Source organism: Flavihumibacter profundi (genome assembly GCF_020076305.1).
GTDB classification, from domain to species: domain Bacteria; phylum Bacteroidota; class Bacteroidia; order Chitinophagales; family Chitinophagaceae; genus Flavihumibacter; species Flavihumibacter profundi.
Map to the genome: position 1 here is coordinate 2,140,001 of NZ_JAIQXE010000001.1, position 115,343 is coordinate 2,255,343.

The window sequence follows — 115,343 nt, forward strand, 5'->3', positions numbered from 1 at the left end:
ATAAAAGGGATAAAAAATATCTCATGAACAACCTTCCGGATTACGAAACAAATCTACATAAAGCGATCCTTTACAACCTTTCATACTTTTTTTAGTGTAATGTTATCGAGTAACCGATAAATTTACCGCGTAAAATACAGATATGAAAAAAGGATTTATCAGTGCTTTGCTGGTGACGGCTATTTATACCGGCTATGGGCAGGTAGAAGAAACCCAGGAACCAGCTTCCCCAAGGAATTACAGAGAAACATCACCCCGCATTAATGACCTGGTGCATACCAAACTGGATGCACGGTTCGATTATAGCAAATCGTGGATGTATGGAAAAGCGTGGATCACCCTCAAACCGCATTTCTATCCAACCGATTCATTGTCGCTGGATGCCAAAGGGATGGACATCAAATCAGTGTCTTTGGTGAAAGGCAATACCAGCAAGCCACTGACCTACAAATATGATGGTTATACCATTCGTATTACCCTCGATAAAACCTATAAAGCCAGCGATAATTACACCGTATATATTGATTACGTTTCCAAACCTGATGAACTGAAAGTTAAGGGCAGCGCTGCCATTACTGATGCAAAAGGACTTTATTTCATCAACCCCAAAGGCGAAGAAAAAAACAAACCCACCCAGATCTGGACACAGGGTGAAACCGAAGCTACTTCTGTCTGGTGCCCTACGATTGACAGGCCAGCACAAAAACAAACCGATGAAATCCTGATGACCGTGCCTGCCAAATATGTTACGCTGAGTAACGGTAAGCTGGTTAGCCAGAAGAAAAATGCCGATGGCACAAGGACCGATTACTGGAAGATGGACCTCCCCCACTCTCCTTACCTGCTTTTCATGGGTGTGGGTGAATATGCTGTTATCAAAGACAGCTACAAGGGCAAGGAAGTCAGTTACTATGTCGAAAAAGAATATGCACCGGTTGCCCGCCGCATTTTTGGCAACACACCGGAGATGATTGCTTTCTATTCTAAGATTACCGGTGTAGACTACCCCTGGGTTAAATACGCCCAGATTGTTGGCCGCGACTATGTCAGTGGCGCGATGGAAAACACTACTGCTACCCTTCACCAGGAAAGCGCCCAGCAGGATGCCCGCGAACTGGTGGATGAGAACAGGTGGGAAGATGTTATCGCACACGAATTGTTCCACCACTGGTTCGGCGATTATGTGACCGCTGAAAGCTGGAGTAACCTTACCCTCAATGAATCTTTTGCTGACTACAGCGAAACACTTTGGAATGAATACAAAAATGGTAAAGACGCAGGTGCTGCCGTGAACTATGCAGGCATGCAGGGCTATTTGTCCAACCCCGGTAACGCAGAAAAACACCTGGTCCGCTTTTATTATAATGATAAAGAAGACATGTTCGATGGCGTTAGTTACCAGAAAGGCGGCCGCATCCTGAACATGCTCAGGAATTACCTCGGCGACAGCGCTTTCTTTAAAGGATTGAACAATTACCTCACCACGAACAAATTCAAATCTGCTGAAGCACACCAGCTGCGTCTCGCTTTTGAGGAAGTCAGTGGCCGTGACCTGAACTGGTTCTTCAACCAGTGGTATTTCGGTAGCGGACACCCGAAATTAAATATCGATTACGTGTACGACGATACCGCCCATACTGCAAAAGTGATTATCCAGCAAACCCAGGACAGCAGCCTGCTGTTCCAGATACCACTTGCTATTGACGTATATGAAAACGGTAAAAAAACACGCCATACAGTTATGATGATGGACAGGGCAGATACCTTCAGCTTCGCTTACGAAAAAAGGCCCGACCTGATTAATGTGGATGCCGACAAGGTTTTGCTTTGCGAGAAGAAAGACAATAAATCGCTGAACGAGTTTGTATACCAGTATAAAAATGCGGGCAACTACGTGGACCGCCGCGAAGCGATTGAATTTTGTGCTAAAAAACAAAATGACCCCGCCGCAAGGAACCTGCTGATAACTGCTTTAAATGATCCATACTACGGACTGAGGAACCTGACACTGGGAAAACTTGATATGAAGAATTCGACTGTTAAATCAGCTGTTGAAAAGAAAATCAGTGAACTGGCTGCTAAAGACCCTAAATCTGTTGTAAGGGCGAAAGCGATTGGTTTGCTGGGCAGTTATAACAATAAAGCCTACCTGCCGGTTATCCAGGTTGGCATCAGTGATTCTTCTTACAGCATAGCCGGCGCTTCCCTTGAGGCCCTAAATGAATTAGATAATGATGCAGCAGTAACCGCTACAAAACAATTGCTGAAAAAACCAGCCAAGGGCGATTTAATGAGTGCCATCACGATGGTTTCCGCTGAAAACGGTATCGAGGAAGCGCTGGACCCGATTAATAAAACCTTTGGCGACATGCCGCTTTCCCAAAGTAAATTTGAGATGCTGCAACCTTTCGCGGCATTGCTGGCCAAGGCAAAAGATCCCGTAAAAGTCAAGCTGGGCGTTGACCAGATTGTTGCGTTCAGGGAATCAATTCCTGCCAATTACCGCACCCAGACTGATCCATATATCAACAATATGGTACTGCAGGGTATCCAGAATGCCAAGCAAAAAGAAAACACCGCAGCCAGCCTCGAACTGGTAGAATATATTAAAGCGAAGAAAGTATCGGAAAAGAAGGCTTTTTGATCCCGGGTTAAATAACCGGTTAAAAAAAACGGGGAAATGAGCAGGTATACCAGCCTGCTTATTTCCCCGTTTTTGCGTACATTACTAACGGCCGGTATTCACTTCCCAAAAAAATGCTTCCCATGGCAGCACACAAACACCTGGTTCCCGGATCACCTGAGGAAATTGATTATTTCAAAAATTTACAGGCCAATTTCAGCAGCCAGTACGAATCTGTTTTCCCGGACCCGTTCGCACCGAAAACGGTTGTCATTGTGCCTTCCCTTACACTTGACCAGGATATATTAGCCAAAGTCAAAGGGCATGTTTTTTATGAAGAACGGATGCTTTGTATGCTGATGCTCCTGCGCATGCCAAATACCCATGTTGTATTTGTAAGCAGCGTCGAGATAGACCAGGTTATTATTGACTACTACCTTCACCTGTTGCCCGGTATCACCGGGTTTCATGCACGGAAGAGATTAACCCTGTTGAATTGTTATGACAGCAGTACAACTTCACTGACCCAGAAAATACTTGACCGTCCAAGACTTATCAACAGGATTAAGATGGCGATCCCATCGGGCCATATTGCCCATATGGCCTGCTTCAACGTAACTGCTTATGAAAGGACCCTTGCGGTTAAACTGGGGATCCCCATTTATGGCTGCGACCCCGACCTCTATTTCTGGGGCTCAAAAAGCAGCAGCCGTGAATTGTTCCGCCAGTCAGGCCTCCTTTTTCCGGAAGGTTTTGAAAATATCAAAACCAAAACTGAAATAATAGATGCCTTAACCGAACTCAGGAAAAAGAACCCTTCCTTAAAAAAGGCCGTCATTAAAACCGATGAAGGTTTTAGCGGTGAAGGGAATGCCATATTTACTTATGCCGGTGCACCAGGTATTGATGAGTTGAGGCAATGGATTGAAGGCCAGTTCACCAGGCAATTAAAGGTGGTGGCCTTTGGCATGACTGCTGAACAGTTCATTGCCAAGTTTGAACAAATGCATGGCATTGTAGAGGAATTTATAGAAGGGGAATTAAAAGAATCACCATCTGTACAATACAGGATAAACCCATTAGGCAAAGTGGAAGTGATTTCCACCCACGACCAATGCCTTGGCGGCGAATCCGGACAGGTTTTCCTGGGGGCTGATTTTCCTGCATCCAGCGAATACAGTATCGAGATTGCCCATTTAGGTAAGAAAGTAGCGGAGCTATTGCGGGATAAAGGTGTACTGGGCAGGTTTTCCGTTGATTTCCTTTCGGTAAAAGACAAGGGTGGCTGGAAGAATTATGCTATTGAAATTAACCTTCGTAAAGGCGGCACCACACACCCTTTCCTTATGCTGCAATTCCTGACTAATGGTTCTTACGATGCTGATAACGGGACTTACCTGACCCCAAGCGGACAAGCCCGTTATTACCATTCCACAGATAATTTAAGCGACGAAAGGTACCACGGATTAACATCGTTTGACCTGATAGATATCGCCATTTCCAATGACCTGCATTTTGATGCCACCCACCAGGAAGGGGTAATGTTTCACCTGATCGGCGCCCTGTCGCAATATGGAAAACTGGGGGTGGTCTGTATCGGGAAGACACCCCAGCGGACGAAAACAATTTTCGAAAAGACGGTTCACGCCCTGAACAAGGGTTAAAAATATAAAAGGGGGACTATTGCATCCACATCAATATTATGCTCCTCTAATACAGGCAATTTCCTGTTCTCCAGTATCGTCCCGAGTTTCCTGAATTCGAATTTATCCGTATACTTTGAATAGGAATTCCTGATCATCCTCAGGATTTCATTTCTGTCTACCTTGTCGGCCAGGTCTATAACATAGGAATCCTCTGCTACATATAACAGGATCGCATCACTCTCATTAACAAAGCGGCAGGTGAACCTGCAGGCAATTCCCTTTTTTGTTGGTGCAGTTTTCTTCATTACTTCTAAAGTAACCTGTGATGTTATATTTCCTCCTGAATCAGGAATGTTAACAGGTGGTATATAAATCCATTCGTTAACAACAAGGTCAGTTTGTTCTATCATCTTGACTATTATTCTTTAAAATTTAATCGTGCTATATTTTTGATAGTAATGCTTCTTTCAATAACGGAATTTACCTTATTCATTCCCGGCACAGTTGTTTCGCTGACCACTAATTCATGCATTATTGCTTTTTGAATCCACCCGGCAGTAAGGTCTTTGTAAATATCACCCCAATAATGGGAACTTCCTTTAGTGTTTACTTCCATATTTGCCATTGGTTTCGTCAACATATAAAAAGAACTTTCCCCGGAATCGTATTCCAGTATTGCGCAGCTTTTTCCATTAATCAAACCAAGTCCCTTAAACTCCAATGTAATTTTTCCATTCTTAAAATATGATCCTTCGGAAACCTGTTTACCAAGGTTTACTTTTGGTTGTGAAAAAGAAGCAGCATGAACAATTTTATCCCCAATGTTTTTCAGGTCCTGGACACCACTATCCTTTGTTGTTCTTTCCGCAAACACACTCATCGTGTGAAAATCTATAAAAGCGTTATAAATATGGTAAGTATTTTCGACAGGCAGGTTCTTTCCATTTTCATCCGCTAACTTTTCAAATTTGCCACGGTCAACACCAAACATTTGTTCATTGTCATCATTTGTAGCACGTAGAGAAAACTGATACTTCCAGTACTTAAGTGAAGGAATAGCTACTGCAGGAGAATTATTTATTTGAAGTGTAAATTTCAGGCAGGTGTACTCATCTTTTCCGGAAGGATCAGGGGAAGGAACGCAGCGGAGAAACAAACGATAAATATCAGTCCCCTGGATAGTTCCGTCTAAAGCATGTTTTTGCAGTTTTGATTCCATTTCATAATACTGGGTATCCCTTGAAGGCCGGGGAACCAGATTATAATCCTGTTTTAATGCTTTTTCAGTATTTGTCAATTTCTGGGCAGACAAATGAAACACCGACGAGACAAGAAATAATACTGTCATCATCAGTTTGTGCATTATTTGTTTCATAGCAATATGCTTTTATGCAAGTCATAGGTCCGCCACCTTTTCCGGTCAACTTAATAACAAGATAATAATCCTGCGCTACTTTAATACTGTAAATTACACTAACGGTTCCCTTGTTTTTAACCGGGCCGAATATTGGCTGGCTGAATGATATCCAAATCCCCTGATGGCTTTTTGAAGTTCATAGTTTTTGTCTATGAGAAAATCAATTAAATAGATAATTCTTTTGGCAAATTCATTGATACTTTTGCTTATACATTGCCTATAAACTAAAAACAATTAATATGGATAATGACAAAAACCTGGCTTCATCAGTTAATACTGAAAGCGCAGGCAAGTGCCCTTTTCATGGCGGAGCTTTAAAACAAGCCGCAGGCGGTGGCACGAAAAACCGTGACTGGTGGCCAAACCAGCTAAAGCTGAACATTCTCCGTCAAAACTCTTCGCTGTCAAACCCGATGGGTGAGACCTTCAACTATGCTGAGGAGTTCAAGAGTCTCGACCTGGATGCCGTGAAAAAAGACATCTACGAACTGATGACGAAATCCCAGGACTGGTGGCCGGCCGACTATGGACACTATGGGCCTTTCTTCATCCGCATGGCCTGGCACAGCGCCGGCACCTACCGCATCTCTGACGGACGTGGCGGCGGGGGCAAAGGCACACAGCGCTTTGCACCACTCAACAGCTGGCCTGATAACGTGAGCCTCGACAAAGCACGCCTGCTGCTCTGGCCGATCAAAAAGAAATATGGCAAGAAACTTTCCTGGGCAGACCTGATGATCCTGACAGGCAACTGCGCCCTTGAGTCGATGGGTCTCAAGACCTTCGGTTTCGGTGGCGGACGGGAAGATGTCTGGGAACCCGATGAAGACGTTTACTGGGGTTCTGAAAAAGAATGGCTGGGAGACAATCGCTATACCGGTGACCGTGAACTGGAGAATCCCCTTGCTGCTGTTCAGATGGGACTGATCTATGTTAACCCGGAAGGTCCTAACGGAAATCCTGATCCGGTTGCTGCTGCCCGCGACATCCGTGAGACTTTTGGCCGTATGGCGATGGATGACTATGAAACAGTTGCCCTGATAGCCGGTGGACATACCTTCGGTAAAGCCCACGGCGCAGCTGATCCGGGGAAATATGTTGGCCGGGAACCCGCAGCTGCGGGCATTGAGGAGCAAAGCCTCGGCTGGAAAAATTCCTATGGTACCGGTAATGGAGAATATACAATTACCAGTGGACTGGAAGGCGCCTGGAGCACTACGCCGACCAAGTGGAGTAACAACTATTTCTGGAACCTGTTTGGTTACGAATGGGAACTGACCAAGAGCCCGGCCGGTGCACACCAGTGGAAGCCGAAGCATGATATGGGTGCCAATACTGTACCGGATGCGCATAACCCTTCAAAGCGTCATGCCCCAATCATGTTTACCACTGACCTCGCCTTGCGGATGGATCCAATATACGAGCCAATTTCAAGGCATTTCTTTGAAAACCCTGATGAATTTGCAGACGCTTTTGCCAAAGCATGGTTTAAACTTACCCACCGTGATATGGGCCCACGTGCCCGCTACCTCGGCAAGGAAGTGCCTGCTGTAGAACTGATCTGGCAAGACCCGATACCCGCAGTTACACACAAACTGATTGATACTAATGATATCGCCGCATTGAAAGCTAAGGTCCTGGCAAGCGGACTGACTGTATCGCAACTGGTATCTACAGCCTGGGCTTCAGCGTCAACCTTCCGTGGCTCCGATAAACGCGGAGGCGCAAACGGTGCACGCATCCGGCTTGCCCCGCAAAAGGATTGGAAAGTCAACAACCCGGCTCAACTGGCCAGGGTGTTAGAAACACTGGAAAGCATCCGGAAGGAATTCAACAGTGCGCAGGCCGGCGGAAAGCAAGTATCCCTTGCAGACCTGATCGTACTGGCAGGATGTGCAGGAATTGAGCAGGCAGCAAAGAATGCCGGCCATGATGTGAAAGTACCTTTCACACCGGGACGGACCGATGCATCGCAGGAGCAAACTGATGTGGAATCATTCGCTGTCCTCGAACCAAAAGCAGATGGGTTCCGCAACTACATGAAAAGCAAATACCCTGTATCGGCTGAGGAAATGCTGGTAGACAAGGCGCAACTGTTAACGCTGACCGCACCTGAGATGACTGTCCTGGTTGGCGGCATGCGTGTCCTTAACACCAACTTCGATAATTCCCAACACGGTGTCTTCACCAAACGTCCGGAAGCGCTCACCAACGACTTCTTCGTCAACCTGCTCGATTTAGGTACGAAATGGAATGCGACTTCTGACTCGCAGGATGTTTTTGAGTGCCATGATCGTAAGACAGGTGAACTCAGGTGGACCGGCACCCGTGCCGATCTTATCTTCGGTTCTAACTCAGAACTGCGTGCCCTGGCTGAAGTCTATGCATGCGAGGATTCCAAGGAGAAATTTGTGCAGGACTTTGTGGCAGCCTGGAACAAAGTGATGAACCTTGACCGTTTCGACCTGGCCTGATTTCAGCGCCTTGTTATATCGTTTAAAAGGTGGCCCGGCAACGGACCACCTTTTTTCATTTCCATGGTAAATATTCCCGGTTAATAGATTCCATCAATACACATAAACAGGATTTGTATACACCCATGGAATATACTTCCCATCAATCTTAATATGCATCTCAAGCCGGTAAACGCCTTTCCGGACAGGTTCTGACCATGTAAATTGATACTGGTCATCTGCAGAAACATTGATCACCTTACCATCGCGTATAAGCCTGAACTGACCGGGTAGCGGGGAAACCACCTGGAAAGATTTCACATTGTCTATACGCACCGAATCACCGAGTATACCACTTACTTTACCTTCCGCGTTTTTCGAACAGAACATAAACCCCTTTGCATCACCCAGGCTTTTAAATGCAATGAACAGGTTTCCCTTCTTTAAGCTATTTGCGATGGATGGAACCGACAAGGTATCCGCTACAACATAATTGGTCACCATATTGAAGCTGGCCTGGTAGGTATCCGTCATGAATTTAAAAATCCATCCGTTTTCATCGGGTGCATGAAACATCCAACGGTTCCAGATACTCGCTTCAACAGTATCAATCGCATGGTTATCAGGCCCAACCCATTCAACGCGGCCATCTTCCAGGTAACGGGCACGGATGTTCTGGTTTTCATGCGCATCCACTGCTGCAAAGCCAACGATCTTTCGTTTACTGTTCAATGCATCCCAATGTGCGAGTATATCCACCTGTTCATCAAATATTTCGCGCATGGCCCACTCCTTATATTTGGTTCCGCTGGTAATGAAATTGCAGATGAGGGGACGTAAGGATTCATCTTTTATATCGGTATGGATATTATAAATTTCCATACCCTGGAAATAAGGATTGTCCCAATTATGTTCTTCTTCACTGTGGGCATAAAAGATGATCCCACCATTCGTAACAACGTTTTTCACAACCGTGTCCTTTTTCACAGTCCAGTCGATAACAGCAGAATCAAGTGGCCAGGTACAATAGCCTTCCCTTTCCGTGCCCGGCTCAATCAATACCCCATCATAGTAGCCATGGTAACCGCGGGGAATGGTATCCTTGTCTCCATGGGCATGATCCGTAAGGAAAATAAAATCGATGCCCGCTTTTTTTGCTGCCGGGATAATGTCTGACAACCTGCCTCTACTGTCGTGCGACCAGTAACTATGGGCATGCAGCGCGCCCCTGTAGGTATGTAAAGCAGTGAGCGCTTCCGGTTCCTTCCTGCGATCCTGGAAAGCTTTTACCTGTTTATCAAACCTGGGATAAGTTACCCATCTGTGCCACAGTCCCGCTGAAAATAAAAACACCAGCACAACTAACAGCAACCCTAAAACGAAGATGAAGAAATACTTAACAATCTTTTTTATCATAGCGGAACGGTTCTTTAAATGTTATCCTTACCCGAAATAATCCTTGCTACCTGGCGTATTAAATCCATGGTGTACTCTCCCATGTTCGGGCCAAACCAGCCCATGACTTTAGGTTCATACTTATCCAGGTAAAAATATCTTCCCGGAACAATATATCCCACATAACCACCATTGAAACTCGAAACATTGGCATCAAACCTGTAAGCGGCCAGGGAGTTTTTTAATTGAAGCGCAAACTCACCGCTGAAATCGCAGGGGGTTGTTATCCAGATCATGTTTCCCAACCTCACTGCCTGCAGGTAAGTATCATCCTGGAAGGGCAATAATTTCTGGCTGACCGGCGTAGCAAGATTAATTTCTTTGGTGAGCCTGATATGGTATTCAGGCAGCTGTATTTTGAGGGAGAGCGATGAAAATGTAATAGTGTCTTTGAAAACCCGGTTGGATAGTTGTCCTTTCAAACTATCTGCCAGTCCTTCACCAATAAACTTTGGCTTATCGAAACCTTCGCCCTCACCCGAAGGGCCCTGGCTTCCTACCGAACCGGCAAAAAACACGGCATAGTCAAATGCTGACGCTTCCATTTTCCGCTGCCAGTAACCGGGATAGTCGGCGCTGATTTCAAGGTTATCTGCACCTAATGTGGTTGCATGCGCAGAATAGGATCCAATGATTGCTTTCTTATGGCCTTTTTGCTCGAGGGCGATGAAACTAAAATCATTGTTCTTATCCCCTGTCTTGCCGATCAGGCGATTGTTGGTATACCTGTCAATGGCAAAATTCCCGGTGCTGATCCTTGCCGGCTTCAGGTCTGCTAATGCTGCGATAACTACTGCAGAGATTTGTTGGGTAAGCCAGCGTTCAATATTAATATTTTCTTTTCCGGCAAACTGTTCACCAACATAACCCGGCCCCCAGGCGCCCAGGCTTGAGTGGGTGTGGGAGGCCGAATAAAATACCTGCCCGCGCCGGATCCCTTTTTTGGAAAGCAATACCGTAACCGAGTCGATAACACCAGGTGGCATGATCAGCAAATCGGCCCCTACGAAAACGACCGTTTGCGACCCGACTTTCAATGCCGCTGCCTTCACGAAAATACTGTCATGAATGCCGGTGGCATACTTGCCTTTCCGTGCACCATACCCGGAAAGCGGAACCTGGATAAATTTCCCTTCCTGGTAATTATCTGCTGTGCTGTTAAGCGTTGGGGTGATATTCACCCGTGCAAATCCTGCCTGGACGGAATCCGTTTCTGTAACGGGTTTAAGGCTGTCGATCCTAGCCGCAGTTTCTTTATAATAGTCTTCATCGAAATACGATTCCCTTTCGACAAAAGATGTACTGAAGAATACAACCAAAAGCAGGAGAAGCAGGAAAGCGCCCAGGATAATCCCTAATCGTTTTAGCATATATTTAGCTGGTTATTTTTTACCCGTAAACCGCTTCATGATTTCTTTCCAGTTGGTAATAATAATTCCTTCCTCTTTAAAGAACTGGTGCACGACAGGATCGGAAAACAGTTGTGCTTCCCAAACCCGTTGCTGCCAGGAATTCGTGATAGATTTCAGGTTATCTGTTTCCACCGATGGATGAAAAATAATTTCGGTTAATCCCGGTTTCAATGATTTTACCATCGCCAGGAAATCAGCGCGTTTCTTTTCATAGGTAGGCCCGCTGCCCACACTGGTGAAATTATCCAGTTTAGGCAGGCGATAACTTTCAGCAAGGGCTATCATTTCTTCATTAATGGGGTAACCCTGCGCCTTGAATTTTTTCACCAGCTCCGGATCAGCCAGATTAAGTGCATTGGCGGGAATATTGTATTCCTGGGCAACCTTAAAAAAAGCTTTCGCATAGGCAGGTGAACCATATAAAGTTCCCATGTGCGTATCAATATGGGTAGGTTTGTAACCCAGGGAAATGCATTTTTCAATCTGTGCACGGATTTCCATTTCCACTTCAGCTGCTGAAGCATGTTTAACCACATCAGGTACTTCATGCCAGAGCTTTCCATCCGGATCAATTAACCCTGGAACCTTTGATGGATCTGTCACTGAAGGCCAGCGGTAATCCTGCCACTCACTCGTTAAGGTAAGGTGCAAGCCAATATCCGGAACAGGATGGCTCTTTGCCCACTCAATGAAAGCCACAGCATTTGGGCAGGGCATCATCACCGCAGCTGACTGGATATCCTTGTTATCAATATAGCGCTCTGCAGCCGTGTTGGCTTCAGGGCACATCCCGATATCATCCATATGAAGGAGTAATACCTTTTTCCCTTTGGGAAAACCTAATTTCTCTGCCCAGGTTTTGTTGTTATTTTTTGCACCGGCAGCAGTTGGGTCAGGTTGACTAAATGTGGGCGCTGAAAATATAAACAGGAAGGCCAGGCTCATCACCAGTGCGGAAGATCGTGTTCTTCCGGATAATTGAAGCTTCATGGGAAAGATGGTTTAGTTATTATTTTTTATTGCGGTTATTGATTCAATTCCTTCAGCAGGGATTTAATATGACCATGCAGTAAAGGTGCAGTTTCAGGCCCTAATGAATTCACTTCGCCATACGGTCTGTCTTCTTTCCCATAAGTATAGGGAGCGTCTGCATCCCATTGGCTTTTGGGAACAATGTAGCCGATCTCATCGTTGGCGAGGCCAAACACGAACTTATATTTACCGCGCATCATCTCCCTGATGGGTGGCGTCTCTAAAGGCTTAATATCGAAATCGTGGCCTTCGGGCGCTTCCACACCACCGTTAACAATTTCAGGATATATTTCACCAGGTATAGTTACAAAAGAAAGCGGTCCGATGTTAAAAGCAGCAACTTCAGAGCGCATATTCATCCAGCCGGAAGTCCCCCTGTCTAATGTACCCACTACCGTTCCTAACTGGAAAAGCTTATTGGCGACCGGCATATAAATTGTTTTGGCGATGAGGGAAATCCCTGCAGTGTCAATTTCTTCAATGGGTTTATCCATCGCATTCAAGGCAAGCAAGGCCAGTGCTTTGCCCTGGGCTTCGGCCTTTTCAAATGATGGCTTACTATATTCCTGGCTGGTAACAGGATCTTTCACCGTTAAACTCGGGTGCGTACACATCAATCCACCGATAGCGCCATTGATATACACAGCAACCCCACCAATACCGGGTTTCACCAGGCTATCATTTTTATAAATCCCTTTCTCAACACCTTCGCGAACGTAATGGGGGAAGTCGGATGAGACCAGGAGATTTTCACTCCACAATGTTTCAGGATGGTCAGCCCAGGAAACCAGGGAACCCAGGACCTTTCCATTTTCTTTATCCGTTGCTTTAATGATTCTCAACCCGGCATCAAGCACCTCGGGTTTTCGTGTATCCTTCACCAGGGGAATTGCACCTGTAAGGTCTTCTGATACAGAAAGTTTTGCAGGCCGCATTTTTTCAACAGCAGTTACAATTGATTTAACCACCTGGTTTTTCACATATTCCATATAAGCCTTGTTGACACCTGTCTTCAAAGGCGATTCACCCCAGATGCCCATCAGGTCCGGGGCTTCGTGATCGTGGTTAGATGCAATAATGGCATAGGTTATGCCTGCATCCTTAGGAATTCTTGACCGGATATCAATGACATCATCATTAAAGTAACCGATAGCATCAATTGCTACAATAGCAATCCTTGTTGATCCGTCATCAATCACCATGGTCCGGGCCCAGAGGTCATCATGTATGCCGTTAGCGGCCCGGCCATTGCCAAAGCCTGCGATCCAAACCGGGTCAAAAACCCCGTTACCATTACCATCAGTGAAGGTATCGCCATCCTTCGGCCGGTACTCCGCATCATTATTTTTATCTGTCCAGCGATCGGGAACTTCAGGAGTAATCGTGAGTGCTGCAAACCCCGCTTTCAATTGAGCGGCTTTGGGGTTGGCGATTTTTACATCTGCGCTATAACCAGGATTCCGGTCTTTCAGATTGGTATATCCCCAAACGAGGAATCCAATAACCATAACCAGCAATAGTAATCCGAGGGCTTTCAAAATTTTTTTCATCAGTAACCTTAGTTTTTATTTGATTTTCTTCAATTGAAACCAGCCTGTCTTATTTTGTTCCTGTTATGGGCAATGCAGTCTTTATCACCTCATCGGAAATAAGGTCGCCTAATCCGGCGCCATAAAAACTGACACTCGATTCATATCCTTCCCCATGTTCATACTGATTGCGACTAAGGATATAACTGATCCATTCATTGGCAAGGCCGCCAATAGCGACTTTATCAGCGCTCCCTTTTTCCAGGGAAGATTTTATTTTCATGCCCAGCACAGCAGTCATTTCGCCCGGAACACCAGCTATGATAAGGTCCCCGATCCTGACAGCCCCTATTCCTACTTCCGTAGGGCACATCATTTCTAAAATAACTTTTACAGTGCCCTCATTTAATCCGTATTCACTGCCCCCGGTTTTCATAAATGACGGATGCGCGACACGCGCAGGTAATTTGATGACCCGGTAACTGTAATCAAACGCCTTGTTGTTTTTTGTTTTTATCCCTTTGAATTCTTCGAAGGCTATTCCGGCTATTTTTTGTCCATAAACTTCAATGTTTTTGTAGGCGTCACCGGGTTCGTTCAGGATGGGCGACTGGTCTCCTTCAGATCCGTTGTAATACATCACGGTTACGCCATTGCCAATCCTGTTTTGTAGTTCAGTCTGGAGGTATCCGGGCCATTCGGCAGAGACCAGCATATCCTTACCGCCGATAAAAGTTGGATGGGCAGTCCAGTTAACCAGCACGGCCAGTGGTTTACCATTTTCCAGGTCTACCCTGGTAACGATCATTTCCTTATCCACTTCCGGGTCTTTCCGCCTGTTGCGGTTAAGGCCATCAATGGTTTTACTAGCCGTCCCGATTTTTACCGGCTGGTAATTCTGGTCAGCAGCGATGACCAGTGCTTCAAGTTTGTTAAGGAGAAAATCAAGCAGTTCTGGCTGGAATATCCCAATCTGGGGACTACCCAGGAGATTTTTGCTGTTCAGGGCGGACATCTCCAGGCTGCCATGTGAATGACTTGGCAAGAGCATCATGTTATCCGCATTCCACCCCAAACTAGAAATCCTTTTCAAGAGGTCTTGCTTAACATTGGCTGGAAGCCCCAACAGGTCAAGGGTTATAATGGCATATTTGCGATTATCTTTTTCCAGGACCAGTGCTTTAGCCCAGATCCTGTCGTGGATAGCTTCGGCAGGTTTATTCATCCGTTCACCGTAACCGCCCAGGGTATACTTCATTTCAATGGGTGGGGTAATATCGACAGATGCTACGCTGGCTTTGAGTTGGGAATTATGTGCATCAGCATGAAATACAAAAAAACAGAGGGCGCCAATAACCAGGAAACAATTTTTCATTTAAAATACTTAATTCAACTTTTGTTAAAAAATAGGCCATCAGGGAACAACCGTAATTGCATAATCCGGTACTCAGGGATGTTCATAAATGGTACTCAGGGTATCCGTGTTACCAGCCATATCCTTTGCGATAATTTCAATCCTGTATAAGGCTTCCTGCTGCGGATGCCGGATATAGAATTCCCAATCATCCGGGAAGTCCATTTGGGTTGCCGGACCGCTATTAATTACCTGTCCATTTTTGTCAAAAAGAGAAACAGCTACTTCCACCACTTTGGTATCATCCACTGCACACACATGGACAACTGTCAGCATTTCTTCTTTCTTCTGTTCTATATTAAAATCAAGTATCCTGGGTGGCTTGCTTGCATCCCTTACAGCAACATGGTAAACATATTGTCCCTTTTTCAGCTGGCTGTTGTAATAATCAAACAGTTGCGGATCGGTCTTCGCTTTCAGTCCATATTCATGCGCGGCCTTAAATTTTGCCCGGTTCATCGCCTGCCGGAGGGTAGGTTTCCAGCCATTTTTAGAAACCGGCGCACGGCAGGCGATCGTTTTCCCATTCCGCTGGCGGTAAACAATGTTACCAACCCTGCCGCTAAGATTTTTCGTTAATGCATTACGATCGGCATTGGCCATTTTGCTGAAATATTTAAAGGTTATAAATCAATATTTTATAGACCTAAACTAGGGTATAACCAGGGTCTAACCAGGGTCAGCCTTCGGTCTACTCCATGTAATGGCCGCTATTTTCCCCCTTGCCGCCCGCTGCATCCAGGGCAGGCAGTCAACGCCATAACTGCCACTGAGAACAGTATTGCGCTTTTTGTTATATGCATAGATTACTTATTCGTCTTTCAGGTTGTATTGTTGCAATACTTCTGCCGGAACCCCTTTCCACTTGTTGGGCGTGTTGCCGACATACCCCAGGTCCTTAATACCGACCTTACTGGTATAGAACCCGGTAGCGACCAGGTTGCGCACCCGGTTAAAGAATTCCTCGCCCTGGTGGAATTCAGGCTTTGTCTTACCCGGATAAGCAATCAATTCGAGCATCTCTACCTGCTGGTCTTTGCTACAGCCGGAAAAGGATTTCCCGTAAAGGGAGAAGCATTGCATATCGAGCCACTTCAATCCGCCGCGCAGGGGAACCTGGTGATCGGGAATATCCTTCACGATGAACTCTATAAAGTCGATCACTTTGGCATCAGAAGCGCTGCCTGAAACCGCATCGGCGGGAATGATCAGGTCGCCCAATATAACCAGGGTGTTTCGTTCATGTTCATTGAAGAAGTTCGGTTGGGCATATAGTTTCTCCAGCCTTTCCTTTTCAAAATCCTGTAACCCGGCGGCATATTCCAGGTTGGTATGGTCCACCTCGCTGGTGTTTTTGGAAGTATCCGTTTTGCAGGCGTCCAGCAGTAAACCTGCACTTAAGGCGGTAACACTCAGGGCTTTTATGGATTGTCTCCTGTTCATGGTCTTAAATATTTTGTTTCTTACGTTGATCGAGAATGTATTCGGCGGTGCGCATGGACAAGGCCAGGATGGTCCAGGTGGCATTTTTATCACCCTGCTGTACGAAAGGTGCGGCATCCACTACAAACAGGTTTTTGCAATCATGGGCCTGGCACCATTTGTTGAGGGCGGATGTTTTGGGATCGTTGCCCATCCGCACGGTACCCACTTCATGGATGATGCGACCTGGCGCTTCCAGTCCATAGTTGGTTTCGGGACCCTGTATGGTAGAGGTGATCACAGCGCCCATCTGGTGCATGATTTCCTGGAAGGTATCGATCATGTGTTTGGCCTGCTTAATTTCCTCGTTGCTCCAGGTATAATTAAAGCGCAATACCGGGATACCGAATTTGTCCACCACATTCGGATCGATCTCGCAAAAGTTTTCCTTCCTGGCGAGGGCCGTACCGCGGCCAGCCATGCCGACCTGGGTACCGTAGAACCGGCGGTAGTCGTCTTTCAGGGAAGCGCCAAATCCGCCGCCGGGCTTCGTTTGTCCGTCGCGGCCGGGCACAGCGCCATTCATTTTGGCGATACCACCGCCAAAACCGTAAGAAGGCATATGCATACCGCCGCCATATTCGATATGGTACCCGCGGGGAAAGTCCAGTTTTTTATTATCCAGCCACCAGGGCGAATAGATGTGTACACTGCCCACGCCGTCTTCGTTATAGCGCTTGCGGTCCATCAGCTGGGGCAGGAAGCCACCGAGGCTGGCGCCGGTGGAATCGTGCAGGTATTTACCGACAACCCCACTGGCATTGGCCAGTCCGCCCGTATGCTGGGCCGTTGCCGAGTTCAGCAGGATCCGTGCCGATTCGCAGGCGCTGGCGCCCAGCACCACCACTTTGGCTTTGAGCTGGTATTCCTGGCCGTCGGTTTTATCCACATAAGAAACGCCTGTAGCCTTGCCTTCCTTATCAGTCAGCACCTGCCTGACCATGGCATTGGTAATCACTTTCAGGTTGCCGGTTTTAATAGCGGGGATCACCAGGCAGGAGGAGGCGGAGAAATCGCCATAGACCTTACAGCTGCGACCGCATTGGCCGCAATAGAAACAGGCGCCGCGGTCTTTGTTACCCGGTAATTCCTCGGTCAATACAGATCCCCTGCCGGCGATCACTTTAACGCCTGCTTTTGCAGCGCCATTCTTTATAAAGATTTCATTGAGGCGGGGTTTGGGTGGGGCCAGGAAGATGCCGTCGGGATCATTTTCCAGTCCTTCGTTGGTGCCATAGACGCCGATCATGCGGTCGACTTTATCGTAGAAAGGCTTCAGCTCTTCGTAAGTAATAGGCCAGGGATCGGAGAGTCCGTCGGTTGGCTGGAAATCCAGCGGGCCCATCCGCAGGGAAATCCTGCCCCAGTGGTTGGTTTTACCGCCCAGCATGCGGGAGCGGAACCACTGGAATTCCGTTTTGTCTTTGGTGGTATACGGTTCGCCTTCAATCTGCCAGCCACCGTAGGCGGCATCAAAATCGCCGAAAGCCCGCGTGGTACCGGCCCCGCGGCGTGGCGATTCATAAGGCCATTTTAATTGCTGTGATTGTTTGACAGGATCAAAAAAGGGTCCTGCTTCGAGCATTAACACTTTGATACCGGCATTGGCCAGCACATAGCCGGCCATACCGCCGCCTGCGCCAGACCCAACAATGAGCACATCGTACTGCTCTGCGGATTCCTTGATTTGGACATCTCCCATATGGCAAGTTTAAGTTTTAGTATGATTGTAGAGAAGATCCTGACTTGTGGATACTAGGTTAAACTAAAGAAAAAAAATTCATTTCGGCCATTAATACCCCGCCTGTCTTTTCAACCAGCAATACAAAACCGGGTTTTTTCCATCCAGGCTTGTTTTATACAGCTTCCAGGTGTTGTTATCCATTCGCTCAAGATGGAACTGGTTTTCAGGCTTTGCCAGTTCTTTCCTGACCCAACGCGGGAAAGCATTGGCCGCACGGGCGTCTTCCCAGGTGCGGACAGCCTTGAATATCTCATATTTCTGCGGACAGCTTTCAACAGCATCCTGGCTGAGTTCCAGCAGGTAGGTGGCCCCTACCCCAACCGAAATGGCCTGCACATGCTCGAAATCGGCCACCGTTGAACCGGCGGTCAAGCCGAAGTTATTGCCAAAGGTTGCGGGAAAATAATTGGCATAGGCCACATCCCGGATGTCTTTGCCCTCACTGGTTGAACTACCCCAAACCCGCTTCCGGATATCATACATATTGTTGCCCCCGCCCACGTTCCACACGCTCTGGTAATGCCAGGACCCTTCAGAGAGCGTAGCGCCGGACACCCGCAGGTAAGGAATCTGGAGCGCTGCTGCCCGTTCAAACATCTTGCGGAAAAACCGCTTCACCGAATAATAACCATGCCCGCTGTTGAATAAAAATTCCTGGCCGTCGAGGTCCATAAACCGTAATCCGTTGATATGGCAAACATCGGCGTAGTATTCAGCAATCTTGTCCTGCAGGTAGATATCGGGAATGAGGCCGTCATACCCATAATTAATAGTCACCTGCATTTTGAAGACGGCATCGCCAGCAGCATGGGTGGCCGGAATGGTTCCCCAGTAGCCCCTTTGGATCCGCAGCAGCCGGTAAGGCGGGGTATTGCTCACGCCCATGTAATGAATCAGCTCCCGGCCAATCTTAATCATGTTGAGGCTTTCACTGTGCCCTTCCCAGCTGGCTATTTCGTTTAAATAAGCAGGATCATCAATTTCAATGAGGGTGTCGGCGGGACTAATGTCTTTAACCAGTACCCGCTTTAGCTGGTAGCACAAACTATCATTCGGCAAAGGGCTTGCATCCAGGGTGCCTTGCGCCAGGGAGGTGGTGATGGTATGGCGGCCTACCAATATGCCTTTAGGGTTAGACAGGTCGGTGAACGCTTTATGCGAGAGCTTGCCCGAACTGAACGGAATAATTTTTTGTTCAAAATGCTCCCCGTCAATATAGCCCCGGTTCCCCCGGTCCACTTTGAAGAAGGGCAGGTCTTCGGTTTCAATAGCTTTAAAACCGAGTTGTGACACATAGGAAATAGTGCTGTCATAACGCCCGCCGCGGGCACTTACATCGGGGATATAACGGGCGGGGTCCTTAATCCACTTGCCATTGATGGTGAGATAAGGCAGGTGCTCGGACAAAACGATGTTCCGGATCACATCCAGCAGGGCCGTACTATCGGGACTTCCCCAAAGGGCGATAGATGAACCCATAAAATCAATTCCCGGCAAAGCCTGTACGTTTTGGTGATTGGGTTTATTTGTAGCCAAGAAGGGAATCAGGGAAAAAGAAATTTGTTGCGGGATGCTGCGGTTGCGCGCGTGGTAGGTCAGGAATATCTCGCCATCCTTGTCTACAAAAGCCGCATTGCCATAGAGGATCCGGTAGTAAGGCTCGGGGTGCGCATAAAAGGCCACATCATTAATGCCATCACCACCAATAGGAAAGGCCTGGCCTTCCTGCAAATTTGCAGGAAGCGGGTATTGCTGTTTATCCGGACTATGGATGATGTACTGGAAAGGTGCGGCATCCCCTTCGAGGTCGGCCGTTCCACCAATGGTGATGTCGTTAAGGGCCAGCATGCCAATCGCATAATTAACGGCTTCACTGGTATCCCGGGCCACCCCGATCACTTCGCCGAAAAGATTGGCAATATTGGTATGGTAAGCACCCCATTGGATATTATCGACACCGTTCCGCGGACTGAGTGCCAGCAGGGTCAGTTTCAGGTATTTGCTGTGGGGATCCAGTTTCACGGAAGCCACAGAGCCGTTGGGAAAGTAGAGTGTAAAAGTATGTTTGGCTTTGTTGTAGGCAGCTTTGCCCGGCAGGTAATATTGTTTCTTTTTACTGTCGTACAAAGAAAGCAAGGGCGATGGTTTATTAGCCGGGCTAAATTCCCGATGGGGATTTACCGTGATGTTTTGCATACTGGTAATCCAGCCGCTGGCATTAATGCGGATACTGAAATAATCGGTCCGGAAATCAACCTGGGCCAATAACCCGTTTGAACAAAGGGAAAGGAAGATTCCCAGCATTACAGTCCTTGCAACTTTGATACGCATATAATTTGACACCCTGTTTTTTATTGTTTCAATTTCTGCGGGGTAATGTACATCGGTGATTTTTCCTGCAGTTCCAGGGTAAATTCATTCCTGTTTAACACCAGTTCCCGTACAAATTCCAGCCTGCCGGCACTCACCCGGTACAGGAAAATAGTTTTTGCCGATGCCCAGTCCGCGGGCCTTTGCAATAGTTTTGTCCCGCGCTGCTGCGAATACACTATGTATCCATGGTCATTGCGCCAAACGGCAGGGAAATACATAAAGGATTTGTTGCGCAACACAAAATCACCCCGCTTTACTGTGCTATCTGCAAGTGAAACATTGACATTACCAGAAAACAAGGCCACCCGGTTATTGCCGGTATTATTCACACCCAACCTTTGTAAGGTATTCAGGAAGAAATACTGCAGGGAGTTTTCGTAAAATTCGTCAGCAAAATAAGAGGTCCAGTTTTCTTCAGTGATTTTGATCTTATTGGTGGGGTTACGCGGGAAAACTGTTTCACCGTGCATGCTTGTGCCAAACAGGAATTTCAGGTTTTTGTCCCCGTTTAAATCGGGGTTAAAATTTGAGCCGGTAACGAAACTTGCAGGATAGGTTAAATAATCATCCTGGGAGTGGCCATTAAAATGATAAAAATGCGGGCAGAGGCCATACAAATACCTGGATAAATCATTGCGCTCAGTGGAAATATCAATTCCTTTTGACAAACAGTATTCCCCGATCTTCCACATATAACTGATTTCTTCTTCCGGGGAAATATGGTGTCCCTTACTACCCCTGGCTATCCATGCATCAATGTGTATAGTGCCTGCCTCCTGCAATGGCGGCAGGAGTTCTAACAGCTTGTCGAGCCGCTTTTGAAAAAAGCCAGTTTCCCATTCCCTTTTAGCCAGGATATGATAGGAAGGGTGGTTATTCCATACGCCCGTCTGCACCAGGGTGCCATCTTCATTTTTCGCCAGCAGGTCATTTTTCACATATTCATCCCACAAAGGGCTGTTGTCATACGCATCCGTTATGTTGATGTGCAGGCTTATGGTGGTATGGTATTTCTTTGCCTCACGCATCAACCAGAGCAGGCTTTCCCTGGCTGTTTTATCCTGCTTTCTTTTGAGCGCTTCATTCACTTCAAAAAATGCGGGATATTTATCATCATGGCCATTATACTGCCAGCCAACCAGGTAAATTATTTTGGGCACACCAAGGGTCAGGTTATCCATGGCCCTGATATAATTGAGGGTTTGTTCAAAAGTTATATACACACGAGGTTTACCGGCACTATCAACTGCGCAGTTGAACATTTTCATTACCAAAGCCTGTGCGTAATTATGGTGCCATTTACCGGAAAAGTTTTTTTGTATGGGGTCCTGGGCGTAGGTAGCAGGAAAAGCCAGCACCAGGAGCAGCACCAGGCCAAATGACAGGCATCTATTCATTGCACTAAGGATTAGAAAGATTCGATCGGCGTTTTTAATAAAGTATACAGCAAACGAATATATTGCCTGCAAGCGGGACAGATGCTGCCAAAATTCAAAATAACCAATTGTTTTTTAACCATGCGGGGGAAGGGTGCTGACTCGTCCTCAAATAACAATACATAAAAGTATAAGACCTGTATTCTTGAAGGCCGGTCCCGGGGTTGTGATATCCGAACAGATTTTAAATAGCATAACAACGTGTAAAATTTGGCAAAAACTAATAATATATGAATGAAGGCAACCCCCATTTTAGGGGTTCGTGCATCTGATTAACCCTTTCATACTATTTGTTAAGGTTATTTTTATAAATCACTCCATCTTTCATGATCAACAACAAATTTTTATCATAGTCCTCCATTATATTTAAATTCATAAGGGGATTACCATCTACCAGTAAAATATCTGCATAAGCACCTTCTTCTATAACACCCAGTTTATTGGGATAAGGATTACGTGGTCCGCTCATGGCAAGTAATTTCGCATTGGTTGAAGTGGCCATTTTTAATATTTCGAAAGTCGTGTACCATCGCAATAATTTTGTAAGATCACCAGCCCTGGCAGCTGAATGGTCTGGCTGAAATAAGCAGTCAGTTCCAAATGCAGTATTAATATTGTACTTTTTTGCAAACTGGTAAGCGCTATCAGTACCCCTCATCATAGTTTGCTGTTTGATACGGTTCGGTGAACCTTCAGCAAAAGAGCTTTTACCTTCATCTATAAAAGGCTGCAGGCTTAACCATGCTTTTTTATCTGCCAGCATTTTTGCAGTGGCATCATCAATCAGCTGGGCATGATCTATGCAACGCACACCTGCACGCAATGCAGTTTGAATAGCCCTTGGTGTGTATGCATGTACGGCGACATAGGTGCCCCAATTTTCAGCAGCATCAACCGCGGCCTTCATTTCTGCTTCTGTAAACTGAGATACATCCAGCGGATCGTAATTGGAAGAAACGCCACCACCTGCTGCAAGTTTTATCTGTGTTGCACCAAGACGAAGTTGTTCCCTTACCCGTTTCAATACCTCATCGGCACCATCAGCCACAATTCCAAAATTATTACGCTCAGAAAAATCAAGGTTTGCTGCTATGTCTCTTGGAACATCATTAGGAGAAAGAAAATCACCATGTCCAGCAGTTTGGGAAATCATGGCGCCAGAAGGGTAAATTCTTGGACCTATAATTACCCCCCTGTCTATGGCTTTTTGTAAACCAAATGCAGGGCCTGCAAGATCTCTGAAAGTAGTAAAGCCCTGCATGAGGTCTTTCTCTGCTGATTTAACTGCGCATACAGTTATATATTCAATGTCGCTATTCATCAGTTCCATGATGTTCAAAGATTCCATCATGATATGTGTATGGGCATCAATCAGGCCGGGCATAAGGAATTTCCCCTTGCCATCGATTATTTTTGTTGCCCCGCTTTTATTTGTTGGAATGGGGGAGGTTGAAATTTTGCTAATGAGATTATTTACGATAAGTACATTGCCATTAATGGTTTTTTCATCCTTACCATTAAAAATCTGAACGTTATTTATGAGAATTGTTTTTTGAGCCATTGCAAAAAATGCACTCAGCAAAATTGCAAATGTAAATAGTGGCCTTTTCATATATGCACTAATTTATTCAGGTAGTTAAAACAGCAATACCGTAATATAATTAATTGTTCGCAGTTTCGTTTTAGCAGGACCGCCAATCGAGCCGCACAGGGGAATTTCTCCCCTACATTCTCACAGAACCTTTCTTGAAAGTTTCCCTTCACAACACTATTCTTGTTTCAAAAATCATAAAATAATGCTTTCTATGGATGAACAAACCACATTCCGATTTTACCCTTGTAAATATGACCATCCCAGAATCAATAAGGATACCCAAAAATCAAACCGGGCATTGCTGAAGTTTGTATGAAAAGTTTAATCCAGGTCATAAAGGATAGTAATAAAATATCAGAGAGATATTTTCACCTGTTTAAATTCACTTTTCTCCCGAATGCACCACCGGGAGTGATTACAATTGGAGCAGTGATAGTTAAACTATGAGCCGTCAGATTTGAGATGTAACTCATTCCAGGTTGACCATTCAATATAATTCCAAAAGAAGCAATTAAAATTGTGTTGTCTGAAGCCAGGCTATAACTTAAAGTATCCAAAACTGCTCCTTCTTTAGTATAAAGAAAGCCATCCGATCTAAAATCAAAATAGTCGCCCGCTTGTCCAGAATAGCTTACCTGATGATTATTTATACCAACACCAATAAAAGTTGAGTCATTTACAATATTCCACTTTCCAGGGATAGCAGATTTAATGTCATTAGCAGGCAGTGAATTTTTCTGACAGCAAATCAGGAAAAAGACAATGAAAGTTGTTGCTCCAAATGATAATATTGATTTCATATTATTTTATCAAATATGGCTATTGACAACAAATAAGTCCACAACGTTGTACGGTGCAAAAACAGCGGGTCCTGGCTACCTGTGCTATGCGGTGCTGTACAGATAATATTACAACTTCCAACCCCACTTATAGCAAAACTTTAGGTGGCGGCTGCCTTACTTTTAGACGGTTGTCGTATCAATCATATTTTTGGGGTTCAACTGGTTCCAACATTTGCTCATCACCAGCCTGACGTTTAAGTTGAGGATATAAAATTATACCAATTATAAATCCGCTTAAAAGTCCACCAATGTGTGCCGCATTGTCAATCCCAGCACCAGCGAATCCCATAAGTAAATTATAACCGATGAAAATTAATGTGCTTACCAGGAATGCCTTGCTGAAATCTTTTGGAAATACATTTGTCAGCAGTAATGAAAGAAAAACACCGTAAAGACCGAAGATTGCACCCGAGGCGCCAATACTTACTGCCGGTTCGTGAAAATACAGACTTGATAGACTTGCAAGAATTCCTGTTGTAAGGTAAATTATTGCAAACCTGGTTTTTCCCAATCGCGGCTCAAGGAAAATACCAACAAATATAAGTCCGTACATATTTGCAAGCAAGTGCATAAGCCCGCCATGCAAGAATGTGTTCGTGAGCAGTCGCCACCATTCCCCATTTGTTGTTACTGGTCTGAAATTTGCACCCCAGGCTAAAAGATCAGCTGGTTTAAATGAAATAAGGCCAAGCCCCGAAAAAACCATGATGATAAAAATCAAAATGTTCAAATCCATGATAATGGGAGAAATGTAAAATCCTTCCCTTGGAAGAAAAAAAGACAATGCTTCCTTCATATCTGTTTCTTCCGAACTTATTCCGCTTTGGAATTTACCTAATGCTACTTCGTCAAACTTTGGAATGAGCACCATGATTAACCAAATCAATGCCCCAATGCCAAATGCTCCAAAAATCCAGGCAAACTTATTTTCATTTCTTGCGTCAAATGGCTCATTAACAGGTATTAAAACAGTCGTTGAATTATTTTTATATTTCTTATCCTTTTTAATTGCAGAAATAAACCCTTTATGGTCGTCAGTGTTTCCAATCCTGTCAAAGTAAACTAATTTATATACATCTTTTTTGTCAAAATCCGATTGACTTTCAATTGCAAATTTTTGAAATCGTTCTTCTTTTTCTTTGTTGTCAAGGCGGTTGCTAATTTGCTCGTGATACTTTACACCATACCATGCAAGGCAATTTATGGATGAGGTATCAGCAGATGAATTAAGAATGGGCATTGCAATGAACAGGTTCATGTTGAAGTACTGATTGTTTTTACCACTAACATCAAAACTACTTTCAACACCAATATTGTTTTTATCGATGTAAAAATCCTTTATTGTGTAATACTTTGTTGCGGCCTGCTTTTCGATTTGGCTAATATTATCAAGCTTTGAAAGTATCCCGGATGCTGTTTCAAGATAGAATTGTGCAATAATAGTTGGAATAGCAATTGCAATACCTGCAATTAAAATATAAAGAAAAGGCAGGTCGCCCTTTTTTCGTTTTAAGTTTAAAAGTTTAATTCGTGGTCGCAACCAGATTAAAATTGGTATCCATGGAAGTATAAATGGTATCCAAATGTTAACTATATCCTCGTTAGGAGAGATTACCTGAAGCTTTTTAAAAACAAGCCAGTTCAGTAAGGTGTAACCTGCGATTACACCAATTGCAATAATCAAAAATGGCTTATAAATTAATCTTAGTTTATTTGTCAGTCCGGTCATTGTATGTGGTTAAAAATAAAATGATGTCATCAAAGGGTTTTCGACTAAGGCCGAGCATTGCTAATGTTCAGCCCGGCTGAATTCTGTCCGCCGAACAGGAAGCTAGGGTATGCACTGCCGAAAATTGCACGTCCATCCAGTCTCAATTTAACAAAACCTGCTATCAGCCGCGGTTATTTTGGTTAATGTGAAAACTGAATTTGATATATTTAAGCCCATAATTTTCCTGTAACATAAATATTTTCTGTAATTCAGTCATGAATTTCCATTTGTCGTGATGTTTATATATGGACTGGTTGCTTAGTAATTAACCGAACCGTATTTTCTCTAGGCTCCAAATTGTCTCAGATGATGGTCACAATGTTTATAAATAAATTGCCCTAACTGCTCTTTGGTCATTTCTCCGAAAAACCAATGTGTAAATATTTCATTGTCGAAATTTTCGTATCCCTCAATTAATTGACTCCAGGCAGCCCTCTCTTTTTCAAAATCCAATTTGTCCTCATTCACCTCAAATTCAGGCGATGTTGGAGCGTTCTTTTTAAGAGCGCTTGTCTCATCTTTCAAAATAGCTTTAATAACTTTCTTTCCAATTAATCTTCCAAGAATAGAGCGTTTCACTTTTAGTTTGCCATAATAGTATTCTTCACATTTTGCACAATGTTTAACCATTTGTGTCACAGTCATTTTCCCCCAATTGGCTGTAGAATTATTACTTAATGAATTAATTCTATAAATCACTTCTTCTCTTGTATTTTTATCAAATATTGATTTCATAACCCGAGTTTTTATTTAATTTAGTAAAAACAACAAATGTTCTTTCTTCAATCTTCTGTCGTTTGATAATTACTGCTCACATCCTGCTATCCGACCGAACTTTTGATCCGCTTGTTGGTTGCAGTTAAGGTGATTTACCTTAGAAGTCAGCTTCGTACCCATGGCCACGTGTACCATAAAAAGTCAACCAATTACCGGCAGAATAAAGGATATGAATTTTACTTTCTAAACTATCTTCATCAGTATCTGGAGGAATACGCTGCTCTCTTAAGTACAATAAGTTATTATTAGAGGCGATTTTTTCAGCAATTGATAAAATTTGTTGGCCATAGATAAATGTCTCATCTGCCAATTTCGTCTCCCATGCCGATTCATATAAATCTTCACCAATTAACTCCCGACAATCATTCAAAAATTGGGCCCTGAATACATTTCTATCTTGTCCCATAGAAATGTACATAGGAACACCATCTTCCTCCTCTGCAAGTTCTATTACATAATAACCATCGAACGGCCTTACAAATTCTTCAAAAGAAATAGATTTATCGGATTTATCATACTCATTTTGCAACCAATCATTAGCAGCAAGGTCCCGTCCAACCATCGGAGCCTTTATGGTCTCATAACCAGGAATTTGAATTGAGAACCATTCTTTCAATAAATCATCCTTCGAAGGAGGCTTCTTACCTAATAATCTATCCCAAAAACCTAAATTAACTTTCTCCGTCCTTTGAATTAGATGAAACAATTCTACAAACTTCTGTTCGAAGCCGGGTTTCGCTTTCCCCATAGGTCTCCAGTCTAGTCCCATTTATCTTGATTTTAGAATTTTAGTGCGTCAAATAAATTGCCAGCAACGGCCAAGGCCTGGTTGAATTAAGGTCCCCTATTATTGAAAAAAAGTTTGTTGGTAAAAGGGGTTTTGCTGTTCGAAGTTGCGGAGTCATCAAGCCAGGATATTAGCAAAATCACTTTTGGTTACAACCCAAAAATATAATAATAGTGCAAACTCAAAAAAATCAGTTCAGCACCTAATCAATTCGCCGAAATAAAATATTCGGCTTGCCTTCAGATGAAAGCTTCAGGAAGTTCTCGTCTAATTGCAGAATAGTTGCAGTATCAATTCCCAATGCTAATTGTCCATTCTTTAAAATATTATATACTCCATCCGAATTATTAATTTCACTTCCTCCCTTTTGCTCAGATTTCATCATGCCTCCTTCTTTAAATGTAATTATTAAGCCTTTAGTGACTTGATTAAATACTTTTAAGTCTTCAGTCATTTGAGGAGTTAATGCCCCATCTGTATAATAACTATCAAATCTCCAACGACCAATAATCGCTTTCCTGTTATCCTGATTACTACAAGACGCAAATGAACAGGCTAAAAACAAGATAAAGCATAAATAAAAACAATTAATAACTTTCATAAATCAAGAATTTTAAGGAATTATGATTGAGGCCTAGTGCGGCGTATTGATGAAAGCCGGCCCCGCAGCATTGTCCAGTCTGCATAATATTTAAAGGTGTTTTCCATAAACAATCTGTCCTTAATTGGATATCATCTTTCGCTAGTCCAAGGAGCAACACAATGTTTTACAAGATTAATTGGTGCGTCTTCTGGGACGCCCCAATTTTGATTCTCTAATGTTTCATTGGATTTTTTCTACAAATATTTGCAAGTCTAGTCATAGCTTATACTTCGACTTGTTTTTTTGACCATCTTACACCATATCTCCAAAGTGCTATTGTTGCAAGGAAATGAATTATCCAATAAATAATATGTCCAACTACATCGCCAATTTGAAAACCGTCCAATTTGCCTGAAAATATTTTAAAGAACCCTAATAGAATTCCGAAAAGAGCCGGCAGCTGTCCAACAATTGCAAGAGTTAAAATACCTGCAAGAAGAATAAAAACAAATCCCAATATTCTTTTCGAAGTCATATGAGTCTTTTTTAAGGTTGCTGCTAATGTTTTTGCGGCTTGGTGATGTAGCGGCATTCACCGAACGTCAAGCCCCAAAGCAATGCTGAATAATTGCACAGATGTTCATTAATTGTTGTCGTCAACTAACTATGTAAGCTGAAAATAAATTATTCTACAAGAAATATTATATTTTCAATGCCATTCTTTTAGGCCGGGATTAAAGCTAAATCACGAACTATAGCTGAAGTTAGCAACAACCAGCCGCAATAAAGCCAAACCTCCTGTTGGTGGCAGTTATTTCCTGTCATACTTAGTGTTGTATCCAGGATTAATTTCTGGTCGCAAAGCATTTGGATAGTTGAAGTCAGTCTTTATGTCCACTGAAACCTGCTTTAATTTTTTGAATATTTCATACACATTTGGAATTGCTTCCCATCGGTCATAATGCTTAGACGTTACTCCGTCGTCAGTTTGTGTCCTGCCACTAAATATTTTAATTGTCCCAACATTAAATGCTCTTTCAACAACGTTAACTGTTACTTCTATGTCCGATATTTTGTCGTAGTCAATACTCTTAAAGTCAATACCTATAAAACCTGTTCGCATCATCACTCTTTTGTTCGTAAATGCATAACTTGTATTAGAGTAGGAAAATATCTTTTGCAGAAAACTCCAAAGGAAAAAGATGATTGGAATTGCTGCCATAATAAAAAAGGAACTTCCGATTGAGTTGTCCATACCAGTAGCACTTTTAATCATAGCAAAAGAAATACCACCGAATACTATTATCCCAAATCCAACAGCTAGTCCGGTTAAAGCATATGGAATAAATTTAGGTTTAGCAGTCCATAAAATCTCCTCTTCGTCATCTCTTACACTCTCAAAGTCTGGTAATAAGTTTCGGTTAAATTTTGAAGCCATACATTTTAGTGTGTTTTGATACTTAGAACCAACGGCCAGGTATTGCTGATGTGCGGCCCCTCGGTATTATCTAACCAATATATTAAAAATAAATTTGTTGTTCGTAGATTTTAGTCTTCACTTTTAAAAAACCATGGGTCCCACTTTTTACCAGTCCAAAATCCTTTTTGCTTTTTCCTGACTAAGCTTCCATTCCAAATTTTATACAACCGCTCATTTTTAAAGAATAATTTGTCAGGGCATATCTGATAATTCTGCCCACCAGATGATAAATATATTGTGTCTGAAAATGAAATTCTTTCTGGCTTTTCGTCTTCTGATAAGATAAGGGTGTCAACTAGGGAGTTGCTACGATTCAAGTAAAGTAAAGTATCATATATTGGTTTCATATGAAAGAATAATGTGTCATTGACCAATGTCCATGTACCTTTTGTCCAACTTGATGCCAGGTCAAATTGCCAGGAATATTTGAATGTACTGTCAGAACTTAGTTCCACTCGACTTCCAAAATAGTCCCTATACCGTCCAAGCATTCTATTTTGGCCAAATGAACTTGTTGAAAGAATAATTAGAAAAGCAATTTTAAATATTCTCATAGCTGTTTGCCCAGAACGTTAAGAGTATTGCTTAAGAGGAACTTCAGTTTCACTATTCACCTCTGCCAGTTTTATATCCTTAACATTAACATGCGTTGTCCCATTAGAACAAAAAAATAGAAGTTCTAAATAAAATAAGCTGAAATTTTTGAGGGTTGTCATAAAAATTGCTTGAAACGTTCCAAACTTAGCGATGTGGCTGAATTTTTAAAAACGTGAAACCGTAGCCTCCAAATATTTTATAAATATAAGTTCATTGTGTATTCAATTGCCTGGTGTTATCGTCGTCCCGCCATATTGCCACCCTGTTTTGCGTTAGTGCTTTACTCATTGTCTAAATGGTAGTTTCCGAACGCTTTACTAAGGATAGGCTTGTTAGCGGTAGTTGTTCTTTTTCTTACTACGTCCACGATACAGAATAAGTAGCTTGTTTAAACTTTTTTGGTCTGTGTCAAAGTCGTCAATTTGTAAATGTTCTGAACCTTCCGGGTGCTCATATGTTAAATAATAATGAGTATACTTCCCTGAACCTTCGATAATTACTTCTTCATTTTCGATAGCTGACCATTGATAAAATTCTGTCGAAATAGTTTTTATCCCTTTGTCGTTGATAATAATTTGTGGTTCCGTATTAGTTGCCTCCTTATATTCCTTATATCCAAAATATGCTCCTACGACTGATAAAATAGAACCCAAAATATAACTGTCACTTTTAATAATTAAATAAATACCAAAAGCAAAACAGCCAAGCATAATTACCATTTCAATATAATTTTTCCCTTTTGAATAGAAAATTATTGTCTCATTTGCTATTGTGATGTCATCAATAAATAAATCGTCTTTAGTGAATTTATTTTGTAATGAAGTCCATTTTTCTCTGTCTGCCGAACTACGTATTTCAGTTTTTTCAAATAAACTATTGTCCGCCCAAATTAATTTTTCCTGGACGGCTCTTTTTTTAAGTTCGTTAACATTACGAACATTCTCAAAAGCCCAAAGTCTCCATTTGGTATTCATTACACTCCAATAGAGCCAGGCAAGTACAAAGGCAAGTCCAAAACCTACTGGAAAAATCCAAGTCGGTAGAATTTTTTGAATTCCCAAATAAAAACATAGCCCAAGTATCCCGAACATAATTATCATTACAGGATAATTTACCATTCGATGTCCTTTTGCTATTGCTTCATCAACTGTTACAGTTTCATTCATAAATTATTTCAATTGTGGTGTTTTACAATTACCCTTAACGAATGGGCATTAGCGCTGTTCGGCCCCGCACGACCGTCCAGCCCTTTTAGTGTTGAAATTTTTTTGTTTTTTTGAAATTGCGGATCCGTTCAACCCGCATATAAGCAATACCATTTTTGTACACCGTGATTAGTCAAATCCATACTCAAATTTAGCTGTCATTGATATTGAATCAATTTTGGCAATAACAACTCTTCTCTTATCTTTTGTCATGGCGTAAAATGAAAAACCAACACTGCTCTGGTACCATAACCCATTTACAATTCCAGGCCTAAGTGATTTGGAATCTATTACTCCATTTTCACTAAATACAGTGGAGTCATAATACATAGATTTGAGAATGGAGCCTTTAATACTTCCTAATGAGACCTTGTCCAATTTAATTTCATAGATTTTTGAAAAGTCCTGCATCATATCCTGGTATTCTTGCTTCGTCACAATTGCTGAATTTGGAATTTCGATATCAGCCAAGTTTTCAAACTCCTTTCTATAGCTCGTCGAGCAGGATGTTAATAAAATAAAGCCGACTAAATATTTACTTTTCATGTTTCGATGTCTGTCCTAGAAATGGCGTACAACGTTTTCGGGCTTTGCGTACAGACAAGTTTCTATACACACAACGGTGATTAAACACTTAACTTGAATAGAGGCACAAAGTTCCAAGTTTGCATGTCAACCCGCCAGATCCAAAACCCATGTCCGCCCCGTTATTCTCCTTTCTGTTCTTTAAAAATGTCTTCTAATGTCTCTTTGTATTTCGTGTATTTATAAAGGTTTCGTTCTTTCAAAATTGAACCAAGTAGCAAGTCGTTCTTTTCTTTTTCTGAACTACCTTCCTTGTTTAGGCAAATTAAATGATATAAAAGTGTCTCGTAGTATTTGTCAAGGTAATAACCTTTGTAACTCTGAATTCCTTTGTCCTTAACAATATTCATTTCAAAGTCCGTGAAATAAAAGTCTGTGTATTGAAAATATGGTCTGCCGTTGATTTTAGGAAACTTCTTAATATAGTCATATGCATTTTTTGTGTTTGCTGGCTTTACTACATTCATATAACCCCAAATAGTTGTTCCACAAAAGCTAATTGCTTGTAGAACTAAAATCCCCATTTCTGTATCGTCTTTAAGATTATAATCCTTTAACTTCAAGTCGGTTTTATAAAGGTCAAAAGGTTGATTTTTATTTCCAACTGCTGTAAAAACCATTTCATAATAATTATCAACCAATTCATAGGTCGGTATTTCTTTGTTTGATAAGCTGTCTATTAATTTATTGTTGTCAACTTGGTTTTCTTCTCTCAGGTTTAGATTAATTGCTCTGATAATGTATATATGTTTTAAAACCTTGTCGTCAGGTCTTGATAAGAACGGTTGAGTTAAAAGTTTGTTTTTAGTCGTTATACTTTGAGCAATAAACTCTGTCGCTACTTTCAAGTTTTCTGGAACATCTGATTTTATTTCTTTCAAAATATCTTTTGTCGGCTCGTTACGGAACATAAAGTCCTTGTAAGTCTTACCGAGTTCAATCATTTTTTGGTTTTCAGCAACCTGTCCAAATGTCAAAAAGGTCAAGCAGGTTACTAAAAATGTTAATGCCGTTTTTTTCATAGTCAATTTATTATTATTGTGTCTATATATAATAGGTGGTAACGTTCGCAGCCTGGCGTATTGGCGGCTACGGTATTCCGTTCGCTTAAACCAGCTGCTGTTTTTTTTAATTGTTCATTCTAAATTATTGCTGATGCTAGCCACAATTCCCGCCTGGACTAATGATCAATTGCATTCCATCCGTTGATGAAGTCTTCGTCCGCCGATATTATGTCAAACTGCCTGATTGCGTCTGTACTAGCATTAATGGCTGGGTGCCTTTTGAATAATTTCAAGCATTTGGATCAACTCTCTTTTTCTAACTTCAACATAGTCTTTGTCCCATCGACTTAGTAAAACAGGAAGTAATTGCCGCTTTATAGCAATTTCTACCAAACTTTTAAAGTCTGCATCAATCTTCCCCTCCATAACAAACTGAGCAAAGCCAATTCCAATAATTGAATTATCAAGACCTATTAAATGGGCACTCCCGATTTGGTCAGATGTTTTTACAACAATTTCCCTAAACTGTTTATCATCCATACTTTTGAATGACGTATCTACAGAATTTTTCAATGACTCTTTCAATGCATTTATTTGTTGATCAACTTCGACATCATTTTTTAGAGAAGGGGTATTCAAATATTTCATAATTGCATTGGAATCCATTTCCTTAGAATCAAAAAAAGAATATCCCCAGCTACTTCTTAAATCATTCAAATAAATATTTGTAGAAATTTTTAGATTAGAAGATCTCCATTTCCGAAAGCCATAGGCTGCATCACTCCCCTCATCATTTCCAAATGGAGCAGTCTCATCAATTTCACTGAATAAATATGGCTCCTTCATTAACTTCTGAGCGTTTGAATGAGAATTCACATATGTAAATCTAAATGTGTCCACGTATTGATTGTTCTCTTTAAAAAGCCCACTACTTTTTGAATATGAAACATTACTAGTTTCATTATTGCATCCTAAGAAAACAACAATAATTACTCCAAAAATGGTATTTAATAGGGTCATGGTATAGCCGCTAACGTTTTGCGGCTTGGCGTAGTAGCGGATTTTTAGCACAAATGTTCAATCAAAGAACTGCACTTGAACCTACCACAAAACTGTCATAAGAAGCAATGCACCCGCCATTACGCTAAACTGCTGTTAGCTGCTGGGTTTCTGTCGTATATTTTGTCGATAATGAAGTCGTCATAAAATAAAATTTTTTCAATGTCAGTGTCCGAAAAAGTCAGACCGTTGATTTTAGATTCAAGAAATTTCAACATTTCTTTTCCTCTTTGAGCTATCTTGACTTTTGACCAAGTGTCGTGTTGGCTTATGTCTATTTCGTTATAAGAACCTGTTCTAAAACGTTCTTTCTTGTCCAACCAACTTTTATTACCCAAAGAGGAATTTTTTCCGTTTTTAAGAATTGTCAAGTTGCCAAGTGAATTTATCAGAACTTTTCTTGCTTGTTCAATGTTGTCTTCTTCCAAACCTGCTGTAAAACCATTTACTGTGTCTTGCCAATTGTCCCAAAATTGCTGTGGAATTACGTGCTCTATTGTTGTTTCTAAATAATCATCAATGGTCACTTTGTCATTAGTTTCTTGTGCTTTATGTTTCAAGTGTTCTTCGTATTCGAACAAGAAATATTTTAATGCACTCCAACGATGAAAACCCTTATTTCCTCTTTCGTAAGTAAATAAAGATTTGAACGGTTGAATGATGTTAGGAACAGCAACGGCTGTTCCTAATAAATTCGTTTGCTTTTGATTGATTCCTTCAATAGTATCTTCGGCATTGTAAATATCTCGCGCCCAATTTGCCGTTGTTCTTTCGTCCATAATACCAATTCCCGGAACACAATTTCGGAATAGAATCTTTTCTAAATTCCCAAAAGTGTTTGCGTGAATTGAAGTGTCATTCGTTTGCTTCAAAATTGCGGCAAGGAATATTTTTATGTCTTTACGGCTTTCAAGAGTTAATATACGTTTTATCAATTTGGAATTGGAATTATGAATTTGATACCAAATTGGTGCTAACTCGGAAAGTTTTAAAATATAATCGTCTATTTTTTTGTAAGAAATTGGTTCTTCTTTTTTACCACTTTCGTCTAAATCGTATTTCTCGGGCTTGTTGCAAAACATATGAAAAACTTTTTCTTCTGCAACTTTCTCCGAAAATGTAGATTCAACGGGTTTTCTAAACAAAGACAAGTGAGCCGATAAAAATACATCCTCGTCAAGAATGTGTTCTGGGTTTTGTGCTAAACAAGTGTATATTTTTCCCCAAGCATCGTTGATTTTTTTTCGTAACGACTGTTTGTCTTCGTCTGGATTTGTTAGTTTTTCTGTTAGATAAATAAGTCTGTTTTTAAGTTTTTCAAGAGTTGAAAGCGGTTTTCCTCTATTGTTCATAGTTTCAAACACGGCTTGAACGTCCAAGTCTTTTTCTATTGTTCTAATGTCAAACTGAAGTGAGGTTGTAATCTTTTTGAATAAAATGTTTTTTTGAGAATCGTCAAGTATTGCAATTTTATCTTGAAAGAATTTTTTCGCAAATGCTAAATTTTTAGTGTGATGGTTTAAGTGTCCTTGATTAAGAACTACCTTATTGTCCTCAAAAATTGAATGGAGCAAAAAGTTGAAGTTTTTGTCAGTAAAAGCGTAGCTAAACTTATATACTTTACTTTCTCCCGACATATTCGATTCATAAACAAAAGTTTCTATTAGTTTTTCCTTTTTCTTTTCAGCATAACCAATTTCAGTTGCTTTAAGTAATTCAAAAAGTAGAATACTAATAGATGTTAGTCTTTGTTGTCCGTCAACTACATTGTAAAATTTAACACCTGATATCCAATTTTCAGCTTCTGTAGGATTTGTTTCTTCAAGGTAAATTGTTCCTGTGTAGTGGTTTTTTATTTCGTCATTTACAGTAGGAATTTCGTCTAAATCGTCCCAAAGTTCATTTAGTTGTTTGTCCTCCCAAGCATAGCCTCTTTGGTAGTCGGGTATGCGAAATATTCTTGTGCTAAATAAGTCTGTTAAATTTATTGCTGACATAGTTTAATGTTCAAATTTCCTTTTGTTGGTTGTCGTCATAGCCTTGCAGCTAACGGACAAATATTGCTGCAGTTGGGGAATTGACCAATTATCTGCCCGCAATTCAAGCTAAATTTATAATTAAAAGTTAATGACAAGAACTAATGACCGGTAGAAATCCTTCCGTTGAAACAAAAGCTTGGATATGCACTGCCGATGGTTGTACTTCCGTCCAGCCCCAATTGAAGCAATACTTTTGTTGGCAGTTAGTGCATATTATTGGGTGTCTCCTTTACCTTTAAATAAATAGTGTCCTTTTTTGCTGTGATTGCTTTTGTCAGCTTATTGATTGAAGAATCGAAATTTTCAATTTTAACAGGTTTGTCAATTACAAAACCTTCTTTTTTAGGATTAAAGAATAAAAGAACGATACTGAAAACAGTAACTAAAATACCAGTCAATGTATTTGCAATTCTGAATGAATTATAAGAATGAAGAAGATTGGTTGCTTTTTTATTATTAATTTTTAAATTTACATTAATGCAATATAGCAAGTCTCTTACTTCCTCTGCGTAAAATATTTCGAGGCTTTTGTCTTGTAAGCTTAATACATTTTTTGGCGAAGGCTTACTATAGGTAAAGTTTTTTACATTAAAGTTTTTAAGTGCATTTCGTATTGTCAACATATAAAAGCAAAATGCCAAAATCATTAATATAAGAAGTAAAAGCTTTACAATAAATTGAAGGTCGGTAACCTTGTCAATAAGGATAGGAACAAATAAACTAAGTAAAGAAAATATAATTCCAGTTTGCGAAATCAGCTGTGACGTTTTACCTTCTATTAATGTCAGCCTGCTACTTTCTTCATTCTCAAGATTTTTTAAGTAAATTTTGTGAGCTTCACTTTTCTTCTCGTCATTCTCTATTTTATAATCTCCTGGAATATATGAATACGGGTTTGTTTCATCAGGAACATAAAAAAGCCCAATTTTATTTAGAAATTCTTTCATTTTATTTGTTGGTTAGTTTTTTTATTATCGCTTCTGAGATATTCAAACCAGTTTGGGTTTCTATCCAAGCCCATTGTCCATTTGGATTTATTTCTAAGAAAATATAGTTACCGTCTTTGTCCTTTATTAAATCTATTGCACCAAATGAAAGATTTAAACACTTGACAATTTCAATACACAGACTTTCTACTCGTTTAGGTATTTCAATTGCTTTAAAAATTAGTCTTTTTTTTCTCCAATCTACCTCTGTTTCTACGTCATTTTGGGAATCTACCGATGCCGAAAAAACATTGTCACCAACTACTGTAACTCTGATTTCATATATTTTTTCTATTTCATTTTGATAGATACAAGGTGTTAAATCAAAGTTTTCAAGTTCGTCGATTTGCTTCTGGGTTATTCTACTTGTAAAAATAAAGCTAGGCGTTTCGTTATTGTCAATTCTTGTTTGAGAAATTGGCTTTATGATTATCCTTCCACCTTGCTCTTTATAAAATTTTTTTAACTCATCTTTTGAGGTTGTTATTAATGTACTAGGAATTTTAAAACCCAAATGTTTTGCAATCTTTAATTGCAGTAATTTATTTTCAGCTCTATAAACAGAAAACGGGTCACTGACCCATTTAGCATCAACTATTGAAAACAAGTTCTTAATTAAGGAATCTGTTTCATTTAGAATATATATTCTTTCATTAAGCGATAACTCCTTTATTGTTGGCAATTGCGTTCTTCTAAACCAAACTGAACTAATATCATTCTCACCAAGTATTGAATAGCTGAAATTACTGTCTAGTTTAACCAAACTGTCATAAGTTAAAATATCCTCGCAATTAAATCGCTTGTATTTTGCCTTCCTTTGATTAAGCTTATTTATTACAAAGTCTGCTGTGAAATCAGTTTTGTGCGTAATGATTAATAGCATTGTATGGTTTGTCTTGGTCAGCAGTTTCAGAAGATTCCGTTAAGGTTGTTGTAGCCATTAGATTTTGCAAAGCCATCCTGTCTTTATCACTATCCGAAGATTCTGAATGAGTGAATGTCCTGGTTTCTGTGTCCATAAGCATACTCAATCCACTCCTGTCAGAGTCTGCACTTTCACCTTGTGTTTTTGTGAAAGTTTCAGTTTCTAAATTCACTGTGTCTATAGCAGGCTGTCCTGTAAATTTGTTAATAGATAAATTCAGAGTGTCGTCATACTCAATTAATGAGTAGTCTTGAGGTTCACCTGTTGGGTTTTCTTTAAATTCAAAGATTAATGGTCTCATATTTTATATGATTAAAGTTTTAAAGTCTGTCAAATAGCAATACTGCCAACGGCAGGTATTTCTGATGTGCGGCCCCGCACGATCGTCCAACCCATATGGTGTTAAAAGGTGTTTTGATCTTAGAACTTGCGGATCTATCCCGCCCGCATATTAGAAATACCATTGTTGGCTGCAGACGTTCAAAAATAATTCACTTTCTCCATTCCTTTATCTCCACTTTTTGCACCGTCAAGTTAGTATTAAATGATACAGTCATTGCTTTAATGTAAACTGGATCTATGTCAGTCCCATATTTTTTATCAATATCATATTCAATTACTTTCCCATTTTCTTGAACATACTGGGGTTGTCCAAGCAACCCAATGACTTGACTATAGCTCATAGTTTTAAGATTATAATTGTCCGTCAAATCACTCAACATTGAATTTCTATTTGGGAAAGTCATTAAATCACCAACCTCACTCCATTTAGCTTTATCAAACTCCTGCCTTGACCGGCAAGAAATACTAAATGAAATAAAAAATAATAAAACGTAAAACTTCATAAATATTTATCTGTCCAGCAAATAATATTTGTTTACTTAATAGTACATTTTAGCCTTTCATCTCCAGACGAATTGCCCAAAAACGTTGTTCTATCAATCGGAATTCTGCATTATATTTCGGCTGACACATCCACGGAGTCCAAACGTTTGCAGCCAACGCTAATATATATGATATTATCTACCCAATATATTCCAACCTTTGTATTGCTTTTCAATAAGTTAGCGTTATACTATTCAGATTGTTGTTAGGACAATCCACATATTAACAGTTAAAAACCTTTGCCCTGTATTTCCTGTAAATGGTCATTTCGGGGCAAGGCTTCGCCACCTCGGTCACATATAACCGAAATTTTGGCTTTTAAACATATAAATAAATATTCAATAATTTATAGGGGAAAATCCCGTACCGGTAACTATATGTTTTTTACCACAAGTGCTAAATGAAATCAGTTAATTACTGACAGCCGTTCCGCAAGCTGTTGGTGCAGGCAAGGAAGCCTGTATTGTCCGGATGGATTCCAGGGAATACGCCGCCGGATTCGCTCAAATAAAAACCAAACCCCGGGCAGTAGGAATTGAACCAACTGGTGCAATTCTTCACCCGCCGGCCTGGCTGCCATTGTTTGAAAATTGTAGGTATTGCTTTGAAATCCGTTAGGCAGGTTTTTGCATTTCAAATTCCTTTACACCATGAAAGTTATAAACCAGCAGCCGTTATGAAATCCTTAAATTTATGGGAAATGAGCAAGGTCGAAACCATAGAAGAATTCTATAAACGGAAATTCGATTGGATGCCTGATAATATCCGTAACGAGATCGGGCATTTCAACGTATTTAAGTTGGATCCTTTTGTGGGTGACAAGGCCCAACCCGTACCCTATAAACGGCGGGATTATTTTAAGATCATGCTGGTGATCGGGTACAGCAAAGTGCACTTTGCCGATACCGTTGTTGAAGTACAAAAACAGGCATTGTCATTTTCCAATCCGCAGATACCCTATAAATGGGAACACCTGGATAAAATACGGAGCGGCGTGTTTTGCATCTTTGACCAGCATTTTTTCCACCAGTACGGAAACCTAAACCAGTATAGTGTCTTCCAGCCCGGCGGACAACATGTCTTTGAACTGACGGATGAACAGGTGGACCAGGTAAACAGTTTGTTCCAGCGGATGTTTGAAGACATTAATTCTGATTACATCCATAAATACGACCTGTTGCGCACGATTGTATTTGAACTGATCCATTTTGCCCTGAAAATGCAGCCGTCAGAAAAATTTGACAAACAACCAATCAACGCATCCCAAAGGATCTCTACCTTATTCCTGGAATTGCTGGAACGCCAGTTTCCGATTGACGATAACCACCAGTCGGTAAAACTGCGCTCCGCGACTGATTATGCAAAACAACTAAATGTGCATGTAAACCACCTGAACAGGGCTGTAAAGGAAACAACAGATAAAACCACTTCGCAGATCATTGCAGAACGCATCCTGCAGGAAGCAAAAATTTTGCTGAAGCATAGCGCGTGGTCCGTTTCTGAAATCGCCTTTGCCCTGGGCTTTACCGAAGCCACCCATTTCAACAACTTCTTTAAAAAACATGTGCAGCTAAGTCCGGTTAAGTTCCGGAATGTTTGAAAATCGTAAGTTAAACATTGAATTTCATACACCAGGATTTCAGAAATGACCTTACTTGCAGTTGCTTTCGGTGGCGCTTGTCATTTAATTTTTTTATCATATTTAATTAAGTAGCAAATCATGATTGTTTCGTATTTCAATAATATGTCATTATCACTGCTGAAACGTTATTTAGCCATTTGCCTTGCCCTTTCACTGCCGGCATTCCAGGCAAACAGCCAGGTGGTAACTTTAAAAAATGCATTGGCTACAGCCCTGGAAAACTATGGTTCAATTAAGGCGAAAGCAGGTTACCTGAAGGCCTCAAAGGCCCTGGAAAAAGAAAGCGCATTAGAGCGCTTACCTGATTTCGGCGTCGCTGCGCAAAACTCCTATGGTACCGTCAACGGGCAATTCGGGCCATCATACCCCAGCAAAATATCAAGCACTTCCTCCGCCGGGCCTATCTTCCTGGAACAAAACTGGAACGCCGCCTTTGGCTCATTATATCTTGCCAATATCAACTGGGATATTTTCAGCTTTGGCAGGGTGCGGCAGAATATAAAAGTAGCCAGAGCGCGGGTGTTAAGGGACACGCTGGACCTGGAACAGGAAAAGTTCCAGCACCAGGTACGCGTATCCGCAGCTTATCTGAATTTGTTAGCCGCACAACGTTTAAGGATATCCCAGCAAAAAAACCTGGACCGGGCTAATGCACTCGGGGCAGTCGTAATAGCGCGTACAAAAAACGGGTTAAACGCCGGCGTTGATTCTTCCCAGGCAAATGCAGAGATATCAAATGCAAAAACAGCACTCACTAATGCGATCGATTTTGAAATGGAGCAGCGCGGCCAGCTGGCCCAGTTAATGGGTGTGCCCTACCAGGATTTTTTCCTGGACAGTTTGTTCCTAAACAGGATACCTGCTTCCCTGTTTGATTCAGCTGCCCCAACAAAAGACCATCCGTTATTAAAATATTACCAAAGCCGGATCGATGTAAGCAAGCAACAGGAGAAATTTATTGACCGGTCTAAATTACCCGTTGTTTCCGTGTTTGGTGTAATGCAGACCAGGGGCTCCGGTTTTGGAGATACCTATAGCCTTGTCCACCCGGAGGATTATACGCATAACTATTGGGAGGGCATTAAACCAGACCGCAGTAATTACCTGCTGGGAATGGGTATTGCCTGGAACCTGACCAGTATCTTAAGGGTAAACCAGCAAGTGGCCGCACAGCAGTGGACCTCTAAAGGATTAGAAGGGGAATACGAAGTGGTAAGCCAGCAAATCAAAACACAACAGGCACTGGCTGTCGAGAAAATTAAAAACGCACTGGCCAATTACCAGGAAGCCCCGGTACAAACGAAAGCGGCATCTGACGCATACCTGCAAAAGTCAGTATTGTACACCAATGGCCTTACCAATATAGTTGATATTACACAGGCCCTGTACACATTAAACAGGGCAGAAATCGGCCGCGATATTGCGAATATCAATGTGTGGCAGGCATTGCTGTTAAAAGCCGCAGCCAGTGGCGATTTCAGTTTGTTTATAAATGAATTTAAATAGAAGGTGTTCTATAAAATAGTTACCCATGGGCCTTATAAGAAGCGCACTTAGAAAACCAATATCCGTATTGGTACTTGTAATAGGTTTATTCTTTTTCGGGATCAACGCCGTCCGCAATGTCAAGGTTGATATTTTCCCGGATATGAATTTACCGGTAATTTATATTTCACATCCCTTCGGTGGTTTTACACCCACACAAATGGAAGCTTATTTTGGCAAGCAGTATGTCAATTTGTTATTGTATGTATCGGGGGTAAAAAGTATTGAAACAAGGAATATACAGGGCCTTACCTTAATTAAACTTACTTTCTACGAGGGTACAAATATGGCCCAGGCCGCATCTGAAGTAACAGCCTTTACCAACCGGGCGCAGGCCATTTTCCCGCAAGGGTCCCAGCCACCATTTATTTTACGTTTCGATGCCTCCACTTTGCCTGTTGGCCAGTTGGTGCTCAGTAGTACCAAACGGTCAAACAATGAACTCATGGACCTGGCGAATGTGTATGTGCGCTCTTCTTTCACCTCCATACCGGGACTGGTATCGCCGGCGCCTTTTGGCGGGAACGTGAGGACGGTAGTTATTAAAGTAGATCCGCAATTATTACGGATCCACAACCTCACGCCAGACCAGGTAGTAGAAGCATTGCGGGTTAACAACCAGGCAACGCCCGCGGGCAATGTAAGGATAGGCGACTACAACTATTATACACCAGCCAACACCACCATTAAAAATGTAAAAGACTTTGGCGACATACCGATATTTAAAGGAAGTGTGCAGAATGTTTACCTGCGGGACATAGCCAGTGTAGAAGATGGGGCAGATATAACCAGCAGCTATGCCTTGATAAATGGCAAAAGGTCCATTTACATGCCCATCACCAAATCGGCAGATGCATCTACCTGGGAAGTCGTTCAAAACCTGAAAAAGGCCATTCCGCGTTTCCAGAATTTATTACCGGAGGACGTGAAATTATCCTATGAATTTGACCAGTCGGTATACGTGATCAATGCCGTAAAAAGTTTGATTACAGAAGGGGTTATCGGTGCTATCCTTACAGGCCTGATGGTGCTGCTATTTTTAGGAGACCGGCGCGGGGCCCTGATAGTTGTTTTAACGATACCCACCTCAATAATATCGGGCGTATTGTTCCTGCACCTGTTCCACCAGACCATTAATATCATGACCCTCAGCGGCCTGGCCCTTGCCATTGGCATATTGGTGGATGAATCAACGGTAACCATAGAAAATATCCACCAGCATCTAGCCATGGGCAAGCCAAAAGCCCTCGCCATATGGGATGCCTGTAAAGAAATAGCCTTCCCCAAGCTGCTGATATTGCTTTGTATCCTGGCTGTATTTGCACCAGCTTTTACGATGACAGGGATACCAGGCGCCTTGTTTTTACCATTAGCCATGGCTATTGCTTTTTCCATGATCACTTCCTATTTATTGTCGCAGACATTTGTGCCTGTCATGGCAAACTGGTTAATGAAAAGCCATCACCACAAATCAGCTTTAGACGGCCATACACTATCCGATGAAGAAGAGTATTTAAGTTTGGGGATTTCAGCGGCAGATGAGCATGATACCTGGGACCAGAAAAGGAAATTGCTGGAAAAAAATACGGCTAACGGAGATGTAAAACTGACGCGTTTCGAAAAATTCAGGGACCGCTTCCTGCGCTTTTTAGACCGGTTCTTCCGGTATAAAAAACCTGTTGTCCTCCTTTATACCCTTTTAACCTGTGGAGCAGTTGCATTGTTGTTTATGAAAATCGGCCGGGATGTATTGCCGAAAGTAAATGCCGGACAGTTCCAGGTGCGGCTGCGGGCTGCAGACGGCACCAGGTTTGAACGAACAGAGGAGAAAACAGTCAAGGCCCTGCAAATACTCGAGGAGCTGGTTGGCAAAGACAATATAAGCGTGACTTCTGCCTTTGTAGGGCAACACCCGGGCCTATTCTCAACCAGCCCGATCTACCTGTTTATGAGCGGGCCTCAGGAAGCGGTGTTGCAGGTGGCGTTGAAAGAGGATTATAAGGAGCCTTTAGATGATTTAAAAGAAAGGTTCCGGCAGAAAGTAAAGGCAGAAATCCCTGATGTGCGGCTATCCTTTGAACCGATAGAGCTGACCGATAAAATCCTCAGCCAGGGGTCGCCAACACCTATCGAAGTAAGGATATTAGGGAAGGACAAAAAACAAAATGAGCAGTATGCCAACAAAGTAATCAATAAGCTGCAACAGATCGCCTACCTGCGGGATGTCCAGCTGGCCCAGCCAGTTAAATACCCTGCCATAGATATTGATATAGACAGGACCAGGGCAGCGCAGTTGGGGGTAACCGTTTCCGATATATCCCGTTCATTAATTGCCTCTACGTCATCATCACGCTATACAGAGAAAAACGTATGGATTGACACAAAAAGCAACCAGAGCTATGGCGTACAGGTAGAGATACCCGAAAATCAAATGGCCAGCGAAAACGATATCAGGGAAATACCGGTGCTGGCCAACCAGTCAAGGCCTGTGCTGGGAGATGTAGCCGATACAAAACTGGATACCACCTATGGAGAGAATGACAATTTAGGCGCCATACCCTTCCTTTCCGTAACAGCGAATATAAACGGTAAAGACCTTGGTACAGCAACAGCAGATGTGAAAGCCGCCATACAGTCGATAGGGGAATTGCCGCGCGGACTGACCTTAGAAACAAAAGGCCTGAGCGAAGTACTGACAGATACATTAAGCAGCCTGCAAACCGGATTACTTACAGCGGTAGTCGTGATCTTCCTGATGCTGGCTGCAAATTTCCAATCCTTCAAGGTATCCTTGGTCGTATTGTCTACAATACCAGCCGTGCTCCTGGGATCACTTGGTATGCTGATGCTCACCGGTTCCACCCTGAACCTGCAATCCTATATGGGCATGATCATGTCGGTGGGCGTATCCATCGCCAATGCAGTGCTATTAATAACCAATGCAGAACACCTGCGCCGCCACAACGGCGATGCCCTGTTGAGTGCAAAGGAATCAGCAGCTTTGCGATTACGACCAATATTAATGACCAGTGTTGCCATGGTAATGGGGATGATACCGATGGCATCCGGTTTAGGGGAAGGAGGCGACCAGGCCGCGCCATTGGGCCGCGCAGTTATCGGCGGACTGATTGCATCCACGTTTGCCGCTTTACTTGTATTGCCCCTGGTATTCGCCTGGGTACAAAATAAAACGTCAACGACTTCTGTATCACTCGATCCTGAAGATGAAGAAAGCAAACATTATATCCCTGAATTGCAACAAAAAGCATAACCAGTTTAGAAATAACTATAAAAATGTTCCTTAACCGTTCAAACAACCTGGCAATGAACCTGCGCTTAAATACATTATCAAAGATGAAGATGATCCCATTCAATGGTTTGCTGTTAACCGTTTTGTTATGCAGTTGCCATCCTGGAGAAAAGCAAGAGCAAAAAAGCAAGGAACCACAGCAGGCAGCAGATGTGCCGGCAACTGAAGTATTTCCGTTACAAAGAGGAAGACTGTCATCGTCTTTACAAATACCCGGTGAGTTAATCGCCTTTCAGCAGGTGGATCTATATGCCAAGGAAAACAGCTTTGTAAAGAAGTTGTATGTCGACGTGGGTTCAGAAGTAAAGGCAGGGCAGTTGCTCGTAACTATGGAAGCACCGGAACTCGGTTCCCAATTAGCAGGTGCGTTATCCAATATACAATCACGCGAAGCCATTTACACGGCAAGCAAAGCAAACTATGACCGTTTGTATGCAACTAGCCAGACCCCCGGCACTATTTCCCCGCTTGACCTTGAGCAGGCAGCTGCACGCAAAGCCTCTGATTTAGCCCAGTTGCAGTCAGCCAAAGAAGCTTACCAGCAAATAGCAGAAACACAAAACTATTTACAGATAAAAGCGCCATTCAATGGTGTTATCACAGCCAGGAATGTAAATCCGGGTGCCTATGTAGGTCCATCCGGCAAAGGTTCAGAGCTACCCTTATTCACCCTCAAGGAACAGAAAAAACTGCGCCTGGTTATATCAGTTCCTGAGGCTTACACAAGCTACCTCAGCCATAAAAACGAAATAAGCTTTACCGTAAAATCGATGCCAGACCAGCAATTCAAGGCCCACATCAACCGGATGGCCGGAGCGCTTGACAATAAATTACATGCACAAAGAATAGAGATGGATGTGGAGAACAATGACAAGAAGTTATTACCGGGAATGGTAGCGGAAGTCAATTTACCATTACCGGCAAATGACAGTACTTTCATTGTTCCAAAGTCGGCAGTCGTCAATTCGACAGAAAAGGTTTTCGTAATTCGTGCTGTGGACAGTAAGGCGGAATGGGTGAATGTAAAAACCGGAAGGGCCAATAATGATTCAATAGAAATCTATGGCAGTTTACATCCTGGTGACCAGTTGCTGAAAGCAGCCAATGAAGAAATAAGGAATGGCAGTGCGCTGAAAAAAATAAAACAATAAACTGCAACCGGGATTAATCATGATTGCTTTGTACCATTGACAGGTTATGCATAATAATAACGGAAAAAAAGGTTTCTATCTTATCCTGATACTGGGGTTGCTAACAGCCATCGGGCCATTTTCCATTGATATGTACCTGCCGGCATTCCCGGATATTGCAAAAGGGCTGAACACAACTGTTGCGAAGGTGATGTTATCGTTATCCAGTTTCTTTATTGGCATTTCTGCAGGGCAGTTACTCTATGGACCGCTGCTGGAAAGGTATGGCCGGAAAAAACCCTTGTACGCCGGGCTAAGCATCTATCTGCTTGCATCGATAGGTTGCGCTATGGCAACATCAATAAATGCCTTGATCATGTTCAGGCTGCTGCAGGCTTTGGGTGGTTGTGTAGGTATGGTAGCGGCGCGTGCAATGGTGCGGGATTTATTTGAAGTAAAGGAAAATGCTAAAATATTTTCTTTGCTGATGCTGGTGGTTGCTGTGTCACCGATCATAGCACCAACATTAGGCGGCTATGTAACAGCTGCTTTTGGCTGGCGGTACGTTTTTATTATGCTGATTGCCGTAGCGCTCATTATCCTGGCAGGCATCTATTTTTTATTACCGGAAAGCAGGAAGCCCGATCCAAATTACTCACTAAAGCCAAAGCCCATCATTGATAGTTTTATGGGCATCATCAGGCATCCGCAGTTTTATACTTATGCATTCACGGGCGCAATCGCTTCTGCCGGGCTATACGCTTATATCAGTGGCTCACCCCATGTATTTATGGAAATATTCCATGTGAGTGAGCGGCAATACGGATGGATATTTGCATTGATAGCCATGGGGCTTATCGGTTCTGCCCAGATCAATACGGTGTTGTTAAGAAATTACAAGAGTGAACAAATCATTAAAGCCGCTTTAAGTACCCAATGCATCATCGGGTTGATTCTTGCCGGCACCACCTATTCAGGCTGGAGTGACCTGTTCGTTACCATCTTTCTCATATTTATATATTTGTGCTGCCAGGGATTTATCTTTCCCAATTCTTCTGCACTTTCCTTAGCGCCATTCGGTCACAATGCAGGCAGTGCCTCGGCATTACTGGGAGCCATTCAAATGTTCATAGGTGCCGGCGCTTCGGCTATGGTCAGTTTTTTACAAAACTATTTCTCGCCAATGACCGCAGTTATGGCATTTTGTACCCTGTCTGCATTTTCTGTTTTGAGTTTGGGAAGAAAGTTTATTGTACAGCAGGCCTCCACAGAAGCAGTAGAAGAAGAAGACGTGGAGATGATAAGTACGCTTTGACCATTCAGTAAATTTTTGTTTAAATAAATATCAGTTATGGAAATAAAAAGAATTGGGGTGCAGCCTTCAGGTGTTGGACCCGCCGACTGGTTTACCGGTACGGTGCGCATTGATCCGTTGTTCCAGGCAGGTGCACCGGCACGTGCAGCCGGCGCCAGTGTCACCTTTGAGCCGGGTGCAAGAACAGCGTGGCATACACATCCATTAGGGCAAACATTGATTATAACTTTCGGTTGTGGCTGGGTGCAGCGTGAGGGTGGACCGATTGAAGAAATCCATCCGGGCGATGTAGTCTGGTTTCCGCCAGGTGAGAAACACTGGCATGGAGCAAGCCCGACAACGGCAATGACGCATATCGCCATACAGGAACAGCTTGATGGGAAAATGGTTGACTGGATGGAAAAAGTGACCGACGAACAATACCGGAAGTGATATGTTTGATTTTCGTAAGTCTTTGTTTCAATACAGTTATTTTAGGTTTGCCACCATCACTAAGTTTGTATTCAAATTATTCAGCAATGCAAAAAAGAAAACTTGGAAACAGCGGATTAGAAGTATCGGCAATAGGCCTTGGCTGCATGGGATTGAGCTTTGGCTACGGTCCTGCAGCAGAAAAGCAGGACGCCATTACATTAATCAGGAAGGCTTACGAGCTAGGTGTTACTTTCTTTGATTCGGCAGAGGCCTATGGCCCGTTTATGAATGAAGAGTTGCTGGGTGAAGCGCTGCAACCATTCCGCGACCAGGTTGTCATTGCGACCAAGTTCGGTTTTGAACAGGGAAAAACAGAACTGGGTATGAACAGCAAGCCAGAAAACATCAGGAATGTCACAGAAGCTGCACTTAAAAGATTAAGGACTGACAGAATTGACCTGCTCTACCAGCACCGTGTTGATCCGAATGTGCCGATAGAAGATGTTGCCGGAACAGTGAAGGAATTGATTGGGGAAGGAAAAGTAAAGCACTTCGGCATGTCAGAAGCAGGGGCTGCAACCATCAGGAAAGCCCATGCGGTACAACCAGTAACCGCCCTTCAGAGTGAATACTCCTTGTGGTGGAGAGAGCCGGAAAAGGAAATCCTGCCAACACTGGAAGAATTAGGTATCGGGTTTGTTCCATTTAGTCCACTTGGAAAAGGATTTCTTACTGGTGCTATAAATGAGAACACAAAGTTCGATAAAACCGATTTCCGGAATATCGTACCCCGCTTTGCTGAGGAGAACAGAAAGGCCAACCAGGTGGTAGTTGAAAAGCTCACTGCTTTTGCCCGGAAGAAAGATGCGACACCTGCACAGATCGCCCTCGCATGGGTGCTGGCCCAAAAGCCCTGGATCGTTCCTATTCCCGGAACAACGAAGATCCATCGACTGGAAGAAAACCTTAAAGCAGAAAAAATTGTTTTAACGCAGGATGACCTGCTTGAGATAGAGAGCGCATTCGCAGCGATTGAGGTTCAGGGAGCAAGATATCCGGCAGCGCTTCAACAGCGTGTTGGCAAGTGATTGAATGGCAGATTGTATGCTGGTCTTTGAAACAGAAAATATGCAGAAAAGAAACCGTTCTTTATTGATTTTAATCTTAGGCTTGCTTTCCGCCATAGGCCCTTTCTCTATTGATATGTATTTACCGGGATTCCCAACAATTGCCAACGACCTGCATACATCTGTCGGCTATGTTGCCTATTCCCTATCGAGTTTTTTCATTGGCATCTGCGCCGGGCAATTAATCTGTGGGCCATTGCTGGATCGGTTTGGCCGCAAAAGGCCACTGTATGTTGGCCTGGCTATTTACATCGTTGCATCACTGGGTTGTGCCATGTCCAATTCCGTGGATTTGCTGATCGGTTTTCGTTTTCTCCAGGCCCTGGGTGGTTGCGTTGGCATGGTAGCGCCAGGTGCAATTGTACGTGACCTGTTCCCGGTAAATGAGAATGCAAAAATATTCTCCATGCTGATTCTCATATTAGGCGTTTCGCCCATTATAGCGCCAACTGTGGGCAGTTACCTGATCGCTGCATCCGGGTGGCATGCCATTTTTATCCTGCTGGCCATCATCACTGCCTTAATATTGACAGCCGTAATTTTCCTGTTACCGGAGAGCAAGCAACCAGATCCTTCCCTGTCGCTAAAGCCGCAACAAATCTTAAATAGTTTCCTGTTGGTATTAAAGCAACCGCAGTTTTTCACCTATGCCTTTTCCGGTGCAATTGCAGCAGCAGGTTTGTTTGCCTATTTAGCCGGATCACCGTTTGTCTTCATGAAGATTTATATGGTCAGCGAAAAACAGTATGGCTGGATATTTGCGCTTATAGCCGCAGGGCTTATCACCAGCAGCCAGTTGAATAATGTACTGCTGAGGAAATATAACAGTGCGCAGATCATCAGGGTAGTGCTATTGGTACAAACCACCATCGGGCTGCTTTTATTCCTGGGCAGCTTTTTTGGCTGGCTCAACCTGTATGGTACCATCTTCCTGATCTTCCTGTTCCTAAGCTGCCAGGGGTTCAGTTTTCCCAATTCATCCGCCCTTTCCCTGGCGCCTTTTACAAAGGAGGCCGGAAGCGCTTCTGCCCTGATGGGTGCCCTGCAAATGGGCTTTGGTGCCTTAGCTTCAGCATTCGTTGGCCTGATCAATAATGGCACGACCCTGCCGATGACCGGTGTTATGGCAGGATGTGCTTTAGTTGGCCTTGTTATCCTTATCCTGGGGCGTAAACGCATAGAATTTGCATCCAGGATTGAGGATGTGGAAGAACAGGCATTTGAACAAATTGAAATGTATTAACATCATTCGTTTTCGTAACTTTTTAGAAAGAAATAATCCATAGTTTGAATCAATACTTATTACCATGGCCATCTTCAATTTGAACATCAACGGGAAAAAGCAGACAGTAGATGTTGACCCTAAAACGCCAATGCTTTGGGTACTGCGTGAGCACATCAAACTTGTGGGTACCAAGTACGGGTGTGGTGTTGCCGCATGCGGAGCCTGTACCATCCATTTTGATGGAATTGCCGTTCGTTCCTGCCAGTTGCCCGTTTCCGCTGTTGGGAATAAATTGATAACCACCATCGAGGGATTGTCGGAAAACGGTGACCACCCTGTGCAGAAAGCCTGGCTTGAACACGACGTTGCACAATGTGGATACTGCCAGACGGGGCAGATCATGAGCGCTGCCGCTTTCTTAAAAAAGAATCCCAATCCTACTGATGAGCAAATTGAATCGGCCATGAATGGCAATATCTGCCGCTGTGCCACTTATTTAAGGATCAAGGCTGCGGTAAAAACCGCTGCTAAATCTCAAACACTTTAAAACTCCCGGCAAATGACAACAGTAAAAACAACCATTAACCGGAGACATTTCATAAAGGTTTCTGCCCTTGGAGGCGGAGGAATGATGTTGAGCTTTAGCTGGCTTGCCGGATTATTGCCCTTACCGGCTGAGGCTTCACCCCTTTCCAAAGATTGGTTTGAGTTGAACAGCTATATCAAGATCGCAGCAAACGGAGCAGTTACCCTGATGTCTCCAAACCCCGAATTTGGGTCCAACGTCAAGACATCCATGCCAATGATCCTGGCTGATGAGTTGGACATAGACTGGAAAACCGTTATCGTTGAGCAGGCCGATTTCTTTCCGGAACGATTTGAACGCCAATTTACAGGTGGCAGCCAGGCCATCCGCCAGGGATGGAAAATCCTTCGCACTGCAGGAGCTACCGCCCGGCAAATGCTGGTCAATGCTGCTGCAAAGACCTGGAATGTACCTGCGGGCGAAATCACCACCGAAGCCGGAATGCTTTACCACAAGGCGAGTGGCAAAAAAGCAGGCTATGGTGAAATAGCTTCCGTTGCAGCAGGACTGCCTGTTCCCGAAAAAGTTCAATTGAAGAATGTGAGGGATTTCAAAATTATCGGCACATCCAGGAAAAACGTTGAAGGGCTGAATATTGTGACTGGCAAACCTTTGTTCGGGATAGATTACACACAGGAAGGCATGCTGATAGCTATGATAGCGCATCCACCTGCATTCGGCCTGAAAGTAAAATCGGTAGATGATACTGCGGCGAAGTCCATGCCCGGCATCAGGGATGTATTTACCATCAAAACCCTTAAGGACGATTACGAAAGAAATGGTTTTGACACAGCCACTTTTACGGAGTTGGTAGTAGTGGTGGGCAATACCACCTGGGAGGTGATGAACGCCAAAAAGGCCCTGAAAATAGAATGGGAAAAAATTTCCGACACGAATATAGTTGTCAATGGCTGGGGAGGTAAGAAAACAGTCAGGATCCCTGTCGGCCTTGAGAGCACAACGGAGCATAAAGCCAAAATGGCCGAATGGTCGAAAAAACCCGGAAAGGTGCTCAGGAAAGACGGTGACCCGGAAGGCGCTTTTAATAAAGCAACCAAAGTCATAGAGAGAACTTATTCAGCCCCATTCCTGGCACACAATACCATGGAGCCGGTCAACTGTTTTGCCCATGTCACTGCAGACAGGGCAGACCTATATGGCCCTATCCAGGCACCAGAGTTCATTACAAGAACCCTTTCTGCGCGCCTGGGATTGCCAAAAGAAAAGATCCATATCAGGCTGGCCAGGATGGGTGGTGGATTTGGCCTGAGAGCTTACGGGCATCATATGGTTGAGGCTGCGGTCATTTCCCAAAAACTGAATGCCCCTGTCAAGTTGGTATATACGAGGGAAGACGATATGACTTACGGCATTTACCGTCCGACCTACAGCGCTACCTATCGTGCAGCATTAGACGAAAAAAACAACCTGCTCGCCTTCCATGTAAAAGCAGGTGGGATTCCCGAAACTGCAATTCACCCTAATCGCTTTCCCGCGGGAGCCCTTGACAACTATCTCGCAGAAGGCTGGGAGATTGAATCCAATATCACCATCGGGGCCTTCAGGGCACCAGGATCCAATTTTATAGCCAGTGCCGAGCAGTCCTTCCTTGATGAACTGGCAGAACAAATGGGCAAAGATCCCATTGAATTCAGGCTGGAACTCCTGGACAGGGCACAAAAGAATCCTGTAGGGAAAGACAATGACTATGATCCGGAACGCTATGCCGGGGTCTTGAAACTGGTGAAGGAGAAATCCAAATGGAATCAGTCCCAGGCCAAAGTCAACCGGGGCGTTTCAGCATATTTCTGCCACAACACTTATGTAGCCGAAGTAATAGACCTGGTGATCCAAAACAATAAGCCCGTCGTTCAAAAAGTATATGCCGCAGTAGACTGTGGGATTGTTGTGAATCCCGATGCAGCAATCAACATGGGTGAAGGCGGCATTGTTGACGGTATCGGGAATGCCCTGTATGGTGAAATGCCATTCAAGGAAGGAGTGCCGCAAAAAAATAACTTTAATACGTATCGTATGATCAGGCACAGCGAAGCACCTAAGTCCATCGAAATCCATTTTGTGGAAAATGACAAAGATCCTACCGGTCTCGGTGAGCCGCTGTTTCCCCCCATCTTTGCAGCGCTTGCTAACGCTTTATACAAGGCTACAGGCAAGCGGTTGTATGAACAGCCGTTTTTGGGGAGCAAGCAGACTTTACCGGGGTAAATAATACAACAGCCTTAGTGCAGTAATTTATTCAGGTAGTTATAACTATTGGTAACATTTTGCAAGGGTTGCGGAGCCCCATCCTGTTCCACAAAGAAATATTTCATACCCGACTCTTTGGCATTATCGAAAATGCGTTTGAAATCAACAATGCCCGTGCCTACTTCCGCAGGATTCATGGTGTTTTTATCAATATCCTTTACATGCCACAATGGAAAACGACCGGGATGAAGTTTAAATAAAGCAACAGGATCTTGTTTCGCTTTGGTTGCCCAGGCAAGATCCAATTCCATTTTCACCAGGTCTTTGCCGGTGTTGGAGAGGATATAATCAAACGGACGATGGCCTTCAACTTCATCAAATTCGCTGGTGTGGTTATGGTAAGCAAATTGCACCCCCACTTTTTTACAGGCTTCTCCTGATTTGCTGAATACATCTACAGCTGTTTTCATTTCATCCAAAGAGTTTACCGGTATGGCTGAACAAACCAGGTATTTTATTCCACCTTCAGCAGCAGCATCAGCAAGTTCCTGGTAATTTTCTTTAAGGTTAAGCGGTTTGGGCATGTCCTTATAACGCTCCATCATTTTTTGGATCCTTGCTGAATCATCAGCAGTTTTAGCCATCTTCATAACCTGTTCCAATGTAAATGGTGCCCCGCCAACATGAGCAGATCGCCAGGTCATACCGGCATCTTTAATCATGGCAGCCAATTCCTTTGGTTTGAAACCGTAAAAATTACCTTTTTGGGAACCCGCAGTTTCTACTTCCTTAAAGCCAATGGCAGCAAGTTTTTGTAAGGTGCCTTTGGGATCTGTTATCATAAGGTCACCGAGCGTGTATAACTGAAGCCCAATGCCAGGCGCAGCCTTAGTTCCAGAAAAAAATTCCGCTTTTGCGTATTGACCAAGAAGCAAACCGGTAACTCCAATTGCTCCTGACTGAATAAATTTTCTTCTTTCCATTGTATTACAATTTTAAATAAAGGCCATATACAACCGAAGTTTGTTCATTTAAACAGCTGCCAACAACAGTAATGATAAGCTACCAGTTGCCGCCGGCGCCACCACCACCAAAACTGCCACCGCCAAATCCTCCGAATCCGCCGCCTCCACCGCCACCGCCGCCGCCTGACCAGCCGCCGCCACCACCACCGGGGAAGAATATAGGTGGCACGCCGCCAAAGCCCCTGCGGCTCATCATGCCGCCACCGCCGCCGCCGCGACGACTTATAAAGACCAATACAATTATGATGATGAAAATGATAAAGCCTACGGGCACCCCGGTTTCTTTTTTCTGGTGATACCCTGCCGGCGCTTTGTATTCGCCCGCAGCCGCTTTAATAAGGGCATCCGTAGCCTCGTCTACTGCCCGGTAATAATTACCCGCCTTGAGGTTGGGTACCATCTCGGCTTCAATAATCTGTTTCAGGATAATATCAGGCAATGCGCCCTCTAATCCATATCCTGCTGAAATATAAACACTCCTTTTCTCTCCTTCACCGGTTCCTGTGGAGATTAATACCACCACTCCATTATTAAATTCCTTACCACCCACCCCCCAGGACCTTCCCAGTTCAGTTGCGTAATCATTAGGATCCAAACCATTTAAAGTGGGAACGGTTACAACAACAATCTGGTTAGAGGTGCTGTCATCATAGGCCACCAGTTTTGCTTCCAGGGTAGCCACCTGGTCGGGAGTAAGGAGGTTGGCCGCATCATTGACCAGCCGTGCCGGATTAGGCGGAGGCAATACCCTTTGCGCTGCCATCGACAGTGAAAAAACAAGGGCAATAAGCAGTACAAGTATCCTTTTCATATTATTGGGGCCATTGCCTTAACGTCCAAAAACGATATCGTCGGGCAGTTCGTTTTTATCGGTGGTGCTTTTATACGGGAATTTCTCTTTCATCACTTCGCCTATGTCATGGACAACCAACTGAAGCCCGGTGGCGTAGTCGTTTGTCTTGAAATAATTGAGGAGCCGGCCCATATGGACCTGCCAGAATTCGCTGCCCACCAGTTTATGGATGCCTTCGTCGCCAAGGATTGCAGTCTGGTGGTCTTTGTAGGCAACATAGACCAATACCCCATTCCTCTCCTCAGTATGGTCCATTTTAAGGCGCCAGAAAATTTCAGCTGCCCTGTCTAACGGGTTCACAAAGCGGCAACGGCTTTCGATAAAAACCCTGATCTCACCGCTGGTTTTCATTTCGGCCTCACGAATGGTTTGCACTACCCGTTCGGCTTCATCAGCAGAAAGGAATTGTGCTTTTTTTCCGAATGCAAAAAATGCCATGGATTATCAGAATTTGACTTCCGGCGCTTTTTCCGCACCAGGTTCGGACTGGAATCCCTCTTTTACGCGGAATCCAAACATATTTGCGAAAATATTATTGGGGAAAGTCCGGACCGTACTGTTATACGATTGGATTGCTGTGTTGAAATCGTTCCTGGACACTTTAATCCGGTTCTCGGTACCTTCCAGCTGGGCCTGCAGGTCGCGGAAATTCTGGCTGGCTTTCAGGTCGGGATAGTTCTCCACAACAGCAAGTAGGCGACCGAGTGCGCCGCTAACCCCTGCCTGGGCCTGCTGGAATTCAGCCATTTTCTCCGGTGTAATATTAGTAGGGTCAACTTGCACGGAAGTTGCTTTAGCGCGGGCTTCCATGAGTTTTGTCAGGGTTTCTGTTTCGAAATTAGCTGCACCTTTTACTGTATTTACAAGGTTGGGGATAAGGTCTGCCCTGCGCTGGTAGTCACTTTGTACGTTAGCCCATTTATTTTTCACGTTTTCATCCAGCTTCACCATGCTGTTGTAGCCATTGCAGGCACATCCACCTAACACAAGGATTGCCCCTAATATGATGATCAGTAAAAGATTTTTGGAGTTCATTGCAGAAAATTTAGTTGTTGGTTAAAAGTACAAATAACCAGACACAAAAATGGGTCACCCGGTTGGATGACCCAATAAAAATATTTTTACTACGTAAATCACGCATTAATTGCGGCAATGCCGGGCAACTCCTTGCCTTCGAAGTATTCCAGCATAGCGCCACCACCTGTTGATACATAACTCACTTTATCGGTATAACCGAACTGGTTAACCGCAGCAACAGAGTCGCCACCACCTACCAGTGAAAATGCCCCTGATGCGGTAGCATCTGCCACCGCATCAGCAATTGCTTTGGTACCGTGCTGGAATTTTGCCATTTCAAACACACCCATCGGGCCGTTCCACAAAATAGTTTTGGATCTTTTGATCACATTGGCAAACTGCTCGCAGGCGGCCGGACCAATATCCAGGCCCATCCAACCATCCGGGATAGCATTACTAGGTGCTATTGATATATTGGCATTCGCATCAAATTTGTCAGCAATCACTGAATCGGAAGGCAGGTGAATACAAACACCTTTGGCTTCTGCTTTTTTCAACAATTCATTGGCCATATCGAGGCGGTCTTCCTCACAAAGCGAATTACCGATTTTACCACCCGCTGCTTTCATGAACGTATAAGCCATTCCACCACCAATAATAATATCTGTAGCCCTGTCCAGGAGGTTTTCAATGATCAGGATCTTGTCTGACACCTTTGCCCCGCCAATAATTGCGGTAAAAGGGTTTTCAGCTTCATGCAATACTTTCTCAGCGCTTTTCACTTCGGCTTCCATCAGGAGGCCAAACATTTTTTTGTCTGCAGGGAAAAATTTGGCAATAACTGCAGTGGAAGCATGCGCCCTGTGGGCAGTTCCGAATGCATCGTTCACATAAACATCACCAAGCTTTGCCAGTTTCTGTGCAAAAGCTTCGTCGCCCTTTTCTTCTTCCTTGTAAAAGCGAAGGTTTTCGAGCAGCAGCACTTCACCATTGCGCATCATACCGGCAGTGAGATAGGCCTGCTCGCCAATGCAATCATCAGCAAACAGCACAGTAGTTCCGCCCAGCAAACTGCTGAGGTGGGGAACAATATGTTTGAGGGAGTATTTATTGGTTGGTCCGTCTTTCGGGCGGCCGAGGTGGCTCATGAGGATAACTTTACCGCCGTCTTTAATGATCTTTTGAATAGTTGGAACAGCAGCACGCATGCGCGTATCATCGGTGATCTCGAATTTATCATTCAAGGGAACATTGAAATCCACACGGATCAATGCCTTCTGTCCCGCAAATGAATATTGGCTGAACTTGCTCATAGTAGTTATGGTTAATCAAAAAAATGAAAGCGGGCATAACCCGCTTTCTGATATTATTTGGATATGAGTCCGGCGAAGAATTTAACGGTACGAACGAGCTGGCTGACATAGCTCATTTCGTTATCGTACCAGCTAACGGTTTTAACCAGTTGCTGGTCACCAACAGTAACCACTTTGGTCTGTGTGGCATCGAACAGGGAACCGAAAGAAATACCGATGATATCGCTGCTTACGATTTCATCTTCGTTATATCCGAAGCTTTCATTGCTGGCAGCTTTCATGGCAGCATTAACTTCTTCAAGCGTTACTTTTTTCGCAAGGATGGAAGTCAGTTCGGTTAATGATCCGGTGATAACGGGGATCCTTTGTGCACCACCGTCCAGTTTACCTTTCAGTTCAGGCAGTACCAGACCGATTGCTTTTGCAGCACCGGTACTATTAGGAACGATATTAGCAGCTGCGGCCCTTGCGCGGCGCAGGTCACCTTTTGGATGCGGGGCATCAAGTGTATTCTGGTCATTAGTGTACGCGTGAACGGTAGTCATGCTGCCGGCAACAATACCGAAGCTATCCTGCAGTACTTTTGCCATGGGAGCCAGGCAATTGGTTGTACAGGAAGCACAGGAGATGATCTCTTCTGAACCGTCGAGGATGTTGTGGTTCACATTAAATACTACGGTTTTCAGGTCACCGGTTGCAGGAGCTGAAATCACAACGCGTTTAGCACCGGCTTTCAGGTGGGCAGCGGCTTTGTCTTTATCGGTGAAGAAACCTGTGCTTTCAATAACCACATCAACACCGTGGCTACCCCATGGAATCTGGGCAGGATCTTTTTGTGCATAGATCTTAACTTCATCACCGTTTACGATGATGGCGTTTTCAGTAGAAGTAACTGTAGCATCAAAGCGACCTTGTGCGCTATCATATTTCAACAAGTGGGCTAATACAGCTGGAGAAGTCAGGTCATTGATGGCCACCACATCGATACCCTTCATATTATAGATCTGGCGGTATACCAGGCGTCCGATCCTTCCGAATCCGTTAATGGCAACTTTTACAGTGCTCATAATGTCAAGTTTGAGATTTGATGAAGAAATAAATGAGCCGCTAAGGTAACGTTTGTCCAAAGTGTATAAAAATTTTAGAAAAAAAATTTTTGGAGGGAATATGCCACTCCCTATCTTTGCACTCCCAAAAGGGAAAATGGCGCGTTGGTCAATCGGTTAAGACGCTTCCCTTTCACGGAAGAATGACGGGTTCGATTCCCGTACGCGCTACGAAAAAAGCTCCTTTACAGGAGCTTTTTGCATGAAGTATAGTTTTTCAGGCTCTTTTTTTACGGGCAGTATTTACATAATGCCTGATTTTCTGCCGCAGGTCATCCGGCCTGAATGGTTTCGGAATAAAATCATTGAAGCCTTTTTCGATCAGGTCGGCCTGCATATGGTCATAAACAGCTGCAGTAAAGGCAATTATAGGAACAGTTGAACCTTTCTTCCTGATTCTTGAAACCACTCCGGCCCCATCAAGTTCCGGCATTTCAAGGTCAACCAGCAGCAGGTCAAAGTGACTGCTGTTAAACTGGTCCAGGGCTTCGAGTCCGTTAACTGCTTCTACAATATCAGCATTCCATTTAGCCAGGAACCTTTTCACGATCATCATATTTACTGGGTTGTCTTCCGCCACTAAGATCCTTACGCCTTCAAGGTCTTCGAACTTCTCTGCAGGTTCTTCGATATAGCTGTATTTGGTTGCTTCAATAGGTAATGTTATATCAAAATAAAACGTACTACCTTGTCCGGGTGTGCTTTCCACACGCAACTCACCGCCCATTTTCTGCACGATATACTGGCTGATGGCAAGTCCAAGTCCGGAACCGCCGTATTTCCTGGTAGTTTCCGTATCAGTCTGGTAAAACTTATCAAAGATCCGGTGCTGCTTTTCAGGAGCAATACCAATACCGGAATCCTTCACGGAAAAACGCAGTGTAATATTGGTGCTTCTTTTCATCAACGCTTTCACGTCGACCATAACAGCGCCCTCTTCTGTAAATTTAATAGCATTAGAAAGCAGGTTATTCAACACCTGGTGAAGGCGCATTTCATCACCCATAACGATATAGCCCTTCACTGCTTCGAAGTCGTAGCGCAGGGATAATTTCTTTGCATCAACGGGGTTGCGGAACAAACCGACAATTTTAAACAGGAGTTCAGACAAATTAAACGGTGCATTGTTCAATTCCATCTTATCCGCTTCCAGCTTGCTGTAATCAAGGATATCGTTAACCAGTTCAAGCATATGTTCCGAGGAGTACTTCAATACATCCAGCATTTGCCGCTGGCTGTTGAGGTGGTATTCCTGGTGCAGGATATTAGTGCTTCCGATGATTGCATTCAAAGGTGTCCTTAGTTCATGGCTCATATTACTGAGGAACCTTGATTTCACTTTGGCAGCGCGCTCTGCACGTTCCTTGGCTTTTAGTGTTTCCACTTCAGCAATCCTGACTTCAGTGATATCCAGGATGCTGATTTTTGCATACCTGCGGCGCTGGTGTTCGAAGATTACAATATTCGTATATGCATAGATGGGGTGACCTTCAAGTGTAGAAAATTCCATATTCCCAAACCAGGGGGAATGGGAGGTGAAATTTTCCGGGCTGAATGCATTAAGCTTTGCTGCAGCCGGTTCGCCGAGCAGTGAAGATATGGCCATCAGCATCACGCCTTCCTTGTTCTTCATCCCGAATAATTCGATGGCCCTTTTATTGCAATCAGCTATCAGTTGTGTTTCCAGGTCAATAATAAAGATAGCATCCAGGGAGGTGTTGAAGATGGTATCGCCCAGGCTTTTTTCACCCAGCAGGTCGTCTTCTTTCTTATTCAGCGTTTTGAGGATAGAATAAGCAACCAAGCCGGTAATAACCAGTGACAGCGCAAGGTTTATCCTGAAATTATAGATATAATGAATTTCACCTTCAGAAGTACTTTTAGTAGCATAAGGGGCAATGATAAAAGTAAGGCCAAAGCAGGTAATCGTAGCTATTTCCGAAATAATCAGGTCTTTGGTGATTTTTGTGTCAATGAGGAAGATCATGGCAAAAATGACGGGGAAGAAATACATATAGACACCCGACCTTAGTCCGACGCAATAGCTGACAATCATTACGCCTGCGTTAAAGCTAATGATAACCAGCCATTTAGCTATCCCTTCACGGTTATACAGCCTTAAGAAGTGGGCGGTCAGAAGCATGGAACAGGCTAGCAGGCACGCGAAAGCGGCGCCATACTCTTTCATGATCGTACAGAGGATCATATTAAGCCCTGCAACTAAAATACCTATTTCGGTCAGGGATTTCAGTGGGGAATGCGGTGCGTTTACCTGTTTCAGGTAGTAATCTTCTGCAAGCTTTTCCCAATATCCAAGGGCTACAGATAATATGTTGGTACCTTTTTTCGTTTTCATTCAGTAAACGGCCTTTCTTAAGCGGCTGTTACATTAACGAATCCGGGAAAACAAAAATTGTATCCTATGCAAACCAGCACGCAAAGAGCCTACCAGCTCAACCAGGCATTTGATGTGCCTTTCCTGATGGAAATGCACGACAATGACCTTTCAGCCATTTCAGCCATCCTGGTAACTGCATCCCAACAGATTGCCGAAGAATTAGACCGCTGTATGATTCTCGCTGAAAAAGGTGATTGTAATGAAATAAAGAGAAGGATTCACCTTGTGAAACCATTATGGGGTTATTGCGGGCTGCCGCAATTGCAGATGAAATACCAGTTACTGGAATATTTCCTGGGTGAAAACCCTGACGCAGAAAGAATCCGGACGAGGTTGCACCAGGAATATGGCCAGATAATAGAAGGACTTAACCTCATTACCAATGAAGCGATCCGCATTCATGAATTCTTAAAACAACCTGCATCATGAAAATAACAGCTGTAATCGTTGAAGACCTATCCGTTGCGGCGGAGATGTTACAAAGGTATTGCGTTAAAAGCGGCAGGGTCAATGTGATCCAGTCCTTTAGTTCTGTTGAAACTGCCCTGCCTTTTTTATCAGAGCAGGTAGTCGACCTGATATTCCTGGATGTGGAAATGCCTGGCGCCAGCGGGTTCGACCTGCTCGACAAACTTTCCTATTCCCCGCAGGTGATCCTCACCACTTCAAAAACTGAATACGCCTACAATGCTTTTGAATATAATGTAACCGATTTCCTGAAGAAGCCGTTCACTTACCAAAGGTTTATAGATGCCCTGGGCAAACTCCGCGAGGAAGCAGAGAAGCGCGAGGAAGCAGATGATATATCACATATATATATCAAGAGTGATGGCAAGCTGATCAGGCTCGAGAATGATGACATCCTGTATATTGAAAGCATGGGTGATTATGTGAAATTCATTACGAATGAAAAGAAGATCATCACGCACAATACGATCAAGAACCTGACGTCAAAGATTAACCCGGCAGTGTTCTGTAAGGTGCACCGTTCCTATATTATCAACATGAATAAGATTTCTGATGTGCGGGAAAACATGTTGTATATAAAAGGACAGATGATACCGATCAGTAAGGCAAACAGGACAATGGTAATGAGCAGGTTGAAGATTATTTAAACGGGCAAAAAGGTCCATTCAACCGGCAAAAGCCATTGTTCATCTAATAAACTTGCAATGCCCTCCCTTAAGCCGCATCTTAGCACCAGGTTGTGATTTTCGTCAATACCTGTCTAAGTGCAGAATGAACTGGTTGGCAACAGCCAGTTCATTCGCAAACAGGTTCCCCCTCCCCTTTATTTATTTTCCAGCCATTTCCCCAGGTTATCACTGATCAGGCCGGCTTCCACAAGGAATCCATCGTGGCCATACACTGAATCAATTTCAATATAATTTGCCCCGGGAATAGCAGCAGCGATTTTTTGTTGTTCAATTGTTGGACATAAAAGGTCACTGGTAATCCCCATCACCAATACCGGTTGCTGAATGGACTTCAGCACTTCATCAACAGGTACATTCCTGCCCCTGGCGATATTATGGCTATCCATGCTTTTAGTAAGCAGCCAGTAAGACTGTGCATTAAACCTTGTGACGAGTTTCTCACCCTGGTAACGGATATAAGTAGCCGCCTTAAACTGGTCCAGTTTATCATTTTCGGTTTCAGCCTGCCGTTGGACCATAGCCGAATAATTCCTGTAGGTGAGCATTCCAATTGCACGGGCAGCTTTTAACCCGTTGGCGCCGGCAGCCGGGCTGTCTGCATTCCAGGTAGGGTCAGCTTCAATAGCCAGGCGCTGGGCTTCATGGATGGCGATTCCCCATGCACTTTCAGCTGCCGAAGTTGCTGCCAGGAATAATTTCCTGATAACCCGGGGTTCCGCCAGCGCCCATTCCATGGCCTGGTAGCCCCCCATGCTTCCGCCCATGCACAAGGCAATGGAAGAAATATTGAGGTGCTGCCGCAGAAGGATATGCGCTTTTACCATATCGCGGATGGTGATATTGGGGAAACTGTTAAACCAGGGTTTTCCGGTGGCCGGATTTATGGAAAGCGGGCCGGTGGTTCCGTAGCAGGAGCCCAGTATATTGGCACAAACGATGAAATATTTTTCGGGGGTAATGGCTGTCCCTTCACCAATTACGCCGGGCCACCAGGCAGCCGCATCGGCATTAGCCGTAAGCGCATGGCAAACCCACACTACGTTTGAGCCATCGGAACTGAGCTGGCCATAAGTATGGTAAGCAATCTCCAGGTTGGGTAAAACAGCGCCATTTTCCAGTTGGAATGGCTGGTCATAAACAAATCGATGCAACATGACTGCAAAATAAACCCTCTCACCGTTACCTTTGTACCAATTCAGAAAAAAATCAGGGAACGAATATGGTAACAATTGATATTATTCGCCAATCGGGCGATTTTGGGTTTGAGGCAACTGATGCCGCGGGCCATACCGTAAGGATGGATACAAGCCCGGAAGGCGGCGGCAATAATTACGGGGTCCGTCCAATGCAGATGGTATTGATGGGACTAGGTGGCTGCAGCGGGATCGATGTGGTCAGCATCCTGAAAAAGCAAAGACAGGAAATCACCTATTTTTCCATGCATATTGAAGCAGAGCGCGAAACCGGTAAAGAGCCGCATTTATGGAAATCGGCCCGAATCGTATTCACTATTGGCGGAAATATTGATGAGGACAAAGCCAAACGGGCGGCGCAATTGTCTATGGAAAAATACTGTTCTGTAGCAGAGACCCTGCGACGTTCAGGAACCGAAATCAGCTGGGAGGTCCGCTTAAAATAATTAATCCATGCACCCAATATCCAAAGCCATCCGCACGCAGGTTGAACGAACCAATGAAATGGAACATTCACAGCCCCTTTTCCTGAGCAGTAGTTTTTGTTTTGACAATGCCGAGGAAATGCGCGCCGCATTTGCGGATGAAACCGATGATAATATTTACAGCCGTTTCAGCAACCCTAATGTCCAGGAATTTGTAGACCGCATGTGTGCCCTGGAAGGGACAGAAGCCGGATTTGCCACTGCCTCCGGCATGAGCGCCATATTCGCTTCATTCATGACATTCCTGAAACAGGGGGATCACCTGATTAGTTGCAGAAGCATATTCGGCAGCACACACACTGTTATCACTAAAATCCTTCCGAAGTACGGCATCACCCACAGTTATGTTGATGCAGGTGATATCAGTACCTGGGAACAGCATATCACGCCCAATACAAAGATGATTTACCTGGAGACGCCAACGAATCCGGGACTTGATGTCATTGACCTTAAGGTGGCAAGCGAGCTGGCGAAGAAGCATAAGCTGCTTTTGAATGTAGACAATTGTTTCGCAACACCCATTGCGCAGCGACCTGCTGATTTTGGCGCGGACCTGGTAATCCATTCTGCCACAAAATGGCTGGATGGCCAGGGAAGGGTATTAGGCGGGGTTGTATTGGGGAAAAAAGAATTAATACACGAGATATACCTCTTTTGCAGGAGTACCGGTCCATCATTATCACCCTTTAATGCCTGGATCCTCAGCAGGAGCCTTGAAACACTAGAAGTGCGGATGGACAGGCACGCATCAAATGCCCTGTACCTTGCCCTCCAACTTGAAAGGAATGAGCGGTTGAATTGGGTGAAATATCCGTTACTGCCATCGCATCCGCAATATGCAGTAGCAAAAGCGCAGATGACCAATGGCGGCGGTGTGGTTTGCTTTGAATTGAAAGGGGGCATTGAGAGCGGAAGGAAATTCCTGAACGCCCTGAAGATGCTGTCACTTACGGCAAACCTTGGTGATACACGCAGCATAGCGTCGCACCCGGCAAGTACAACCCATGCTAAATTATCTGAAGCAGAGCGAATGGCAGTGGGTATCAGTGCGGGTTTAATCAGGATTTCCGTTGGCCTTGAAAACAGGGAAGATATACTGGCCGATATAATGCAGGCTTTAGAAAAAGTATAAGCAGGCTAACTCAGCCCTTCCTCATAATGCCGTTCAGGAATTTCAACATCCAGGAAGCCTTTATTGACAAGCCTGTGTTTGAACTGTACCTGGACGTCATATTCGCCGTGCACAAGGAAAAGCTTTTTAACTTTCCGGGGATCCTGGCAAGCGAGAAACTGGCAAAGGTCTTCGTAATCGCCATGGGCGCTCATACTCCTTATTGAACCAATGGTTGCATGCACTTCGCGGTTAACACCAAAAATGGACACTTCCTTTTTGCCCGCCATCAGGCGACCGCCTAAAGAATTGGGTTCGCAATAACCTACCAGTAAAATGCCGTTCCGACTGTTTTCGATAGTATTATTAATGTGGTGCTTCACCCTTCCAGCATCAGCCATGCCGCTGGCTGAAATAATTACGCAGGGCTCATTGCGGAAGTTCAGCAGTTTGGATTCTTCAACGGTCTTAACATACTTGAGACCGTTGAACCTGAAAGGGTCGCTATCGGTTTCGAGTAAACGCCGGATGGTTTTATTGAAATATTGGGGGTAGCTCTTTACTACTTCAGTTGCTTCAATGCTAAGCGGGCTATCCACAAAATATTCGAGATCAGGAAGCCTGCGTTCAACTTCCAGCTGGTTAAGAGAGTACAGGATTTCCTGAGTACGGCCCACACTAAAAGCCGGAATGATCAGTTTACCGCGGTTATTGAGACAGATTTTTTCAATCCATTCCAACAGCTGGTCGGGAGTAGTAGTTTGCAATTCATGCAGGCTGTTTCCATAAGTAGATTCCAGCAGGATATAGTCTGCCTGCGGGAAGACTTCCGGAGACCGGAGGATAATATCGCGATAACGGCCAACATCGCCACTGAAAGTAAGCTGCTCTGTTTTGCCGTTTTCATTAATACGCAGGTGAACTGCGGCACTGCCGATGATATGCCCCACATCAGTGAAAAGCAGTTCCACCCCATCGGCAATTTTGAACCAGTTGCCATATTCCACTTCCCTGAACTGGGAAAGGCAGCTTTTGGCATCGTCGAGGGTGTACAGCGGTTTCAGGTATGGCTGGCCGGATGCCGCCCTTTTCTTATTGATGTATTTAACATCGTCTTCCTGGATCCCGGCTGAATCTTCCAATAGAATTGCAGCCAGGCTTTTCGTAGCCGGGGTGCAATATACCGTACCGGTGAAACCATCTTTTACGAGCTTTGGAATTAAACCGCTATGGTCTATGTGCGCATGGGAAAGCACCAGCAAATCAACTTCGGCCGGATCAAAGCCCCATACCCTGTTCAGCGCATCAGTTTCTTTGCCCATGCCCTGGAACATGCCGCAATCAAGGAGGATTTTTTTTCCGTTTTTAAGTGTCAGCAGGTGCTTGGAGCCGGTAACTGTCCGGGCTGCACCATGAAATGCAATTTTCATAATTATTTACTTTTAAAAGACCAGGTGATCAAAAACTCGGCTACCGTTTCACCCTGGTCATTCTTTCCGACTGATTTTGCAATAATCATTTGAGCTTCACCGGTGGCCACTGCCTTTTCAACAGCGTCCCTGATGGCCAGTCCATCAGTACAGGTGAACGTGGTAAGGGCAACTGCTTTTTTGAAATACTTTGCTTCAAGCGCAGTAACCAGCATGGATACAGCAGGCCTGCGCTGGTAAACATGGGCCATCGAGAGAATACCGGTGCTCATTTCAGCGGCCATGGCCAGGCAGGCGAAATATGTGGAACGGAACGGGTTTTGCGAAAACCATTTGTAAGGTACAGTAACCTGGCAGGAATTCCCGTTAACATTACGCACACGAACACCGGAAAAATAAGCGCTGGGTAATTTCCTGAATAAAAACAAGTTGAACTTTAACCGGTTATTCACCAGTGAAAAAAAAGCAGCTGAACCTGTTTTGGCAGTCATTTATTTTGTTTTATCAATTTCCACTACGCAGGCCATCACCTGGTTGGGGGATGAATTTCCTGAGAAGCTCATTGTTCCTTTTGCGGTAGCATTAAACTGTGCCGATTTCAGCAGGTTTTCCCCAAGGGCAGCGTTTACGCGTGACTGGTAATCAGTGGCCGGGTTCTTACTGATGGCTGTATTCACACTAAACCAATCGAGCGGCTGTTTGCTCATCACAACAGCAATCATATCCTTTGTGCCGATACTATCCGGCGTCATGCTTTTATCTTTCGGAAAGAGCCTGTATCCGGTAATACCGCAGAAAGGCGAATATTTTGTGGTAGTCGGGTCATCCTGTTTGGGGTAAGGGAACAAGGTATAGCTGGTACCGTCAGTTTCTTTCCCGAAAACGTACACATAACATTCGGAGCTGTTTTTTACTTCCATTTTAAACCGGGTGCCTGGTTTAAGCGGGCTATTGGTTACAAAGCGGTTTCCTTCCGTTAAATGCAGGGAGATATATCCTTTTACTTCCATTTTCTTACCGGTATTCGCCATTTCAACCAGTCCCACTTCCCCGATCAAAGGCGTGTTGGCAGCAGCGCCAACCTGGCGCATCGGATCAAGTCCATAAGCTTCCCTGACAAAATATTTGAAATCGCCATAGCGTACCCAGGCGAATCCATTATTGCCCCATTCCGGTCCCCAACTGTTCATCAGCAAGAAGGACCCGCCGTATTTCCGGTCGTCATAACCAACAACGCACATGGCATGCCCGCCAAAACCCATCAGGTTCCGGTCGCCTTGCTGGGGCACCCAGACATCCTTACCCATCATATCCTGCATAAAGCTTTGTCCAACCATCATCCCGATCACAACCGGTGCGCCCTGGGCTAGGTTTTCCTTAATGGCCCTAATGTCTAAGGCATCAGTGCGGTCGCCGTCAGAAAGGCGGTTAAATCCCCGCATTTTAAATTGTGCGGCATCACTGATAAGGCTGCGGTCGGGTACCCGGGAACAATCATTATCTGTATAAGGGAATTGGTCATAAGGCACAGACCCCTGTTTGGTCATGTATTCCATTGCCTTGATAATATAAGAGCCCTGGCAGTCTTCAAGGCCAATCTGGTTATAAAGGAAAGACGGACTGAACTTTACAGTATTGGGGGCCTGGCCGGTCCTGGCGGCTTCCAGGATGGAGCGGGCGCCATAGGCACTGCTCCAGGCTACGCAACTACCCTGGTTTCCCTGGTTTCCAACGGCAGGCGCAAATTTCTGGAGGTTTGCGCTTTCGGGGAGGGGATTTTTTGTATCGTCATCAGCAAGTGGTTCATAGATTTCCGCCTTTTCGAATTGCCGGGGATCAAGGAAGCCACCGGTTGCCAGGCGGGCGACATCGCCAAGTCCGCCCATATTACAGCCACCGCGGCCGAGGATGAAATACAACACACCAACGATAATAATCAGCAGAAAAATCCGCTTACCCCTGAAAAGGGAAAGAACCAAAGGCAAAAGGCCGATAAGCCCACCGCCACCGCCCTGGAAACCACCACCACCGCTGCGGCCACCACCAGAATCATCATTAAACTGCTCCTGGTCTTGCGGATCATCTACCATTCTGATAGGCATAGCTATAAATTAAGATTGGAGAAAATTTGCCAGGCCATTAAGTTAAGCAATTACGCTAAAAAAATCCCGGTAGTGATCACTACCGGGATATACAAATTTAAAGCACTTCAACCTGGTTCCTTAACAGGTCTTCGAAGACGTCGCGTTTCCTGATCAGGTGGGCTTTGCCGTCGATCACCAGCAATTCCGCTGGTTTCAAACGGGAATTAAAATTGGAGGACATTTCAAAACCGTATGCACCGGCGTTATAGAAAACGAGGAAATCCCCTTCGCGCACTTCGTTGATTGTGCGGTCCCACGCAAAAGTATCTGTCTCGCAAATATTACCCACTACAGTATAAATCCTTTCGCTGCCCTTCGGGTTAGAGATATTGCTGATCCTATGGTAGGCATCATAAAACATAGGCCTGATAAGGTGGTTGAACCCGCTGTTGACGCCCACGAAAACTGTAGCCGTGGTTTGTTTGATGACGTTGGCTTTTACCAAGAAATAACCGCATTCGCTAACCAGGAATTTACCAGGTTCAAACCAAACCTGGATTTTTTTACCGGTTTCTTTTTCGTAGGCAGTAAAGGCTTCAGCAACCTTAACACCCAGCAGGTTGATATCCGTTTGCACATCGCCATCCTGGTAAGGCACTTTAAAACCGCTGCCCAGGTCAATAAACTCAAGGTTTGGGAAATGGGTGGCCAGTTCAAACATCACTTCAAGACCCTGAAGGAAAACATTTACATCTTTGATATCGCTGCCGGTATGCATATGAATGCCGGTAACATGCAACCCTGTAGATTTAACCACCCTTTCGATGTGGCGCATCTGGTGGATTGAAATACCAAATTTGCTGTCGATATGGCCGGTTGAGATTTTATAGTTTCCACCCCCCATAATATGCGGATTGAACCGGATGCAAATGGGGTAAGAGCCGCCATATTTGGTTCCAAATTGCTCGAGGATGGAGATATTATCTATATTAAGATTTACACCCAACTGCTTGCCTTCGTCAACTTCAGCAAAATCAACACAGTTTGGTGTAAATAAAATCCTGTCGGGAGAAAAACCAGCCCTCAGTCCGAGTTTAACTTCATTGATGCTTACGCAATCGAGGGATGCACCAATAGATTCAACATATTTCAGCACATTGATATTGCTGAGTGCCTTGCAGGCATAGAAGAAACGGGCATTACAGTTGGCAAAAGCCGACTTCAGTTTGTTATACTGTTCGCTGATCTGGTTGGCATTATACACGTAAAGCGGCGTGCCATACTCCTGGGCCAGCTGCTCCAGGAATTCATTAGATAAATAAGACATAGTTGTGTTTGCTTGCAAATTGGGCGAATATACACCGACCGCGGCGAATATTTACTCCTTTCTCAGCAAACCTTAGTTCCGGGGACCATCTTCATCTTCTGGAAATCCGGATGTGTCATTATCCAGGCCTGGTTCATTTTCATCTGGCCAGGATTGGATTTCAGGTGAATCATCGCCGGTGGGTTCAATTTCCATGCTGGTTTCTTCTTCGGTATAACTCGCTTCCAGCAATTCGCCGGTTTCGTTAACGAGCAGTACAGAATTAGGATCATCCAGGGTGTCGACCATAGTGTCAGTAATTGACTGGTTATTGCCATTCGCAACCTGCACCTGCTGGTTACCCATTTGTGTTGGTTCAACAGCCTGCTCAGCAAGCACCTCTTTGATACGTGGAAGATCTTCCGGGCCATTTAATCCGAAATAGTCCATGAAGGAGCGGGAAGTTGTATAAATGAGGGGTTTCCCCGGCAATTCTTCGTTGCGGCCGCTGATAACAATCAGTTCCTTTTCGAGCAATTTCTGGATGCTGTAGTCTGCGCTCACGCCACGGATCGATTCGATTTCAGATTTTGTGATGGGTTGTTTATAAGCAATGATGGCCAGTGTTTCCATAGCAGCGCCGCTAAGGCGTTTCAGGAATTTATCGCCGTTAAGCTGGGCAACTGTTTTATGGAAATCCTTTTTGGTCAGGAACTGCCATCCGCCGCCGCTGAACCTAAGTTCGAAGGGGTAGAATTCGGCCTGGTATTTCTCTACAATGCCTTCAATGCCAGCTTCGATCTGTTCGAGGGTGATCTTGTCTTCCATGAATCCGAAAGCCTGGTTGATGAGGTCGGTCAGTTCCAGGGCACCCAGGGGCTTTTCAGAGGCAAAAATGAGGGCTTCTATATGAGGTATGATGTGTCCGATATCCATAGTCGTTATTTTATATAATTGCAGCAAGCAACATGCCGCAAGCTTGCCTAAATTCTTAAAAAAGGGAAATGGAGTTGTCCACAATGTGGAAAACAGGGGGGGAACCGTGAGCGGTGAACAGTAAACGGTGAGCGGTGAGCACCCGGCGGGTACTTCCCGGCGGGTGAAGTAGTGGTATACGAAAAAAGCTACCAGGTATGGTAGCTTTTTGAAATAAGTTATGCTTTTAATCTGTCCTCACCGTTTACGGTTTACAGCTTACGGCTCACCGTTTACGGCTTACCCTCCTACCCCTGTAATGCTGCTGCACCGCTAACGATTTCGGTTAGTTCGGTGGTAATTGCGGCCTGGCGGGCGCGGTTGTAGCTGATCTTGAGAGAACGCAGCAATTCATTGGCGTTTTCAGATGCTTTATCCATTGCCGTCATACGTGCACCATGTTCAGAGGCATTGGCATCAAGGACAGCCTTAAACAATTGCGTATTGAGGATTTTAGGCATCAATTCCGCGATAAGGTCCTCTTTATTGGGTTCAAAAATATAATCGCTTTTTTTGGCGTTTGCTGCCGGCTTCACTTTTGGGATGGGCAGGAAACGCTCAACGGCAAAAACCTGTGTAGCTGCATTCTTAAACTGGCTGTAAACAACTTCCACAACATCAAACTCGTTGTTCATAAAAGCTTTTGCAGCAGCCTGGGCGCAAGCCTGCACGTTTTCGAAGGTCAGGTGCAGGAAGATATCCTTATAAGTTGCATCGGCATGGTAATTTCCTTTCAAAAAGGATTCGTAACCTTTCTTACCAATATTCCAGATTGTTACTTTTCCCTTTGCAAACTGGTCTTTATAGTTTTCATTAATTGTCGCTTTGGCAGCTTTAATAACGTTGGCATTATATGCGCCGGCCAATCCGCGGTCACTGGTAATTACGATCAGCAGCACACTTTGTATGGGCCTTTCCTGGGCCAGCACACCACCCAGCTCACCTTCAGCATTGCTTACGATATTGCTCAGCATTTCCTGCAACTTATTGGCGTAGGGACGCATCTGGATAATGGCATCCTGGGCACGACGCAATTTGGCCGCACTAACCATTTTCATGGCTTTGGTAATTTGCTGGGTACTTTGAACCGACTTGATCCGGTTACGGACCTCTTTCAATGCTCCTGACATAATAAAGTTTAGAAATTTGGCGCAAAGGTAATTGAATGCCGGGGAATTCCAAAGTCCTGCTTTTCCTTACCTTTGCCTCCCTGTCAATTTGGCCAAAATCGATTTGTAGCACTGAAATTGACAGCAAAAACACTTAAACGCATCATTACTAAGACAATACCCAAAACATGTTAGGTTTTATCCAGAAGTTATTCGGCGGAAGCAAATCAGAGAAAGACGTGAAGATCATTCAGCCGATTGTTGCCAAGGTTAACGAGTATTTTACTGCATACCAGTCACTTACAAACGACCAGCTGCGTGCCAAAACCCAGGAATTCAAATCACGAATCCAGCAGCACCTGCAGGAAATTAATGCTGAAATCGACCTGTTATCCAACAATGCGGAAGCACTTCCATTTAGTGATTTCACCGGAAAAGACAGCATCTACCAGGAAATCGATAAACTGAAGAAAAAACGCAACGAAGAAATAGAAGAAATACTGAAAGAAATTGCACCAGAAGCTTTTGCCGTTGTAAAAGAAACCGGTCGCCGTTTTTCACAAAACGAAGTATTGGTTTCCTCGCCTACTGAACTCGACAGGCAATTAGCGGTAAGCCGCGATTACGTTTCCATTGAAGGCAACGAGACCAGGTTCAGGAATACCTGGACAGCGGGTGGCGGAAACATCACCTGGAACATGGTACATTATGATGTTCAGCTGATTGGTGGATACGTTTTACATACCGGGAAAATTTCGGAAATGGCTACGGGTGAAGGTAAAACGCTTGTTTCCACATTACCTGCTTACCTGAATGCGCTGGCTGGCGAAGGGGTTCATATCGTAACGGTGAACGATTACCTCGCCCGCCGTGACTCGGAGTGGAATGGCCCCATCTTCGAATGGCTGGGATTAACGGTGGATTGTATTGACAAGCACCAGCCTAACAGCGAAGAGCGCCGCAAAGCCTACCAGGCCGATATAACTTATGGCACCAATAATGAATTTGGTTTTGATTACCTGCGTGATAATATGGTACACAGCCCGGATGAAATGGTACAACGCAAGCACCATTTTGCCATGGTAGATGAAGTCGATTCAGTTTTGATTGATGACGCCAGGACACCATTGATTATTTCAGGCCCGGTGCCGCGTGGCGATGAACAACAGTATCATTTAATGAAACCCCGTGTACTGCAATTGGTGGAAGCCCAGAAGCAGGTGGTGAATAAATGCCTGAACGAGGCAAGGAAGAAACTTGCTGAAGGAAATGATGACCCTAAAGATGGCGGACTGGCCTTAATGCGCGCCTACCGCGGTTTGCCAAAGACCAGCGCCCTGATCAAATTCCTCAGTGAACCAGGTATTAAAGTAAAACTACAGAAGACAGAAAACTATTACCTCGCCGACCAGTCGAAGGAAATGCCGAGGGTAGATGCTGAACTCTTCTTCTACATTGATGAAAAGAACAATTCAGTAGACCTCACCGACCGGGGTATCCAGATGATTACCAAAACCGGTGAAGACCCCGATTTCTTCGTGCTGCCCGACATTGGTGTGAAGCTGGGTGAAATTGAAAGCGGTAATGATACGCCGGAAGATAAACTGCACAAGAAGGAAGCCTTGCTGAATGAATACACATTGAAGGCCGACCGTATACATACTGTTCAGCAACTGTTGAAATCCTACACCCTGTTTGACAAGGATGTGGAATATGTAGTAATTGACGGACAGGTTAAAATTGTTGATGAGCAAACGGGCCGTATCATGGAAGGCCGCCGGTATTCAGATGGTTTGCACCAGGCTATTGAAGCGAAAGAAAATGTGAAGATCGAAGCAGCTACGCAAACCTATGCCACCATTACCCTGCAAAACTATTTCAGGATGTACCACAAGCTGGCCGGTATGACCGGAACAGCTGAAACAGAAGCAGCTGAATTGTGGGATATCTACAAACTGGATGTTGTAAACATCCCAACCAACGTACCTGCGATCCGTAAAGATGAGCAGGACCTTGTGTACAAAACCAAGCGTGAAAAATATTCTGCTGTTATTGAGGACATCGAAAAACTGAGAACTGCGGGCCGTCCTGTTCTGGTGGGCACCACTTCAGTAGAAGTAAGTGAACTGCTAAGCCGAATGCTGCAGGTGAAAAAAATACCACACAATGTATTGAACGCAAAACAGCACGCACGCGAAGCACAGGTTGTTGCAGAAGCAGGTTTGCCGGGCGCGGTAACCATCGCCACCAACATGGCTGGTCGTGGTACCGATATCAAACTCGGTCCTGGTGTAAAAGAAGCAGGCGGACTTGCCATCATTGGTACAGAAAGGCATGAAAGCAGGCGCGTGGACAGGCAGTTACGCGGTCGTGCCGGTCGCCAGGGAGATCCCGGAACATCACAATTCTATGTATCCATGGAGGACGACCTGATGCGTATGTTCGGCAGTGACCGTATTGCTTCTTTGATGGACCGTATGGGTTACAAAGAAGGCGAAGTGATACAGCACAGCATGATCACCAAGAGCATTGAAAGGGCACAGAAAAAAGTAGAAGAAAACAACTTCGGTATCCGTAAGCGGCTCCTTGAATATGATGACGTAATGAATAAGCAGCGTAATGTGGTGTATAAAAAACGCCAGCACGCATTATTCGGGGAACGCCTTGCCCTTGATCTTGATAATGCATTCTATGGTGTCGCTGAAGGTTTGATCAGCTCCTTTAAAGAGCAGGAAGACTTTGACGGCTTCAAACTTTCAGCAATTGTGAATTTTGGTATTGATACCAGCATTACTGCATCGGAATTCCGGTCATCAAATGCAAATGCCTTAGCTGAAAAATTGTATTCAGAAGCAACGACGCATTACCAGCAAAAGATGGACACCCTGAAAACGCAGGCTATTCCTGTATTTCAGAATATCAGGAATACGCAGGGACATAATATTGAAAATGTGGTTGTACCGTTTACAGATGGCAGGAAAGGGGTTAATGTGTTGAGCAGTATGCAAAAAACACTCGACAGCAATGGCCATGAACTGGTTAACGCAGTTGAGCGGACAATTACCTTAAACCTTATTGACGACGCCTGGAAAGAACACCTGCGTGCCATGGATGACCTTAAGCAAAGTGTGCAGACAGCATACCTCGAGCAAAAAGATCCATTGGTAATTTATAAGGTTGAAGCATTTGAACTGTTCCGCAAAATGGATAGCGAAGTAAATCGCGATATCGTTTCTTTCCTGTGCCATAGTGGCATCCCGATGGAACAGCAACAACCCGCAGATATTATCCGGGAAGGCCGCGAGGAAAAAACAGATATGAGCAAACTCCAGGTGAACAAAGAAGAAATTGATGCCAGGGGTGAAGATTATGCGGCAAACCAGAATGATTATTATAATCCATCCGCAGGTCCGATAGTCCAGGAGCCTATTCGTGTTGGCCCGAAAGTGGGCAGGAATGATCCTTGTCCATGCGGAAGCGGCAAAAAATACAAGAATTGCCACGGTGCCAATCTCTGACAATAAAAAAAGCGGCTTTTAAAAAAGCCGCTTTTTTTATGACTCCTTTATAGCCTTACCTTAAGGAATTTCCGGGTTAACAATCCGGCTAACACTACGACAAATAGCGCAAACAGCGCAGATTTCACAATACCGGTAAGTCCCGTGAGCAAAAAATCCGGCAGGTACAAGTGATTTAGCTGAACTACGGCATATACATAATATGGGACCAGGTAACAAAGCAGGGTTTCTGTTCCTGCGGGTTTGATTGCAGCAAACCAACCCGATTTCTTTTTAATATCCGCCAGCCAGAAAATGAACAGGAAAAGCACCAGCATAATAGCACTGCAAATAAGTACCCAGGAGGGAGTAGCCCTTATCTTAGAGATGCCCCAGACTGGTCTCGATAAAAAACCCAGGAAAGCAAGAAGAACTGCAGCCAGTCCGAAATAGATAACCAGGGTAGAAAATTTGAAATCCCGGCTATCACGTTCTTTCCAGAATACCTGTGCTGCCAGGGCCCCGCCTATTGTAAATGCCGTCATGGCCCCTTCGCCAACCGGACTGATCAAATACCTGAAAAAACCGGCATGAGGTAACCAACCTGCATGGTTAGCCGCACATAATCCTATACTAAAAAGCCATCCGGCCAGCAAAACATAAATGTTACCATTACACCAGCTAAACAGCATGGCGCATAACAGGTATGCCCATCCGATCAGTCCAAGGATCCCCCACCACCAGGTAGAAAAATGTGTAATCAGTCCTGCTTCCCCGCCCCTGTACAAAAATGCCAGGCATATTAAAAGCAATGCGCCTGTTATTTTAAGGGCGGTCACCAAAAACCTGGTCCAGCCAGTAGGGTACTGGTTCCAGATCATGATAAACCCTGTACAGGCCAGCACATTCCACCAGCCCCTGGTTATACCGGAAGCGGCTTCATTAATATATTCCCCGTTGACCAGGAATACACCCATTACCAGAAGGGCGAAGGCCCTGCCAGCAATATGCAACATAACCTGCTGCCTGCTTTCCCCTTTATGCCGGCGGTTCCTGATTGCAAAAGGAACCGACATGCCGACTATAAACAAAAAGCCGGGAAACACCGTATCGGCAAGGCCCATAGCATCGGCAGCAGCAGGAACATGTTCCAGCCAGGCGGGAATATCTTTCAAAGACCAAAGGTCATTGACAAAGATCATTAGCACCATAGTAAGGGCCCGCAAAATATCGATGGCGCTGATACGAATAGCAGGGATATTCATGCAGCTGTATTTGGACAGCTGAAGATATTGCCAAAACCCCAATAATGCTATTTTTCCCGCATCATAGGCGTGTTACCATAACGGCCTCATTAAACCTGACTTCGGTGTTAACAGACCAATTGTTCTGGTTGGTTTTACCTTTTACAGAATGGTTACTTATATCCCATTGAACAAGGAGAAATTCCCGTGGAACAGCAACTGTTTTTAGGAAATATTTTTCTGTAAAAGAATCTGCAAATAAAATAGTCTGGTTTGCCTTTTCGCGCAACACAATTTCCATCCTGTCCATGGCCGGGTTTTCGATTCGAACCTGGAAATAAAAATATTCTGCGTCGCTTCCAATGTACTTTATGGCAGGCTCTTCCAGGACCAGGCTATCACAATGTGCAACAGCAGTATAATATTGCCCCTTAGGAGAAGATGCCAGCATTGCAGACCCTGAAAACAGGACAGTGGAAGATAACAACAAACGAAGTGAAACGGCTGAGATAAATTGCTTTTTCATACAATAACATTTTTAGGTTAAGAATGCTTTTTGTATGGCGGCTCGTTAATGAACAAGCAATTGTCGGCAGGTTAATATGTATTAATACTAAAAAGAGAAACAGGTAACCTGATGTTTGTCAAACATACGCAAAAAAAGAAAACGCGGAATGTTATCTTCCGCGCTCCGCGTATTATTTTCAATTATTTAATACCGTATTTCAGCTTATAACGTTCATATAATTGTTTGTGTTTATCAGTCAGGTCAATCATTCTACCCTGTATGAATGCCAGTGTAACTATGCTGCTGCGCATATCAAGTATATCCCCTTCACTGACTATAATGTTGGCATCTTTACCGGGCTCAATTGACCCGGTGCGATCGCCGATGCCAAGTATTGTTGCAGCATTCAGTGTTATAGCCTGTAAAGCCTGTTCTTTGGTAAGTCCATAAGCTGCGGCAGTACCAGCATTGAAAGGAAGGTTCCTTCCACGGGTTTGTCCGTCTTCATCATTTATTGCAAACAACACACCGGCTTTTTGTAAAGCCGCTGCCGTTTTATAGGGCTGGTCAACATCATCGTCCTGCAAGGTGGGCAAACTATGCATCTGGTCAAGGATAACAGCGATATTGCTGGCTTTCAGCAATTGTGCAACCTGGTAACTTTCACTTCCACCAACAATTACCACATCCATTCCAAACTCCTTTGCAAAATCAACAGCCACGAGCATTTCTTTAACGATATTACAATGAACAAAGAGCTTTTGTGATTTACTGAACAATCCCTTTACCGCTTCATATTTGAGGTTTGTACTTAAATGGGTTGGCTCAACGGCATAAGCCTGCGCTTCACGAAAGAACGCTTTTAGTTTTGCAATTTCTTCCAGGCTTTTATCAATAGGGTTTTCACCGGGAGCTGAGAATGCATTCGGCCGGCTCAGTAAATCCGGCATATTCACATGAATGCCATTGTCCATTTTATATGCAGCGTCTTCATAATTCCATGCATCAAGCTGGACAACCGAAGACGATCCGCTGATCCTGCCGCCTTGGGGAACGATATTAGCCAGCAATATGCCGTTGCTCCTCAAAGTATTGATCACTTTTGAATCAGTATTGTATGCAACTATAGACCGGATGGATGGATTATAGTAGCCCATTTCAGTATGGTCGATTGTAGACCTTACACTGTTCACTTCAACTAACCCGAGAAGTGAACCTGATAATATCAGTCCGGGGTAAACCTGTTTTCCCTTAACATCAAATACTTTAACATCATCCATCGGGATAGGGAGGTCTTTTCCGATTTTCTCAATTTTTCCATTGTTCACCTGGATCGTAACATTGTCGAGCACCTGGCCATTCCCGACATGCACATTGGCATTTTTGATAAACAGCAGGCCCTTGTACTCTTTTGCCGGGTATACGTTTTCTTGCGACATGGCAGCAGAAGAAAACAGTAATGCGAAAATGATTCTATATAAACGCTTAGTCATTGTAGTTAATTTAATTGTTGCCATTTAAATCGTCGGTATCAATCACCAATAATCCGTGGCTGTGGGCATGGTCACTGCAGGTGTGCATCAATTCCATGCTGGCACGGGCTGGTTGTACCGGGGCCCCGCTTTTCTTTTCAGCCAACATTTTTTGTATGAGCCGGTTTTTTTCCGCGGCGATCTTTGAACGAAGTTCCTTGTCCCTTTCGCGGTCGAAATAAACAATCCCATCTACGATGGTTTTTTCTGCCCGGGCATAAATACTGAGGGGATCATCGCTCCATAGTACCAGGTCTGCATCCTTGCCGGCTTTAATACTTCCCACGCGGTCAGCAACATGCAACATTTTCGCCGGGTTCAGGGTAACCATTTTAAGCGCATCTTCTTCACTCATGCCACCGTATTTAATACTCTTTGCAGCCTCCTGGTTCAGCCTGCGGGCCATTTCAGCATCATCCGAATTAATTGCCACATTCAGTCCAACGCGCTGCATAATGGTTGCGTTATAAGGAATAGCGTCAACAACTTCCATTTTGTAATTCCACCAATCGCTGAAGGTGGAAGCGTTCGATCCATGGGCTTTCATTTTGTCGGCTACTTTATAGCCTTCCAGTATATGCGTGAATGTATTGAAAGTAAATCCGAACTTTTCGCCAATGCGCATGGCAGCAGTAATTTCACTTTGCACGTAAGAATGGCAGGTGATAAACCTTTTCTTATTCATGATTTCAACAAGGGCATCGAGTTCGAGGTCGCGACGGACTATACTCCACGGGTTAGCCGCAGTTGCGCCCTTCTTTCCTTTGACCTGTGCTGAAGCAGCCTTAATGGCGTTTTCATAATCACGGGCACGAGTAAATGCATCGTTCAGTACTTCTTCAACACCCATCCGTGAATCGGGGAAACGGTTATTCTGGGGGGCGTAAGATTTTTTGACATTTTCACCCAGGGCGAATTTGATAAAAGGATCCCAGTTGGCAAATTTCAGTCCCTCTGCATCAGCACCCCATCGCAATTTGATCAGTTGTGTCTGGCCACCGATTGTATTCGCGGAGCCGTGCAGGATATGTGAAGAAGTTACGCCTCCGCTCAGCTGCCGGTAAATATTAATATCATCAGGGTAAAGGTTATCGGCAATACGTACTTCGGAGGTGACTGACTGTGCACCTTCATTAATGGAAGCTGCTGCAATATGGGAGTGCTCATCAATAATACCTGCAGTCAGGTGCTTACCGGTACCATCAACCACAATGGCACCTGCTTCAGAAAGGTTTTTACCTATAGCAGCAATTTTTCCATTTTTAACGAGCACATCAGTGCCATCCAGTTTACCTTCACTTTCGTTAGTCCAGACCGTTGCATTCCGGATGAGTATTGTTTGCGGCTTTGGCATAGTTTCCCAGCCATAGCCGTTGAATGGATACGTTATTTTACCCAATTCCAATGCAGGCGTTTTTTTAACGCTATCCTCTTTCACCACTGCCGCATTTTTAAATGAAGCAGTCCATAAAAGTTTTACACCATTCGCATCCTCGCCGGTTCCCTGCCATTGGCCGCTATTATTCACACCGCTAAGCCGGATCATTTTCTGCGAGGCTTTACTCTCGGGGAAGCTTATACGAACCAGTTTGCCATTATAATTAACCGTTGCTTTCAGCGTATCCTTTCCAATAATGCTGGCGCTATTGTCCGGTTTCAGGTCGAGGGTATAGGCGTACGTTCCCTGGTCAGCGGAAACCGTCAATGCGTACTGGCCTGCAGCCGCAGACCAACCCGACTCGTTCACTGTATATTTTTCCCCCTGGATCCAATTCTGGTAAATAATTGTATTCCCCATAAAAACAGGTCCGGATGTAATGATGAAATTGGCCAGTTTGCCGGGCTCCAGGCTTCCCACCTCATTATAAACGCCAATAAGGGTGGCCGGTGTCCTGGTTAAAGCTTCCAGTGCTTTTGCTTCAGTTAATCCGTATTCTATAGCTTTCCTGAGGTTGGCAAGGAACTGCCTGGTATCCTTCAGGTCTGCAGCAGTAAGGCAAAAAGGAATCTTAGCCTTTTCAAAAAATGCGGGATTTGAAGGTGCCATTTCCCAGTGTTTCATATCAGCCAGGGAAATAAAACGTGCATCATTGGGGTCTTCAACATCCATGGCCATGGGAAAATTCAGCGGCAGTATGAAGCTTGCTTTTGAATCTGCCATTTCGGCTATGCGCTGGTATTCATTACCGCCGGCCTTTATGATATACTGGATGCCAAACTCATCGCCAATTTTATCGGCCCTCAGGTCATTCCATTTATCATTCGCTTCAAAAACCTGAGGCAGTGAAAGGTTGTCATTCCAGGCTTTCAGGCTTAGGTTAAGTCCCTCTTTACTGGCATTAGACGTATACCATGCTGCATCCAGGAATGTCTGGCGCAACAGGGCGATACTGCCCATCAAACTGGTTGGGTAGCTTTGGGGGGAAGTGCCTTTGCTAAAAGAAAAGTGAGCCGAAGCTTTTTCCTTAATCACCACTTTGTTTTCTTTTTCATTGGCGAGGGTAACAAGGGCACCTGTGCCCCTAGCAATACCATCTTTCTGGTGGGTAAGGACAGTACCAAAACCGCTTTCGCGCAGGGCTTTAGCCTTTGCATCATCTGCCACAAAAATGGAAGCAGCCGAAACATCGGACCGGATGGCCTGGTTCCAGCCAAATGCGCCTTTACGGTTGGAAACCAGTTGGGCCGGCTGGCCGTAATCATATTCCCGTGGCTGCCTGGTTTCTATAGGCATGCCATAATCGCTGTACAGGTCAATAAAGGAAGGGTAAATAAATTTGCCCTTACAGTCAACCACCATAGCTTCTTTAGGTACAACTACATTAGTACCGGCAGCAATAATCCTGCCCGCTTTAACTACCAGTGTAGCAGCTGTGAGGGTAGTTTTTTCGTTAGCAACAATTGTAGCATTGGTGAAGGCATAGGTATTTTGTTTTTCGCCCCCTATGCCGTTAACCGGGAATGTCGGTTGTGCATGGGCGAGTGTCGCCAGGGACAGCAAGGCAGTCAATAAAAGCAGCCTTTCCCCTGGTATCGACGGGAAAAAATTTCTCATGAAAGTGTGCGTTTAATGTGTGTGTGTAAGCCGAATATAACTAAATGGCATAACTTAGACTACCGAATTATATCAACGGTATTTACATATGAATATCGCCGCTAATATTGACCATACGATCCTGAAACCCACTACCACTATTGCTGAGGTGGAGAAATTATGTACTGAAGCAGTGCAGTTTGGTTTTGCGGCGGTTTGCCTGCCTCCGCCCTTTGTAAAGCGGGCAGCGACCATCCTTGCACCTACAGATGTAAAAGTGGCCACTGTAACGGGATTTCCATTCGGTTATTCAGCCACAGAAGCGAAGGTGGCCGAAACAATTTTGTCAGTAGTGGATGGCGCCCATGAAATAGATATGGTGATTAACCTTATTGCACTGAAACAAAATGACTGGAATTACCTTCAGAAGGAAGTAAGCCTGTTGCGGGAAGTTTGCCATAACAAAGGCCGGATCCTGAAAGTAATCATTGAATCAGGAATTTTGAGTGATGGGGAAATCATCAGTTGTTGCGAGAAACTGGGATCGCTGGGAATTGATTTTATGAAAACCTCAACGGGGTATGCCGAAAAAGGCGCGAGCCTTGAAGCGGTTCACCTGATGAAGCAACACCTGCCCCCGACTGTTAAAATAAAAGCATCCGGCGGGATCAGGGACTATGCCTTTGCAAAGGCATTAATCGATGCAGGCGCATCAAGACTGGGTTGCAGCAGCAGCGTCGCAATTGTAACGGGATCACCGGAACACCAGTTACAGAATTATTAAAAACTGGCGGGAAATTTGATTATTTATATACATGAGACCATTTATATTACTGTTGGTTACTGGTTTTTTGTCCCTGGCTGCCGCTGCGCAATCAGACAGTTCGGCTTTGGCGGTTCATAAAGACCCGCGCATCGACCAGCTAATACGCAAACAGGCCGAGATCAATGAGTTTACTTCCCGCGAATCGCGCAGCATGGTAGCTGGTTTTCGCATCCAGGTCATCAATACCACCGACAGGAATGCTGCCATCCAGGCAAAAACTACGGTTTACAGGCTTTATCCCGAATTGAAAGCCTACCTGATGTACCAGGCGCCATATTTCAGGCTGAGGGTAGGAAATTTCACGAACCGGAAAGATGCTGAAACCTATGAGCGCAAACTCAGCAAGGAATTCACCCAGAATATGTTCATTGTAAATGACATGGTAGAAGTTAACCCTGACAAAAGCGGTGACCAGTAAGCTGAGAGTGGTAAGCGGCTCTCCCCTATCTTTGCCCTATGTCATTATCCCAAAGTATCCGGCAATTGGCAGCCGCTTATGCAGATTATTTTATTGGTGTAAGGCGCCATTTGCATGCACATCCCGAATTAAGTTACCAGGAATTTGAAACCAGCGCGTATATCCAGCAACAGCTACGCGAAATGGGTATCCCTTTTACCATAATGGCCGGAACAGGGGTGGTTGGCATTATCGAAGGACTTGATCCTGCATCCAGGGTAATTGCGCTTAGGGCAGACATGGATGCGTTACCGATAGAGGAGGCCAATGATATTCCCTATAAGTCTACAAGGCCGGGCGTCATGCATGCCTGCGGCCATGATGTACATACCAGCTGCCTTTTAGGCGCTGCAAAAATACTGGTGGAATTAAAAGACAAGTGGACCGGTACTGTAAAACTGATCTTTCAACCCGGTGAAGAAAAGAATCCAGGCGGTGCCAGCCTGATGATCCGGGACGGTGTCCTGGAAAATCCTAGGCCATCAGCCATTTTTGGTTTGCATGTACACCCGCAACTGCCAATAGGCCAATTAAGCTTCAGGCCAGGAATGGTAATGGCCAGCGCGGATGAATTGTATATAACGATAAAGGGTAAGGGAGGGCACGCAGCTGCGCCCCATTTGACGGTGGACACCATATTGGTAGCCTCCCATTTGGTGGTGGCCCTGCAACAGGTCATCAGCAGGAACCGCGACCCGCACCAACCATCGGTGTTATCAATCACTTCATTCCAGGGTGGCCACACCACAAATGTTATTCCCAGTGAAGTAAAACTGATGGGAACTTTCCGGGCCATGAATGAGCAATGGCGTTTCAAAGCGCATGAGCTGATCAGGAAAATAACAGAAGGCATTTCCCATTCAATGGGAGCTGAAATAGACTGCCACATTGATGTTGGTTATCCGACAGTTTACAACAATGAAACCCTGCACCAGGAAGCCAATGAACTGGCAAAAACTTATATGGGGGAAGGCCATGTGGAGGAAACAGAGCTGAGAATGGGTGCGGAAGATTTTGGGTATTACTCGCAACAGATCCCGGGCTGCTTTTTCAGGCTTGGTGTAATGAATGTTGAAAAGGGCATAGTTTCAGGTGTACATACACCCACTTTTAATATTGATGAATCGGCCATAGAAACAGGTATGGGCATTATGGCATGGATGGGCGCCAAAGCGCATTCGACTGCCTGATTGCATTTTCGTAATTTGCAATACTGTTTCACGAACCGTACCCCTAAAAATTTTGTATGAGCAAAGAAACCAGACGAACGGAAGCCCTGGAATACCATTCCAAGGGAAAGCCCGGAAAAATCGAAGTTGTTCCAACAAAAGAGGCTAAAACCCAACGTGATTTATCGCTTGCTTACAGTCCTGGTGTAGCCGAACCCTGCAAGGAAATTGCTGAAAATCGCGAAAACGTATATAAATATACTGCCAAGGGAAACCTGGTGGGAGTAATCACAAATGGGACAGCGGTACTCGGGCTGGGCGATATTGGTCCGGAAGCCAGCAAGCCGGTGATGGAAGGGAAAGGGGTACTGTTCAAGATTTTTGCAGATATAGATGTGTTTGATATAGAGGTAAATGAAAAAGACCCGGTAAAGTTTGTTGAAATTGTAAAAGCGCTTGAACCCACATTTGGTGGCATCAACCTTGAGGACATTAAAGCGCCGGAATGTTTTTATATAGAGCAGGAGCTCAAAAAGCACATGAACATTCCTGTTATGCACGACGACCAGCATGGAACTGCGATCATAAGTTCTGCTGCGCTGTTGAATGCGCTTGAGTTGCAAAAGAAAAAAATTGATAAAGTCCGGTTTGTGGTTAATGGCGCGGGAGCAGCTGCCATGGCCTGTATGAAGCTGTATGTTTCGCTGGGTGCACAGCATGAAAACTTTATTGTATTTGATAAGGAGGGTGTGCTGCATACCGGCCGTACCGATTTGGGTGAAGACAAATTACCATTTGCTGTTAAAGCTGCTGACTGGACACTTGCCAAAGCCATGAAAGATGCCGATGTGTTTTTAGGATTAAGTGTTGCCAATGTTGTCACTACGGAAATGGTACAATCGATGGGGAAACAGCCCATTGTTTTTGCAATGGCCAATCCTGATCCGGAAATCACCTATGAAACAGCGGTAGCAGCCAGGAAAGATATTATTATGGCAACGGGCCGCAGTGATTATCCCAACCAGGTGAACAATGTGCTGGGCTTCCCTTTTATATTCAGGGGTGCGCTGGATGTGCGGGCAAGGCAAATCAATGAAGCCATGAAACTGGCTGCGGTGCGTGCCCTTGCAGACCTTGCGAAGAGCCCGGTTCCAGAAATCGTAAACCTGGCCTATAATGAAAGGAATATCAGCTTCGGTCCCACTTATATCATTCCAAAGCCCCTGGATCCCCGTTTACTGGAAACTGTGGCGCCGGCGGTAGCCAGGGCTGCTATTGAAAGCGGGGTGGCTCAATCGACAATAACAGACTGGAATGCTTATGGTGCTGAGCTCAACCGCAGGCTCGGGCTGGACAACCAGTTGATGCGGGTTATTGGCAGCAAGGCAAGAAGCAACCCGAAACGACTGGTATTTGCGGAAGCGGACAACCTCAAAATCCTTAAAGTTGCCCAACTTGTTTTCGAGGAAGGTGTCGCATATCCTATCCTGCTAGGTGACGAGAAAAAAATCAATCGAATTGCCGAATTGAATAGTATTGACCTCAGCAGCATTCCAATTATTGATCCCCGGAGCGATGAGCAGGAGGAAAAAAGAAGGCAGTATGCACAACTGTTATTCCAGAAAAGGCAGCGAAAGGGCATGAATAAATACGAGTCATTCAAAATTATGAAAGACCGTAACTATTTTGGATGTATGATGGTGGAAACAGGCGATGCCGATGCAATGATATCGGGTTTAACAAGGAACTATGATGAAACCATCCGGCCGGCAATACAGGTAATCGGAACAGAAGAAGGGGTGAAAAAAATTGCAGGCATGTACCTGCTGCTCACCAAAAAAGGCCCGTTATTCCTGGCAGATACGACAGTGAATTTCAATCCAACAGCAGCAGAGCTCGCAGAAATCACTTTGATGGTAGCAAAAGAGGTAAGGAATTTCAACCTGGTACCGCGCATCGCGATGCTGAGCTATTCCAATTTCGGAAGCAATGCCTCACCAGAGGCCAGGCTGGTAGCAGATGCGCGCAGGATGGTAAAAGAACGCAACCCTTCCTTGATAGTGGATGGTGAAATGCAGGCCAGCGTTGCATTTAATAAGCAGGTATTAAAAGAGAATTACCCGTTCAGCGAGTTGGTTGACCAGGATGTAAATACCCTGATCTTCCCCAACCTTGCATCCGGTAACATAGCCTATAACCTGATGAAGGAAGTAGGAGGTGCTGATGCCATCGGGCCGATCCTACTCGGCATTAAAAAACCCGTGCATGTATTGCAGTTAGGCAGTTCAGTGCGGAGTATCTTTAACATGGCATTGATTGCAGTGATAGATGCCCAGATGAAATGCCATAAAACACCGGTAGATGATATAATCACCAAGTCAAAATGGTGGAAACGTTTCAAGAAGGTATCCCGGGATATGTAATGGAAGGGACACCAAATAATTTGTATTTTACGCAGTAAGCAGGAAAGCATGAAAATTTTTACGGAGTTTGGCAGGTATATACTTATGCTGAAAGGCATGTTCTCGAAGCCCGAGAACACTAAGGTATACTGGAAGGAATTTATGCACCAGTGCAGTGATATTGGAATCGGGTCACTGGGAATTGTGGTGATCATTTCATTTTTTATGGGCGCTGTGTCAACCCTGCAAACTGCCTACCAGCTGGTTAGCCCGGTGATTCCCAAATCGTCCATTGCACAGATTGTCCGGGATACTGTATTACTGGAATTTGCCCCCACACTGGTTTGTATCGTATTAGCAGGTGTGGTTGGCAGTAAGATTGCGAGTGAGCTGGGAAATATGCGGGTAAGCGAGCAGATTGATGCACTGGAGATCATGGGCATAAATACAAAAACATACCTGGTACTTCCTAAGATAGTGGCTGCGCTGATCGTTATACCCATGCTGGTGGTAATTTCTGCCGGTTTAGGCATTTGGGGCGGACGGATTGCAGGAACTGCGACGGGAATTTTATCTACAACTGATTTCGATAAAGGATTACTGAAGGCTTTCCTTCCGTATAATGTGTTTTTTGCTATGGTGAAAGCTTATGTATTTTCCTTTATTATCTCCAGTGTCCCGGCATTCTACGGATACTATGTAGAAGGAGGCGCACTTGAAATCGGCCGGGCCAGTACAAAATCAGTAGTGGTAAGCTGTGTATTGATTTTGTTTGCCGATTATGTATTGGCGGCCTTACTCCTTTAACCAGACACTATGATTGAGGTAAAAAATATTGTAAAAGGTTTTGGTGACAGGATTGTCATTAATGATGTCAGCGCGACCATGGAAGCGGGTAAATGCAACCTGATTATTGGCTCGAGCGGCAGTGGCAAAACTGTTTTCATGAAATGCCTGGTTGGCCTCTTTGAGCCCGACAGCGGACAGATATTATACGGCGGTGAAGACTTTACCAAAATGGATGACGAGCACAGGAAAGAGATCCGGAAAGAAATAGGTATGCTTTTCCAGGGGTCAGCCTTATTTGACAGTTTAAATGTTGAACAAAATGTGCAGTTCCCACTTGATATGTTTACCAACTGGACCCATGCAGAAAAAAGAAAAAGGGTAAATGAGGTACTTGACCGGGTAAACCTGGAAGGTGCCAATAAAAAATTTCCTTCAGAGATCAGTGGCGGGATGAAAAAAAGGGTGGGCATTGCGCGGGCAGTAGTATTGAACCCAAAATACCTGTTTTGCGATGAACCGAACTCAGGCCTAGATCCACAAACCTCACTGGTCATAGATAAGCTGATCAAGGACCTGACCCTTGAATTTAACATTACCACTGTGGTGAACACCCACGATATGAATAGCGTGATGGAAATCGGGGATAAAATAATTTACATGTACCAGGGCTGCAAGGAATGGGAAGGAAACAATAAGGAGATCATATTCAGTAAAAACCAACGCCTGAATGATTTTATTTTTGCTTCAGAATTCCTGAAAGATGCCAAGGACATGCGTATGCTGGAACAGGCCGGCAAGATTGATAATAACCGGAATATGGATGAGCTGATGAAATAATGGGCGGGCATTTGTTTTTCCACATTTTCCTTTAGTTTTGCCCCCGATCCGCCAATCCGGGGTATCTACAATAAAACCAATTCAAATGAGTGTTTTAGTCAACAGTCAATCTAAAATCCTGGTTCAGGGATTTACAGGAACAGAAGGTACATTCCATGCTACACAAATGCTGGATTATGGTACAAATGTAGTTGGTGGTGTTACTCCTGGCAAAGGCGGCTCTAGCCACCTGGATCGTCCTGTATTTAATACTGTTGCGGAAGCTGTCCAGGCAACCGGCGCCAATGTGTCGATCATTTTTGTACCGCCTGTATTTGCTGCAGATGCCATTATGGAAGCAGCTGATGCCGGGATTGACCTGGTAGTTTGTATTACCGAAGGCATCCCGGTCCAGGATATGGTAAAGGCAAAAAGTTTCCTGCAAGGTAAAAAGACCCGTTTGGTAGGACCAAACTGCCCGGGGGTGATAACTGCCGGCGAATGCAAAGTGGGCATTATGCCAGGTAATATATTCGTAAAAGGTTCAGTAGGTATAGTATCAAAAAGCGGTACCCTTACTTATGAAGCAGCTGATCAATTGGCAAAAGCAGGATTAGGCGTTACAACTGCCATAGGAATAGGTGGGGATCCGATCATCGGAACAACTACCAAAGAGGCTGTTGAGTTATTAATGAATGACCCGGCAACTGTGGCAATTGTTATGATTGGTGAAATTGGTGGTGGAATGGAAGCTGAGGCAGCACGTTGGATTAAGGACAATGGCAAAAAGCCAGTTGTTGGATTTATTGCCGGCCAGACAGCGCCTCCGGGCCGTCGTATGGGACATGCCGGTGCGATCATTGGCGGGGCAGATGATACCGCAGCCGCAAAAATGAAGATCATGGAGGAATGTGGTATCCATGTAGTGAAGAGTCCGGCTGATATTGGTAAACGTATGGCAGAAGTTATTAGCCTGTAAAGCAATTCACATACTATTTTAAAATGGCGCAATATATGCGCCATTTTTGCGTTTGGAGTGCTTTATTCCCCATAGAATTACATTTATAAGCCTTACTTTAATCCATTGCCCTGTTTAAACAAAAAATAATCAGAGTTAACCTCTGTATTATCTACTTGAACCAAAACAGCGGTATGAAAAAAATCTTTACGTTTTTATTTTCGATTATTTATTTAGTGGGAAAGACACAAACAGTCTCCTATTCAGAGTCATTTGGCACCAGTACAGGTGCAGCGCTCACTTATACCGGTTATACATCCTGGGGTTCACTGACATATGCAACATCATATCCTCCGGGAGGATCAGTTAATGTTGCGAATACTTCACCAAGGGCAGCAGGAACCGGATCCTATTTGATTGCCGACCCACAAAACCTGGCTTCTACATTTAAAGTATCCGGCATAGCAGTTCCAAGCAGCGCTTCCTTGTCCATGGGATTTTGGTTAGCCCGAAATACAAGACAGTCAACAATAAATATTACTGTATATGTTGGAGGAACTGCAACAGTGATAACAACCATGTCAGGGGCAAACGCACCTGACTGGCAATCTACATCACCAGGCGTTAAGACAGAAACATGGGCATATTATGCAACAAAAAATTTCACTACACCGGCAACGGCAAATGCAACCATTGATATTTTAATATCGTTTACTTCAGAACAAAACGGCAATAAAACATTAGCATTAGATGGCCTTGAAGTAGCTTCTTTCTCCGCCCTTCCCCTCACCTCCCGCAACTTCACCGCTGCACCGCGCAATGGCCAGGTTGACCTGAACTGGACAGGAGTGGCAACCAGCCTGAACGCATCATTTGAAGTGGAACGCAGTGCCGGTGGCAATAGCAAATTTGAAAAAATCACCACTATCGCGGTAAAAAATACCGGGGAGGCACAATACCAATACACAGACATCGCACCGGTTAAACCAGAGAGCCAATACCGCATAAAAATTATCGATGAAAACAGGCGTATATCTTACACCAGAACCCTGAAAGTAACCCTGGGCGGCCATTATTTTGCGTTGGACAACCTCTACCCCACTGTAGCACAGGGCCAAATAAACCTTGTGCTTAGTAATAGTATTTCAGGAAAAGCACAACTTGAATTTATTGACATAACCGGAAGACTTGTCCTTCAGGAAACCATATTCGTTACAGAAGGCAGCCAGCATTACCCGGTAAATATCGATCGATTATCAAAAGGAAGTTTCACCCTGTTAATTAAAAATGGCAATGAGGTTATAACCAGGCGATTCATCAAACAGTAATAACTTATTCACGCTGAATATAAGCCGCCCCGCAAAGGGCGGCTTTTTTATCCATAAAACGTTAAAGTAAAGAGATGCTTTTTACCGCTTATGCAATTTCAACCTTTCCTGCATCTACCATCTGTATCCTTTTTGATAACTTGTATTAAAATGAACTTTATGCGCATGAATTGTAGATTCCTCCTGCTTTGTCTGAGCAGTTTTTATATACTCTTACCAGCAACATTATCTGCCCAAACGATAAAACCAGCCAATTATACCCAGTGGTGGAAAAAGATCGATTCCCTAACCCAACAGAAAGGCTTATACCGATCTGCCTTAACCGAAATTAAAGCACTGTATAAAAAAGCAGTGACCGAAAAGCAGGAGGCACAACAGGTCAAGGCATTGGTTTACAGGCTGGAAATACAGGAGCAATTGGAAGAATTTAGCGACACCCTGGCCATCGCCGAGCTTAATAAAGCCGCGAACCAATCGAAAGGAGCCACAGGCGCCATCTTCCATACCTTGCTGGCAGATTATTATAAAAATTATTTCGACCAGCACAGCTGGGAAATAATGGGACAGGCCACTACAAGAAATTATACTAAAGAGAATATCCGTTCCTGGGGTGCAGCCGATTTCCATGCAGCCATCAGTAGCGAATTCAATGCCGCATTAAAGGAGGAGGCATTATTAAAAACCACTTCATTAACTGTTTACGACCCAGTAATAGTAAAAGGGAATGCCCGAAATTTAAGGCCGTTTTTATATGACCTGCTGGCCTGGAAAGCCCTGGAATATTATGCGGAAGACAATGCCAACCAGGCCAGGGCAGCTGACGCCTATACTTTTAATAACCCTGACCTGTTTTTGCCTGCAGCAGGATTCGTGCAGCATAAGTTTAAAACAACTGACGCGAATGATTACCGGTACAAGGTCCTCCTTTTGTACCAGTCATTGATCCGGTTTCATTTAAAAGACAAGAATACAGAAGCATTGCTTGATGCAGACCTGAACCGGTTACGTTATATGCAGGAAAACGGCGTAATGCCTGGCAAAACAGCTGCTTACCGGAAAGCACTTGAAGAATTTATACAGCATTTTACAGGAACTGCCGGTGCAGACCAGGCCAACTACCTTTTAGCAAAGTCATATGCAGAACAGGATCAAGCCGACTACAGGAAAGTGGTAGCCATCTGCTCATCAGTTTTTGCTACAAAAAATGAAACTGAAGGATACGCCAACTGCTATAACCTGCTACAGGAAACGAAGCAGCCTTCCTTGGAACTGACTACAGAGAAAGTAAACCTGCCTGACCAGCCTTTCAGGAGCTTGCTAAGCTGGCGGAATCTGCCTGGCGTGCATTTCAGGCTGATCAAAATAACAGAAGCACTACGCAAACAATTATCAGATCGCGGCAATTATTTTGATTCTGCCCAATGGCGGGCGCTGATGCAGGAAAAATCAATCCGCACCTGGGAACAAGCACTTCCTGCCAGTGATGATTATGCGCAACACCGCACGGAGGTTAAGGTTGACGCTTTGCCCGTCGGGGAATACCTGTTGCTTGCAGCCAGTAAGGATCGTTTAAACCTTGGCGATACTTATATTGCTGCCGCGCATTTCTATGTTTCCTCCATTAGTTTTGTAAACAGCGGGAACGATTATTTCCTTTTGCATCGCGAAACAGGAGAGCCGCTGAAAAAAGCCAGCGTGCAGGTATGGTACAGGAAATACAATTACGACAGCCGCAGGCATGAAAACCAGAAAGGCGGCCTTTACCAAACTAACGACCAGGGATACCTTGGTTTACCCGACCCGGCAGAATCAAGAAACCTTCGACTTGATATTAGTTATAAAGAGGACCACCTTTTCCTGGATGATGAGGTATACCAATATGTATATAATCCGCGTGCAGATAAAAATCCCGATACCATGGCCTTCGAAGCCAAACATGCCCGGGTATACTTTTTCACCGACAGAAGTATTTACCGGCCTGGGCAAACACTCCATTTCAAGGGGATCGCAGTAACCAAAGGCGCTATGGGCAAAAGAAGCAAAGCATACAGCGGGCAAAACGCTGTTGTTATTTTGTATAATGCCAACGGGGAAAAAATCGATTCGCTGGAATTAACCACCAACAATTACGGTTCTTACAATGGCATTTTTAAACTGCCGGAAACAGGGCTGACAGGCAGTTTCCGGCTGGAAGACCGGCTCTTAAACGGCAGTACTGGTTTTAGGGTGGAAGATTACAAACGTCCCAAATTCTTTGTGGAATACCTGCCCCAGAAAGGAAGTTACCGGGTAAACGACAGCGTAACTGTAAAGGGCTTTGCGAAGGCCTATGCCGGCAATGCAATTAACAGCGCCAATATAACTTACAGGGTTACCCGAATTGCGCGGTTCCTGTATCCATGGCGGTATGAATGGAAACCCATCACCCGGGGCAGCAGGCAGGAAATAAGCAATGGGCGGTTGACCACTGCAGCAGATGGAAGTTTTTCGATCAGCTTCCTGGCCATTCCGGATGAGCAACTGGACAAAAAAACAGACCCGGTTTTTGATTACGAAGTAACTGCGGATGTGACCGACCTGAATGGGGAAACGCGGAGTGCCATCACCATTATCCCGGTTTCATACAAAGCATTACAGGTGCAGGTTTCCACTGCTGAGCAAATGATGGCATCAGAAAGCTTTAAGCAGGTCATAGTAAAGACCCGGAACATTAGTGGTGAATTTGAAGCCGCCAATGTACAACTGGAACTCAGGCCGCTGCAATCACCCGGCAGGTTGGTGCGGAGCCGATTCTGGCAACAGCCTGACCTCTATGCCATCCCAGAGGCTGAGTTTTTAAAATGGTTTCCGCATGATGAGTATCGCCACGAAAGTGATCCATCCACCTGGCCGGCAGGTGCTGTGGTTTGGAAAATCAAGGGAATGAGTACCGCATCGGGACAGGTGGCTGCTAACCTGGAAAACCCGGTGGCAGGATGGTACCAGGTCACTGCTACTGCACTTGACCGTTATGGCGATACGGTGAAGGATGTAACCAGGATATTCCTGTACGACAGAAATGCAAAACAATTGCCCGTACCCTCCTATTTAACAGCAATACAGGACAGGCAAAGCCTGCAACCCGGGGAAACAGGAACTGTGACAATTGGGAGCAGCGCAGGCCGCCTTATTATAATCCAGCAAAAAGAGGCAGCGGCTGAAGATGGTGAGGCCGACAGCAAACAGCCCTTCTCAGAGAAATTCAAAATACTTAGCCTTGACAATAGCCTGCTAAATCAATCTTTTACAGCAACAGAAGCGGATCGTGGCGGGGTAGGCTTTTTGCATTTTTTTGTAAAAGACAATCGTTTCTACCTGGTTCAGAATGGATTTGCAATACCCTGGCTGAATAAGGAACTGGATATCCGGGTAAATACCTATCGCGATAAAACCCTGCCGGGCAGTGAAGAAAAATGGACCATTAGCATTAAAGGAAATAAAGGTGAAAAAGTAGCTGCTGAATTACTGACCAGTATGTATGATGCTTCGCTGGATCAGTTTGCACCGCACAAATGGAACCAGCCTTCCATCTGGCCACTGTATTGGAACCGGGAAAACTGGCGTGGCAATATTTGTTTTGCTTTAGCCGGTTCAGAAAATAATGCACCTGAATTGAAAGTAATTGAAGTCGTAGAAAAAGACTATGATGAGTTGATTGCCTTTTCCAATGCTTATGCATCGGGGAGAAGGTATTATAAGAAAGGGCAGATAGTAATGGCTGCGCCGATGGCTGCTGAATCAGTTATGGACGAAGTCATAACTGTAAAAAGGAATTTGACCGGTAGCGTACAATCCAAAAAGAAAGCGGAAAATATCGAAGGTCAACCAGAACAAAAAAATACTCCAACTGCAAATTTAACCACCCGCAAAGATTTCCGCGAAACTGCATTCTTCTTACCGCAACTCCAGTCAGATACGAACGGCAACTACAGCTTCAGTTTTACAATGCCTGAAGCCCTCACCACCTGGAAATGGCAGTTACTGGCGCATACCCCAGACCTGGCGATGGGATCGCTCCAGAAGAATATCATCACGCAAAAGGAACTGATGGTCCAGCCCAATATGCCGCGCTTTTTAAGAGAAGGAGACAGGATGGAAATCACGACCAAAATTGTGAACCTTTCCAATGCTGAAATGACGGGACAGGCAGAGCTGCAACTGATTGATGCTACTACCAACCAACCAATGGATGGGTGGTTCAATAATTTCTTCCCCAACCAGTATTTTACGGTCGCACCAGGCAGCAGCGAACTGGTGAAATTCCCGGTAGAAGTTCCCTACCTGTTTGACAAAGTGCTGACCTGGAAGATCATTGCCCGTTCCGGCAATTACAGTGATGGCGAGGAGGCCGCGCTACCAGTATTGAGTAACCGACAACTGGTCACAGAGTCAATGCCTTTCTTTATCAATGGCAGCGGCACAAAAAATTACGACTTTAAAAAACTATCGGAAAGCGGCGAAAGCGAAAGCCTCAGTCACCGCGCACTGACCGTTGAGTTCACCGCAAACCCGGCCTGGTATGCGGTTCAGGCCCTGCCCTACCTTGCCGATTACCCTTATGAATGCGCGGAACAAAGTTTCAACCGTTTGTATGGCAACCTGCTGGCGGCCAGTATTGTGGACCGCCTACCGAAAATAAAATCCATCCTTGAAAAATGGGAAAGTCCCGATACCAGCGCATTATTAAGCAACCTGCAGAAAAACTCCGAACTCAAACAAGTACTGCTGGAAGAAACCCCCTGGGTACTGGAGGCCAAATCAGAAACGGAACAAAAAAGGCAGATCGCCCAATTGTTCAACCTGGTTCAACTGGCGAAGAACAGGCAAAAAATAGCCGGGCAGTTGCTCGAACTGCAAACCCCCAATGGCGGATTCAGCTGGTTTAAAGGTGGTCCGGATGATCGTTATATTACCCAATACATTGTGACCGGCATCGGCCACCTGAAGCAATCAGGCGCCATCCCCAAAGACCTGCCACAATTAAATATCATTACAGAAAAGGCACTGCCCTACCTAGATGCCCGCATCAAAGAAGACTATGATAAACGCGACAAAAAATCAAAACAGACTGCCAATCTCAATTATTATGCAGTGCAGTACTATTATATGCGGAGTTTCTTTCCCGAAAAAGTCATACCAGCGCAATACCTTCCTGCAGTTAACCATTACCGCAAGGAGATACAACAAAACTGGATCAGGGGAAACCGGATGGCAAAAGGAATGATCGCACTGGCTTTATTCCGGACAGGAGATAAAACTACTGCGGGGAACATCCTGCAATCACTGGAACAATCAGCCATCACCAGTGAAGAAATGGGCATGTACTGGAAAGATAATACTGCAGGCTATTACTGGCAGGACGCGCCGATTGAAACCCAGGCGCTGCTCATCGAAGCTTTTAGTATTATCAGGGGAAATGATAAAATCACCGGGGCGTTAAAAGCGTGGTTGCTGCGCAATAAACAAAGCAACAACTGGAGATCAACAAAAGCGACTGCTGATGCCTGTTATGCATTATTATTAAACGGTGATAACTGGCTGGAAGCAGAACCCCTGGTAAGCGTGCAACTTGGCACAATAACCACAGTGAGGGCCGATGCCGCAGAAGCTGGCACAGGATATTATAAGAAACAAATCCCTGGTACAGGTGTATTCCCAGAAATGGGGAAAATAAAAGTAACCGTGGAACAACCGAATGCAGCCTCCCGGCAATTGCCCGTTTGGGGAGCTGTTTACTGGCAATATTTTGAAAACCTGGAAAAAATAACCCCGGCTGCATCACCGCTCCGGATCAAAAAAATTGTGATGGTTGAGCGAGCCACCAAAACTGGTCCAGTGTCAGAACCTGTCATCGAAGGGCAGCCCCTTGCAGTTGGTGATAAACTGAAAGTGAGGTTGGAGCTAACCTCAGACCGTGCCATGGAATATGTACACCTGAAAGATATGCGGGCAAGTGCTTTAGAACCGGTGAATGTATTGAGTAGTTACAAATGGCAGGGCGGACTAGGTTATTATGAAAGTACCCGCGATGCAAGCACCAATTTCTTCATCAGTTACCTGCCCAAAGGAACTTATGTCATGGAATATGCTTTGTTTGTTTCACATACAGGGGTTTTCAGTAATGGTATAAGTACCGTGCAGTGTATGTATGCACCGGAATTCACCAGTCATTCTGAAGGCATAAAAATTACGGTGGAGTAAGATCAGTAAGGATGAGATGAATTAATTTGCACGCGCATGGTAAAAACGGATACAATAATTATTGGCCAGGGATTATGCGGAACATGGCTGAGCTGGTGGTTGGACCAACTGGGACATGATTTTATTGTAATAGACAATGATCGTCCCCAAAGTTCATCGCGCATAGCTTCGGGTGTTATCAACCCTGTAACAGGAAGGGCGATAGCGGAAACCTGGATGGCAGATCAATTACTGCAATTCTGCCTTGAAAACTATACCGCCTTTGGAGATAGCCTGGGCATCCATTGTATCGAAACCGTGGATATACTGCATAGTTTTCCAACAGCGCAAATGCGGGATGCCTTCGATAAAAGGTTGCCGCAGTTGCCGGCCTATCTCACCAAACCAGAAGACAATGGTAATTGGGAGAATTATTTCCACCTGCCATTTGGCCTGGGCATTATCTATCCCGCCCTGCTGATAGACCTGAACCTTATATTGAGCAGATGGCAAAAAAAATTAAGGGACCATCACAAATTACATATAGAAACATTTGATCGCAGTGTGCTTGACTTATCCGGTGGCAAAGTGGTGTACAAAGATTTTATGGCTAACCGGATTATTTTCTGTGATGGCTATGCCAGTATGCAAAACCCCTTGTTTAACCGGCTTCCCTTTGCTGCCAATAAAGGCGAGGCTTTGCTGCTGAAAATAGCTGACTTACCGGCCACGCATATTTATAAAAGAGGATTATCCCTTGTACCTTTTCCCCATGCAGGCGAGCGCAGTGATACCCAGTATTTCTGGGCAGGTTCAACCTATGATAATGAGTTTACGGATGAGGGGCCAACTGAAGCATTCCGGAAAAAAACGGAACAACAAATTAGCAATTGGTTGAAATTACCATTTACGGTAGTTGATCATTGGGCTGCCATCAGGCCGGCAACCATTGAAAGGAGGCCTTTTGCGGGCATGCATCCTGTGCATGAACAGGTTGGCATTCTCAACGGTACGGGAACCAAGGGGTGTTCCCTGGCGCCCTGGTTTGGAAAGCAGCTGGCAGAGCACCTGGTTAATGGGGCTGAAATTCATGCTGAGGCAAGCCTGGAGCGATTTTCCAGAATCTTATCGGTATGATTCCGGAAGCATTAAAAAGCCGTTTAAAAACCTATTTTTGCCGGGCAATGGCTCTCCTTCGGGAAGCAGATGATTTAAAATTTTTTTATGTTGTAAATGGCAAGCACCCGCATGTATTCCATCCCGGAAAAATTCCGGAAAATTGAAAACCTCCACATTTTATTCTGGTTAATTAAGGACATGAGTTGGGCCATGTTGTGGAAACCCCTGGGAATTCTCATGATCATTCCCACTTTAACCGTAGCCTTGCTGATAACCTGGCAAACGAGAAAGCTCAAATCAGAATTGTACCATAACCTTGCGGTCGCTTTCTGGATCATTGCCAACTGTTACTGGATGAGTGTTGAGTTTTTGGAAGCGCCGGATTATTACCGCTATTTCGCTGCAATACCATTTACAATAGGATTTCTTTTCATTGCCTCTTACTATATATTCATCCGGCCAACGGAAGAGAAAAACCAGAAAACAGTAACCATTAGCATTGATGTACCAGAGGACACACTGCATTTGTCTAATACCTGATAAGTTTATCCCCCACGGTAATGACGCCGTAGCCATTATGCAACAGGTTTTGCCCGAATAAAACTTTATTATTTTGCGAACGATAAGTGGCAAGGGTCCTTAAGGGATCCTTGCCTGCTTCAGCAGTATCCTGGTTGATGGTGGTAATTATGCACCGTGCACAAGGTTTTACACAGGCAAACCGCATATTATTAATTTCAAATCCGCCCATTTCATCTTCTTCATAAGGCAACCCGCCGGTAAAGACCAGGTTAGGCCTGAAGCGGTTCATGGGAACCGGGGATTGAAGCCTTTCATTCAAATCATCTAAAGAAGGTTGCCCGATCAATAACATCGGAAAGGCATCCGAGAAACTGGTCAACTCTTTTTCTTTTGCATAATTAGAATCCACTTCACGGTGCGAATCATCGGGCATATATACCAGGCGGCAATTCAGTCCTAATAAATCCGAGAACCAGTTATTGATTTGTCCATCGGCCACACAGGCTAAACAACTATCCTCCCAGATAATAACAGGCTTGGTTTCGCCGCTATTCCATTCAAACGGAATATCCAGGGAAAGCGAAAGGTTATGCTTGTGCGAAACTGTCAATCCTGCTGGTTTTATCGCAACTTGTAGCAGCGCCATTTTCGGGATTTCGCGCTGCGATAAGAAAACCCCATTTTCGTTGACAAGCATCCAGCGCCGGTCGTATTGCAACCCGCGATCTGTGACCCTCGCCTGCTGAACAGAAATGCCACCCAGGGATTTAATGGGATAGATAAATATTTCGCTGATCCGAAGCATTTTCAAAAGTAACTGATTCGTACCGTTTCCTGTTGCTGTACATTTATATCAGCAAGTTTAAACTATGAAGCCTAATATCACCATTGAATACTGCCCTAAATGCCATTGGCTGCTGCGGGCCGCCTATATGGCGCAGGAGTTACTGACCACTTTTGAAAGCGACCTTAAATCAGTTGCGCTTGAACCCAGTGCGGAAAGCGGGAAATATGCCATCAGCATTAACGGCAGGGTGATTTTTGACCGGAAGGCAAATGGTGGTTTTGAAGATATAAAGGTCATTAAACAATTGGTAAGGGATGTGGTCAATCCACAGAAAAGCCTGGGCCATTCAGACCGGCAATAATGGCAACCAACAATTTACAAGGCGTGGTTTTTTGCGGTGGTGAAAGCCAAAGAATGGGGAGTGACAAAGGCATGTTGCAAACCGATACAGGAACATGGGTCCAAAACAGCGTAGCTCTTTTGTCATTGTGTGCTTTACCTGTGATTATTTCTGTAAACCCGCAACAGGTAACACAATATGCTGAAATTTTTCCACGGGAGATGCTGGTTGAAGATAATTCCCGGTTTAATATGCGCGGGCCGGTTTGCGGGTTGCTGAGTGTGCATGAAAAATATGCCGGTAAAGACCTGCTCATACTGGCTTGCGATATGCCCTTAATGAATAAGGATGTTATACAAAACCTTATCGACAGTTATACAATAAACCAAGGGTATGAAGGCTATGTTTTTATTCACGACAACAAACCTGAACCGCTGTGCGCAATTTATTGCAGCAAGGCACTAAAGCGCATAGCCGATCAGGTTAATTCAGCAAAACTCATTGTAAAAAGTATGAAGTACCTGATCAGCCAGATGAACTGTTTTTATTTAAATATCCCTGGAGAAATGCTTGACTGTTTCCGCAACATGAATTCACCAGATGATTTAGCCGGAATGTAAATAAAACATTTACTATGCAGCCAAACTATTCACCAGTATCTGGTATGGGTCCTGCCTCAATAAATCTGCCATAGCATAATACAATTCCGGTAATTCATGCCGCAGCTTAACCGGGTTTTCGAAAAATACTTCCACACTAACTGCCCAGAACTCATGGTAATTAGTCGCCGCATAGTCGCCCAATATAGTCTTGCGGCCCCTTTGCATATCCTGGTAAACAGGCCTTGCCACTTTTGAGTATTGGTGGAACTCTTTCTTGAAGTGCTTATCCTCGTCGGTTTTGGTAATGAAGTTTACATATGCCAGTGCATGTGCCATTTCGTGCAGGCCAACATTGCTGCTGTCCTGTGCACTCCTGATCCCCTGCAGGAAATTATCCCAGGAAAGGTAAATACCGGAAGCATCTACATGGCCCATAAATGGGAGTGAATAATAGCCATAATGGTAGTCATGCTGCAACACATAGATATCGCGGAAATAATTGAGGGAGAAATTTTCAAGTCCGAGTGTCAGCTGCGCTGCAGTAGCACTTATGAGAATAGGCATCTCATCGGTCTTTTCAACACCTACATAATGAAATTTCTTGGACCTGTAGAAAAGGTATGCGCGGAACAGCCACTTATGCTGTATATCAAGGTCAACTTTGTTAAAATACCTGATATTGGAAGAAATGATCGAACGAAAATAAGTCTCGTGTTGCTCAAATCCCTTCCGGTGGCGGTAGAGTAAATACTTTTGCAGGCGTACATGCAGTACATCGAATGTAAAGATGGTACAGAACACCAGCAAACAAATGAATACGATTTCCATAAGGTCTTCTTTTGTGGTAAGAAAATCGGGGCACTGTTAATGCTGGTTAGACACAGTTATGGATACACATAGGTCTTTCGGGGAGGAGATTGTACGGATTAAAACCTGAGGGTAGAAACGGGTATAAATAAATTCAACAGCAATATAAAAAGACAATTTGGATTGTGCAATGGTTTCGTGTTTTTTCACGCAATTTTAGTATAATTACTAAGGTCTGAAGCGTTTAACATATTGTTTTTTAATGCACTATATTATCTATTGGTTTGTCTTTCAGGCATCAGTAATTAGTTTACCTTTGCCCCTCATTTAAAGGACCGAAAACAAGCATTGCTATGTATAGAACGCATACCTGCGGAGAATTAAGAGCAGAACATTGTACGCAACAGGTTACCCTTGCAGGTTGGGTACAAACAGTAAGGAAATTTGGCAGCATCACCTTTGTGGACCTCCGCGACCGTTATGGTATTACCCAGTTGTTATTTGGGGAGGCCCTCAACCAGGAACTCGATATGCAACCACTCGGGAGGGAATTCGTTATACAGGCAACAGGCAAAGTTGTGGAGCGCAGCAATAAGAATGCAAACATTCCCACTGGGGATATTGAAATAGAAGTAAGCGCATTTACCATATTAAATAAGGCAGCGACTCCGCCATTTACCATCCAGGATGATACTGATGGTGGAGATGATCTGCGGATGAAATACCGGTACCTCGATTTGCGTCGCAACGCCGTAAAGAAAAACCTGGAATTGCGTTATGCAGTGAACCGCTCAGCCAGGAATTACCTGCATGAAAATAATTTCATGGATATTGAAACCCCCTTCCTGATTAAGTCTACACCGGAAGGTGCGCGTGATTTCGTAGTGCCATCCCGCATGAACCCGGGCCAGTTTTATGCATTACCCCAGAGTCCGCAAACTTTTAAGCAATTGCTGATGGTCAGCGGGTATGACCGTTACTACCAGATCGTAAAATGTTTCCGGGATGAAGACCTTCGTGCAGACAGGCAGCCGGAGTTTACGCAAATTGACTGTGAAATGAGCTTTGTATCCCAGGAAGACATCCTGAATATGTTTGAAGGTTTGATCAAGCGAATTTTCAAAGACGTAAAAGATATTGATTATACGGAGCAGGTTGAAAGGATGACCTGGAATGATGCTATGCTGCGTTTTGGTAACGACAAACCTGATATCCGGTTTGGCATGGAACTGGTAAACCTCAAAACGGTTTTTGAAGGCCAGACCGGCAACCTCGCTGCCCAGGCCATATTTGATGCAAGCGGTTTCAAAGTGTTTAATGACGCCGAAACTGTATTGGCAATAACTGTTCCGGGATGCAGTGAATACACCCGCAAACAAACGGATGAACTCATTGATTGGGTGAAACGCCCACAGATTGGCATGAACGGCCTGGTCTTTATCAAATGCAATACAGATGGCAGCTTCAAGAGCAGCGCAGACAAATTCTTTGACGAAGAGAAATTAAAAAACCTGGCAGCCCTTTGCAAAGCCTCAGAAGGCGACCTTATATTGTTGCTTGCCGGTCGCGAAGAACGCACCCGCAAAGCCACAAGCGAACTACGCCTCGAGATGGGCGAGAGACTGGGATTGCGCCGGAAGGATGAATTTAAACTCTTATGGGTACTTGACTTCCCGTTATTTGAATATGCCGAGGAAGATAACCGTTGGGTTGCCCGCCACCACCCCTTTACCTCGCCAAAGCCCGACCATATTTCCATAATGATTGACAACGACCCTGCCATCAGCAATGCTGCAGAATACCTCAGTCACCCATATGCGAATATCAAGGCAAACGCTTATGACATGGTATTAAACGGAAATGAAATTGGCGGTGGATCAATCCGGATTTTCCAGCGTGAACTGCAGGAAAAAATGTTTGATGCCCTTGGTATGAGCCGCGAGGAAGCCATGCACAAATTTGGTTTCCTGCTGGGAGCATTTGAGTATGGCGCGCCACCACATGGCGGACTTGCATTTGGTTTCGACCGTTTGTGCGCCATCCTTGGCGGAAGTGAAAGCATCCGTGACTTTATTGCCTTCCCAAAAAACAACAGTGGTCGCGATGTTATGCTGGATGCACCGGCCACTATAGACGAAAAACAACTGGTTGAACTAAGTATACGGTTACAGGTCCAATCTTAAAGCATATGAAAAATTTAGGTTTTTACAGGATACTCACATATATCTTATTTGTCATCGGTGGCTTTATGAGCCTGATGCTGCTCACTATGGTGCTGGCAGCCCTGGCCAACCCGATTTTATTACTACCGGTTTTTATGGTTGCCTGCGTGGTTATTTATACCTATAGCAGCTGGAGATTTCTAACTCGTGGTATTGATGCACATATGTATTGCAAGCCTTCCCTGCGTGACCTGGTAAAAGTGAATGGCTATGGCACCCTTGCATTTGCTGCTTTAACCGGTATTCAATCCCTTTCACTTATTATGAAACCCGCGATGCTGAGTGAGGTAATGGAACAGGCTATGTCTATGCAGAAAACATCTGTGGAAGGCATGGAAACCATGATGATGAACTTCATGCAATTCCTGCTGCGTTTCCTGCTGGTATATAGTATTATGCTGCTTGTTCACGTATATATGAGTTTCCGGTTAATCCGCCAGCATGCAGATGCTTTCCAGATTCCGGCTGATCCTGAAGGCTAGTATTAAAATAAGCTGTATATTAGAAAAACGAGTTGCTTGCCTCATTTGTGAGGCAAACAACTCGTTTTTCTATTTTATAACACACGCTTATGATAAACAGGACTGTATTCAGTGATTACTGTATGATCCCCGATTCCTGGGATGAAATGTGTGCCGGCGGGGATATCCGTCCGCAATACCAGCAGGTTTTTGAAACGCTGAACCAGTTATCAGCCGCCACTTTGGCCGGCAAAGACCAGCTGGCCAGCGAACTCTTCCTTAACCAGGGAATTACCTTCACAGTGTACAGTGACAATGAAGGGATAGAACGGATATTTCCCTTTGATATCATTCCCAGGATTATTACCGGCAGCGAATGGGGCCATATTGAAGCGGGCATCAGCCAAAGGCTGAAAGCCCTGAACCTGTTCCTGAAAGACATTTACTCTACACAACAGATCCTGAAAGACAATGTCATTCCTGCTGAACTGATCGCATCCTGCCCGCAGTATGCCCGTGAAGTATTCGGTATAAAAGTTCCATATGATATTTTTGTCCATATTTCAGGCATTGACCTGATCAGGGGCAATGATGGCACTTATTATGTGCTGGAAGATAACCTGCGTACACCATCGGGCGTTTCATATATGCTGGAAAACCGTGAGGTGACCAAGCGCCTGTTTCCCGACCTCCTTACGGCTAACCAGGTAAAAATGGTGAATAATTACCCACTTGAATTATACCATATATTAGTTTCACTGGCGCCAAGGCAACTTGCAAATCCGACGGTGGTCCTGTTAACGCCCGGTGTATTCAATTCAGCTTATTACGAGCATACCTTCCTGGCCCGCACTATGGGTATACCATTGGTAGAAGGCCGCGACCTGATGGTAGACAACCATAAAGTCTACATGAAAACAACAATGGGCCTGCAGCAGGTGGATGTCATCTACAGGCGGATTGATGATGAATATATGGATCCGCTGGTATTCAGGCCCGACAGTGCATTGGGCATACCTGGCATACTTGGCGCATACCGGAAAGGAAATGTAGCCCTGGTAAATGCCATCGGTAACGGGGTTGCGGATGACAAGGCAGTGTATGCATATGTGCCGGCCATGATCAGGTACTACCTGAACGAGGAACCTATATTGCCGAATGTGCCCACATACCAAATGGCAGATACGGATGCCCGTGAGTACACCTTTAAAAATATCCACCAGATGGTGATCAAGAGAACCAACCAGTCAGGTGGTTATGGTATGCTGATGGGAAATAGTGCCACCGATGAAGAAATTGCTTCCATGTTCAAAGCAGTAATTGAAGATCCACGGAACTTTATTGCCCAGCCCATCATCAAACTATCCACATCCCCCTGCTTCCTGAATAACCGTTTTGAACCCAGGCATGTCGACCTTCGTCCATTTGCCCTATGCGGACCAGAGGGTATAAAAATCGTACCCGGGGGGTTAACAAGGGTGGCCCTTCGCGAAGGATCACTGGTAGTGAACTCTTCACAGGGTGGCGGCAGTAAAGACACCTGGATACTGAACAACGGATAACCTAACATTGACTATTACACGAAATTTATGCTAAGTAGAATTGCTGATTCATTATTCTGGCTGAACAGGTACCTCGAGAGAACCGATGCCATATTACGCACCCTGCATACCAATTACACTTTATCACTGGATAAGGGGGAATACAACCAGGTACACTGGCGGCAATTGTCGGCCATGTTCAGTTCAGCGGAGGAACATAAAAGGGAATACCTCGAGCAGCACCCGCTGGAGTTATTACAACACCTTATATACGACACTGCAAATACCAATGCGATCAGGGCAATGGTTATAAAGGCCAGGGAAAATGCCCGGGGCGCGCAGGATCATATTACCAAGGAGGTTTGGGAACAGGTGAACCAGGTATACCACCTGATCAATAATCCCCTGCTGCAGCAAAGGATCATGCGCAATGACGCTTTATCTGTCTTAGAACAGCTGGGAACTCAACTGATCCATTTTAATGGGGTGGCAGACAGTACTATGCCCCGGAATATGGGATGGAATTTCATGACCCTTGGAAAATTCATCGAACGTTGTATTATAACCCTTGAATTATCAGACCGCAACTTTGCGGAAACCGGTTATGAACTGCAAAACTCAAGGGATGTGTTGTACTGGAGGAACCTGCTTTTATCCTTATCCGGTTATGAACTGCACCTGAAAAATTACCGTAATCCAAACCACAACCAGAACGTGGCCGACCAGGTTTTATTCAATAAGCAATTTACCCGCTCTGTTATCTATTGCCTGGACCGGATCGGGTTTTACCTGCAAAAAGTTGTGCAGACCAATCAAAGCGAGGAGGCCCTCAGCCTGCTGAAAAACTTTGGCCGCCTGCATAGTAAAGTAGAATTTGCTGATATGAATATGTTGCGTGAAAAAGGCATTCAGTCTTATCTTCATGAGGTGAAAACAGACCTTTATTATTTTAATCACCATCTCAGTCATTTATTTTTCTCCTACGCTTAAGTTGCCATATGCCCACTTTCAGGATACATCATATTACCAGCTACGAATACGACCGTCCCGTTACGGAAAGCGTGAACGAAATACGCATCTTCCCCTACCAATGTGAAGAACAGGAGGTCCTGCACCAGGAGTTGCTTATTACCGGGCAACCCGAATTATTAATTTTCAATGATTATTGGGGAAACAAATCCGCTATTTTTAACCTGCCCGCACCACATAAGGAGCTTGTAATTGAAAGCAACCTGGTTGTGCGGACTACCATGGATGCCGACCGAAGGCTCAATTTCAATACCGGTTTTGAAAGCCTTCACGCCGAAACACAACAAAATATTTCCCTCCTTGAATTAACCAAGGCAGAACCTATTATAAACCAGGATGCCATTGATGACATCGTCAGGCAAATCTACCAGCCATGGAAAAGTGTAGCGGCTACTGTACAGGACTGTTGCCAGTATATATTCCAACATTTCAGTTATATAAAAGGAATTACCGATATAGAGACTACAGTAGATGAGATCCTGGAATTCAAATCGGGGGTTTGCCAGGATTTTGCACATGTAATGCTGCAGGTGCTAAAGACCCTGAAGATTCCCAGTCGCTATGTAAGCGGCTATATCTGCCCAAATAAAAATGGCCTTCGCGGTGAAGGCGCCACCCATGCCTGGGTGGAAAGCTGGATACCTGGTTACGGCTGGGCGGGGATAGACCCGACGAACAATATCTGGGTAACCAATACCCATGTAAAACTTGCCGTAGGCCGCAATTTCACAGACTGCTCCCCTGTTAAAGGAACATTCAAAGGTCCGGCTATCCAACGCTTATTTGTACTGGTATCCATAGGATACGAAGATGGCCACCATTTTGAAGAACGCAACCTGGTTACACTGCCCGTCAGCCAGGAAGCCAATGCCCGGCCATTGCATCAGGATGAAATTGCCATGCAGCAGTAAGCGGCCACCAGCTACAGCATATTTCAATAGCTTTGTGCTTTAAGCACTACGTATGCCAACACCACTTGCAGAAAGGCTCCGACCGGCTTCACTGGATGATTTAACCGGGCAGGAACACCTGACCGGGAAAGGAAGCATTTTAAGGAAAGCAATAGAACAGGGAGTAGTGCCCTCAATGATTCTTTGGGGCCCGCCCGGTGTAGGCAAAACCACTATTGCCAATATCATTGCGCATACGTTAGATACCCCGTTTTACACCTTAAGTGCCATATCATCGGGTGTAAAAGACCTGAGGGAAGTCATTGAAGCAGCACGCAGCCAGGAAAAAGCCATATTATTTATAGATGAGATTCACAGGTTCAACAAATCCCAACAGGATGCATTATTGGGTGCTGTTGAAAAAGGAACCATTACCCTGATCGGCGCTACTACTGAGAATCCCTCCTTCGAGGTGAACAGTGCCCTGCTCAGCAGGTGCCAGGTATATGTATTAAAACCCCTCGATGAAAAGGACCTGCAAAACCTGTTGCGCCAGGCCATTGAAAAAGACGAATGGCTCAAAAAACAGTCAATAGAACTGAAAGAGACTGAAGCACTGATCCGTATTTCAGGTGGGGATGCCCGTAAGTTGCTGAACCTGCTGGAACTGGTGGTACAATCGGCCGGGAAGAAACCACCCATTATAATAACAGATGAACAGGTAATGCAGGTAGCCCAGCAAAAAGTGGCGATGTACGACAAACTAGGCGAACAGCATTATGATATCATTTCTGCATTTATTAAATCCATGCGGGGCAGTGACCCAAATGCTGCAGTATACTGGCTGGCAAGGATGATTGCCGGTGGTGAGGATGTAAAATTCATTGCCCGCCGGATGGTCATACTAGCCAGCGAGGATATAGGCAATGCGAACCCGAATGCCATTTTGCTGGCCAATGCCTGTTTTGATGCCGTTAATAAAATAGGGCATCCTGAAGCCAGGATCATATTGTCGCAATGCGCAATTTACCTGGCCACTTCGCCAAAAAGCAATGCCAGTTACCTGGCCATTGACGAAGCCCTTGCCCTGGTGAAACAAACAGGTGACTTACCGGTGCCTTTAAATATCCGTAATGCCCCAACACAATTGATGAAGAACCTTAATTATAGTAAAGGTTACCAGTACTCGCATGATTATGAACTTAATTTTTCTGCACAGGAATACCTTCCTGCCGAAATAAGCGGACATGCATTTTTTAAACCCGGCAGGAATGCGAGGGAAGAAGAACTCCGGAAATTTTTACAGCTCCGGTGGAAGGAAAAATATGGGTATTGAGTACATTTACCATCTTCAACAATCTACATGATAAAAGGTCTTTTTTTCACCATATTATTATTGGCGGGAGTTACTGCTTCCGCACAAACAATTGTCAACCGTGATCCGGTAATCGCGCAAATGGCCAGTGAAGTAAATGCAGATTCCCTGCATGCCTATATAAACCAGCTTGTTGCGTTTGGCACAAGACATACCTTAAGTACAGCCGGCGATCCACGGAAAGGTATCGGGGCTGCACGGCAGTGGGTGGTGAATAAATTCATTGAATTTGCCCGTGGAAGCAACGGGAGGATGACAGCTTTCGTTGACACAACAACGCTGGCCCCGGATGGCCGAAGGGTTAACAAACCCGTACTGCTGGGAAATTGCATGGCCATTTTAAAAGGAACCGATACAGCAGACAAAAGAATATTTTTAATCAGCGGCCACCTCGACAGCAGGGTTAGTGATATTATGAATATTACTGCAGATGCTCCTGGCGCGAATGATGATGGCAGTGGCGTTGCTGCCGTTATTGAATCTGCCAGGATACTCAGTAAAAAATCATTTCCGGCAACTATTATTTTCGTAGCAGTTAGTGGTGAGGAACAGGGATTATACGGCGCTGATTTTCTTGCCGGCAAAGCAAAAAAACAAAACTGGGCTTTGGAAGCCGTGCTGAATAATGATATTATTGGAAATAACCACAGCAATGAAACACAAATAACGGATAATACAAAACTCAGGATTTTCAGTGAAGGGTTGCCAGCTTTTGAACTCGATAAACAGGCAACTGGCATCCGTAACCTGGGCGGTGAAAATGATGGCCATTGCAGGCAGCTGGCACGCTATGTGAAAGAAGTTGGTGAACGGTATGTAGACCATATTGAACTGGTGATGATATACCGAAATGACAGGTTCCTGCGGGGAGGTGACCATACTCCTTTTGTTGAAAAAGGATTTACTGCAGTACGGTTAACTGAAATGAATGAAAACTATACCCACCAGCACCAGGATATCAGGAATGAAAAATCGGTTCAATACGGGGACCTGGCAGAATTTATGGATTTTGAATACCTGAGGAAAAATACAGCAGTAAACCTGGTTTGCCTGGCCAACCTGGCTTCAGCCCCGGCTACACCACAAGAGTTTACCATCGATGTAAAAGACCTCACCAATTCAACTTTGCTATCCTGGAAAAAGCCAGCGCATGGAAAGGCAGCAGGTTATTATGTTTTAGTAAGGGAAACAACCGCACCCCAGTGGCAAAAAAAGATTTTCACAAGGGAAATCAATATGCGCCTTCCCTATTCAAAAGACAATTATCTTTTTGGTCTCCAGTCTGTGGATGAAGCCGGCCATGAAAGCCTTGCTATAATTCCTTCAGTAGGTAAATAAATTCGGACCCATGCAAATCAACTGGCAATTAAAAAGCTTTGAGCACCTGACCGTGCATGAGTTATACCAATTATTAAGGCTGCGGAGTGAAGTTTTCGTAGTGGAACAAAACTGTGTATTCCTGGACATGGATAATAAGGACCAGGACTGCTGGCATTTATTAGGATGGAAAGGTCATTTACTGGCTGCATCTACAAGACTGGTGCCGCCCGGAATTGCTTATGATGAAATGTCCATTGGCAGGGTAGTAAGTTCGCCGCAGGTCAGGGGTGAAGGTATTGGCCGCGCCTTAATGGAAGAATCCATAACAGCCTGCTATAAATTATTCGGGAACAACCCGATACGTATTGGCGCCCAATTGTACCTGGAAAAATTCTATTCATCTCTTGGATTTAAGGCTGCCGGCGAAATCTACCTGGAAGATGGCATCAAACACGTAGAGATGCTTTTAATGCCCTAGTATATTCATCAGGTATTTTTACGCAGATTTAAAAAAAATCTACGAAGCCTATACGAGAGGCAACTGTTCTTCGTTAATATCAGGAATCCTTGTAACCGTTCGAAAACAAAATCTGATATTCATGAAACAGCATTTACACTTTTTATTGCGTAAATGTGCCCTATCCTTACTTGCAATTGCATTTACACAGACTTCATTCAGCCAGATAGGCATCTTCAATGAATTTGAAGCCGGAGTTACCTTCGGCCCATCAAACTTCCTTGGTGACCTAGGCGGGACAAAAGGCCGTGGAATGGGTTTTTTGAAAGACAACAATTTTTCACAAACACACTTGATGGTAGGCGCGCATTTAACTGGTTATGTTAATCCATTATTTGCCATGAGGCTCGCTGTTAACTACGGAACCATTACCGGAGCCGACGAAATAATTAAAAGCCAGGGCGGACTGGAAGAAGCCCGGAAATTCCGCAATTCTGATTTCAGGTCGAGGATACTTGAAGGATTCATTGCAGCAGAAATTTACCCAACTGTATTATACGAATATGACCCTGAAGAAGTATATAAAAAAATAAGGCCTTACGGTTTACTTGGTGTGGGTGTATTCAATTTCAATCCGCAGGGAACTGACCCCTTAACAGGCCAATGGGTAAACCTGAAAGACCTCAGTACTGAGGGACAGGGATTTGCTGAATACCCCGACAGGAAACCTTATAAGACAACACAATTAAATATCCCCATGGGTATAGGTGTTAAGTACTTTATAAATGACAATACCAGTGTTTCACTGGAGGTTATACACAGAAAAACATTTACAGACTATATTGATGACGTAAGCACCACATACATCGACCCGGACTTGTTCGATAAATATTTCGGGATTGGTTCCCAGAAAGCACAACTGGCCAGGAGAATGGCAAACAAATCTGACCAGGGAAGCAACACCAGTGCTGGTTATGGACCTGGTGACAAGCGGGGAACAGCAACCAATAAAGATGCTTATTATTCATTCGGATTCAAAGTTAGTTTCAGGCTCGGCAATGGTAACAATAACGACAACTATAAACCCATTAAATGTCCGACCCTGCGCTTCTAAACCCTATATTTCAGTTGATCATTAATCCGTACCCATTTTTTCTTTTATGAAAACACACTGAAATCCGTAATCCATGAAGCGAATGTTAACAGCCAGGCAGCTGCTTCTGACGATCGTAATTGGCTTAAGCAGTTTGTCAACACAGGTTAGCATGGCTATGACCAATGTAAGCCCTGTAGAAAAAGACAGTATTATCATTCAAAAACTAAACAGCAACAAAAACCACACGATTAACCTTTACACTAATGCTTCACAACAGGTACTATTCTTTTCCGCAAGTGGAGAAGAAGGCAAAATTTACCAACTCCTGCTTTTCCGCCAGCAAGGGAAATTGATCAAATCGAGCAAGGTCAGGAACAGGGAGACCACTGTTGTAAGCAAACCAGAAAAAGGGAATTATTATTTTGAAGTATTCAGCGACGATACCCGTATTGAAAGCGGGACAATAGTAGTGCAATAAAGTTCTTTACAATACCACCAATAAGCGGCAGGGAAATTAGTAAGATCCTAATATCCGGTTTTTCAAAACCTGATCCGTTCCCTATTACAAGTACCCTTCCATGAAACGATTTTATTGATCCATCCCTGCCAACGCTTATTGGGATTGTAACTTTTCTGTTTATCCGGTATCCTTAACTGCCGGCGATGAGTAATTGCCGGCAGTTTGTTTTATTTCGCGCCTTGTGCAAGTTCTTCCCGGACAAACCGTGCAGTATGGCTTTCCTTTACATTAACCATGGCTTCAGGTGTTCCTTCGAATAAAACCAATCCGCCGCCATCGCCCCCTTCCGGACCAATATCGATCACATGGTCGGCCACTTTAATAACATCAAGATTATGCTCAATTATGAGTACTGTATTGCCACGGTCAACCAGCTTATTGAGCACATCCAGTAAATGCTGAATATCCTGGAAATGCAGGCCTGTGGTAGGCTCATCCAGAATATAAAAAGTTTTTCCTGTATCCTTTTTAGAAAGTTCTGTTGCCAGCTTAACCCTTTGCGCCTCTCCCCCACTGAGCGTTACAGCCGATTGTCCAAGCGTTATATATCCTAGTCCAACTTCCTGCAACACCTTGATCTTCCTGTACAAATAAGGTACTGCCTGGAAGAAATCCACGGCTTCATCAACTGTCATATCGAGCACATCACTGATTGACTTTCCCTTATACCTTATTTCCAGTGTTTCACGGTTATAGCGTTTTCCATTGCACTTTTCGCAATGCACGTATACATCCGGCAGGAAATTCATTTCGATAACACGCATACCCCCGCCTTCACAAACATCACAACGGCCACCTTTAACATTAAAGGAAAATCGCCCGGCTGCATATCCCCTGATTTTCGCTTCAGGAACAGCAGCAAAAAGCTGCCTGATTTCAGTAAAAAATCCACAATAGGTAGCCGGGTTACTCCTGGGTGTCCTGCCAATGGGTGACTGGTCAATTTCAATAACCTTGTCCAGCAGTTCCAGGCCTTTAACGGACTTATACGGAAGTGGCTTCTGCTTGGAATCATAACAATATTGTGAAAGGATCGGATACAGGGTCTCATTGATCAGTGTGGATTTTCCGCTGCCGCTGACACCCGTAACCAGGATCAGTTTACCAAGTGGAAAACGCACACTTACATTCTTCAGGTTATTGCCTGTTGCCCCTTTCAATTCCAGGAATTTGCCATTACCTTTCCTCCTTTCAACAGGAATAGCTATGCGCTTTTCACCATTCAGGTATTGTGCGGTTTCGGAATGGGATGCCAGCACTTCTTTTGGTGTTCCCTGGGCAACAATCTGGCCGCCGAATTTACCTGCCCTTGGACCGATATCCACCAGGTAATCGGAAGCAAGCATGATATCTTTATCATGTTCAACCACTAGAACACTGTTTCCTATATTGCGCAGGTTTTGCAGGGCGGTGATCAGTCGCTGGTTGTCCCGCTGGTGCAGGCCTATACTTGGTTCATCGAGCACATAAGTAATTCCCTGCAATTGGGAACCTATCTGGGTTGCCAGCCTGATGCGCTGCGATTCGCCCCCGCTCAGTGTTTTAGAAGACCGGTTGAGGGTAAGGTAGGTAAGGCCTACGTCTAAGAGGAATTGCAAGCGCTCCCTGATTTCTTTCAGGATATCCTTGGCGATCAGCTGTTGTTTTTTGCCAATTCGTTTTTCCAGGCCGGTAAACCAGGCCAATAATTTATCCAGGTTCCATTCGCTTAATTCTGAAATATTCTTTCCGTCCACCCTGAACCACAGACTCTCTTTTTTCAAGCGTGCACCATCACAAGTAGAACAGGTATTCAGTTCCATGAATCCTTCAGCCCATTCCCTGATTGGTTCGGAAGTGCCTGTTGAAAACCATCTCTTCAACTGGGGAATGATCCCTTCAAATTCTTCTGCATAAACCCGTTCAGCTGCAGGCATGTCATCAAATTCAAGGATTGTTTCTGTTGAGCCTTCTTCATTACCGTATAAGATCAGGTTCAGCGCAGATTCAGCCAGTTCCTTTACCGGCTTTTTTAAATCGATTTTATGTTTTTTAGCGACCTGTTGTACCTGCCGGAAAACATATGCATCACGCTCTTCCCCAAGCGGGGCAATGGCGCCATCCTTAATGCTTTTATCCCAATCGGGTATTACCCTTTCCATGCTGATCTGGTAAACCGTGCCCAATCCTTTGCAGGTAGGACAAGCCCCATAAGGAGAATTAAAAGAGAATGCATTAGGAGATGGTTCTTCATAACTGATACCGGTATCTTCACACATGAGTTGCCGGCTGTACTGTATCAATTGATCTGAGTCGTTAAGCAATAAAAACATAAGTCCCTTGCCAACCTGCATTGATTTTTGAACGCTCTGGCTGAGGCGCAACTTAAGGTCTTCTGTTACCGCCATGCGATCAATCACCACTTCAATATCATGGATCTTATAACGATCCACCTGCATCTTTGGCACCAGGTCTTTCACTTCACCATCAACGCGCACCTTCAGGTATCCCTTTTTTCGGATATCTTCAAACAACTCACGGTAATGACCTTTCCGTCCACGGACCAATGGAGCCAGGAGGCTAATTTTTTTATGGCTGTATTTAGCGAAAATATTTTCAACGATTTCTTCTTCAGAGAATTTGGTCATCAGCTTCCCGGTATTATAGCTGTATGCATCTGAAGCACGGGCAAAAAGCAAACGCAAAAAATCATATACTTCCGTTATTGTGCCAACTGTGGAACGGGGGTTCTTATTGGTTGTTTTCTGTTCGATGGAGATAACAGGCGACAGGCCGGTGATCTTGTCCACATCGGGTCGCTCCATATCACCAACAAACTGCCGGGCATAGGCACTGAAACTCTCCATGTACCTTCTTTGCCCTTCGTTATAGATGGTATCAAAGGCGAGGGAAGATTTTCCGCTACCACTCACCCCTGTGAAAACTACCAGTTGGTTTTTAGGTATGGAAATATCAATATTTTTCAGGTTATGTTCCCTGGCGCCGATCACTTCAATGGCATCCATGGGCTGGGAAACAGGAACCGCTGTTTTAATTTTCTTCATGATTTTACCGATAGCCGAAAGTACAACAAGCTGCGAAAGGAAAGGTTTTTGAAGTTTTTTTTGGCGATTCGGGAAATACCGATATATCTTTGCACCAGTTCTTTACAGCATCACTTATCAAGAAAGGCAGAGGGAAATGGCCCGATGAAGCCTTGACAACCTGTTTCGTGTTTAGTAACGCGAAGTAAGGTGCCAAATCCAGCCCGTTTACGATTCAGTTCCGGATCGAAGAC

The 115,343-nt window shown here is 44.4% G+C and carries 93 protein-coding genes, 1 tRNA gene and 1 riboswitch (2 of these 95 running past the window's edge); of the genes, 42 read left to right on the forward strand and 52 right to left on the reverse strand.

Annotated elements, in window-relative coordinates:
* On the reverse strand, positions 1 to 25 hold the 5' end (the start) of the coding sequence (locus LAQ65_RS09250; protein WP_224116665.1) for a hypothetical protein. 815 nt of this gene lie to the left of the window's left edge; the window shows 25 of its 840 coding nt (coding positions 1-25); it begins with the start codon at positions 23 to 25; its stop codon lies off the left edge, out of view.
* A 117-nt stretch (positions 26 to 142) separates the two neighbouring features.
* On the opposite strand from LAQ65_RS09250, the gene LAQ65_RS09255 reads away from it, so the two are divergent.
* Together LAQ65_RS09255 and LAQ65_RS09260 are read left to right on the forward strand one after the other, a co-directional pair.
* Positions 143 to 2,644, forward strand: a complete 2,502-nt coding sequence (locus LAQ65_RS09255; RefSeq protein WP_224116666.1) for a M1 family aminopeptidase — start codon at positions 143 to 145, stop codon at positions 2,642 to 2,644.
* 122 nt (positions 2,645 to 2,766) lie between these two features.
* Positions 2,767 to 4,287: a peptide ligase PGM1-related protein gene (locus LAQ65_RS09260; protein WP_224116667.1), complete on the forward strand. Its 1,521-nt coding sequence runs from the start codon at positions 2,767 to 2,769 to the stop codon at positions 4,285 to 4,287.
* On the opposite strand, the gene LAQ65_RS09265 is transcribed toward LAQ65_RS09260, so the two are convergent.
* The gene (locus tag LAQ65_RS09265) at positions 4,284 to 4,679 is read right to left on the reverse strand and encodes a hypothetical protein (RefSeq protein WP_224116668.1); all 396 of its coding nucleotides are present in this window, start codon (positions 4,677 to 4,679) and stop codon (positions 4,284 to 4,286) included. The two genes, LAQ65_RS09260 and LAQ65_RS09265, sit on opposite strands and share 4 nt — an antisense overlap.
* 8 nt (positions 4,680 to 4,687) lie before the next feature.
* Positions 4,688 to 5,644, reverse strand: coding sequence for a hypothetical protein (locus LAQ65_RS09270; RefSeq protein ID WP_224116669.1), 957 nt, complete (start codon positions 5,642 to 5,644; stop codon positions 4,688 to 4,690).
* A 281-nt stretch (positions 5,645 to 5,925) separates the two neighbouring features.
* Here LAQ65_RS09270 and katG point away from each other — a divergent pair, with 281 nt between their 5' ends.
* Complete coding sequence (katG, locus tag LAQ65_RS09275; RefSeq protein WP_224116670.1) at positions 5,926 to 8,160, forward strand: catalase/peroxidase HPI; 2,235 nt, start codon at positions 5,926 to 5,928, stop codon at positions 8,158 to 8,160.
* Between the two features lie 93 nt (positions 8,161 to 8,253).
* Here katG and LAQ65_RS09280 read toward each other — a convergent pair whose 3' ends face one another.
* The 28 genes from LAQ65_RS09280 to LAQ65_RS09415 all read right to left on the reverse strand — a co-directional run bounded on the left by LAQ65_RS09280 (position 8,254) and on the right by LAQ65_RS09415 (position 39,095).
* On the reverse strand, positions 8,254 to 9,555 hold the full coding sequence (locus LAQ65_RS09280) for a CehA/McbA family metallohydrolase domain-containing protein (protein ID WP_224116671.1): 1,302 nt from the start codon (positions 9,553 to 9,555) through the stop codon (positions 8,254 to 8,256).
* Positions 9,556 to 9,569: 14 nt separating this feature from the next.
* A complete protein-coding gene (locus tag LAQ65_RS09285) occupies positions 9,570 to 10,964 on the reverse strand; it encodes a neutral/alkaline non-lysosomal ceramidase N-terminal domain-containing protein (RefSeq protein ID WP_224116672.1) in 1,395 nt (464 codons plus the stop codon).
* A gap of 12 nt (positions 10,965 to 10,976) precedes the next feature.
* Positions 10,977 to 11,996, reverse strand: coding sequence for a polysaccharide deacetylase family protein (locus tag LAQ65_RS09290; protein WP_224116673.1), 1,020 nt, complete (start codon positions 11,994 to 11,996; stop codon positions 10,977 to 10,979).
* 35 nt (positions 11,997 to 12,031) lie between these two features.
* Positions 12,032 to 13,588 (reverse strand): hypothetical protein, encoded by a 1,557-nt coding sequence (locus tag LAQ65_RS09295; protein WP_224116674.1) that lies wholly within the window; start codon positions 13,586 to 13,588, stop codon positions 12,032 to 12,034.
* A gap of 49 nt (positions 13,589 to 13,637) precedes the next feature.
* Positions 13,638 to 14,942: a neutral/alkaline non-lysosomal ceramidase N-terminal domain-containing protein gene (locus tag LAQ65_RS09300; protein WP_224116675.1), complete on the reverse strand. Its 1,305-nt coding sequence runs from the start codon at positions 14,940 to 14,942 to the stop codon at positions 13,638 to 13,640.
* 72 nt (positions 14,943 to 15,014) lie between these two features.
* Positions 15,015 to 15,584, reverse strand: a complete 570-nt coding sequence (locus LAQ65_RS09305) for a hypothetical protein (protein WP_224116676.1) — start codon at positions 15,582 to 15,584, stop codon at positions 15,015 to 15,017.
* A gap of 207 nt (positions 15,585 to 15,791) precedes the next feature.
* Complete coding sequence (locus LAQ65_RS09310) at positions 15,792 to 16,424, reverse strand: gluconate 2-dehydrogenase subunit 3 family protein (protein ID WP_224116677.1); 633 nt, start codon at positions 16,422 to 16,424, stop codon at positions 15,792 to 15,794.
* Between the two features lie 4 nt (positions 16,425 to 16,428).
* Positions 16,429 to 18,165, reverse strand: coding sequence for a GMC family oxidoreductase (locus LAQ65_RS09315; RefSeq protein WP_224116678.1), 1,737 nt, complete (start codon positions 18,163 to 18,165; stop codon positions 16,429 to 16,431).
* 90 nt (positions 18,166 to 18,255) lie between these two features.
* Entirely contained in the window at positions 18,256 to 20,538 is a 2,283-nt protein-coding gene (locus tag LAQ65_RS09320) for a hypothetical protein (protein WP_224116679.1), read from the reverse strand.
* 20 nt (positions 20,539 to 20,558) lie between these two features.
* The gene (locus LAQ65_RS09325; RefSeq protein ID WP_224116680.1) at positions 20,559 to 21,977 is read right to left on the reverse strand and encodes an endo-alpha-N-acetylgalactosaminidase family protein; all 1,419 of its coding nucleotides are present in this window, start codon (positions 21,975 to 21,977) and stop codon (positions 20,559 to 20,561) included.
* A 325-nt stretch (positions 21,978 to 22,302) separates the two neighbouring features.
* Entirely contained in the window at positions 22,303 to 23,628 is a 1,326-nt protein-coding gene (locus tag LAQ65_RS09330; protein ID WP_224116681.1) for a metal-dependent hydrolase family protein, read from the reverse strand.
* 350 nt (positions 23,629 to 23,978) lie between these two features.
* Positions 23,979 to 24,410, reverse strand: a complete 432-nt coding sequence (locus LAQ65_RS09335; protein WP_224116682.1) for a hypothetical protein — start codon at positions 24,408 to 24,410, stop codon at positions 23,979 to 23,981.
* Between the two features lie 178 nt (positions 24,411 to 24,588).
* Positions 24,589 to 26,181 (reverse strand): rhomboid family intramembrane serine protease, encoded by a 1,593-nt coding sequence (locus LAQ65_RS09340; RefSeq protein ID WP_224116683.1) that lies wholly within the window; start codon positions 26,179 to 26,181, stop codon positions 24,589 to 24,591.
* A gap of 327 nt (positions 26,182 to 26,508) precedes the next feature.
* Entirely contained in the window at positions 26,509 to 26,958 is a 450-nt protein-coding gene (locus LAQ65_RS09345; RefSeq protein ID WP_224116684.1) for a DinB family protein, read from the reverse strand.
* 139 nt (positions 26,959 to 27,097) lie between these two features.
* Entirely contained in the window at positions 27,098 to 27,769 is a 672-nt protein-coding gene (locus LAQ65_RS09350; RefSeq protein WP_224116685.1) for a hypothetical protein, read from the reverse strand.
* 220 nt (positions 27,770 to 27,989) lie between these two features.
* The gene (locus LAQ65_RS09355; RefSeq protein WP_224116686.1) at positions 27,990 to 28,388 is read right to left on the reverse strand and encodes a hypothetical protein; all 399 of its coding nucleotides are present in this window, start codon (positions 28,386 to 28,388) and stop codon (positions 27,990 to 27,992) included.
* Positions 28,389 to 28,653: 265 nt separating this feature from the next.
* Positions 28,654 to 28,905, reverse strand: coding sequence for a hypothetical protein (locus LAQ65_RS09360; protein WP_224116687.1), 252 nt, complete (start codon positions 28,903 to 28,905; stop codon positions 28,654 to 28,656).
* A 276-nt stretch (positions 28,906 to 29,181) separates the two neighbouring features.
* A complete protein-coding gene (locus tag LAQ65_RS09365; RefSeq protein WP_224116688.1) occupies positions 29,182 to 29,808 on the reverse strand; it encodes a PH domain-containing protein in 627 nt (208 codons plus the stop codon).
* Between the two features lie 110 nt (positions 29,809 to 29,918).
* Positions 29,919 to 30,404, reverse strand: coding sequence for a hypothetical protein (locus LAQ65_RS09370; protein WP_224116689.1), 486 nt, complete (start codon positions 30,402 to 30,404; stop codon positions 29,919 to 29,921).
* A 375-nt stretch (positions 30,405 to 30,779) separates the two neighbouring features.
* Positions 30,780 to 31,613, reverse strand: coding sequence for a hypothetical protein (locus LAQ65_RS09375; protein WP_224116690.1), 834 nt, complete (start codon positions 31,611 to 31,613; stop codon positions 30,780 to 30,782).
* A 168-nt stretch (positions 31,614 to 31,781) separates the two neighbouring features.
* A complete protein-coding gene (locus LAQ65_RS09380; protein WP_224116691.1) occupies positions 31,782 to 32,198 on the reverse strand; it encodes a hypothetical protein in 417 nt (138 codons plus the stop codon).
* 161 nt (positions 32,199 to 32,359) lie between these two features.
* Complete coding sequence (locus LAQ65_RS09385; protein WP_224116692.1) at positions 32,360 to 33,259, reverse strand: hypothetical protein; 900 nt, start codon at positions 33,257 to 33,259, stop codon at positions 32,360 to 32,362.
* Positions 33,260 to 33,502: 243 nt separating this feature from the next.
* Positions 33,503 to 34,261: a hypothetical protein gene (locus LAQ65_RS09390; RefSeq protein ID WP_224116693.1), complete on the reverse strand. Its 759-nt coding sequence runs from the start codon at positions 34,259 to 34,261 to the stop codon at positions 33,503 to 33,505.
* A gap of 119 nt (positions 34,262 to 34,380) precedes the next feature.
* Positions 34,381 to 36,297: a DUF262 domain-containing protein gene (locus LAQ65_RS09395; protein WP_224116694.1), complete on the reverse strand. Its 1,917-nt coding sequence runs from the start codon at positions 36,295 to 36,297 to the stop codon at positions 34,381 to 34,383.
* Between the two features lie 245 nt (positions 36,298 to 36,542).
* Complete coding sequence (locus LAQ65_RS09400; RefSeq protein WP_224116695.1) at positions 36,543 to 37,286, reverse strand: hypothetical protein; 744 nt, start codon at positions 37,284 to 37,286, stop codon at positions 36,543 to 36,545.
* Position 37,287: 1 nt separating this feature from the next.
* Complete coding sequence (locus LAQ65_RS09405; RefSeq protein WP_224116696.1) at positions 37,288 to 38,208, reverse strand: hypothetical protein; 921 nt, start codon at positions 38,206 to 38,208, stop codon at positions 37,288 to 37,290.
* Entirely contained in the window at positions 38,180 to 38,551 is a 372-nt protein-coding gene (locus LAQ65_RS09410; RefSeq protein WP_224116697.1) for a hypothetical protein, read from the reverse strand. The genes LAQ65_RS09405 and LAQ65_RS09410 overlap by 29 nt, the downstream gene beginning before the upstream one ends.
* 190 nt (positions 38,552 to 38,741) lie before the next feature.
* Entirely contained in the window at positions 38,742 to 39,095 is a 354-nt protein-coding gene (locus tag LAQ65_RS09415; RefSeq protein ID WP_224116698.1) for a hypothetical protein, read from the reverse strand.
* A gap of 716 nt (positions 39,096 to 39,811) precedes the next feature.
* Between LAQ65_RS09415 and LAQ65_RS09420 the strand changes: the two genes are divergently transcribed.
* The 10 genes from LAQ65_RS09420 to LAQ65_RS09465 all read left to right on the forward strand — a co-directional run bounded on the left by LAQ65_RS09420 (position 39,812) and on the right by LAQ65_RS09465 (position 53,655).
* Positions 39,812 to 40,735: a helix-turn-helix domain-containing protein gene (locus LAQ65_RS09420; RefSeq protein ID WP_224116699.1), complete on the forward strand. Its 924-nt coding sequence runs from the start codon at positions 39,812 to 39,814 to the stop codon at positions 40,733 to 40,735.
* A 144-nt stretch (positions 40,736 to 40,879) separates the two neighbouring features.
* Positions 40,880 to 42,283: a TolC family protein gene (locus LAQ65_RS09425; RefSeq protein ID WP_224116700.1), complete on the forward strand. Its 1,404-nt coding sequence runs from the start codon at positions 40,880 to 40,882 to the stop codon at positions 42,281 to 42,283.
* 25 nt (positions 42,284 to 42,308) lie between these two features.
* Positions 42,309 to 45,593 carry an efflux RND transporter permease subunit gene (locus LAQ65_RS09430; RefSeq protein ID WP_224116701.1) on the forward strand — a complete coding sequence of 1,095 codons (3,285 nt, stop codon included), beginning with the start codon at positions 42,309 to 42,311 and terminating at the stop codon, positions 45,591 to 45,593.
* 53 nt (positions 45,594 to 45,646) lie between these two features.
* The gene (locus LAQ65_RS09435) at positions 45,647 to 46,783 is read left to right on the forward strand and encodes an efflux RND transporter periplasmic adaptor subunit (protein WP_224116702.1); all 1,137 of its coding nucleotides are present in this window, start codon (positions 45,647 to 45,649) and stop codon (positions 46,781 to 46,783) included.
* Between the two features lie 46 nt (positions 46,784 to 46,829).
* Positions 46,830 to 48,077 carry a multidrug effflux MFS transporter gene (locus LAQ65_RS09440; protein WP_224116703.1) on the forward strand — a complete coding sequence of 416 codons (1,248 nt, stop codon included), beginning with the start codon at positions 46,830 to 46,832 and terminating at the stop codon, positions 48,075 to 48,077.
* A 36-nt stretch (positions 48,078 to 48,113) separates the two neighbouring features.
* Complete coding sequence (locus LAQ65_RS09445) at positions 48,114 to 48,509, forward strand: (R)-mandelonitrile lyase (protein WP_224116704.1); 396 nt, start codon at positions 48,114 to 48,116, stop codon at positions 48,507 to 48,509.
* Between the two features lie 86 nt (positions 48,510 to 48,595).
* Complete coding sequence (locus LAQ65_RS09450; RefSeq protein WP_224116705.1) at positions 48,596 to 49,579, forward strand: aldo/keto reductase; 984 nt, start codon at positions 48,596 to 48,598, stop codon at positions 49,577 to 49,579.
* A 40-nt stretch (positions 49,580 to 49,619) separates the two neighbouring features.
* A complete protein-coding gene (locus LAQ65_RS09455) occupies positions 49,620 to 50,861 on the forward strand; it encodes a multidrug effflux MFS transporter (protein WP_224116706.1) in 1,242 nt (413 codons plus the stop codon).
* Between the two features lie 64 nt (positions 50,862 to 50,925).
* A complete protein-coding gene (locus tag LAQ65_RS09460; RefSeq protein ID WP_224116707.1) occupies positions 50,926 to 51,390 on the forward strand; it encodes a (2Fe-2S)-binding protein in 465 nt (154 codons plus the stop codon).
* A gap of 12 nt (positions 51,391 to 51,402) precedes the next feature.
* Positions 51,403 to 53,655: a xanthine dehydrogenase family protein molybdopterin-binding subunit gene (locus tag LAQ65_RS09465; RefSeq protein WP_224116708.1), complete on the forward strand. Its 2,253-nt coding sequence runs from the start codon at positions 51,403 to 51,405 to the stop codon at positions 53,653 to 53,655.
* A 14-nt stretch (positions 53,656 to 53,669) separates the two neighbouring features.
* On the opposite strand, the gene LAQ65_RS09470 is transcribed toward LAQ65_RS09465, so the two are convergent.
* From LAQ65_RS09470 to gap, 6 genes are all read right to left on the reverse strand, one after another.
* Positions 53,670 to 54,620: a sugar phosphate isomerase/epimerase family protein gene (locus LAQ65_RS09470; RefSeq protein WP_224116709.1), complete on the reverse strand. Its 951-nt coding sequence runs from the start codon at positions 54,618 to 54,620 to the stop codon at positions 53,670 to 53,672.
* A gap of 79 nt (positions 54,621 to 54,699) precedes the next feature.
* Entirely contained in the window at positions 54,700 to 55,473 is a 774-nt protein-coding gene (locus tag LAQ65_RS09475; RefSeq protein ID WP_224116710.1) for a TPM domain-containing protein, read from the reverse strand.
* Positions 55,474 to 55,491: 18 nt separating this feature from the next.
* Positions 55,492 to 55,953, reverse strand: coding sequence for a TPM domain-containing protein (locus LAQ65_RS09480; protein ID WP_224116711.1), 462 nt, complete (start codon positions 55,951 to 55,953; stop codon positions 55,492 to 55,494).
* 6 nt (positions 55,954 to 55,959) lie between these two features.
* Positions 55,960 to 56,550, reverse strand: coding sequence for a LemA family protein (locus LAQ65_RS09485; RefSeq protein WP_224116712.1), 591 nt, complete (start codon positions 56,548 to 56,550; stop codon positions 55,960 to 55,962).
* A gap of 98 nt (positions 56,551 to 56,648) precedes the next feature.
* Entirely contained in the window at positions 56,649 to 57,845 is a 1,197-nt protein-coding gene (locus LAQ65_RS09490; RefSeq protein WP_224116713.1) for a phosphoglycerate kinase, read from the reverse strand.
* 53 nt (positions 57,846 to 57,898) lie between these two features.
* Entirely contained in the window at positions 57,899 to 58,912 is a 1,014-nt protein-coding gene (gap, locus tag LAQ65_RS09495) for a type I glyceraldehyde-3-phosphate dehydrogenase (protein WP_224116714.1), read from the reverse strand.
* Between the two features lie 138 nt (positions 58,913 to 59,050).
* On the opposite strand from gap, the gene LAQ65_RS09500 reads away from it, so the two are divergent.
* Positions 59,051 to 59,122 (forward strand) — tRNA-Glu (locus LAQ65_RS09500).
* Between the two features lie 46 nt (positions 59,123 to 59,168).
* On the opposite strand, the gene LAQ65_RS09505 is transcribed toward LAQ65_RS09500, so the two are convergent.
* The gene (locus LAQ65_RS09505) at positions 59,169 to 61,307 is read right to left on the reverse strand and encodes an ATP-binding protein (protein ID WP_224116715.1); all 2,139 of its coding nucleotides are present in this window, start codon (positions 61,305 to 61,307) and stop codon (positions 59,169 to 59,171) included.
* A 66-nt stretch (positions 61,308 to 61,373) separates the two neighbouring features.
* On the opposite strand from LAQ65_RS09505, the gene LAQ65_RS09510 reads away from it, so the two are divergent.
* Positions 61,374 to 61,778 (forward strand): hypothetical protein, encoded by a 405-nt coding sequence (locus LAQ65_RS09510; protein ID WP_224116716.1) that lies wholly within the window; start codon positions 61,374 to 61,376, stop codon positions 61,776 to 61,778.
* Positions 61,775 to 62,464 (forward strand): LytR/AlgR family response regulator transcription factor, encoded by a 690-nt coding sequence (locus LAQ65_RS09515; protein WP_224116717.1) that lies wholly within the window; start codon positions 61,775 to 61,777, stop codon positions 62,462 to 62,464. The genes LAQ65_RS09510 and LAQ65_RS09515 overlap by 4 nt, the downstream gene beginning before the upstream one ends.
* Positions 62,465 to 62,640: 176 nt before the next feature.
* Here the strand turns inward: LAQ65_RS09515 and metX are convergent, their stop codons facing one another.
* A complete protein-coding gene (gene metX, locus LAQ65_RS09520) occupies positions 62,641 to 63,660 on the reverse strand; it encodes a homoserine O-acetyltransferase MetX (RefSeq protein ID WP_224116718.1) in 1,020 nt (339 codons plus the stop codon).
* A 65-nt stretch (positions 63,661 to 63,725) separates the two neighbouring features.
* On the opposite strand from metX, the gene LAQ65_RS09525 reads away from it, so the two are divergent.
* Positions 63,726 to 64,145, forward strand: a complete 420-nt coding sequence (locus LAQ65_RS09525; protein ID WP_224116719.1) for an OsmC family protein — start codon at positions 63,726 to 63,728, stop codon at positions 64,143 to 64,145.
* Positions 64,146 to 64,152: 7 nt separating this feature from the next.
* On the forward strand, positions 64,153 to 65,316 hold the full coding sequence (locus LAQ65_RS09530) for a trans-sulfuration enzyme family protein (protein ID WP_224116720.1): 1,164 nt from the start codon (positions 64,153 to 64,155) through the stop codon (positions 65,314 to 65,316).
* A 5-nt stretch (positions 65,317 to 65,321) separates the two neighbouring features.
* Here LAQ65_RS09530 and LAQ65_RS09535 read toward each other — a convergent pair whose 3' ends face one another.
* From LAQ65_RS09535 to atpG, 6 genes are all read right to left on the reverse strand, one after another.
* A complete protein-coding gene (locus LAQ65_RS09535) occupies positions 65,322 to 66,725 on the reverse strand; it encodes an MBL fold metallo-hydrolase (protein WP_224116721.1) in 1,404 nt (467 codons plus the stop codon).
* A gap of 2 nt (positions 66,726 to 66,727) precedes the next feature.
* Entirely contained in the window at positions 66,728 to 67,216 is a 489-nt protein-coding gene (locus tag LAQ65_RS09540; protein ID WP_224116722.1) for a DUF4442 domain-containing protein, read from the reverse strand.
* The gene (locus LAQ65_RS09545) at positions 67,217 to 68,827 is read right to left on the reverse strand and encodes a C1 family peptidase (RefSeq protein WP_224116723.1); all 1,611 of its coding nucleotides are present in this window, start codon (positions 68,825 to 68,827) and stop codon (positions 67,217 to 67,219) included.
* Between the two features lie 97 nt (positions 68,828 to 68,924).
* A complete protein-coding gene (lysA, locus tag LAQ65_RS09550) occupies positions 68,925 to 70,136 on the reverse strand; it encodes a diaminopimelate decarboxylase (RefSeq protein WP_224116724.1) in 1,212 nt (403 codons plus the stop codon).
* A gap of 72 nt (positions 70,137 to 70,208) precedes the next feature.
* Positions 70,209 to 71,051, reverse strand: coding sequence for an SMC-Scp complex subunit ScpB (scpB, locus tag LAQ65_RS09555; RefSeq protein ID WP_224116725.1), 843 nt, complete (start codon positions 71,049 to 71,051; stop codon positions 70,209 to 70,211).
* A gap of 287 nt (positions 71,052 to 71,338) precedes the next feature.
* Complete coding sequence (gene atpG / locus LAQ65_RS09560) at positions 71,339 to 72,220, reverse strand: ATP synthase F1 subunit gamma (protein ID WP_224116726.1); 882 nt, start codon at positions 72,218 to 72,220, stop codon at positions 71,339 to 71,341.
* A gap of 167 nt (positions 72,221 to 72,387) precedes the next feature.
* Here atpG and secA point away from each other — a divergent pair, with 167 nt between their 5' ends.
* Positions 72,388 to 75,717: a preprotein translocase subunit SecA gene (gene secA, locus LAQ65_RS09565; protein WP_224116727.1), complete on the forward strand. Its 3,330-nt coding sequence runs from the start codon at positions 72,388 to 72,390 to the stop codon at positions 75,715 to 75,717.
* A gap of 47 nt (positions 75,718 to 75,764) precedes the next feature.
* Here secA and LAQ65_RS09570 read toward each other — a convergent pair whose 3' ends face one another.
* From LAQ65_RS09570 to LAQ65_RS09585, 4 genes are all read right to left on the reverse strand, one after another.
* Positions 75,765 to 76,961 carry a DUF5009 domain-containing protein gene (locus LAQ65_RS09570; protein WP_224116728.1) on the reverse strand — a complete coding sequence of 399 codons (1,197 nt, stop codon included), beginning with the start codon at positions 76,959 to 76,961 and terminating at the stop codon, positions 75,765 to 75,767.
* A gap of 61 nt (positions 76,962 to 77,022) precedes the next feature.
* A complete protein-coding gene (locus tag LAQ65_RS09575) occupies positions 77,023 to 77,466 on the reverse strand; it encodes a hypothetical protein (RefSeq protein WP_224116729.1) in 444 nt (147 codons plus the stop codon).
* 182 nt (positions 77,467 to 77,648) lie between these two features.
* Entirely contained in the window at positions 77,649 to 78,941 is a 1,293-nt protein-coding gene (locus tag LAQ65_RS09580; RefSeq protein WP_224116730.1) for an amidohydrolase family protein, read from the reverse strand.
* Between the two features lie 10 nt (positions 78,942 to 78,951).
* The gene (locus tag LAQ65_RS09585) at positions 78,952 to 82,035 is read right to left on the reverse strand and encodes an amidohydrolase family protein (protein ID WP_224116731.1); all 3,084 of its coding nucleotides are present in this window, start codon (positions 82,033 to 82,035) and stop codon (positions 78,952 to 78,954) included.
* An 88-nt stretch (positions 82,036 to 82,123) separates the two neighbouring features.
* On the opposite strand from LAQ65_RS09585, the gene deoC reads away from it, so the two are divergent.
* From deoC to LAQ65_RS09640, 11 genes are all read left to right on the forward strand, one after another.
* The gene (gene deoC / locus LAQ65_RS09590) at positions 82,124 to 82,798 is read left to right on the forward strand and encodes a deoxyribose-phosphate aldolase (protein WP_224116732.1); all 675 of its coding nucleotides are present in this window, start codon (positions 82,124 to 82,126) and stop codon (positions 82,796 to 82,798) included.
* A gap of 31 nt (positions 82,799 to 82,829) precedes the next feature.
* A complete protein-coding gene (locus tag LAQ65_RS09595; RefSeq protein WP_224116733.1) occupies positions 82,830 to 83,258 on the forward strand; it encodes an SPOR domain-containing protein in 429 nt (142 codons plus the stop codon).
* Between the two features lie 38 nt (positions 83,259 to 83,296).
* Positions 83,297 to 84,487 carry a M20 metallopeptidase family protein gene (locus LAQ65_RS09600; protein ID WP_224116734.1) on the forward strand — a complete coding sequence of 397 codons (1,191 nt, stop codon included), beginning with the start codon at positions 83,297 to 83,299 and terminating at the stop codon, positions 84,485 to 84,487.
* Between the two features lie 56 nt (positions 84,488 to 84,543).
* Positions 84,544 to 86,889 carry an NADP-dependent malic enzyme gene (locus LAQ65_RS21270; protein ID WP_224116735.1) on the forward strand — a complete coding sequence of 782 codons (2,346 nt, stop codon included), beginning with the start codon at positions 84,544 to 84,546 and terminating at the stop codon, positions 86,887 to 86,889.
* 48 nt (positions 86,890 to 86,937) lie between these two features.
* Entirely contained in the window at positions 86,938 to 87,675 is a 738-nt protein-coding gene (locus tag LAQ65_RS09610; RefSeq protein ID WP_224116736.1) for an MlaE family ABC transporter permease, read from the forward strand.
* A gap of 9 nt (positions 87,676 to 87,684) precedes the next feature.
* Entirely contained in the window at positions 87,685 to 88,494 is an 810-nt protein-coding gene (locus LAQ65_RS09615; protein ID WP_224116737.1) for an ABC transporter ATP-binding protein, read from the forward strand.
* An 85-nt stretch (positions 88,495 to 88,579) separates the two neighbouring features.
* Entirely contained in the window at positions 88,580 to 89,452 is an 873-nt protein-coding gene (gene sucD, locus LAQ65_RS09620) for a succinate--CoA ligase subunit alpha (RefSeq protein ID WP_224116738.1), read from the forward strand.
* A gap of 173 nt (positions 89,453 to 89,625) precedes the next feature.
* Positions 89,626 to 90,759: a T9SS type A sorting domain-containing protein gene (locus tag LAQ65_RS09625; RefSeq protein ID WP_224116739.1), complete on the forward strand. Its 1,134-nt coding sequence runs from the start codon at positions 89,626 to 89,628 to the stop codon at positions 90,757 to 90,759.
* A 165-nt stretch (positions 90,760 to 90,924) separates the two neighbouring features.
* Positions 90,925 to 96,999, forward strand: a complete 6,075-nt coding sequence (locus tag LAQ65_RS09630) for an alpha-2-macroglobulin family protein (protein WP_224116740.1) — start codon at positions 90,925 to 90,927, stop codon at positions 96,997 to 96,999.
* Positions 97,000 to 97,035: 36 nt separating this feature from the next.
* Positions 97,036 to 98,115, forward strand: coding sequence for an NAD(P)/FAD-dependent oxidoreductase (locus tag LAQ65_RS09635; RefSeq protein ID WP_224116741.1), 1,080 nt, complete (start codon positions 97,036 to 97,038; stop codon positions 98,113 to 98,115).
* 96 nt (positions 98,116 to 98,211) lie between these two features.
* A complete protein-coding gene (locus LAQ65_RS09640) occupies positions 98,212 to 98,637 on the forward strand; it encodes a hypothetical protein (RefSeq protein WP_224116742.1) in 426 nt (141 codons plus the stop codon).
* Here the strand turns inward: LAQ65_RS09640 and LAQ65_RS09645 are convergent.
* Complete coding sequence (locus LAQ65_RS09645; protein ID WP_224116743.1) at positions 98,627 to 99,424, reverse strand: MOSC domain-containing protein; 798 nt, start codon at positions 99,422 to 99,424, stop codon at positions 98,627 to 98,629. The genes LAQ65_RS09640 and LAQ65_RS09645 overlap by 11 nt on opposite strands.
* Positions 99,425 to 99,488: 64 nt before the next feature.
* On the opposite strand from LAQ65_RS09645, the gene LAQ65_RS09650 reads away from it, so the two are divergent.
* A complete protein-coding gene (locus LAQ65_RS09650; RefSeq protein WP_224116744.1) occupies positions 99,489 to 99,767 on the forward strand; it encodes a SelT/SelW/SelH family protein in 279 nt (92 codons plus the stop codon).
* Positions 99,767 to 100,366: a molybdenum cofactor guanylyltransferase gene (locus LAQ65_RS09655; RefSeq protein WP_224116745.1), complete on the forward strand. Its 600-nt coding sequence runs from the start codon at positions 99,767 to 99,769 to the stop codon at positions 100,364 to 100,366. The genes LAQ65_RS09650 and LAQ65_RS09655 overlap by 1 nt, the downstream gene beginning before the upstream one ends.
* Before the next feature lie 12 nt (positions 100,367 to 100,378).
* On the opposite strand, the gene LAQ65_RS09660 is transcribed toward LAQ65_RS09655, so the two are convergent.
* On the reverse strand, positions 100,379 to 101,176 hold the full coding sequence (locus tag LAQ65_RS09660; RefSeq protein WP_224116746.1) for a zinc-dependent peptidase: 798 nt from the start codon (positions 101,174 to 101,176) through the stop codon (positions 100,379 to 100,381).
* A gap of 332 nt (positions 101,177 to 101,508) precedes the next feature.
* On the opposite strand from LAQ65_RS09660, the gene aspS reads away from it, so the two are divergent.
* From aspS to LAQ65_RS09710, 10 genes are all read left to right on the forward strand, one after another.
* A complete protein-coding gene (aspS, locus tag LAQ65_RS09665; protein ID WP_224116747.1) occupies positions 101,509 to 103,338 on the forward strand; it encodes an aspartate--tRNA ligase in 1,830 nt (609 codons plus the stop codon).
* 5 nt (positions 103,339 to 103,343) lie between these two features.
* Complete coding sequence (locus tag LAQ65_RS09670) at positions 103,344 to 103,859, forward strand: hypothetical protein (protein WP_224116748.1); 516 nt, start codon at positions 103,344 to 103,346, stop codon at positions 103,857 to 103,859.
* An 89-nt stretch (positions 103,860 to 103,948) separates the two neighbouring features.
* On the forward strand, positions 103,949 to 105,400 hold the full coding sequence (locus tag LAQ65_RS09675; protein WP_224116749.1) for a circularly permuted type 2 ATP-grasp protein: 1,452 nt from the start codon (positions 103,949 to 103,951) through the stop codon (positions 105,398 to 105,400).
* Between the two features lie 27 nt (positions 105,401 to 105,427).
* The gene (locus LAQ65_RS09680) at positions 105,428 to 106,369 is read left to right on the forward strand and encodes an alpha-E domain-containing protein (protein ID WP_224116750.1); all 942 of its coding nucleotides are present in this window, start codon (positions 105,428 to 105,430) and stop codon (positions 106,367 to 106,369) included.
* A gap of 8 nt (positions 106,370 to 106,377) precedes the next feature.
* Complete coding sequence (locus LAQ65_RS09685; protein WP_224116751.1) at positions 106,378 to 107,319, forward strand: transglutaminase family protein; 942 nt, start codon at positions 106,378 to 106,380, stop codon at positions 107,317 to 107,319.
* A 52-nt stretch (positions 107,320 to 107,371) separates the two neighbouring features.
* Positions 107,372 to 108,634, forward strand: a complete 1,263-nt coding sequence (locus LAQ65_RS09690) for a replication-associated recombination protein A (protein ID WP_224116752.1) — start codon at positions 107,372 to 107,374, stop codon at positions 108,632 to 108,634.
* Between the two features lie 27 nt (positions 108,635 to 108,661).
* On the forward strand, positions 108,662 to 110,011 hold the full coding sequence (locus LAQ65_RS09695) for a M20/M25/M40 family metallo-hydrolase (RefSeq protein ID WP_224116753.1): 1,350 nt from the start codon (positions 108,662 to 108,664) through the stop codon (positions 110,009 to 110,011).
* 10 nt (positions 110,012 to 110,021) lie between these two features.
* The gene (locus tag LAQ65_RS09700) at positions 110,022 to 110,471 is read left to right on the forward strand and encodes a GNAT family N-acetyltransferase (RefSeq protein ID WP_224116754.1); all 450 of its coding nucleotides are present in this window, start codon (positions 110,022 to 110,024) and stop codon (positions 110,469 to 110,471) included.
* 121 nt (positions 110,472 to 110,592) lie between these two features.
* A complete protein-coding gene (locus tag LAQ65_RS09705; protein WP_224116755.1) occupies positions 110,593 to 111,564 on the forward strand; it encodes an outer membrane beta-barrel protein in 972 nt (323 codons plus the stop codon).
* A 73-nt stretch (positions 111,565 to 111,637) separates the two neighbouring features.
* Positions 111,638 to 112,024 (forward strand): hypothetical protein, encoded by a 387-nt coding sequence (locus LAQ65_RS09710; RefSeq protein ID WP_224116756.1) that lies wholly within the window; start codon positions 111,638 to 111,640, stop codon positions 112,022 to 112,024.
* A gap of 209 nt (positions 112,025 to 112,233) precedes the next feature.
* Here LAQ65_RS09710 and uvrA read toward each other — a convergent pair whose 3' ends face one another.
* On the reverse strand, positions 112,234 to 115,110 hold the full coding sequence (gene uvrA, locus LAQ65_RS09715; protein WP_224116757.1) for an excinuclease ABC subunit UvrA: 2,877 nt from the start codon (positions 115,108 to 115,110) through the stop codon (positions 112,234 to 112,236).
* Positions 115,111 to 115,221: 111 nt separating this feature from the next.
* A riboswitch (SAM riboswitch) is annotated at positions 115,222 to 115,343 on the forward strand; it runs 14 nt beyond the window's last position.

Coding starts and splice junctions, on each gene's coding strand:
- LAQ65_RS09530 (WP_224116720.1), top strand. CDS start 64,153: ATGCACCCAATATCCAAAGCCATCCGCACGCAGGTTGAACGAACCAAT.
- LAQ65_RS09265 (WP_224116668.1), bottom strand. CDS start 4,679: ATGATAGAACAAACTGACCTTGTTGTTAACGAATGGATTTATATACCA.
- LAQ65_RS09270 (WP_224116669.1), bottom strand. CDS start 5,644: ATGAAACAAATAATGCACAAACTGATGATGACAGTATTATTTCTTGTC.
- LAQ65_RS09325 (WP_224116680.1), bottom strand. CDS start 21,977: ATGAATAGATGCCTGTCATTTGGCCTGGTGCTGCTCCTGGTGCTGGCT.
- LAQ65_RS09385 (WP_224116692.1), bottom strand. CDS start 33,259: ATGAAAAAAACGGCATTAACATTTTTAGTAACCTGCTTGACCTTTTTG.
- LAQ65_RS09615 (WP_224116737.1), top strand. CDS start 87,685: ATGATTGAGGTAAAAAATATTGTAAAAGGTTTTGGTGACAGGATTGTC.
- LAQ65_RS09420 (WP_224116699.1), top strand. CDS start 39,812: ATGAAATCCTTAAATTTATGGGAAATGAGCAAGGTCGAAACCATAGAA.
- katG (WP_224116670.1), top strand. CDS start 5,926: ATGGATAATGACAAAAACCTGGCTTCATCAGTTAATACTGAAAGCGCA.
- LAQ65_RS09390 (WP_224116693.1), bottom strand. CDS start 34,261: ATGACCCTATTAAATACCATTTTTGGAGTAATTATTGTTGTTTTCTTA.
- LAQ65_RS09445 (WP_224116704.1), top strand. CDS start 48,114: ATGGAAATAAAAAGAATTGGGGTGCAGCCTTCAGGTGTTGGACCCGCC.
- LAQ65_RS09460 (WP_224116707.1), top strand. CDS start 50,926: ATGGCCATCTTCAATTTGAACATCAACGGGAAAAAGCAGACAGTAGAT.
- LAQ65_RS09415 (WP_224116698.1), bottom strand. CDS start 39,095: ATGAAGTTTTACGTTTTATTATTTTTTATTTCATTTAGTATTTCTTGC.
- deoC (WP_224116732.1), top strand. CDS start 82,124: ATGAATATCGCCGCTAATATTGACCATACGATCCTGAAACCCACTACC.
- LAQ65_RS09630 (WP_224116740.1), top strand. CDS start 90,925: ATGAATTGTAGATTCCTCCTGCTTTGTCTGAGCAGTTTTTATATACTC.
- LAQ65_RS09355 (WP_224116686.1), bottom strand. CDS start 28,388: ATGAAAGTTATTAATTGTTTTTATTTATGCTTTATCTTGTTTTTAGCC.
- LAQ65_RS09655 (WP_224116745.1), top strand. CDS start 99,767: ATGGCAACCAACAATTTACAAGGCGTGGTTTTTTGCGGTGGTGAAAGC.
- sucD (WP_224116738.1), top strand. CDS start 88,580: ATGAGTGTTTTAGTCAACAGTCAATCTAAAATCCTGGTTCAGGGATTT.
- LAQ65_RS09375 (WP_224116690.1), bottom strand. CDS start 31,613: ATGAATGAAACTGTAACAGTTGATGAAGCAATAGCAAAAGGACATCGA.
- LAQ65_RS09300 (WP_224116675.1), bottom strand. CDS start 14,942: ATGAAAAATTGTTTCCTGGTTATTGGCGCCCTCTGTTTTTTTGTATTT.
- LAQ65_RS09345 (WP_224116684.1), bottom strand. CDS start 26,958: ATGAAATCAATATTTGATAAAAATACAAGAGAAGAAGTGATTTATAGA.
- LAQ65_RS09570 (WP_224116728.1), bottom strand. CDS start 76,961: ATGAATATCCCTGCTATTCGTATCAGCGCCATCGATATTTTGCGGGCC.
- LAQ65_RS09510 (WP_224116716.1), top strand. CDS start 61,374: ATGCAAACCAGCACGCAAAGAGCCTACCAGCTCAACCAGGCATTTGAT.
- LAQ65_RS09480 (WP_224116711.1), bottom strand. CDS start 55,953: ATGGCATTTTTTGCATTCGGAAAAAAAGCACAATTCCTTTCTGCTGAT.
- LAQ65_RS09540 (WP_224116722.1), bottom strand. CDS start 67,216: ATGACTGCCAAAACAGGTTCAGCTGCTTTTTTTTCACTGGTGAATAAC.
- LAQ65_RS09645 (WP_224116743.1), bottom strand. CDS start 99,424: ATGCTTCGGATCAGCGAAATATTTATCTATCCCATTAAATCCCTGGGT.
- LAQ65_RS09525 (WP_224116719.1), top strand. CDS start 63,726: ATGGTAACAATTGATATTATTCGCCAATCGGGCGATTTTGGGTTTGAG.
- LAQ65_RS09395 (WP_224116694.1), bottom strand. CDS start 36,297: ATGTCAGCAATAAATTTAACAGACTTATTTAGCACAAGAATATTTCGC.
- LAQ65_RS09430 (WP_224116701.1), top strand. CDS start 42,309: ATGGGCCTTATAAGAAGCGCACTTAGAAAACCAATATCCGTATTGGTA.
- LAQ65_RS09305 (WP_224116676.1), bottom strand. CDS start 15,584: ATGGCCAATGCCGATCGTAATGCATTAACGAAAAATCTTAGCGGCAGG.
- metX (WP_224116718.1), bottom strand. CDS start 63,660: ATGTTGCATCGATTTGTTTATGACCAGCCATTCCAACTGGAAAATGGC.
- LAQ65_RS09450 (WP_224116705.1), top strand. CDS start 48,596: ATGCAAAAAAGAAAACTTGGAAACAGCGGATTAGAAGTATCGGCAATA.
- LAQ65_RS09705 (WP_224116755.1), top strand. CDS start 110,593: ATGAAACAGCATTTACACTTTTTATTGCGTAAATGTGCCCTATCCTTA.
- LAQ65_RS09455 (WP_224116706.1), top strand. CDS start 49,620: ATGCAGAAAAGAAACCGTTCTTTATTGATTTTAATCTTAGGCTTGCTT.
- LAQ65_RS09635 (WP_224116741.1), top strand. CDS start 97,036: ATGGTAAAAACGGATACAATAATTATTGGCCAGGGATTATGCGGAACA.
- LAQ65_RS09330 (WP_224116681.1), bottom strand. CDS start 23,628: ATGAAAAGGCCACTATTTACATTTGCAATTTTGCTGAGTGCATTTTTT.
- LAQ65_RS09505 (WP_224116715.1), bottom strand. CDS start 61,307: ATGAAAACGAAAAAAGGTACCAACATATTATCTGTAGCCCTTGGATAT.
- scpB (WP_224116725.1), bottom strand. CDS start 71,051: ATGGATATCGGACACATCATACCTCATATAGAAGCCCTCATTTTTGCC.
- LAQ65_RS09490 (WP_224116713.1), bottom strand. CDS start 57,845: ATGAGCAAGTTCAGCCAATATTCATTTGCGGGACAGAAGGCATTGATC.
- LAQ65_RS09260 (WP_224116667.1), top strand. CDS start 2,767: ATGGCAGCACACAAACACCTGGTTCCCGGATCACCTGAGGAAATTGAT.
- LAQ65_RS21270 (WP_224116735.1), top strand. CDS start 84,544: ATGAGCAAAGAAACCAGACGAACGGAAGCCCTGGAATACCATTCCAAG.
- atpG (WP_224116726.1), bottom strand. CDS start 72,220: ATGTCAGGAGCATTGAAAGAGGTCCGTAACCGGATCAAGTCGGTTCAA.
- LAQ65_RS09470 (WP_224116709.1), bottom strand. CDS start 54,620: ATGGAAAGAAGAAAATTTATTCAGTCAGGAGCAATTGGAGTTACCGGT.
- LAQ65_RS09290 (WP_224116673.1), bottom strand. CDS start 11,996: ATGAAGCTTCAATTATCCGGAAGAACACGATCTTCCGCACTGGTGATG.
- LAQ65_RS09670 (WP_224116748.1), top strand. CDS start 103,344: ATGAAAAATTTAGGTTTTTACAGGATACTCACATATATCTTATTTGTC.
- lysA (WP_224116724.1), bottom strand. CDS start 70,136: ATGTCTTATTTATCTAATGAATTCCTGGAGCAGCTGGCCCAGGAGTAT.
- secA (WP_224116727.1), top strand. CDS start 72,388: ATGTTAGGTTTTATCCAGAAGTTATTCGGCGGAAGCAAATCAGAGAAA.
- LAQ65_RS09370 (WP_224116689.1), bottom strand. CDS start 30,404: ATGAGAATATTTAAAATTGCTTTTCTAATTATTCTTTCAACAAGTTCA.
- LAQ65_RS09680 (WP_224116750.1), top strand. CDS start 105,428: ATGCTAAGTAGAATTGCTGATTCATTATTCTGGCTGAACAGGTACCTC.
- gap (WP_224116714.1), bottom strand. CDS start 58,912: ATGAGCACTGTAAAAGTTGCCATTAACGGATTCGGAAGGATCGGACGC.
- aspS (WP_224116747.1), top strand. CDS start 101,509: ATGTATAGAACGCATACCTGCGGAGAATTAAGAGCAGAACATTGTACG.
- LAQ65_RS09585 (WP_224116731.1), bottom strand. CDS start 82,035: ATGAGAAATTTTTTCCCGTCGATACCAGGGGAAAGGCTGCTTTTATTG.
- LAQ65_RS09475 (WP_224116710.1), bottom strand. CDS start 55,473: ATGAAAAGGATACTTGTACTGCTTATTGCCCTTGTTTTTTCACTGTCG.
- LAQ65_RS09640 (WP_224116742.1), top strand. CDS start 98,212: ATGGCAAGCACCCGCATGTATTCCATCCCGGAAAAATTCCGGAAAATT.
- LAQ65_RS09280 (WP_224116671.1), bottom strand. CDS start 9,555: ATGATAAAAAAGATTGTTAAGTATTTCTTCATCTTCGTTTTAGGGTTG.
- LAQ65_RS09485 (WP_224116712.1), bottom strand. CDS start 56,550: ATGAACTCCAAAAATCTTTTACTGATCATCATATTAGGGGCAATCCTT.
- LAQ65_RS09425 (WP_224116700.1), top strand. CDS start 40,880: ATGTCATTATCACTGCTGAAACGTTATTTAGCCATTTGCCTTGCCCTT.
- LAQ65_RS09295 (WP_224116674.1), bottom strand. CDS start 13,588: ATGAAAAAAATTTTGAAAGCCCTCGGATTACTATTGCTGGTTATGGTT.
- LAQ65_RS09365 (WP_224116688.1), bottom strand. CDS start 29,808: ATGGCTTCAAAATTTAACCGAAACTTATTACCAGACTTTGAGAGTGTA.
- LAQ65_RS09350 (WP_224116685.1), bottom strand. CDS start 27,769: ATGGGACTAGACTGGAGACCTATGGGGAAAGCGAAACCCGGCTTCGAA.
- LAQ65_RS09380 (WP_224116691.1), bottom strand. CDS start 32,198: ATGAAAAGTAAATATTTAGTCGGCTTTATTTTATTAACATCCTGCTCG.
- LAQ65_RS09335 (WP_224116682.1), bottom strand. CDS start 24,410: ATGAAATCAATATTATCATTTGGAGCAACAACTTTCATTGTCTTTTTC.
- LAQ65_RS09440 (WP_224116703.1), top strand. CDS start 46,830: ATGCATAATAATAACGGAAAAAAAGGTTTCTATCTTATCCTGATACTG.
- LAQ65_RS09465 (WP_224116708.1), top strand. CDS start 51,403: ATGACAACAGTAAAAACAACCATTAACCGGAGACATTTCATAAAGGTT.
- LAQ65_RS09660 (WP_224116746.1), bottom strand. CDS start 101,176: ATGGAAATCGTATTCATTTGTTTGCTGGTGTTCTGTACCATCTTTACA.
- LAQ65_RS09610 (WP_224116736.1), top strand. CDS start 86,938: ATGAAAATTTTTACGGAGTTTGGCAGGTATATACTTATGCTGAAAGGC.
- LAQ65_RS09700 (WP_224116754.1), top strand. CDS start 110,022: ATGCAAATCAACTGGCAATTAAAAAGCTTTGAGCACCTGACCGTGCAT.
- LAQ65_RS09695 (WP_224116753.1), top strand. CDS start 108,662: ATGATAAAAGGTCTTTTTTTCACCATATTATTATTGGCGGGAGTTACT.
- LAQ65_RS09580 (WP_224116730.1), bottom strand. CDS start 78,941: ATGACTAAGCGTTTATATAGAATCATTTTCGCATTACTGTTTTCTTCT.
- LAQ65_RS09400 (WP_224116695.1), bottom strand. CDS start 37,286: ATGAAAGAATTTCTAAATAAAATTGGGCTTTTTTATGTTCCTGATGAA.
- LAQ65_RS09340 (WP_224116683.1), bottom strand. CDS start 26,181: ATGACCGGACTGACAAATAAACTAAGATTAATTTATAAGCCATTTTTG.
- LAQ65_RS09405 (WP_224116696.1), bottom strand. CDS start 38,208: ATGCTATTAATCATTACGCACAAAACTGATTTCACAGCAGACTTTGTA.
- LAQ65_RS09675 (WP_224116749.1), top strand. CDS start 103,949: ATGATAAACAGGACTGTATTCAGTGATTACTGTATGATCCCCGATTCC.
- uvrA (WP_224116757.1), bottom strand. CDS start 115,110: ATGAAGAAAATTAAAACAGCGGTTCCTGTTTCCCAGCCCATGGATGCC.
- LAQ65_RS09625 (WP_224116739.1), top strand. CDS start 89,626: ATGAAAAAAATCTTTACGTTTTTATTTTCGATTATTTATTTAGTGGGA.
- LAQ65_RS09685 (WP_224116751.1), top strand. CDS start 106,378: ATGCCCACTTTCAGGATACATCATATTACCAGCTACGAATACGACCGT.
- LAQ65_RS09535 (WP_224116721.1), bottom strand. CDS start 66,725: ATGAAAATTGCATTTCATGGTGCAGCCCGGACAGTTACCGGCTCCAAG.
- LAQ65_RS09255 (WP_224116666.1), top strand. CDS start 143: ATGAAAAAAGGATTTATCAGTGCTTTGCTGGTGACGGCTATTTATACC.
- LAQ65_RS09650 (WP_224116744.1), top strand. CDS start 99,489: ATGAAGCCTAATATCACCATTGAATACTGCCCTAAATGCCATTGGCTG.
- LAQ65_RS09515 (WP_224116717.1), top strand. CDS start 61,775: ATGAAAATAACAGCTGTAATCGTTGAAGACCTATCCGTTGCGGCGGAG.
- LAQ65_RS09315 (WP_224116678.1), bottom strand. CDS start 18,165: ATGGGAGATGTCCAAATCAAGGAATCCGCAGAGCAGTACGATGTGCTC.
- LAQ65_RS09575 (WP_224116729.1), bottom strand. CDS start 77,466: ATGAAAAAGCAATTTATCTCAGCCGTTTCACTTCGTTTGTTGTTATCT.
- LAQ65_RS09710 (WP_224116756.1), top strand. CDS start 111,638: ATGAAGCGAATGTTAACAGCCAGGCAGCTGCTTCTGACGATCGTAATT.
- LAQ65_RS09410 (WP_224116697.1), bottom strand. CDS start 38,551: ATGAGACCATTAATCTTTGAATTTAAAGAAAACCCAACAGGTGAACCT.
- LAQ65_RS09690 (WP_224116752.1), top strand. CDS start 107,372: ATGCCAACACCACTTGCAGAAAGGCTCCGACCGGCTTCACTGGATGAT.
- LAQ65_RS09320 (WP_224116679.1), bottom strand. CDS start 20,538: ATGCGTATCAAAGTTGCAAGGACTGTAATGCTGGGAATCTTCCTTTCC.
- LAQ65_RS09310 (WP_224116677.1), bottom strand. CDS start 16,424: ATGAACAGGAGACAATCCATAAAAGCCCTGAGTGTTACCGCCTTAAGT.
- LAQ65_RS09545 (WP_224116723.1), bottom strand. CDS start 68,827: ATGCCTATCAGAATGGTAGATGATCCGCAAGACCAGGAGCAGTTTAAT.
- LAQ65_RS09285 (WP_224116672.1), bottom strand. CDS start 10,964: ATGCTAAAACGATTAGGGATTATCCTGGGCGCTTTCCTGCTTCTCCTG.
- LAQ65_RS09360 (WP_224116687.1), bottom strand. CDS start 28,905: ATGACTTCGAAAAGAATATTGGGATTTGTTTTTATTCTTCTTGCAGGT.
- LAQ65_RS09600 (WP_224116734.1), top strand. CDS start 83,297: ATGTCATTATCCCAAAGTATCCGGCAATTGGCAGCCGCTTATGCAGAT.
- LAQ65_RS09595 (WP_224116733.1), top strand. CDS start 82,830: ATGAGACCATTTATATTACTGTTGGTTACTGGTTTTTTGTCCCTGGCT.
- LAQ65_RS09435 (WP_224116702.1), top strand. CDS start 45,647: ATGAACCTGCGCTTAAATACATTATCAAAGATGAAGATGATCCCATTC.